Origin of the sequence: Glaciihabitans sp. INWT7, from assembly GCF_014217685.1 — a bacterium.
GTDB lineage: Bacteria > Actinomycetota > Actinomycetes > Actinomycetales > Microbacteriaceae > Lacisediminihabitans.
Genome location: NZ_CP043654.1, coordinates 54,621 through 148,839 on the forward strand (window position 1 = coordinate 54,621; position 94,219 = coordinate 148,839).

Annotated in this window: 88 protein-coding genes and 1 pseudogene (1 of these 89 running past the window's edge); 17 read left to right on the plus strand and 72 right to left on the minus strand. The window is 62.9% G+C overall.

The genetic code is table 11. The features are described 5' to 3' along the window. The 3 genes in view from F1C58_RS16420 to F1C58_RS16430 are tightly spaced (at most 32 nt apart) and all read right to left on the minus strand, a layout consistent with a single transcriptional unit that may run on beyond the window. Positions 1-595, minus strand: the 5' portion of a protein-coding gene (locus F1C58_RS16420) for a carbohydrate ABC transporter permease (protein ID WP_185204363.1). It extends 347 nt beyond the left edge of the window; only the first 595 of its 942 coding nucleotides appear in the window; its start codon is at positions 593-595; its stop codon lies beyond the left edge, outside the window. Positions 596-602: 7 nt separating this feature from the next. After that, complete coding sequence (locus F1C58_RS16425) at positions 603-1,529, minus strand: carbohydrate ABC transporter permease (RefSeq protein WP_185204344.1); 927 nt, start codon at positions 1,527-1,529, stop codon at positions 603-605. A gap of 32 nt (positions 1,530-1,561) precedes the next feature. Further along, the gene (locus F1C58_RS16430; RefSeq protein ID WP_185204345.1) at positions 1,562-2,860 is read right to left on the minus strand and encodes an extracellular solute-binding protein; all 1,299 of its coding nucleotides are present in this window, start codon (positions 2,858-2,860) and stop codon (positions 1,562-1,564) included. 212 nt (positions 2,861-3,072) lie between these two features. Between F1C58_RS16430 and F1C58_RS16435 the strand changes: the two genes are divergently transcribed. The 3 genes from F1C58_RS16435 (at position 3,073) to F1C58_RS16445 (ending at position 6,092) form a co-directional block, all read left to right on the plus strand. Further along, on the plus strand, positions 3,073-3,843 hold the full coding sequence (locus F1C58_RS16435) for an IclR family transcriptional regulator (protein ID WP_185204346.1): 771 nt from the start codon (positions 3,073-3,075) through the stop codon (positions 3,841-3,843). A gap of 75 nt (positions 3,844-3,918) precedes the next feature. After that, positions 3,919-5,010 carry a dihydrodipicolinate synthase family protein gene (locus tag F1C58_RS16440; RefSeq protein ID WP_185204347.1) on the plus strand — a complete coding sequence of 364 codons (1,092 nt, stop codon included), beginning with the start codon at positions 3,919-3,921 and terminating at the stop codon, positions 5,008-5,010. Further along, positions 5,007-6,092, plus strand: a complete 1,086-nt coding sequence (locus F1C58_RS16445; RefSeq protein WP_185204348.1) for an NAD(P)-dependent oxidoreductase — start codon at positions 5,007-5,009, stop codon at positions 6,090-6,092. The genes F1C58_RS16440 and F1C58_RS16445 overlap by 4 nt, the downstream gene beginning before the upstream one ends. Before the next feature lie 29 nt (positions 6,093-6,121). Here the strand turns inward: F1C58_RS16445 and F1C58_RS16450 are convergent, their stop codons facing one another. From F1C58_RS16450 to F1C58_RS16465, 4 genes are all read right to left on the minus strand, one after another. Next, positions 6,122-7,519, minus strand: a complete 1,398-nt coding sequence (locus tag F1C58_RS16450) for a hypothetical protein (RefSeq protein WP_185204349.1) — start codon at positions 7,517-7,519, stop codon at positions 6,122-6,124. Positions 7,520-7,529: 10 nt separating this feature from the next. Further along, positions 7,530-8,345, minus strand: coding sequence for a sugar phosphate isomerase/epimerase (locus F1C58_RS16455; protein ID WP_185204350.1), 816 nt, complete (start codon positions 8,343-8,345; stop codon positions 7,530-7,532). A 21-nt stretch (positions 8,346-8,366) separates the two neighbouring features. Further along, entirely contained in the window at positions 8,367-9,482 is a 1,116-nt protein-coding gene (locus tag F1C58_RS16460; RefSeq protein WP_185204351.1) for a Gfo/Idh/MocA family protein, read from the minus strand. Positions 9,483-10,149: 667 nt separating this feature from the next. After that, complete coding sequence (locus F1C58_RS16465) at positions 10,150-10,605, minus strand: MarR family winged helix-turn-helix transcriptional regulator (RefSeq protein WP_185204352.1); 456 nt, start codon at positions 10,603-10,605, stop codon at positions 10,150-10,152. Positions 10,606-10,694: 89 nt separating this feature from the next. On the opposite strand from F1C58_RS16465, the gene F1C58_RS16470 reads away from it, so the two are divergent. Further along, positions 10,695-11,159 (plus strand): redoxin family protein, encoded by a 465-nt coding sequence (locus F1C58_RS16470; protein WP_185204353.1) that lies wholly within the window; start codon positions 10,695-10,697, stop codon positions 11,157-11,159. Positions 11,160-11,738: 579 nt separating this feature from the next. On the opposite strand, the gene F1C58_RS16475 is transcribed toward F1C58_RS16470, so the two are convergent. From F1C58_RS16475 to F1C58_RS16495, 5 genes and pseudogenes are all read right to left on the minus strand, one after another. Further along, positions 11,739-12,008 carry a hypothetical protein gene (locus F1C58_RS16475; RefSeq protein ID WP_185204354.1) on the minus strand — a complete coding sequence of 90 codons (270 nt, stop codon included), beginning with the start codon at positions 12,006-12,008 and terminating at the stop codon, positions 11,739-11,741. Between the two features lie 237 nt (positions 12,009-12,245). Then, positions 12,246-12,584, minus strand: a pseudogene (locus F1C58_RS16480) (winged helix-turn-helix transcriptional regulator); the annotation flags it as partial. Between the two features lie 40 nt (positions 12,585-12,624). Next, positions 12,625-13,859, minus strand: a protein-coding gene (locus tag F1C58_RS16485; RefSeq protein ID WP_185201831.1) for an IS3 family transposase whose coding sequence is annotated in 2 segments (ribosomal slippage) — positions 12,625-13,550 and positions 13,550-13,859 — 1,236 coding nt in all. Because the reading frame shifts where the segments join, the coding sequence is not laid out codon by codon here. 618 nt (positions 13,860-14,477) lie between these two features. After that, positions 14,478-15,140, minus strand: coding sequence for a hypothetical protein (locus tag F1C58_RS16490; protein WP_185204356.1), 663 nt, complete (start codon positions 15,138-15,140; stop codon positions 14,478-14,480). Positions 15,141-15,313: 173 nt separating this feature from the next. Then, the gene (locus F1C58_RS16495; protein WP_185204357.1) at positions 15,314-15,628 is read right to left on the minus strand and encodes an ATP-dependent DNA ligase; all 315 of its coding nucleotides are present in this window, start codon (positions 15,626-15,628) and stop codon (positions 15,314-15,316) included. A gap of 764 nt (positions 15,629-16,392) precedes the next feature. Here F1C58_RS16495 and F1C58_RS16500 point away from each other — a divergent pair. Continuing rightward, positions 16,393-17,685, plus strand: a complete 1,293-nt coding sequence (locus F1C58_RS16500) for an IS256 family transposase (protein WP_185201280.1) — start codon at positions 16,393-16,395, stop codon at positions 17,683-17,685. 97 nt (positions 17,686-17,782) lie between these two features. Here the strand turns inward: F1C58_RS16500 and F1C58_RS16505 are convergent, their stop codons facing one another. The 6 genes from F1C58_RS16505 to F1C58_RS16535 form a co-directional block, all read right to left on the minus strand. Continuing rightward, on the minus strand, positions 17,783-18,547 hold the full coding sequence (locus tag F1C58_RS16505) for a GAF and ANTAR domain-containing protein (RefSeq protein WP_185204358.1): 765 nt from the start codon (positions 18,545-18,547) through the stop codon (positions 17,783-17,785). 27 nt (positions 18,548-18,574) lie between these two features. Further along, positions 18,575-19,261: a GAF and ANTAR domain-containing protein gene (locus tag F1C58_RS16510; RefSeq protein WP_185204359.1), complete on the minus strand. Its 687-nt coding sequence runs from the start codon at positions 19,259-19,261 to the stop codon at positions 18,575-18,577. A 677-nt stretch (positions 19,262-19,938) separates the two neighbouring features. Continuing rightward, positions 19,939-21,231: an IS256 family transposase gene (locus F1C58_RS16520; protein WP_185201280.1), complete on the minus strand. Its 1,293-nt coding sequence runs from the start codon at positions 21,229-21,231 to the stop codon at positions 19,939-19,941. A 124-nt stretch (positions 21,232-21,355) separates the two neighbouring features. Continuing rightward, positions 21,356-22,500 (minus strand): IS3 family transposase gene (locus F1C58_RS16525; protein WP_185200817.1). Its coding sequence is split into 2 segments (ribosomal slippage): positions 21,356-22,221 and positions 22,221-22,500, totalling 1,146 coding nucleotides; the frame shifts between segments, so codons are not numbered across the junction. 36 nt (positions 22,501-22,536) lie between these two features. Then, positions 22,537-22,821, minus strand: a complete 285-nt coding sequence (locus F1C58_RS16530; protein WP_185204364.1) for an RHS repeat-associated core domain-containing protein — start codon at positions 22,819-22,821, stop codon at positions 22,537-22,539. A 280-nt stretch (positions 22,822-23,101) separates the two neighbouring features. Beyond that, positions 23,102-26,434, minus strand: coding sequence for an RHS repeat-associated core domain-containing protein (locus F1C58_RS16535; protein ID WP_185204222.1), 3,333 nt, complete (start codon positions 26,432-26,434; stop codon positions 23,102-23,104). A gap of 1,030 nt (positions 26,435-27,464) precedes the next feature. On the opposite strand from F1C58_RS16535, the gene F1C58_RS16540 reads away from it, so the two are divergent. The 4 genes from F1C58_RS16540 (at position 27,465) to F1C58_RS16555 (ending at position 30,392) form a co-directional block, all read left to right on the plus strand. Beyond that, positions 27,465-28,046 (plus strand): hypothetical protein, encoded by a 582-nt coding sequence (locus F1C58_RS16540; protein WP_185204223.1) that lies wholly within the window; start codon positions 27,465-27,467, stop codon positions 28,044-28,046. A gap of 90 nt (positions 28,047-28,136) precedes the next feature. Beyond that, on the plus strand, positions 28,137-28,505 hold the full coding sequence (locus tag F1C58_RS16545; RefSeq protein ID WP_185204224.1) for a hypothetical protein: 369 nt from the start codon (positions 28,137-28,139) through the stop codon (positions 28,503-28,505). 752 nt (positions 28,506-29,257) lie between these two features. Continuing rightward, positions 29,258-29,794 (plus strand): hypothetical protein, encoded by a 537-nt coding sequence (locus F1C58_RS16550; RefSeq protein WP_185204225.1) that lies wholly within the window; start codon positions 29,258-29,260, stop codon positions 29,792-29,794. 61 nt (positions 29,795-29,855) lie between these two features. Then, a complete protein-coding gene (locus tag F1C58_RS16555) occupies positions 29,856-30,392 on the plus strand; it encodes an RES family NAD+ phosphorylase (RefSeq protein WP_185204226.1) in 537 nt (178 codons plus the stop codon). A 72-nt stretch (positions 30,393-30,464) separates the two neighbouring features. Here F1C58_RS16555 and F1C58_RS16560 read toward each other — a convergent pair whose 3' ends face one another. The 40 genes from F1C58_RS16560 to F1C58_RS16755 form a co-directional block, all read right to left on the minus strand. Beyond that, positions 30,465-31,370: a hypothetical protein gene (locus F1C58_RS16560; protein ID WP_185204227.1), complete on the minus strand. Its 906-nt coding sequence runs from the start codon at positions 31,368-31,370 to the stop codon at positions 30,465-30,467. Continuing rightward, a complete protein-coding gene (locus F1C58_RS16565) occupies positions 31,367-32,383 on the minus strand; it encodes a site-specific integrase (protein WP_185204228.1) in 1,017 nt (338 codons plus the stop codon). Before F1C58_RS16565 ends, F1C58_RS16560 begins: the two co-directional genes overlap by 4 nt. Positions 32,384-32,962: 579 nt before the next feature. Continuing rightward, positions 32,963-33,268, minus strand: coding sequence for a hypothetical protein (locus F1C58_RS16570; protein WP_185204229.1), 306 nt, complete (start codon positions 33,266-33,268; stop codon positions 32,963-32,965). Positions 33,269-34,615: 1,347 nt separating this feature from the next. Then, positions 34,616-35,641, minus strand: a complete 1,026-nt coding sequence (locus F1C58_RS16575) for a replication protein RepA (RefSeq protein ID WP_185204230.1) — start codon at positions 35,639-35,641, stop codon at positions 34,616-34,618. Beyond that, positions 35,638-35,856, minus strand: coding sequence for a hypothetical protein (locus F1C58_RS16580; protein ID WP_185204231.1), 219 nt, complete (start codon positions 35,854-35,856; stop codon positions 35,638-35,640). Before F1C58_RS16580 ends, F1C58_RS16575 begins: the two co-directional genes overlap by 4 nt. A 94-nt stretch (positions 35,857-35,950) precedes the next feature. After that, complete coding sequence (locus tag F1C58_RS16585) at positions 35,951-36,502, minus strand: hypothetical protein (RefSeq protein ID WP_255461402.1); 552 nt, start codon at positions 36,500-36,502, stop codon at positions 35,951-35,953. After that, positions 36,495-37,403, minus strand: a complete 909-nt coding sequence (locus F1C58_RS16590; RefSeq protein WP_185204233.1) for a ParA family protein — start codon at positions 37,401-37,403, stop codon at positions 36,495-36,497. Before F1C58_RS16590 ends, F1C58_RS16585 begins: the two co-directional genes overlap by 8 nt. A gap of 516 nt (positions 37,404-37,919) precedes the next feature. Further along, positions 37,920-38,321: a hypothetical protein gene (locus tag F1C58_RS16595; RefSeq protein ID WP_185204234.1), complete on the minus strand. Its 402-nt coding sequence runs from the start codon at positions 38,319-38,321 to the stop codon at positions 37,920-37,922. Positions 38,322-38,465: 144 nt separating this feature from the next. Beyond that, positions 38,466-38,990 (minus strand): hypothetical protein, encoded by a 525-nt coding sequence (locus F1C58_RS16600; RefSeq protein WP_185204235.1) that lies wholly within the window; start codon positions 38,988-38,990, stop codon positions 38,466-38,468. 20 nt (positions 38,991-39,010) lie between these two features. Next, positions 39,011-39,520: a hypothetical protein gene (locus F1C58_RS16605; RefSeq protein WP_185204236.1), complete on the minus strand. Its 510-nt coding sequence runs from the start codon at positions 39,518-39,520 to the stop codon at positions 39,011-39,013. 161 nt (positions 39,521-39,681) lie between these two features. Then, entirely contained in the window at positions 39,682-41,796 is a 2,115-nt protein-coding gene (locus F1C58_RS16610; protein ID WP_185204237.1) for a hypothetical protein, read from the minus strand. Positions 41,797-41,798: 2 nt separating this feature from the next. After that, positions 41,799-43,400, minus strand: coding sequence for a hypothetical protein (locus F1C58_RS16615; protein ID WP_185204238.1), 1,602 nt, complete (start codon positions 43,398-43,400; stop codon positions 41,799-41,801). Beyond that, positions 43,397-44,203: a hypothetical protein gene (locus F1C58_RS16620; RefSeq protein ID WP_185204239.1), complete on the minus strand. Its 807-nt coding sequence runs from the start codon at positions 44,201-44,203 to the stop codon at positions 43,397-43,399. The genes F1C58_RS16615 and F1C58_RS16620 overlap by 4 nt, the downstream gene beginning before the upstream one ends. A gap of 79 nt (positions 44,204-44,282) precedes the next feature. After that, positions 44,283-44,792, minus strand: a complete 510-nt coding sequence (locus F1C58_RS16625) for a hypothetical protein (protein ID WP_185204240.1) — start codon at positions 44,790-44,792, stop codon at positions 44,283-44,285. Positions 44,793-44,907: 115 nt separating this feature from the next. Then, positions 44,908-45,354, minus strand: a complete 447-nt coding sequence (locus F1C58_RS16630; protein WP_185204241.1) for an A24 family peptidase — start codon at positions 45,352-45,354, stop codon at positions 44,908-44,910. A 23-nt stretch (positions 45,355-45,377) separates the two neighbouring features. Beyond that, positions 45,378-46,676 carry a type II secretion system F family protein gene (locus tag F1C58_RS16635; protein ID WP_185204242.1) on the minus strand — a complete coding sequence of 433 codons (1,299 nt, stop codon included), beginning with the start codon at positions 46,674-46,676 and terminating at the stop codon, positions 45,378-45,380. A gap of 2 nt (positions 46,677-46,678) precedes the next feature. Further along, positions 46,679-47,794 carry a type IV pilus twitching motility protein PilT gene (locus tag F1C58_RS16640; protein ID WP_185204243.1) on the minus strand — a complete coding sequence of 372 codons (1,116 nt, stop codon included), beginning with the start codon at positions 47,792-47,794 and terminating at the stop codon, positions 46,679-46,681. Continuing rightward, positions 47,784-49,313: a GspE/PulE family protein gene (locus F1C58_RS16645; RefSeq protein WP_185204244.1), complete on the minus strand. Its 1,530-nt coding sequence runs from the start codon at positions 49,311-49,313 to the stop codon at positions 47,784-47,786. The genes F1C58_RS16640 and F1C58_RS16645 overlap by 11 nt, the downstream gene beginning before the upstream one ends. Positions 49,314-49,411: 98 nt before the next feature. Continuing rightward, positions 49,412-49,948, minus strand: coding sequence for an HAD domain-containing protein (locus F1C58_RS16650; RefSeq protein WP_185204245.1), 537 nt, complete (start codon positions 49,946-49,948; stop codon positions 49,412-49,414). A gap of 20 nt (positions 49,949-49,968) precedes the next feature. Continuing rightward, complete coding sequence (locus F1C58_RS16655) at positions 49,969-50,817, minus strand: hypothetical protein (RefSeq protein WP_185204246.1); 849 nt, start codon at positions 50,815-50,817, stop codon at positions 49,969-49,971. Between the two features lie 97 nt (positions 50,818-50,914). Then, complete coding sequence (locus F1C58_RS16660) at positions 50,915-51,472, minus strand: hypothetical protein (RefSeq protein ID WP_185204247.1); 558 nt, start codon at positions 51,470-51,472, stop codon at positions 50,915-50,917. Positions 51,473-51,493: 21 nt separating this feature from the next. Further along, entirely contained in the window at positions 51,494-52,048 is a 555-nt protein-coding gene (locus F1C58_RS16665) for a hypothetical protein (protein ID WP_185204248.1), read from the minus strand. Between the two features lie 160 nt (positions 52,049-52,208). Further along, entirely contained in the window at positions 52,209-52,733 is a 525-nt protein-coding gene (locus tag F1C58_RS16670) for a tetratricopeptide repeat protein (protein ID WP_185204249.1), read from the minus strand. A gap of 58 nt (positions 52,734-52,791) precedes the next feature. Next, entirely contained in the window at positions 52,792-53,793 is a 1,002-nt protein-coding gene (locus F1C58_RS16675; protein ID WP_185204250.1) for a hypothetical protein, read from the minus strand. Positions 53,794-53,988: 195 nt separating this feature from the next. Beyond that, positions 53,989-54,531: a hypothetical protein gene (locus tag F1C58_RS16680; RefSeq protein WP_185204251.1), complete on the minus strand. Its 543-nt coding sequence runs from the start codon at positions 54,529-54,531 to the stop codon at positions 53,989-53,991. 236 nt (positions 54,532-54,767) lie between these two features. Beyond that, positions 54,768-56,477 (minus strand): FtsK/SpoIIIE domain-containing protein, encoded by a 1,710-nt coding sequence (locus tag F1C58_RS16685; RefSeq protein WP_185204252.1) that lies wholly within the window; start codon positions 56,475-56,477, stop codon positions 54,768-54,770. A 68-nt stretch (positions 56,478-56,545) separates the two neighbouring features. Next, entirely contained in the window at positions 56,546-57,430 is an 885-nt protein-coding gene (locus tag F1C58_RS16690; RefSeq protein WP_185204253.1) for a hypothetical protein, read from the minus strand. Between the two features lie 137 nt (positions 57,431-57,567). Further along, positions 57,568-59,043 carry a BspA family leucine-rich repeat surface protein gene (locus F1C58_RS16695; RefSeq protein WP_185204254.1) on the minus strand — a complete coding sequence of 492 codons (1,476 nt, stop codon included), beginning with the start codon at positions 59,041-59,043 and terminating at the stop codon, positions 57,568-57,570. 96 nt (positions 59,044-59,139) lie between these two features. Next, positions 59,140-59,712 carry a hypothetical protein gene (locus tag F1C58_RS16700; protein ID WP_185204255.1) on the minus strand — a complete coding sequence of 191 codons (573 nt, stop codon included), beginning with the start codon at positions 59,710-59,712 and terminating at the stop codon, positions 59,140-59,142. Between the two features lie 121 nt (positions 59,713-59,833). Continuing rightward, a complete protein-coding gene (locus F1C58_RS16705; RefSeq protein WP_185204256.1) occupies positions 59,834-60,028 on the minus strand; it encodes a hypothetical protein in 195 nt (64 codons plus the stop codon). A gap of 26 nt (positions 60,029-60,054) precedes the next feature. Further along, positions 60,055-61,101 carry an RNA ligase (ATP) gene (locus F1C58_RS16710; protein ID WP_185204257.1) on the minus strand — a complete coding sequence of 349 codons (1,047 nt, stop codon included), beginning with the start codon at positions 61,099-61,101 and terminating at the stop codon, positions 60,055-60,057. A 196-nt stretch (positions 61,102-61,297) separates the two neighbouring features. Further along, positions 61,298-62,110, minus strand: coding sequence for a hypothetical protein (locus F1C58_RS16715; RefSeq protein ID WP_185204258.1), 813 nt, complete (start codon positions 62,108-62,110; stop codon positions 61,298-61,300). Positions 62,111-62,158: 48 nt separating this feature from the next. Beyond that, on the minus strand, positions 62,159-62,707 hold the full coding sequence (locus F1C58_RS16720; RefSeq protein WP_185204259.1) for a hypothetical protein: 549 nt from the start codon (positions 62,705-62,707) through the stop codon (positions 62,159-62,161). Between the two features lie 233 nt (positions 62,708-62,940). Beyond that, positions 62,941-63,768: a hypothetical protein gene (locus tag F1C58_RS16725; protein WP_185204260.1), complete on the minus strand. Its 828-nt coding sequence runs from the start codon at positions 63,766-63,768 to the stop codon at positions 62,941-62,943. A gap of 251 nt (positions 63,769-64,019) precedes the next feature. After that, positions 64,020-64,379, minus strand: coding sequence for a hypothetical protein (locus F1C58_RS16730; RefSeq protein ID WP_185204261.1), 360 nt, complete (start codon positions 64,377-64,379; stop codon positions 64,020-64,022). 46 nt (positions 64,380-64,425) lie between these two features. Beyond that, complete coding sequence (locus F1C58_RS16735; protein ID WP_185204262.1) at positions 64,426-64,830, minus strand: hypothetical protein; 405 nt, start codon at positions 64,828-64,830, stop codon at positions 64,426-64,428. Continuing rightward, positions 64,827-65,780, minus strand: a complete 954-nt coding sequence (locus F1C58_RS16740; protein ID WP_185204263.1) for an NAD(P)/FAD-dependent oxidoreductase — start codon at positions 65,778-65,780, stop codon at positions 64,827-64,829. The genes F1C58_RS16735 and F1C58_RS16740 overlap by 4 nt, the downstream gene beginning before the upstream one ends. After that, a complete protein-coding gene (locus tag F1C58_RS16745; protein WP_185204264.1) occupies positions 65,777-66,670 on the minus strand; it encodes a hypothetical protein in 894 nt (297 codons plus the stop codon). The genes F1C58_RS16740 and F1C58_RS16745 overlap by 4 nt, the downstream gene beginning before the upstream one ends. A gap of 141 nt (positions 66,671-66,811) precedes the next feature. Then, positions 66,812-66,979 carry a hypothetical protein gene (locus F1C58_RS16750; RefSeq protein ID WP_185204265.1) on the minus strand — a complete coding sequence of 56 codons (168 nt, stop codon included), beginning with the start codon at positions 66,977-66,979 and terminating at the stop codon, positions 66,812-66,814. Between the two features lie 564 nt (positions 66,980-67,543). After that, positions 67,544-68,173 (minus strand): DUF4190 domain-containing protein, encoded by a 630-nt coding sequence (locus F1C58_RS16755; protein WP_185204266.1) that lies wholly within the window; start codon positions 68,171-68,173, stop codon positions 67,544-67,546. Positions 68,174-68,241: 68 nt separating this feature from the next. On the opposite strand from F1C58_RS16755, the gene F1C58_RS16760 reads away from it, so the two are divergent. The 3 genes from F1C58_RS16760 to F1C58_RS16770 all read left to right on the plus strand — a co-directional run bounded on the left by F1C58_RS16760 (position 68,242) and on the right by F1C58_RS16770 (position 71,182). Continuing rightward, positions 68,242-69,948 (plus strand): PD-(D/E)XK nuclease family protein, encoded by a 1,707-nt coding sequence (locus F1C58_RS16760; protein ID WP_185204267.1) that lies wholly within the window; start codon positions 68,242-68,244, stop codon positions 69,946-69,948. 97 nt (positions 69,949-70,045) lie between these two features. Next, positions 70,046-70,666, plus strand: coding sequence for a hypothetical protein (locus tag F1C58_RS16765; RefSeq protein WP_185204268.1), 621 nt, complete (start codon positions 70,046-70,048; stop codon positions 70,664-70,666). 120 nt (positions 70,667-70,786) lie between these two features. Beyond that, entirely contained in the window at positions 70,787-71,182 is a 396-nt protein-coding gene (locus F1C58_RS16770) for a hypothetical protein (RefSeq protein ID WP_185204269.1), read from the plus strand. Here F1C58_RS16770 and F1C58_RS16775 read toward each other — a convergent pair. Next, positions 71,179-71,895 (minus strand): SOS response-associated peptidase, encoded by a 717-nt coding sequence (locus tag F1C58_RS16775; RefSeq protein ID WP_185204270.1) that lies wholly within the window; start codon positions 71,893-71,895, stop codon positions 71,179-71,181. The two genes, F1C58_RS16770 and F1C58_RS16775, sit on opposite strands and share 4 nt — an antisense overlap. Positions 71,896-71,996: 101 nt before the next feature. Here F1C58_RS16775 and F1C58_RS16780 point away from each other — a divergent pair, with 101 nt between their 5' ends. The 3 genes from F1C58_RS16780 to F1C58_RS16790 all read left to right on the plus strand — a co-directional run bounded on the left by F1C58_RS16780 (position 71,997) and on the right by F1C58_RS16790 (position 74,133). Further along, entirely contained in the window at positions 71,997-72,704 is a 708-nt protein-coding gene (locus tag F1C58_RS16780; protein ID WP_219732086.1) for a hypothetical protein, read from the plus strand. A 178-nt stretch (positions 72,705-72,882) separates the two neighbouring features. Beyond that, positions 72,883-73,632: a M23 family metallopeptidase gene (locus tag F1C58_RS16785; RefSeq protein ID WP_185204272.1), complete on the plus strand. Its 750-nt coding sequence runs from the start codon at positions 72,883-72,885 to the stop codon at positions 73,630-73,632. A gap of 54 nt (positions 73,633-73,686) precedes the next feature. Then, positions 73,687-74,133: a hypothetical protein gene (locus F1C58_RS16790; RefSeq protein ID WP_185204273.1), complete on the plus strand. Its 447-nt coding sequence runs from the start codon at positions 73,687-73,689 to the stop codon at positions 74,131-74,133. Between the two features lie 12 nt (positions 74,134-74,145). Here the strand turns inward: F1C58_RS16790 and F1C58_RS16795 are convergent, their stop codons facing one another. The 10 genes from F1C58_RS16795 to F1C58_RS16840 form a co-directional block, all read right to left on the minus strand. After that, the gene (locus tag F1C58_RS16795) at positions 74,146-76,104 is read right to left on the minus strand and encodes an RCC1 domain-containing protein (RefSeq protein ID WP_185204274.1); all 1,959 of its coding nucleotides are present in this window, start codon (positions 76,102-76,104) and stop codon (positions 74,146-74,148) included. 335 nt (positions 76,105-76,439) lie between these two features. Then, positions 76,440-76,988 carry a hypothetical protein gene (locus F1C58_RS16800; RefSeq protein WP_185204275.1) on the minus strand — a complete coding sequence of 183 codons (549 nt, stop codon included), beginning with the start codon at positions 76,986-76,988 and terminating at the stop codon, positions 76,440-76,442. A 150-nt stretch (positions 76,989-77,138) separates the two neighbouring features. Further along, positions 77,139-77,702, minus strand: coding sequence for an excalibur calcium-binding domain-containing protein (locus F1C58_RS16805; protein WP_185204276.1), 564 nt, complete (start codon positions 77,700-77,702; stop codon positions 77,139-77,141). 95 nt (positions 77,703-77,797) lie between these two features. Then, on the minus strand, positions 77,798-82,327 hold the full coding sequence (locus F1C58_RS16810; RefSeq protein WP_185204277.1) for an FtsK/SpoIIIE domain-containing protein: 4,530 nt from the start codon (positions 82,325-82,327) through the stop codon (positions 77,798-77,800). Positions 82,328-82,393: 66 nt separating this feature from the next. After that, a complete protein-coding gene (locus tag F1C58_RS16815; RefSeq protein WP_185204278.1) occupies positions 82,394-83,002 on the minus strand; it encodes a nuclease-related domain-containing protein in 609 nt (202 codons plus the stop codon). Then, on the minus strand, positions 82,999-83,166 hold the full coding sequence (locus F1C58_RS16820) for a hypothetical protein (RefSeq protein WP_185204279.1): 168 nt from the start codon (positions 83,164-83,166) through the stop codon (positions 82,999-83,001). Before F1C58_RS16820 ends, F1C58_RS16815 begins: the two co-directional genes overlap by 4 nt. 73 nt (positions 83,167-83,239) lie before the next feature. After that, entirely contained in the window at positions 83,240-84,817 is a 1,578-nt protein-coding gene (locus tag F1C58_RS16825) for a hypothetical protein (RefSeq protein WP_185204280.1), read from the minus strand. 718 nt (positions 84,818-85,535) lie between these two features. Beyond that, the gene (locus F1C58_RS16830; protein WP_185204281.1) at positions 85,536-85,907 is read right to left on the minus strand and encodes a hypothetical protein; all 372 of its coding nucleotides are present in this window, start codon (positions 85,905-85,907) and stop codon (positions 85,536-85,538) included. Beyond that, positions 85,904-87,370 carry a hypothetical protein gene (locus F1C58_RS16835; RefSeq protein WP_185204282.1) on the minus strand — a complete coding sequence of 489 codons (1,467 nt, stop codon included), beginning with the start codon at positions 87,368-87,370 and terminating at the stop codon, positions 85,904-85,906. The genes F1C58_RS16830 and F1C58_RS16835 overlap by 4 nt, the downstream gene beginning before the upstream one ends. Then, complete coding sequence (locus F1C58_RS16840) at positions 87,367-89,778, minus strand: hypothetical protein (protein WP_185204283.1); 2,412 nt, start codon at positions 89,776-89,778, stop codon at positions 87,367-87,369. Before F1C58_RS16840 ends, F1C58_RS16835 begins: the two co-directional genes overlap by 4 nt. Positions 89,779-89,877: 99 nt before the next feature. On the opposite strand from F1C58_RS16840, the gene F1C58_RS16845 reads away from it, so the two are divergent. Next, positions 89,878-90,351 (plus strand): HNH endonuclease, encoded by a 474-nt coding sequence (locus F1C58_RS16845; protein ID WP_185204284.1) that lies wholly within the window; start codon positions 89,878-89,880, stop codon positions 90,349-90,351. Between the two features lie 31 nt (positions 90,352-90,382). On the opposite strand, the gene F1C58_RS16850 is transcribed toward F1C58_RS16845, so the two are convergent. After that, a complete protein-coding gene (locus F1C58_RS16850) occupies positions 90,383-90,613 on the minus strand; it encodes a hypothetical protein (protein WP_185204285.1) in 231 nt (76 codons plus the stop codon). 131 nt (positions 90,614-90,744) lie between these two features. Between F1C58_RS16850 and F1C58_RS16855 the strand changes: the two genes are divergently transcribed. Then, a protein-coding gene (locus tag F1C58_RS16855; RefSeq protein WP_185200817.1) for an IS3 family transposase occupies positions 90,745-91,889 on the plus strand; the annotation gives its coding sequence in 2 pieces (ribosomal slippage) (positions 90,745-91,024 and positions 91,024-91,889; 1,146 coding nt in all). Positions 91,890-91,907: 18 nt separating this feature from the next. Here F1C58_RS16855 and F1C58_RS16860 read toward each other — a convergent pair. Both F1C58_RS16860 and F1C58_RS16865 read right to left on the minus strand, forming a co-directional pair. Next, the gene (locus F1C58_RS16860; protein WP_185204286.1) at positions 91,908-92,147 is read right to left on the minus strand and encodes a hypothetical protein; all 240 of its coding nucleotides are present in this window, start codon (positions 92,145-92,147) and stop codon (positions 91,908-91,910) included. Further along, positions 92,144-92,554 carry a hypothetical protein gene (locus F1C58_RS16865; RefSeq protein WP_185204287.1) on the minus strand — a complete coding sequence of 137 codons (411 nt, stop codon included), beginning with the start codon at positions 92,552-92,554 and terminating at the stop codon, positions 92,144-92,146. The genes F1C58_RS16860 and F1C58_RS16865 overlap by 4 nt, the downstream gene beginning before the upstream one ends. Positions 92,555-94,219: the final 1,665 nt, after the last annotated feature.

Here is a 94,219-nt window from a genome sequence, read left to right on the forward strand (position 1 = left end):
CGGTGGGAAGCGAGACGAAGAACTGTCGCGCCAGGAACACGTAGATCGGGCTGGTGATGAACGGAACGATCAGGGCGAAGAAGGTGTTGATCCAGCCCGTTCCTCCCTGCCCCAGGATGTCATTTCCACCCGCCAACGGGATCGCGCGGACGACGAGGAAGAGCGGGATGATCAGAATCTGGAAGGGGATCACCAACAGGATGATGAAGTAGTTCAGGATCCGGTCTGCACCACGCACCGGAAGCCGAGCGAGTGCATAGCCGGCCGCCGAAGACAGGATCATCGTGGGAACCGTCTGCCCAACCACCACGATGATGCTGTTGCGGAAGTACGTGACGAACGGTGCCAGGTTGAAGGCATCCGGGTAGTTCTCAGGATGCCAGGTGATGGGCAGCCAAGAGAAGGTGTTCACATCGGCGGGCGCCTTGAACGACGTCAACACCATCCAGATGAACGGCGCCACCATGAAGAGACCGCCAACCCCGAGCAGCACATAGATCAGGACGCGCCCCAGCGTGACGGGGGACTTGCGTCTCGGCGCCGCTGCGATCGTGGCATCCTTCGCCACGATCGCAGGGTTAATCGTTGCGGTCATCATCGGGTTAGTCGCTCTCTCTCTGGGTCCGTCGTGCCAGGTAGATGATCGATGCCAGGACCACGAGCATCACCATGGTTTCTGCGGCGGCCTGACCGAACTCGAAGTTGCCAAATGCGTTCTGGAAGATGTCGTAGGCCAACACACGAGTGGCATTGATCGGACCGCCCTGCGTCGTCACATAGACCAGGTCGAACGCCTGGAAGGAGGTCGCGATCGACGTGACGACCACGAAGAAGTGAACGGGACGGAGGGCCGGCCAAGTGACGTTCCAGAACACCTGCCAAGGGGAGGCCCCATCCAGGCGAGCCGCCTCGAGCAGCTCAGGAGAAACGCCCTGAAGTCCGCCCAGGTACAACACCATCTTGGTTCCGAGCCCCTGCCAGAGACCCACCACAGCCAGCGCGGGAAGCGCGATGTTGGGGTCCGTCAACCAGCCAGACCTCGCGAGACCGAAGAAGCTCAAGATCTGATTGGCAAGCCCAGACTGCGGGTTGTAGACCCACTCCCAGACCGTGGCAACCGCCACCGTAGAGGTCACGACCGGGAGGTAGAACGCCGTCCTGAACAGGGGACGCAACCTCAGCTTCTGGTTGAGCCCCAGTGCGACGAGAAGAGCGATCGCCATACCACCCGGGACAACGACCACCGTGTAGAACAGGGTGTTCAGGACTGCCGGACCGAAGTTGGCATCCGCGAACAGCTTGCGGTAGTTGTCGAAACCGACGAAGTCAGGCACCCCGAGGAGCTTGAAGTCGATGAAGCTCAACACCACCAGAATCACGCCCGGCAGGGCGATGAAGATGGCGGAGTGAAGAAGGGCGGGGGCGAGCAGCACCCAGCCGGCGCGTGCTTTCGCACGTTCCATGCCGCTCGGGCGCCGACGACGCGACGCCCGAGCGGTGGCGGAAGCCACGACTGCGTGTGTTGACATGGTGTTGTCCGAGCTTCCGTGAGAAACGTTGACTACTGGCTGGCTGCCGAGAGGACGGTGTTCAGAGCGTCCTTCGATGAACTCTTCTTCAACAGAGCGGAGTCGATGGCCGGTCCGAACACGGTCCGAAGCTTCAGCCAGTTGGTCGGTCCGCCCTCGAACACCGAGATGTCGAGGTTGTTCAAGAAGAACTTCCCGCCCGGGTTCGAGTCAGCGAACTTCGCTGCCGCGTCGCTGTTGCTCAGCGGCACCTCATTCTGCAGGGTCGCGATCGTCTCGAGCGACGATTCTTGCCGCAGCGCCTTGATGAAGGCGACCGCCGGGCCTTCGAGCTTCGTGCCGGCCCCCACCGACGCGATCGCACCTCCGACGAACATCGCTTTGGACTTGTCCTGAATGGGGGCGAACACCAGATCGTCGCACTTTGCCTGACCGATCTTCGAGCAGTCGGCGTAGCTGTAGGACAGACCCATCCCCGCTTTACCGAGCAGCACGGCATTGACGTTGGAAGGGTCGGCCTGACCATAGGTCGAGGTGTTGCCCTGCAGGCTCGTCATCCAGTCGAGCACCGAGGTGCCCGTCGATGTGGCGAAGTTCGGCGTCGTACCACCGTTCTTGTAAAGCTTCTGGCCCATGGCCCCCAGGAAGCCGACGAACGGCTGCCGGTAGTTGCCGGGGGTCTCACCGAGGGCGAAGCCCTCTTGCGTGATGTTGCCAGAGGCGTCTTTGACGGTGAGCTTCTCCGCGTCCGACTTGATCTCGGCGAGCGTTGTCGGGGGCTTGCTCGGGTCGAGTCCGGCCTTCTCGAAAGCGCTCTTGCTGTAAACAAGCGTCAGTCCGGATGCCGTGAGAGGGATCCCGTAGAGAGCTCCCTGGTACAGCGACGGATCGAGCAGCGTGCTGCCGCCCTTGCCGAGTTCCTTGCTCACCGTCTTGGTGTCGAAACCCAGCTTGTTGAGATTCTGGATCGCGCCGAGTGACGCGAGCGGCGGGATCCACGCGAGGCCGGCCATGACGACGTCGTAGTTCTGACCGGTGATGACCGCAGTGGTCATCTTCTGCGAGAGGTTTCCGAACGTCGCTTGGTCACGCGTGACCTCGACGTTGGGGTACGACTTGTGGAAATCGTCCACAACTGCCTGGAAGCCCTGAGCGCCTGCATCGTTCGCGGTGAACCACGGGTCAATGACCCTGAGAGTGCCGGTCACCTTCGAGTTGCTGCTACCGCTGCTGGCACTGGGCTTGGCGGATCCTCCGCCTGCTGAGCACCCGACGAGCGTGACCGATGCTATCAGCGCCACGATGCCGATGGTGAGGGAATTGCGTTTCATGCCGACCTCCTTGTCTGAGAAAATTCTCGCGCCGCTTGGCCCCTGCGAGATGCCGAAAGATTATTTGTTGCACCGAAAGGGTCAAATCAACTTTTTCGTTCACTGAAAACGCTTACGATATTGACGCCGCAGCTCTCGGCTACGCTCGCCCGAAACGCGAGGCCGGTGAATGAGCAAAGCGGCTCTACAGAGACAAACACTGGGGTTTGATCATGACGGATCCGAAGACAGATGGCACCTCGGTCGCGCGGCGCGCCCTAGACCTATTGAGCGCATTCGACGTACGCTCACGGCGCTTGACGCTGTCCGAGATGGCAGCGAGATGCAACCTGCCGGTCCCGACCGCCTACCGCCTCGTCAAAGTGCTGACCGAGTGGGGCGCCTTGGAGCGTGGCAGTGACCGCCGCTACGAGATCGGACGCCGGGTCTGGGAACTCGGCTTGCTGGCCGACGTCCAGACCGAGATCCGGCAGATTGCCGCGCCATTCCTGCAGGACCTCTTTGTAGCTACTCGCGAGGCGGTCTATCTGGCGGTGCGACAGGGCAAAAGTGCTCTGTACGTCGACCGGCTGACCGGCCGTGTAGCGCCAAAGGTCTATGCCAACGTCGGTTCCCGCCTTCCGCTCCACGCGACCGGGGTCGGCAAGGTACTGCTGGCCCACTCTCCCGAAGATGTGACAGAAGATGTATTGGCGCATCTGCGCCAGTACACGCCGTACACGGGCGTCGATCAGGCAAAGCTTCGACGTGAACTGGCCGTCGTGCGACAGCGAGGTTTCGCTCGCACGATGCAAGAGCTCGACATGTCTACGGCTTCTATCGCGGTTCCCATTTTCGACTCGGACGGCCTTGTCGAGTCGGCACTGGGGTTGGTGACATCCGACCTCCGTAAGGATCTCTCGCGGGTCCTTCCCGCCTTGCACGTTGCCGCACAGGGCATTGGTCGCAGCCTTCCTCCTCGCCACGGCGATCTTTTCACATAGCGAAAAGCCTCGCTCGCGAAGGTGAGTCCCGCCGAATAGTGTCGGGCCGTTACCACACAGACGAGGAGACCCGTGATGAGTTCGACGTGGCCGACGTTGGCCGCCGAGATCGCCGACGTCATCGCGCGCGGAGGCGTCATTCCGGCTCATCCGCTCGCCCTCGACGAGCAGCGTCGTCTAAGTCAGCCGCACCAGCGAGCCCTCACCCGGTATTACCTGGATGCGGGAGCGTCCGGTATCGCCGTCGGCGTGCACACGACCCAATTCGCGATCCGCGAGCACGGGCTCTATCCGGAAGTGCTCGAACTCGCCGCGGAATCAGCGCGAGAATGGAGTGACCGACCGGTCGCCTTGATCGCCGGCGTGACCGGCTTGACGAATCAAGCCCTCGCGGAAGTACGTCTCGCTCGCGAGTTGGGCTACCACGCGGCGCTCGTCAACGTCGCGACGTGGCGCGGGCGGCCAGAAGCCGAGATCCTGGCGCATTGCCGACGCCTCGGCGAAGAACTCCCGATCATCGGCTTCTCACTCCTGCCCGAATGTGGCGGATTCCATCTCTCGTACGAATTCTGGCGCGCCTTCGCTGACATTCCCTCAGTCGTCGCGATCAAGATGGCGCCATTCAACCGCTATCGCACTCTCGAAATCATTCGAGCGGTGGTCGACGCCCGTGCCGAGCACCGCATCACGCTGTACACCGGCAACGACGACCACATCGTGATGGATCTGGTCGCACCGTTCGTCATGCGGCGCGACGGCGACGAGGTGCGCCTCCGGATTCGCGGGGGGCTGCTCGGCCACTGGAGCGTTTGGACCCGCCGAGCAGTCGAGTTGCTCGACCGAATCCAACAGCTCCCGGACGCAAGCAACATCCCCGCCGATCTGCTGGGGATGGATTCCATCGTGACCGAGTGCAACAGCGCCATCTACGACGCGCTCAACGACTTCGTGGGCTGCGTACCCGGTGGGCTCGAGATTCTGCGACGCCAAGGTCTGGTACCTGGCACTTGGTGCTTGAACCCCACCGAGCAGCTGGGCCCCGGGCAGCTGGAGGCGATCGACCGCGTCATCGCGGCCTATCCCGAGATGAATGACAACGACTACGTCGGCTCGCAATTGGAGCGTTGGATGGCGCCCGCTCACGTGACCACAGGGAGAACCGCATGACGACCACGACCCGTTTCCTCGAAGACACCACGGCAGCCGGCCCATCCGTGCTGCACCGCGCGAACTTCCCCGCGTTCTTCACCGATGTCGAGCACCTCGAGGACTTCATGTCGATGCCCACACAGGAGCTGGTCGACGACCTCGCCCACGTGCCCGGCGACATCACGGTGCTCGGCGCCGCGGGCAAGATGGGCGTCACCCTGGCCAGGGTCCTGAAGAGGGCCGCTCCGGAGAAGCGCATCATCGCGGTCTCGCGCTTCACCGACGCCGAATCCCGGGCGAAACTCGAGAAGCACGGAATCGAGACAATCTCGTGTGATCTGCTCGATCGGGACGCCGTCGGCAAGCTTCCCCACGTCGAGAACGTGATCTACATGGCGGGCCTGAAGTTCGACTTCACGGGTCGCGAGGACTTCCTCTGGGCGATGAACACTCTTGCGCCAGCGATCGTCGCCGACGCGTTCGCCAGATCTCGGATCGTCTCGTTGTCGACGATCCACGTCTATCCGTGGAGCGATCCGCTTCGCGGCGGCGTCACCGAGAGCACCCCGCCGCTGGCTCGCCCTGGCGAGTACGCGAACTCGGTAGTGGGCCGGGAGCGGATTTTCGAGTACTTCTCGCGCCTGCACGGGTCGCCCGGTCGCAACGTGCGATTCGTCTACGCCATCGACATGCGGTATGGAGTGCTGCAAGAGATCGCGAGTTGGGTCTTGGAGGGGAAGACGATCCCTCTCGAGACGGGCACGGTGAGCATCATGTGGCAGGGAGATGCGATCAACCAGTTCGCGCGACTGCTTCGATACACCGAGATCCCTGCCTCCCCTCTGAACGTCGGCGGGCCCGAGATGGTGAGCGTCCGCAAGGTGGCCGAGCAGTTCGGTGCCCTGTTTGGGATCGAGCCGGTATTCTCGGGGGCCGAGGGTGAGGCGCTCGCGGTCAACTGCGATCAGGCCGCGGCGTTGCTCGGAAATCCCTACGTGACCGTCGACACGATGGTCAAGTGGGTCGCCGAGTGGGCCCAGAGCGGCAAGCCGACGCTCGGCAAGCCGAGCAAGTTCGAGGTGCGCTCCGGGCGCTTCTGAGAGGCGCAGTCGACGGGCCGTCGAGGCGCTCAGACCAACTCGGGAAGTCCCGCCAAATCGAACTCGGGCGCGCAGCCGAAAGGTGCGTCGACGACAGTCCCGATGGCCACCTCGCCGTGCAAGATGGCAAGTTGGGCCCGGCCATCGGATGACCGCTCGAACAGGTCGGGGTGCGACTCGAGCAGCAATTCGTCGACCCTGGGCGCGATCTGGGCCACCGTGCCGAAGAAGTAGTGCCCGTTGCGCTCGATGTGGGTCAATCCGAGAGCGGACACGACCGCGAAATCCTGCAGCAGGGCGAGAGGCGGCAGGGTCGTCAGATCTTCGGCCGTCAGGATAGTCGTGCGATCACCGAACCGCGCGTTGACGAGACAGGCGTTAGCGACGCCACGGAACACTCCCTTGCAGCCCTTATAGGTGCCACCGGCGTAGCCCAAGTCCATCGCTCGACGTATGGAGTCAGGCTCGCCGTCCGACTCGTCGATAATCAACATCGGCAACTCGGGATGCGAGGTGAACATGTCAGCCAGGGTTGGATCCAGCGCCATCGATCGGTGAAACGGTTGCTCGATCGCGATCAGCGCCTCGGCGAGGAAGGAGCCGATACCGGGTGCGGCGGCGAGCTGCTGCCACCAGAGAACAAAATCCTCGCTCGAGTAGAAGCTCTCGTTGCCATCGACGGTGACCGCGAACGGCCGGCGCGTGGCCTCAATCATCTCCAGAATCTCCGCGAGACGGATGACATCCCGGGCCACGTCGCCCTGCGTCTTGATCTTGAGATGGTCGAGCCCGTACGCCCCTACGGCATCCTCTGCGGTCTCTGGCAGCCCGTCGTCGAGCACTCGCGGAGCGAGAGGCACGGGATCGGCCAGGCCGATGGTGTGGCGAATCGCGAGGGATCGCCTGCCGCGCGCGGGGAGGTAACGAGAGGGCGCCGTGCCCGCCAGCTCAGGGTGAAGGGCACCGAGATCGACACCCAGAGCATCTGCGCGTAACGCGGTGCCGAATGGGATAGCTGTGAGCCGGCACCACGCGTCGATCATGGCGCGCTCCATCAGGCTGGTGCCGAGACCGACGAGCAAAGGAGGAAGCCCAGCGGCCCGGCCCCATTCCTCCTGAAGTGCCTGCAGCCGCATCCACCAGTCGAACGGGGATGCCCCCGCAAGTCCCTCTGCGGCACGCGCTGCGCTCAAGACCACCCTGACCATGTCGGCCAAGTCGTCATCCAGCGAGGAGTCCGGGTCTTTGGTGAACCACTTCGGCGGCAGGTTCTCGGCTGACATCCCTCGACTTGTTCCCGCTCCGCTCGTCAGTTGCAGCGAGACCACCGCGTGTGGCGCGGAGGTGAGCTCGGTGATGCCGTACCGGAACGGGATCCGGGTCGCCACCGGAACGACCCGCACCTCGACATCGGTGACGTGGAACACGAGTAAGAACTCAGGCGAACTGCGACATGTATTGCGCGAACTGCGGGATCACGACTTCTGGCTCCTCGAGCTCTGGCACCCAGAACTTCTCCCACTCGAAACTGACGTAGCCCTCGAAGTTTCCGGCTTCCAGCAGGGCGATGAGTTCTGGAAGCGGCGCGATTCCCTGGCCGGTAAGAACGTAATCCTTGTCTTCGGCGACCATGCCCGCCGCGTCGCGCACGTGCAGATGCTTGATGAGCGACTTGAGCCCGTCATATGAACTCTCGAGCGACTCGCCATGCCGGTAGGTGTGCATGAGGTCCCACAGCACTCCGATGTTCTCGCCCACCCCGTACGAGAACACCTCGAGCAGATCGGCCGACTTGGACAGGGTTCCGTGAGTCTCGATCGCGGCCGTGACGCCGAGGTCGTGGACCACGTCGGCAAGAATCGCAAGCCCCTTCGCAACATCCGGAAAGAAGCTCTGCGGGTTGTCGACGCCCTCCGGCGGCCCGGCGAAGATCCGGATCAGTGGTGCGCCGAGTTCCGAGGCCAATGTGGCGTAGCGCTTCGCATCTGCTAGGTGGCGATCGAAGCCCTCTCCGGACCCGCTCTCGATCAGAACGCTGGTGTCGAGGCACGGAATCGCCAGGCCGGCATCCTCGAACTTGCGTCGGGTTGTCTCGACGGCTCCGGGTGCGAAATCGGGAAGGCTCAGCAGATCGTTGGTTCCTTCGATTGTGCGGAGTTCCACACCGTCGTAGTGATTTTCCTCGGCCAGCTGCACGATCTGATCGACGGTGTAAAACGGTGCGCCCAGGGTGCTGAAGGAGATCTTGACCATCGGTATCGGTTCTTTCTGTTCTCAGTTGTCGATGCTGCTGATGAATGCGTCGAAGTCGACGGCCGCACCGGTGCGTGCGGACTCGTAGATGGCGACCACCGTCGCGAGCGAGAGGAAGGCGTCTTCGACGCCGGCGCGCGGGGTGGACTCACCGCGCAACGCACTCAAGAAGTCGAGGTACTGACGGCGATGCCCGATGATCTCAACGGGGTGACCGCTGTAGGGGACCTCGTTCACCATTCTCGATGCCTGATTGCCGAGCCCGGGGCCATTGAGACCGTAGTCGCCGACCTCTGCCCCACTCGATGCCACGTGATAATACGCGAGGGCATCCGCGTCGATGACAGCTGATCCCCGGTCTCCGTGTACTTCGATCCGCGGCGGGAGGCCGGGATAGGCGGCGGTCGTGTACAGCACGCTCGCCAGCGCCCCGCTCACGAACTCGATGACGGCCGCTGCCGTATCCTCGACTTCGATTCGTTCGTGAGCCAGGCGCCCGGAGCGTGCCAGCACTGACTTCGGACGTCCCATGAACCAGACGAGCAGGTCGATCGAGTGGACGCCCTGGTTCATCAAGGCACCGCCGCCGTCGAGCTTCCAGGTGCCGCGCCATTCCCCGGAGTCGTAGTACTCCTGCGAGCGCCACAAAGAACCGGTCACGACACCAGACGTCATACGCCCGAACTCACCCGCGTCGATGGCGGCCTTGACGACCTCGCTCGATGGCTCGAAACGCTTTTGGCTGATCACAGCCCCGATGAGTTCTGGGTGGGCCCGAGCCGCTTTGACGACCTCCACTGCTGCAGTCGGAGTGACGTCCAGAGGCTTCTCAATCAGCACGTGCTTGCCCGCGTTGATCGCCGAGACTGCGTTGGCCGCGTGGTATCCGGTCGGTGTACAGATCACGACGACATCGACGTCCACGGAACTCAGTGCCGTCGCCAGGTCGGCGAATACTTCCGGGCGAACTCCGGTGCTGTCCGCGACCGCGTCAGCCAGCGCGGCCGAGTTCTTTTCCACCGGGTCGACGATGGCTGTCAGGCTGAACTCGGGGATGGAGTCGATGACGTCGGCGTGTGTTTTGCCGATGAATCCCGCTCCTACCAGCGCGACACGGAACGGGGCTTTCTCGGCCATTGAGATGCGACTCCTCAGGTGATGATTGTGATGCTCGGCACTCGCCGATGCCCTCGACGCTAGTGTGCGGGCTCGCGCCCAGTCGATTGCACTTTTCGGCCACAGAAAACAACAGACGGTAAAGAGGGCCTGGTTCATCACCCCGGGTGGTCGCTGAGTTCTCCCACGAAAGATGTAACTGCGACGCATCGGCATCTGGGGGGCGGATCGTTTGGCCTCGACGAATGAGGGGCCAAGAGCGCTTCGAGTGTCGCAACGACCGCCGACCTCAACCGGTACCGGGACAACCAAGTCCGACCGTGGAAGAAGTTGGCATTCAACCCGGCAGGCATGACTCCGGAACGCGCACTCGCAATCGCCATGAAAGTGCTGGACTGAACCCGGCGCACCGGCCCCTCTGCTGCGCGCCGGGGCCATCCGTCCCGTGGCTGGCGACGGGCCGTCCCCTTGCGCTCCCCAAAGAAGAAGGCCGCTCACGACTGCGGCCGAGAAGCGCAGAAACAATCTCTGACCTCGGCAACTTCTGTAGTGGCGCCTGGGACGAAGGCAACGCCTGACTACCGAGGCGCGCAGGTCCAACCCGAAGTTAGCGCTTTGAGCGGTAACCCTTTGGTTCGATCGCGAGCCAATATTGGGCACACAGCTTGAATGCTGTTCCCTGCGGCGGCTATCCCCGTGAGTCAGCGATCATTCGCAGCTGTTTGCGGAGTTTCTCTGCATAGCGACCACCGAACTGGGCATCGACTTCTGCGTTCGCACGGAGAGTGACGTCAATGACTGTTTGACAGAACTTGGTGCCCAGTTCGGTGAGCGAGACCAGGGTTGCTCGGGCGTCCGCTGGGTCAGGGTGGGTTTGGACGTATCCAAGCGCTCCTACCTCCTGCACCATCGCGCTCATCGCTTGCCTGCTTACTCCGGCCTTGCTGGCAAGTTCGGAGATGTGAGTGCCCCCGATCGTGAGGCCTGCGAATACGGGGACGTGCGCGGGTCGGATGTCCGGATAGCCCGCTTCGATTACTCGGATGAAAACAGTTCGGCTAAATGCTCCGGCCGCAGTCTCCAAGAGTCGGCCGACATCGTCCGCAGTTGCGGCCGCATAGGCAGCCAGTACTTCGTCGCTCATTTGGAAACCACCTTGACAAAGTTAGGCAATTTGATTGACTATGATTGTCAATCACGTTGCATACTATCATTTACCCTGAAGGAGAAATCATGTCTGAAACTCTGACCGTCCCCACCCTCGGCGCAACAATGCCCGACATCGGACTGATTGGTCCGGATGGAAAGCATTCGACGCTCAGTCAGGAGCTGGGGGGCTCGAAGGCTGTGGTCTTCTTCATGAGAGCAAGCAACTGTCCGATCTGCCTGGCTCACGCGAAGACCATCCTGAAAATGCAAGCCGCAGGGGACCTCCGCGGGGCGAAGTTTCTCCTCGTTGCCCCCGGTGACGCCACGGAAGCGGCCACGGCACTAAAGCGGCTTGGATCCTCGAAAGCCGGAGTGTGGGCGTCCGGACGTAACCACGCCGCCGTCGGCCTCGGCACGTTCATGACCATCCAACACAGTGGCACATTCGTGCTGGACGGCGACGGCGGCATCCTCCATGTGAAAACAGCCACGATCCCAGCCGCAAGCTTCTCCCGCTCCGCTGTCCTACAAGCACTCGCCCGCGAGTGAGCCCTCAGGACCTGTTTTCGCACGCGAGCTTGACGGCCCCTGCCTTCGCTCACGCTTCACTGCTAGCGAGGTAGGAAGGTCGGATGCAGTTTCTCCGGCGTTGCCCTCGCCGCACGTTGCTGTACAGACGGGCCGACCGAATCCCGACGATCAGAAGCGGGCCGGCTCCAGCCATCTCTGAGCCGTGGCGCGAGACTGCGCGATCTGGCCCGTCGCCCCAATCATAGACACGCCTCGATCGCTAATCGACCCTGGACGGCCGGGCGGCTGGGAAGGACTGCTGAATGCCGAGAACGGCCGCTCCGCGTGCCCATTCCAGAAATGGGTCTGTCTGTTTTCTTGTGTAACTGGCTCCGGCTAGTTGAGTCCTAGGCGGTCGCCGTAGGTCATTGCGAGTGTGTTCAGGATAGCTTTCCAGCCCGCGATTTCTCCGGTTGGGCTCGCCTGTCTCATCTTGATGCACGCCGGGACATGGTTCGGTCGCAGAGCAGATTTTGCGCTATACAGATTGCTCGGTCGGGTGCCGACTATGCGCTTCGCTTTTCATCAATACGACTTTTGTCCATATTCGCAGCCCCGTCACCATTTCTGGTTGTGATTGCGTTGGTCTGCGCGGCCATCAGCGGGGGCAACGTGGAAGAGGCTGCATGTGCAGGAGCTGCCGCGTCGGTTGTCCTGATTTGTGTTGCTGTGGCTCGACTCCAAATGTTCGGGAAAGGCCTCGCGGTGGACCTTGACCGGGCCGGTTATCGTATCAATCGCCCGCCCCTCATCAGGAATAAGGGGTCCTTCATTCTTTGGCAAAACGAAAATCAACTTACCGCTGAAATCATGGCCAGAGTCGGCCACGGCACTGCTCCGATCAAGAAATAGGGCTGCAAGATCCCGCGGCGAAGAGTGCAGAAACATTGCTTGGTGGGCACTCGACAGGGGTAAGAATTTCCTACCAGCAAGCAAGGATCCAGGTCGCCTCCCGATAGGCGTTTACGGTTCCACCAGCGGCAATTGCCATCTCGATGGTCGAGTGGCATCGAAGAATCGAGACCAAGCGCAGCCTATTTGCGCAGACCAGGCACCGAATGGCGTTCAGCGGATGTCGTGGTCGGGATTCTGGGCGTCGTAGGCGGTCCGTGACTGTCCGATGCTGTCGCGGTGTTCGAGCGACCAATCTGCGAGTTGTTTCACCAGGTGGGTGAGGCTGCTCCCGGTAGCGGTCAGTTCGTAGGTGACCTGTGCGGGGACGGTCGGGTAGACAGTCCGCGTGACCAAGCCGTCGCGTTCCAGGCGGCGAACGGTGAGGGTGAGCATGCGTTGCGAGATTCCGTCGATCGCTCGTTGCAGTTCGCGGAAGCGTCGAACGCCGGAGGCAAGCTCGACGATGACTAGGACTGACCATTTGTCGCCCACGCGGCTGAGCACATCGCGGGGCCTTGGCCCTTGTTCTTGGACACGGTGTCGTTTCGGTTTATGCCGCTTTCGTGAGCGTAGCGGACACGATGGTTTCGTATGCGTCGGGGCTGATGTTGCCGATCGCGGAGTGCCGGCGACGGGTGTTGTAGCGGGTCGCCCAGCGGAACACGGCCCGGTAGGCGGTCGCTTGGTCGGGAAATGTTGGGACACCGTCGAGGAGCTCGCGTTTCAGCGACGCGTTGAACGACTCCGCGAGGGCGTTGTCCGCACTGGAGCCAACCGCGCCCATCGACTGAGTCACACCCATGCCCGTGCAGAGACGCGCGTAGTCCTTCGAGGTATAGACCGACCCATGATCCGAGTGAAAGACCGCACCGCGCAGCGAGCCGCGTTGATGCCAGGCGGCCCTCAACGCGTCTTCGACAAGCTCGGTGCGCATATGGTCAGCCATCGCCCAGCCGGGCAGCTTCCTGGAACACAGGTCGATCACCGTGGCGAGGTAGAGGTTCGTGCCGTCAGCGATGGGCAGGTAGGTGATGTCGCCCACGTAGCGGAGGTTCGGGCTCTCAGCGGTGAAGTCGCGGCCCACCAGATCGGGGAACTTCCTGCCCGACTGGTCCGGGATTGTGGTCTTCACCCGGCGGCGCAACCGAATCCCCGCCAGTCCTTCCTGGCGCATCACGCGCGCCACACGCTTGTGGTTGACCCGTTGCCCGCCGGCCGCGTTCTCGTTCAGGTCGGCAGTGACTCTGGGGACACCGTAAGCGCGATCACCACCCTGGACCGGGTCCTGCACCTGCCGGATCTTTGCGGCTAATGCCGCGTCCGCGGCAGCCCTGCCGGCCCGAGCGGGCGCGGCGACCAGCCACGCGTAGAACGATGACCTAGACACCTCGACACCCTCACACAACCGCTTCACGCCATAGGCGCCCTTGTGATCCTCGACGAACTGGAAGCGGGTCACCAGTTCGTCTCCCCGGCGAAATACTTCGCCGCCTGACGGAGAATGTCTCGCTCCGTTTCGAGCTTGCGGGCCTCAGCGCGAGACGCAGCCAGCTCCGCCTCCAACCGGACAACCCTCCCAGCGTGCGACTCGGATCGCCTCGCAGACCCGAGGAACGCAGTCCCGGGCACCGTTACTTCGGAGCCGAGCCTGCCCACCCATTCCTTCAACGCACCACGGGAAATTCCCAGATCAGCCGCGATGCCCTTCACCGTCGCACCAGGCGTGGACTCGTATAAATCCACCGCCCGCCGACGAAACTCGTCCGTGTAACTCTTCCTAGCCATCTCTTGAATTCTCGCTTCCCCAGCATCGTGCTGGAATCAGCGTGTCCAAGAACCGGGGTTAAGTCCCGCGAATGCCGCAGTCGGGATGGTCTTCATTCCCGCAGGGATCGAGCAAGGCGGTTACTTGGATTAGCCATGAGTGACAGCAAAGTCGCCGACCGCGGCAAATCGAGGGCGAAGCACTTGTGGTGGACCGTACCTTTGGCATTCGTGCTCGGGGTGCCACTTTGGTCAGTGGCTGGACTCACTTGGTGCGGGATAAGTGGATGCACCGGCGGCGGGTTTGGCGTCGATTCGCGCCATGTGAACATCGCTGTGGGTTGCACAATTAGCGCCGGAGTACTCATGTTCGTCGCAATCGCCGCCGTACCGTGGTTTCGCTCAGTCGTTGGGCGGTTGTTTATCGCGTTGGGAATCGGGGCGGCGTACGCGATCCTGGGTGCCGTGATTACCCACTCGCATTAGGCAACGTGATCTTCATCCGTGACGTCGTTCAACCGGCTTCAAGGTCGAAGTCGTGGGCGGACCGTGAGCACCAACCCATTCCCGCTGAGGGTTCCGCTTCTGACACGAGGTCGGCATGCTCGGCGGGTGAAGACTGGGGCAGCGTCGATCGAGTTAGGTTTCTGGCGCGAACTCTTCCGCAATGATTCCCATTGAGGGTGTTGCTCGATAGGCCTCGATGGTCTCGTCAGCGAGGATCTGATCGATCGCATCCTCGGTACCAGCGACATAGACGCTCATCCCATAGATGTCGTTTCCGACCAGCCAAGCCCCGTCAGCTGGGACCCACCACTGTGGGGTGCGAGACCGTGGCGTTTCTTCGACAGATTCGCTGCCATCATCGAGGTCACCGGAGAGAACCAACATCGGTCGGCCCGGGGTGAGCTCAATCGTCACCGCGGGACGAAGATCGTCCTGAAATCCCGCGTATCCTTCCCAAACGAGGAAGAAGCACTCGGCGGGGGTCGTCGTGTGAGCGCGAAGGATCCTGGCCAGGCTACGCGCCGTTTCAGGATCGAGCGACCCTTCATCCGGTCGACCGTTGGATCGATCGTCCGCCACGTCGTACCACTCGGTCGTCGCGTCAACAACGAAGCCTCCGCCTGCGATCGATGCCCACGATGCTCGCGGGGCGACGTCGGATCGTACGGGATTCATCACCCTCACGAATGCCGCACCTTTCAGCGGAAGGTACGCACCAATGGTCCGCTGCTCACCCTGTTGAGCTGCCATCGCTGAAACCACAGGTGGCACGGAAGTGGCCGGGTTCAAAGTCATGCCAGCACTCTACGGTTGGCTCATCGAGAGCACCACCCTCAACCGCCCGGTCATGGTTCCCCTTACGGGCGGCCCTTCCGGCCCAAAAGTGGTCTAAAGAGTGCTCTCACGAGGGCGGGAAACTCCGCCCGGTGGTCGTCCCGCTGGGTTCGAAGCGGCGGTACTGCTTTTGTTTAGAGGTCAAGTTGCTGGGGTGGTTCGACGATCACGCGAAGGCCTGCCGCGCTGTTCGAGGAGGCGGCCAGAGCCTCGAGCCACAGTTTGTTGATCGAGGGATCTCTGCTGCCTAGATAGATGAATTGCAGTGGGATGGCGGGGGAGAGCCATATTGTGGTCCGGCCGCTGCCCGCGCTGGCTCCATGGTCGAAGCAGAATCCGAACGATTCGCCGCGACGCAGTTTGATCATGATCACGATCTGGAGATGGGCGAGGGTTCGGTCGTGGAATTCGATTCCGGGGTTGGCGTTACCGTAAACGAGTTGACCCATCGGAGATCCCTTCGACGTAGTTTCTGCCCGGATTGTGGACCCAGTCGCGGAGAACGCTGACTACCGCGTCGCTTCGTGTTTGCTCGCTCTGTCCGACTTCATCACGGGCCGCGACGGGCGCAAACCGATGACATCCCGCGGCTATCACGGGAGGTGTGTCGGATGAGGCGGTGATTGATGTGCTCATCGAAGCCACCAGGACCGGGCCGCGTCGCACATCACACTGACAGTGTGTGGTCCGAGATGCCAGCGGCGACTGACAGTGCCAGGCACCAACAGCGTTTTCAACCACCCCTCGCGGGTACTGGTGAGTAGTGGCCGTTTGAGGGGAATCATCATTGTTCTTTCTTGACAGAGCACGGATACAGTCCGCCGCCAGGATCTAGAGCAACAACAGAAGGCTACGCCGCCGTAGTTGTGCGTGTGTCGGTGTGCGCGAGCAGCAAGGCAATGGCCAGTTACGCACGGTGACCTGCGCCACCCTGCTGTTCGTGTTCCACTGTGGCTGTCGATCTCGAAATTCTGGCCACGCTCTGCCGTCTCTGACCAACTCATTCGGCCCAAGGGAGTGAGACAGCATCGAAACTCAGGGAGCGATCGAAGAACCGGCCTGATAGCGCGAACGCGGAAAACCGGTTCGCCGCCGCCCAACGGGGATACGTCAGAGGATCCTCAAACATTGTGGAGGGGTCTGTAAGAAATCTTGTGTAATTGGTTCGGCGTGACATCCGCGGCTGGGAGCTGTGGGATGGGAACAATGACGCATGAGCAGAGATATTCAGAAGCATCTTCGCTTTGATCCTGAGACGGGCCGGCCGTTGCCGGCGGAGACCGATTTCGCCGCGTTAGCGGCGGAGCTCGTCGAGTCGGCTAAGGGGCAGGGCATCGAGTTGACTGGGCCGAATGGGCTCCTGACGGGGTTGACCCGGCAGGTGTTGCAGACAGCTCTTGAGGTCGAGATGTCTGACCATCTGGGTTATGACAAGCACGACTTCGACGGCCGCAACGGGCAGAACTCGAGGAACGGGTCGACGCCGAAAACGTTGCGGACCGAGATCGGTGAAGTGACGGTCCAGATTCCGAGGGATCGGCAGGGAACTTTCGAGCCGGCGATCGTGCCGAAATATCAGCGTCGCATCGCGGGCTTCGATGAGGCCGTCGTCTCGCTTTATGCGAAAGGGCTCACGACCGGCGATATCCAGGCCCACCTCTCCGACGTGTATGGGCAAGATATCTCCCGGGAGCTGGTGTCGAAAGTCACCGACCGGGTCGTGGCCGACATGGAGGTGTGGCAGGCAAGGCCCCTGGATCCGGTGTATCCAGTGATCCTCATCGACGCGATCGTGATGAAGGTTCGGGATGGGCAGGTCGGCAACCGACCCGTGTATGTGGCGCTCGGAATCGACCTCGATGGCCACCGCGACGTTCTGGGCATGTGGGTTGGACCGACCGGTGGTGAGGGATCGAAGCAATGGATGAACATGCTCACCGAGCTGAAGAACCGCGGCGTCGCCGATGTCCTGTTCGTCTGTTGTGACGGGCTGAAGGGCCTGCCGGACTCGATCCTCGCGACCTGGCCGATGGCGACCGTTCAAACCTGTGTCGTGCATTTGGTGCGCAACAGCCTGCGGTTCGCGTCCAGGAAGTATTGGAAACCGATCGCGGAGAGGTTGAAGCAGGTCTACCAGGCGCCGACGGTGAAGGCGGCAGAGCAACGCTTCGACGAGTTTGCGAAGGAATGGGAACCCATCTACCCGGCGATGATCGCGATGTGGCGGCGGTCGTGGGGTGAGTTCACCCCGTTTCTCGACTACCCGTTAGAGATCAGGAAGCTCATCTATACGACAAACGGGATCGAGTCGTTGAACGCGAGATTCAGAGCCGCGACCAGGCGTCGCGGCCACTTCCCCAACGAACAATCCGCACTGAAAGTGATGTATCTCGCGATCATCGAACGACGCCACAACCGGGCCAATCCGACAGGCGAGATCAACGGGTGGAAAGCTATTCTTAACACCCTCGCAATGACCTACGGCGACCGCCTAGGACTCAACTAGCCGATGACCAGTTACACAAGAAATCTGACAGACCCTTGTGGAGCGAAAACTGGGCCCGCGCTTTGATCCTTTTCGGTCCTTGCGGGGCAGACCTAATTCATTTGCTGGTGGTGGTGGTGCTGGTGGTGGTGCTGGTGCTGGTGCTGGTGCTGACGTCCAAGGTGCGTGCGATTACCCCGTCTGCGACCTTTGCCAGGGTGAGGTTGTTGTTTCTGGCGTGGGCGCGAATTGCGACGAAGGCATCGTTCATGGTCATTCCGGAGGTGGCGGCGAGAACTCCCTTGGCTTGTTCGATCAGAATCCGAGAATCGAGGGCATGTTGAAGTTGCGCGGTGATGATGCTGGAGCTTTTGATGGTGCGTTCTTGAAGGATGCCGATGGTGGCGACGTCTGCTAACGCTTGAGCTACGGCGATGTCGGCCGGGTTCAGTTCTCCGGTGTGGGTGCTGAATAAGTTCATTGTGCCGATGATCTGACCGCGCAGTCGCAATGGTGTTGCGTGTACGGAGAAGAAGCCTTGTCGAATGGCTTCGGCACTGAATTTGGGCCACTTTCCGGCGTTGTCCTGCATGTCGCCGACGGTGACTGCTGTGCCGGTGTGGAAGCAGTCGAGGCAGGGCCCTTCGCCTGCGGCGAGTTGGAGGACTTCGACAAGTTGCGCTTCTTCGCTGGTGGAGGCGATGAGTTGCAACTCTCCGACGGCGTCGACGAGGAGCAGTCCTCCTGCTTCGGTATCCAGGATGCGTGTGCATTCCTCGACCAGCCAGTGGAGGAGGTCGACCACATCAAAGTCAGTGACGAGGGTATCGGCGAGTTTTACGAACGCAGCACTGAGCTGAGCTTCCCTGCTATTGGCGGTCATCCTGATCGTCTCCTGCTTGGTGAGGGTTTAGAGGGGCAAGTTATCAAATGCGAGAGTGCGGGTAACCACGTCGCGTGCGACTGAGAGGACGGTGCGTCCTTGAGCGAAGGCGTAGGCCTGCAACCGTGAATAGGCGATGGTTGCGGTGGTATCCAGTTGGATCAGGATCATGCCTGTCGCTTGATGCACTTCCCGGCGCAGCGCCGGTACTGCTACCGATTCGGAAACATCGTCGGTGGCGAAAGTCATCGCTCGTTGCACGGCGGTGCTTGCGATTGCGGAGGCAATAGCGAGAGCGGATGATTGATGGTCTTCATCCAATCCACCAGGACTGTCCCGATATAACGTGGCAGCGCCCACAGTGGCTGCTCCCATTCGTATGGGGATGGAGAAGATGGCCCCCACCTTCAGCTGCCCCATCGATGCGGCAAATATCGGCCATCGATCGTGGGACACAGAAGCGATGTCAGGCAGCAGCACAACGGTGCCGGTTGTGCTGGCAACCCATTGGGGTCCTTCACCTAACTCGAACTGGATTTCATCGAGGCGAGCGGCGACCGCATCGCTTGCGCACAACGCCACTTGAGCTCCCGAGGAACTGATCACGGTGACCGAAGCTCCCGAGATGGGGAGGTCGTTGAGGAACGGCTGACACAAATCCAGTCTCGCCGGATTGCGCCCCGCAGTGGGGTTCCCACTTGTGTCAGCCATCATCACCGTCGCGGTGATCCGCTGGCATGGACAGGGGTAGTGAACAGGAAAACATTGAGACCTCTCGCAGTGGAGCTGCCAGGGGCCGGGACAGTCCTGCAACGATATCGCATACGCACCCATCCGTCACAGACACGTCCGCACGAGACGGTTAGGCGAGATGGTTCGGCGAGATGGTTCGGCGAGAGGTCGTAACTTTTATCGGTCTGGGGTCAGAGAACATGCCACCGCGGTATTGATTGACTTCGCTGGTCGTGGGCGGCACACTTACCCCAGTCACTCTTGCCCCCGGTGTCGGTTGATTTCGCAATCGAATCTAGGACTCTATGTTTCACGCACCCGTTTCTCCTACAAATCTTGCCGAAGATTGCCGTATTACCTGCACCTGCACCGGCGCGGGCTCGGGCATGCGGCAACTGTTTGACGAAGCGTTGATTCTCGAACTGGTTTCGCCGCACTCGTGGAGGGTTTGCGATAGTCGTATCCCGGAAGGAACCGCCGGGCGGATGGTGGCGTTCGTGGATGAACGGGCCGGCCAATTCGAAGGGATGCAAATCGCAGACAAGTTTGTGTGGGAAACGTTCGAGACGATGGGTTCCGCCCTCCAACACATTTCAACCTCGCTAGCCGAAATTGACCAGGTGCGGGTCTGTCAGATTTCTTGTGTAACTGGTCATCGGCTAGTTGAGTCCTAGGCGGTCGCCGTAGGTCATTGCGAGGGTGTTAAGAATAGCTTTCCACCCGTTGATCTCGCCTGTCGGATTGGCCCGGTTGTGGCGTCGTTCGATGATCGCGAGATACATCACTTTCAGTGCGGATTGTTCGTTGGGGAAGTGGCCGCGACGCCTGGTCGCGGCTCTGAATCTCGCGTTCAACGACTCGATCCCGTTTGTCGTATAGATGAGCTTCCTGATCTCTAACGGGTAGTCGAGAAACGGGGTGAACTCACCCCACGACCGCCGCCACATCGCGATCATCGCCGGGTAGATGGGTTCCCATTCCTTCGCAAACTCGTCGAAGCGTTGCTCTGCCGCCTTCACCGTCGGCGCCTGGTAGACCTGCTTCAACCTCTCCGCGATCGGTTTCCAATACTTCCTGGACGCGAACCGCAGGCTGTTGCGCACCAAATGCACGACACAAGTTTGAACGGTCGCCATCGGCCAGGTCGCGAGGATCGAGTCCGGCAGGCCCTTCAGCCCGTCACAACAGACGAACAGGACATCGGCGACGCCGCGGTTCTTCAGCTCGGTGAGCATGTTCATCCATTGCTTCGATCCCTCACCACCGGTCGGTCCAACCCACATGCCCAGAACGTCGCGATGGCCATCAAGATCGATTCCGAGCGCCACATACACGGGTCGGTTGCCGACCTGCCCATCCCGAACCTTCATCACGATCGCGTCGATGAGGATCACTGGATACACCGGATCCAGGGGCCTTGCCTGCCACACCTCCATGTCGGCCACGACCCGGTCGGTGACTTTCGACACCAGCTCCCGGGAGATATCTTGCCCATACACGTCGGAGAGGTGGGCCTGGATATCGCCGGTCGTGAGCCCTTTCGCATATAGCGAGACGACGGCCTCATCGAAGCCCGCGATGCGACGCTGATATTTCGGCACGATCGCCGGCTCGAAAGTTCCCTGCCGATCCCTCGGAATCTGGACCGTCACTTCACCGATCTCGGTCCGCAACGTTTTCGGCGTCGACCCGTTCCTCGAGTTCTGCCCGTTGCGGCCGTCGAAGTCGTGCTTGTCATAACCCAGATGGTCAGACATCTCGACCTCAAGAGCTGTCTGCAACACCTGCCGGGTCAACCCCGTCAGGAGCCCATTCGGCCCAGTCAACTCGATGCCCTGCCCCTTAGCCGACTCGACGAGCTCCGCCGCTAACGCGGCGAAATCGGTCTCCGCCGGCAACGGCCGGCCCGTCTCAGGATCAAAGCGAAGATGCTTCTGAATATCTCTGCTCATGCGTCATTGTTCCCATCCCACAGCTCCCAGCCGCGGATGTCACGCCGAACCAATTACACAAGATTTCTTACAGACCCCGGATCGGGACTGCCCCGAGTTCAGTTGACTCGGTGGGTTAGTGGTTTCACGCGGCGTTGAGGGCCATGTTTATTGTCTCAAACTCGATCGGGGTGAGTTTGCCGAGGCGGCGTTGCCGACGCTTGCGATGGTAGGTTCGCTCGATCCAGACCACGATCGCGAGGCGTAGCTCTTCCCTCGTGGCCCATCGTTGCCGGTCGAGGACGTTCTTTTGCAGGAGGGCGAAGAAGGACTCCATCGCGGCGTTGTCGCCGCATGCGCCGACGCGGCCCATCGACCCGGTGATGGCGTTGTTCTTCAACACCCGCACGAAGGCGTTGGAGCGGAATTGAGAGCCGCGGTCGGAGTGCAGAATCGTGCCGGCGATGTCGCGTTGCCCGATTGCGTTGCGGGCCGCAGCGACCGCCAGGGATGCTTTCATTCGGGAGTCGATGGAGTAGCCGACGATCTTGTTCGACCACACGTCCTTGATCGCGCAGAGGTAGATTTTGCCTTCGTCGGTGCGATGCTCGGTGATGTCCGTCAACCACAGCTGGTTAGGGCGTGTCGCGGTGAAGTTCCGCTGGACATGGTCGTCATGCACGGGCGGGCCGGCTTTGCCCCTCAGGCCGCGTTTCTTCGCGAACACGGACCAGAGCCGCTGCTGGGAGCAGAGCCGCCAAACCCGGTTCTCGCCCGCCTTCAGGCCAGCCTGGTTGAGTTCGTCGCTGATGAACCGGTAGCCGAACGCGGGGTCGTCCCGGTGGGCGTCCCACGCCGCGTTGGTCAGGTGAGCGTCGTCCCAATCACGTTGCGAGACGGGGTTTCGGAGCCACTGATAGAAGGCTTGTTTGGAGAAGCGCAATACCCGGCAGGTCACCGTGACGGGGACTCCGTCGACGGCCAGTTCGCGGACCAGCGGGTACATCATTTTGGGTTGACATCCCGGGAGAGGTAGGCGACGGCGCGGCGCATTACCTCGGCTTCCTGCTCCAGCAGCCGGATCCGTTTCCGCGCCTCCCGCAGCTCAGCCGACTCCTTCTCCGTCACGCCAGGCTTCACCCCCTCTTCGACGTCGGCTTTCTTCAGCCAGTACGCCAGACACGACTCCGAAATTCCGAAGTCCTTCGCGATCTGGTTCAGCGGGGCTTCGTGCTTGCGAGCGACCGCGACAACATCGCGGCGGAACTCGGGCGGGTAGGGCTTGGGCATGGTGACATCCTTCCAGCGGAGACGAATCTCCACAGGTCAAGAGTCAACCAAACCGGGGGCAGTCCCGTTGATCGGGTCGTCGCCGGCGTAGGCGTACCGGTTCGCGTTCGCGGGATCGACCGGTGAATCTAACGTGTCTTGTTGGGTCCAGGTTCCGGTCACGGGGTTGTACCAGCGGAGCCCGAACTTGACCAGCCCGGAGCCGGGGTCTTTGATCCCCGCGTGGAATGCGTACGGATTCTGCGGGGCCCCATTGCCGGTCCCACCGGCGGTGACGGAACGAATTTCAGGCGATTCGCTGGCCAGGACCGCCGCGTTTATGTCCGGGACTGATCATCCTTCGTATCCGAAGTGGAGGCGCCTGAATTCATCCGACGTCTAATCCGGCCTAAGAACAAACCTAGTAGACCGGTCACTACAAAGGCGAATGCCCATGTTCCCCATGGGACTTCTCCGATGACGGCAGCGATGGTCAGCCAAACCATGGCCAGCACGGCCACGCCGAGGGCTATGAAACTTACGACGAGTGCCGCTTGAGCTCCTTTTCGTTGTCCCCGTGACATATTCACTCCTCGGAAGCGCCTGGTTCGATCTTCCACGGTTACTGGTTGAGACCAGTGCCGTTACAGCTGTTGATGCCGTCGCCGATCAATAGCACTCCGCCTGCGATCAGGCCGGCACCCAACGTCGCCTCAGCTGGCGTTGCTATAGCAGCTATCCCTGCAGTAAAAATATCCGCGAGTCCGGCGGCCACAAGTCCGCTAACGGCTCCTACTACTGCCGCGGCGCCCACGGAGATCTCACTAGCGCATGAGAGGCCTATTAGGTCTCTGCCAGTTGGATCCAAATTGTTGATGGGGTCGTCTCCGGCGTAGGCGTACCGGTTGGCGTTCGCGGGGTCCAAGGGCGCGTCCAACGTGTCTTGTTGGGTCCAGGTGCCGGTGGTCGGGTTGTACCAACGAAGGCCGAATTTGACCAGGCCGGAGCCGGGGTCTTTGATCCCCGCATGGAATGCGTACGGATTCTGCGGAGCCCCGTTGCCGGTCCCACCTGCGGTGAGGGTTTGCACCCCCCACGGGTCGTATTTGTAGGTGAACGACACGGTGGCGCTGTTGGTCAGAAGTCCGACCGGGTTATCGGTCCCATCAAAGACGAGCATGCAGGCCTGATCGGCGGAGGTCACAATCCCGAGTGGCTGCCCGGTAGTGGGGTCATCGAACACGTACGCCTGGTTCCCGTTGATGCTGTATTGCTCAATCTCCGGTAACCCGTTCGCACCGGTGCGCCCATACACAAGCTTCGTGCTGATTGGCGAGGATCCGCCTCTTGTTTCGGAGAGGACCTGCGATTGGGACGCCCCGGCGTACGTGTAGGTGCTGGTCACCCCGCCGGTGACCGCCTGGGTCATCTGCTCCGCCGCGTTGTAGGTATACGAAGCTGTCGGTGTGGCGGTCAAATTCCCGGCCCCGTCATAGGCGTACCCGCTGTTGGTGATCTGGTTCGCGGCGTTGAAGGTCAGGGACTGGGTGGCCGGGTTTGATCCGGTGACGACCGCTGTTTTCCGGTTCCCGTCCGCGTCGTACGTATACGAGTACGTGTTGTTCGTGGCCCCGCCGGACTGGGTCACCGTGAGGAGTCGTCCGCCGCTGTCGTAGCTGAAAGCGGTCACTTGCCCGGTGAGGTTGTCTTTCTGCCACTGCAACTTCGACCGATCCGTCGAAGTCCCCGTTGCGCAGGTCGGGGCGGGACTAGCCGTGTTGTAGCAGTAGCTCATGTCCAGCACCGGGGTGACGGTGGTGGGTGCTGGCCCGGTGGCTGCGCTCAACCCGGAGATCCGCCCGGAAGTGTCGTAGGTGGTGTGCACATGACCTTGCCAATAGGTGCCGGTCGAATCAGCCTGCAGGTATTGGTCGGTGCGTCGCCCTTGGTCATCGGTTTTGAAAACCAAATGTTGGAAGGACCCGTTGTGCGGGTATTTCATATCGATCAGCACGTTGGACACGTCGTAGGTGTTCGTGATCGTCCCGAGCCCGTCAGTGGTGGTAACCAGGTTCGATGCTTTGTCGTAGGTGTACGTTTCGGTACCGCCGCCGGCCGTGTTCACCGTCGTCAGCAGTCGGCCGAGTTGGTCGTAGGTGTTCGTGATCGTCCCGGCCGCCGACACACCGGTCAAATGCTGCCCGGCAGTGTTGTACGTGTTCGTCACCGTCGCAAGTCCGCTGGAAAACGCGGTGGTTAACTTTCGGTCGATTTTGTCGTACGTGTAGCTGGTGGTGTTCCCGCGCCCGTCGGTGATCGTCGCCAAGCGCCCGAACCCGTCATAGGTGAGCGCCTTCACCCCCAGGCTCGTGCCGGTGGGCGGGGTGACCGACATCAGCTGGAATGTGTACGGGTCATACCCGTATTGGGTGGGGTTCGCCGGGGTTGCTCCGACCGCTGCGTTGTTCGGCGCGGTCGCTGTCGCTACCGTGCCGTTGATGTTGTAGGTCAACGCTGCGGTCGCGGCGAGAGTCGAGTTGGTGGTTGAGTCCACATTGCCGGAGCCGGTGTAGTGATACACCGTCTGATCCCCCGAATCACTGCTGGTCGACGAGGGAAGGTAAGCGCTGCTGCCCGTGTTCGCATACGCGGCCGTTCGAGTGGCACCGCCCGGAGCGGCGGCCGCGGTCAACGATTGGCCGGCGTTCGCACCGAAGGTGTTCGTGGAGGTTCCGGTCGGGGTGGACCCGGCCGGCGGGGTGGTAGCAGTGTTACCGCTGGTCGATGTGGCTGGTGCAAGATTTGTGGGACTGTACGTGGCCGACCGTTCCCGACCCATCTGATCCGTTGCTTTCGACACCAGAAAGCCGGCGCCGATCGTATAGGTAAAGTGCGGACCCGACGCAACGGCAGTCCCGGTGGACGTGTTCGGCCCGGCAACCAAAGTCTGGCCGGCCGACGGGTAGGTCAGACGGGTCGTCGTCGTTCCCGGGGACCCAGTAGTGGTGTTGTGCTGATCGACCTGGGTGATTCGACCGGTCCCGTCATAGGCGAAATCTGTTTCGGCACCGGTGACGGAAATGATCTGGGTCAGATTGCCGGAGGTGTAGGTGAACGCGGTGCTGTTGCCCATCGCATCAACAATGCTGGTCAAATTCGATACCGAATTTTTGATGTACTTCACCGTGCGGGTCAACGCCCCATTCGTCTGCGTGACGGTTTCGGTGAACGTGGCCGCGTTGTAAGCGATCGTCGCCGTGCGCGCAGCAACCGGACCAGCCGAAGACACCACGTTGGTGGGATGCCCGTACGGGTCGAACCCGAATGTGGTGACGTTCCCGTTCCGATCGGTGATCGTTTTACCCAACCCATTCGAATCGAACGCTTCCACGGTTTGCGACACATAAGAGGTGAGGGTGTAGCCGCTCACTGTCCCGCCGGTCAGCTGCGCCGCAAGCGTGGCCTGGAAACCGGCCGGAGAGGTGAACGCCACCGTAGAGCCGGTCACCGGGGTGAAGGACCAGGTGGCCCCATCCGCGGTCACCAACACGATCGCCCCGGAAGTCGAATTCCGGGTTACGGTGCCCGCACCGCCGGCGCTGGCAATCCACTTATTCGCCGCCGGGGTTGAGGTGCTGCCCACTACCTGGGACATCGAGTTGAACACTGCCGTCAACGGGACAGTGGAGGTCACTCCCGGCAACGTCATCGCCCGGGTCGCCACCTCAAGATTCCCAGTCCCCACATCCACCGCCGCCAACACCTGGTCACTGATCGGAAACGACAAACGAGTCGCCGACGGCCGTGCCCCGGTCATCCCCACCACAGTTGGTGCCGGCAACGGAGACGCCGACGCCGCCAACGGAATCGCGCCCACCAGGCCCACCGCTAGTACCAACGAAACCGACGCAGCTAAAATCCCGCGCATGCGAGAGGAAACGTGTGAAACGGTCACCACTGACTCCACATCCGACACCACCGACAAGGTCAACGTCGCCGGCCGGAGCAGTCGGATGAGACGCTGCTGTCGATGTTCGTCACGGGCGAATCCTGCGAGAAAATCGGAGGGCCGGGGGCGGAGAGAGACAGTAGCCACAACATATGGCCTTCTCCCCGGGACTGCAATAGTCCTTCTACCATTGATATTTCATCGGGTTCGGCGTATTCCGCGCGCGAAAAGTACGTCCCTACAATTCTTGGCCGTCTGAAAGATTATTGAAAATTCACCCTGGGTCGACTCCGCGCGTTCACGCGTCAGCGCTCCCGACCCTCTGCTGGCGGATCCCCGCGACCGATCACTGAGCCGGAAAACGGAGTCCCAACTACGCCAACCCAGCTCACAGAATCGGCTTAGCGTGTTATTTATTCCGTTTCGTGAGCTGACCCCTTGTTGCTCGTGGTACCGGCCGTTCCCCCGCTGGTAGCGATGTTGGCTGTGACGCCGGCCGGTACTGACCCCGTCGAGTGCAACTGAGCGACAACCGTCTTCAGATTCGAGGTCGTGAGCCCCCCCGGAAGATGACCGTGGGCATCCGGAATAACGATTAGCGTGTCTGCACTGACCGCGGCGCTTGAGATTGGATAGAACGTTGAGGTCCCAGAGCTTTGAGCGCTCCCTGGATCCACGATCACGTACCCATCTCCGACCGTTGCCCCACCCCCGGGCGTGACCGTCGAGGATGAAGTACCCACAGCGTGCGCGGGCGATGAATGGGCGGAACTGGCATATGCCGGTCCCGCTGCGAACAGAAGAGCAGCTGCCGCAATCGGCGCTACGACCAGCGAGAATCTTGCATGTTTTTGCAATTTGCACCCTCATTCGAAGTAGACCAAATCGGGTTGACGAGAGGTCCTCGCCTTTGGTTGATCCGATCAAAGCACTAATGTGGCATCGAAGATAGAGATTTCTCATGAATTCAAATAAAAACTGTGACTACTCGCGCAGCAGTTATTCCGCCGTCAGCGACGACCAGTGAAGGTGTCCTATGCAAGCGAAAATCTCCACTCCCCTTTTGCGCACGATGGTGACAGTGGGTCTCACCTTTATCGCTTCCTCGATCTTCGGGCTGGTGGATGCCGTCACGGAGCGAGGTTCATTCGGCGCATTTCTCGCATCGGCCGTCCTTTTTCTTATCGCGTCAATTGTCTTGGCATGGGGCATGCCTGGGGAACCGTCAATCGTCGGCCTTTCAACGATTGGTAGAGTCGCGCTCGTCATTCTCGGACTACGGAGTCTTGCCTTCCTTCTCGTGAGCCCGCTTTCATTCGACCTTCACGCGGCGGCGGCGGTCTTCATCCATGTTGGACTCACGATTCTCTTCAGCATCGCGGCCGTCATGTCCGGGATCTTCGTCGTGCGCGGAAGGCAGCTTACGGGGCTAGCTCGGTGGATCTTGCTGGTCGCGGGTGCGATCTATGCGGCACTTGCCGGACTTTCGCTTTTCAGTGTGATTGAAGTCGCGGAATTCCTCGCTGCTGTGCGAGCGGACGTCATTGTTCCGGTTCTCTTTCTGGTCGTTGGAGTTGTCTACCTTGTCCAGAGCACCATGTTTCCGCGTCGGCGATGAAAATCAAATTTCTGAGCGAGGATAGTCGTCATGTATTTCTAGACAAATCCAAATAGCAAGCGCAGACTCGGAACCAACCAAGGAGCGCCCATGAGAGCCAGCGGCTGGATGTTTGGGATAGTGGTACTTGTTACCGTGCCACTCGCGATCGGATTCGCGAACCAGCAGGACTGGGCGACTTATGCATTCATCGCTATGGGGGGTATAGCCGTGATCGCCGCTACAGTGCGCGCCGTCATTCCTAGGCGGCGTTCCCGGACGCAAATAAATGCGGTCACGAGCGTCGGTGACGCATATAACGAGTTATACCTGGCTCAAACCCCAAGGCCCGTTATCTTCGGAAACATTGTCGGCACGGTCGCCGAAGAAGTAGCAGAACCCAAAGATGATGCATTGCGAATCGGGAAAGTTGTCCTGGGAATGTCGCGCGCGGATCACGGATCGACTTACAGCCCTTGATCCGCAGATCTACTCGTTCCGCCATCAACTGCCCTAGGGCGTGTTGATCAAGTCGGTGTCGATCCAGACCAAGATCGCGGCGAGCGTGATACGTGTTTAGTAATCGCCCGCGGTCTTGTCTGATCGCATTGCGCTGCCGCTCCAGTTCTTGAGCCGGTTGAAGCTTCGCTGAACGACGCCGCGGACTACAAACAACGCAACGTCGTCGTGGCCCGAGTAGCAACGGAAAGAAAAACCGCGGTAGGGCCGAGTGTTCGTCGTCATTAATTCTCGACGCAAGATTCCGACGCTCTTCGGGGCTCGGAACATCCGTGATCCGGAATGTTGACCCGATTCGTTGCCATGGTAGGTCCAAGAATTTACTTAACGGACGTTTTCGTTCCATTACTACTCAGACCCCTACTCGGTCGCCACGGCGGTGAGCGCGACCGGGATCAGCGAGACGCTCATCCGGGAAGCCATTCGATCCGGTCATCTGCGTTGCCGGAAGTTGAACACGAAAGTCGTGATTCTCGCCGTGGATCTTCTGTCGTGGCTGGAGTCCCTCCCGGCAAACCGCGTCACCACAAACGAGAAAACCAGCCTGCCTCTGACGTAGTATTCGGGTGAGCTCCGCACAGGTGGACAGAACTGTCTCGATGGTGGACTATTGGATAGTGTCACCACCGACTTCGGTCACAGCCTTAGTCATGGGTGCGGCTCAAGCGCGGTAGAGGAGGACCCCTCTGCCGTTGAATGTATGGGGGATTTTTGTGCACACCGGGGAAGCTTTCAAGACCGAACTACTGTCGGCGATCGATGAAAAGCTCGAGCTCGTAGTAGCAAGAATGGGCCGAGAACATCGTGACATCTCCGAACTCGGTGACGTCGGAGTGCTCGCCGATCGCGTCATAGCCTCAATCCCGCGCGTCTCGTCGTCCAACCTCGAGCTCGGGCCCTTCTATACGACCGCGTCTCTGAACAAGTGGCTCGAGGTCACACGGCAGTACGTGTACGAGCTGTCCCGACAGCGCCGGATTCTTGTCCTCGAAACTTCCGACCGCGTGAAGGTGTACCCGGCATTCCAGTTCGGACTCAGAGGCGCTCTCCTGCCACATTTGCCGGCGGTCCTGAAAATTCTGGACGAGCAGCTCGAACCGACCACGCAGGCTATGTGGCTGATCACTCCGCAAACCGATCTGGACGGCCTCACCCCGGCCCGGTGGCTGCGCGCCGGACGAGACGGAAAAGCGGTCCTCGCCTCTGCACGTCGATACATGGCAAAGTTCGACGGCGATGACGAGGAGTAGGACCATCTCATCTCAGGACCTCGCGCAATTTCCTGCACGTCCGCTTCGCAAAGGGACGCTCGTGTACCGAGCGCACCGGCTCGGTGTCCGTCCGCTGCACGTATATTCGCGCTTGGATGGCATTTACGACCTTCCCGCGCCGTCGACAACGACCTACGCGGCCCTCGACCTGGCGACAGCGATGAACGAGCTGATGGCGCCTGCCGCCGGCACCTCCCGGACCATCACCGCGCGCGAGGCAGAGAAGCTCGTCGTCACCGCCATGAAGATCCGGAGACCGTTCAGGCTCGCGAGTATCAGCCACGCCAAGGCGCGAGCATTCACTCTCGACGGCCATCCCCTCAGCGAAACGGACACGTTGGAGCGCAGGCGCGCCTGGGCTGAGCGGCTATCGGAGTCAGGTTTCGATGGGGTGGTGTTCTCTTCAAGACTGCGAGGTTCGACCCACATCGTCGCGCTGTTCGAAAAGTTCAACGGTTCGGCCACCAAGCCGCCGGCAGTCATCCACGGGGTGCCCACCCCAGGGATTGAGGCCGCCCTCATGTCTGGTTTCAGTGTCGACGCCAAGCATGCCCGATCGCAAATCGATCTGATCTGAGCCTGCAGCGCGACCGTCGATAACCGCCTCACGCGGCCAGTTCACCCGCCGACACCCGAGTTCGACGCCACGCTAGCTGGGGTCCCAGTGACCTTCGATCTCATGCAACACATCAGCCCCCGCGGACACCGCCGCTTCCGCACGAGCGAGAAGCTCCGACAGCCTCACGTCGATCTCGTCGTACGCCGAAGCGAGCTCCGCCGAGGACGCATCCTTGAACCGGCCGGTCGCAGGAGCCAATGAGAAACCGCGCAGAGGGTCCCCCGCCGGCAGCTGACGCGCCTTCATGATCGCCGAAACGGACGTCGAGCTGAGAGGCTTGCCCGAGGCAATCCAACCGCGACGATCGACCGCAACGGTGAGGCAGTCAGCCTCCCGCCAACTGCCGTCGAGTCCGACACCGCAATCGTGCACTTCGTCATCGACACCGAGCGGGTTGAGGAGGCCCTGAACCTCAGAGCGGTGGCCTCTCGAAGCCGCGCCAACGACCCGCAGCCACCTGGTCACAGCGCAGGCCGGACATTCGGCGGGCACATCGCTTCGGGGGACGGGGCGATTGGCGATCCGGATCACAGGGAAGAGCTCGATGTCGTCCGCGATGAGCTCCATGGACTCACGACGAGTCAGACCCAGCACTCCGATCAGAGTGAGCAGCCAGGCGTCCCGGCGCCCGCGCAGTCCGATCGGGAATCTCAGTGTCGGAATTTGAGCGAGCGCGCGCTCGATCGACACCCACTCCTCGCCGGAGCGCACAGTGCTCGACCGGCCAGGGAGCTGCACCGGAAGCTGCACCCGCATGTCCTGGTGGGCGCGGCGTATAGCGCGAAGCCGGCGACGTGCGGTGGAGGGCCGCCCGGGCACGGCCCGCAAGAACGCCTCAACCGTCTCAGCTGTCGCAGGCAGCGGACTGGTCTCCGCAGCCGTGCACCAGTCGGAGAACAGCTCCCAGTCCCTGTCGAGGACGACCGTCGCGCTCACAGGCCGATCCTGGTGACGGCGTTGTGACGGAGCGGGTCGTTCTCACGGGAGTAGATCTCCAAAGTGGTGATGCCCTTGTGAAGGGTCTGCCTCATCACCTCGTGGTGGGTGGCACCGGCGCGGAACGCCTGGGTGACGAAGCCGGCGCGGAGGGAATGTGCACCGTAGATGGGGGCATTCATGCCCGAGGCGGCCACCCGGCGTTGAACGACGATGTTCACGACCCCGCCGGTGATCGCGCGGTCAAGGATGTTGCCGTTCTTCATCACCGGGCGAAACAGGGGCAGGGAGAGATCGAGGGTCGCGAGCTCCGGCAGCGGCCCGCGGCAGACGTGCTTGCTCGTGTCGACGTCGCGGAGCACCCGCATCGTCTCGGCCCGGCCTGTCGCGGTCGCGGCAAGGATCCGGACCCAGCGGACGAACGCGCACGGTGGGCAGGTCGTCGGGTTCGCCCCGTACGGAAGCCCCTTGACGGCTCCCCGGGATTCCTGGTCGGTTTTGGATTGCCGGAGGAGCACGTGCAGGCCGTCCTCGGGATGCAGCCGCACGTCTTGGAGGGTCAGCGCCGCGAGCTCGGAGCGGCGGTACGCCCCGGCAAACCCGAAGAGCATGATGGTCGCGTCACGCTGTCCGATAACCCCGGCCGGCCAGGAATGCAGATCGATCTCTCCGAGGACTCGTTTCAGGTCGGCAAGGAGCAGGGGTGCCTTGCGTGCCTCGGGCCGGGCGCGCTCGCGCCGGATGCCGGCCATGGTGAAGACGACCTCGGGATCTGCGCCAGGCTTCGGGAACCCCTTCAAGAAATGGGCCTTGTTGATCGAACCGACCCACCGCCCGAGCGTTCCCGGGGCGTAGAAGTAGTCCCCGTGCTCGTCGACCAGATTTGCGGCGTATGTGAGATACGCAGCGAGGGTTATCGGTTCCGCGGGAAGATCGGAGACGCCACGATTCCGGCACCATTCACCGAAGGCGAGCAGGTCAGTCTCGTTGCCGCGACGGGTGTTCTCTGACATGGCTGCGCGCTGGAACGCTCGGATCGCTTCCATCTCAGCTGGAGGCGTGACGAGCGACTGGTCGGTTCCGAAGACGTCGAGCGCCGCAGAACGCGGTCGGGAGCCCCGTCCGTGCCGCCTGGAACCATCGGGAGCGCTGAAATCGGCCACGTGAACTCACAATCGTCGGTCGCCACACGATTCTGCTCAAAACATGGGGCTACCACCCATTGTTATGATTCCGTCCAGAATCGTCAACAAAAATCTAGGGGTGTAAGCGACAGGGTACTTCCGTTCATTCGAACATTCCGGGGTTCGCCGCGGTGTTTCTTGCCCGCGGGCGGCAGCCTCAACACCGGATTTCCGCCATGGTTCGGCAACTCCGATCCCCGCGTCACCCGATAAGAGCAGGAATCGACGATGCTGTCTCGCCCACCGCTGGTATCCGCCGGCATATCCAGTCCTGGCCGCGCGTGCGGGAGCCGCGGTAGTGCCTCCCGCCCTGGAATGGCGCGCTGCAAGCGTGAGCAACACTGCCGCCAACGCGCCAGTCACCGTACCCACGGGCTGTCAGCCGACACTGAGGCCAGCTGCGGCTAGCTAAATCTCCGCCGGCGGGATGGTGCCCGCCTCTGGCGTCAACCAGCGCACTTCCTCATCGACGCGTTCAGGGAACAGGATGCCGGCCAGATCCCCGGCAGCCGTAGAACTGAGCCGATGGGAGTGCATTTCGAACCAGTCCCGGGCACCGTTCAGCATCTTCGCGAACTGCGCCACCTCCGCCCGGTACAGCAACTCCTCGCTCGCACACTCGGGAGCAACATCGATCTGGTGCCCGGGGCGTTCTCGTACCGCCCACCGCATCGCCGCGACAACGGTGGGAAACGATTCGTCGGCGGGAAGCACAGATCGGGGTCTCCGATCGTGGCCCGCGTTCACAACCGCGTACCCGCCCTCAAATGGATGGACGCGTACGACGGTTACGTGCTCGTCCTCGATCATCGGCCCTCCGCGGTGCTTCCAGAGAGTCTATTGACGAGGACCAGCGGGGGTAGGTCAGCCAGATTCGAAGCTTCGTCGCTGGAACACCGGGCCATGCTGAAGGAATTGCAGCTGAGTCCCCGATAGAGAAATCGACATCTCACCCATCCAGGCATGCTCAGATCGGGCCACTCGAGCGCGCCTGCTCCACGTCGCGTGACGCAATTGCAACTTGTCAGTTTGGACCGGAACCGTGTTGTCATTCCGGACGCTCTCCGACCGTCACCAAAAGAACGAGACCGGCGTCGGATCCGCGTCACCAGAGATACGAAATTCACTCTCAGTTGCCCGTCACCAAATGCACGAACTGGACCCGATTCGGTTGTCTTGGTCTGTCACCGGATGTACGAACTAGCGTCGCGAATGAGGTCCGATTGCCACTTTCTGGGCCCTCCTGTGGATAACAGCCCGTTCCGTCACCGAAGGTACGAACGCCAACTGTGCTCTGGTCGTATCTTTGGTGACGCGGAATCGTTCATTTGGTGACAGTGGTTCGTTCTTCTGGTGACACGACTGCCGCCGTCGGTGGCCCAACTCCCCCGCGGCTATTGGGATCTGGCAGGCTCTGCCTCACTCCCCCTCTAATGGGTCCTCTACTAGATACCTCTATCAACCCTGGCTTTTAAGGTGACCACGGAAGCGTGTGACAGCTGCCGTTGAGCAAATTGTGAGGCCACCGAGGCCGGGAAGGAGAATTCCACCAAGAACCACCCGAAGCACCGGAAGATGCGGGCAGAACAGGCCTCAGGAGCCCGACCAGGCCGTTTTTACGCCTTCTGCGCCGCGCAACACGCACTGGCCCTTCTCCGGGCACTGTGGCGTGCGTGGGCATCACAAGTCTCTGGGCCTAGCTCCTGCTCATTCGTCCAGCTCACCAGGGCCAGCACTTCGTAGATCTAGTGACGCCCTGAGCTCGTACATCTGGTGACGCGTCGAGTGGGGTTTCTCGGCGCGATCTCGTTCTTTTGGTGACGCCCAGCTGAATCAGGGGCCGCAATGACGCAATTTTGGGCTGGCTTCTCGTACATCCGGTGACGGACCTGACCAAGTTTCTTCGGGATCGGGTGCCGCGCAGGAGCAAAATCGCCTTGATTCGGCGCAATTTTCTCGGTAGGTGTTGGAGCGGCGACCAGGGGCGGTTCGTAAACTCGCTGACGCGGGGACGTCGTACATTCGGTGACGCTCGGCCTCGTCACCACTCCCCCACCGAGGTTACGACTCGATGGCCAGCGGAGCTTCGGGGAACTTGTCACCGGAGAATTGCATCTTCGATCGCTTCGCGGAGCGAACCTTCGGAATCGGAGTTGGCGATGGCTTGAGGATCAGCACGCCCTTGCCCGTATCCACGTTCAGTCCCGGGTAAACCTTCTGAACAGCCGCGATGGCTTCGAGGAACGCAGCCTTGAATTGCCGGGGCTGTTTGAACTGCGCTCCAAACTGCTCCTCGAGAGCTGCCCAGCTGATGTGGACGTCTTCCCGGATCCAGGACATGCGGTGCGCGAGCCAGAGGTACACGTCCGCTTTGAGGGGGCTGGGGGTGAGCTGCCGGAGGACATTGAGATCCAGCGGGATAGGCCGGGCCAAGATCTCTCGGGAGAAAGCCTCGGAGAGGACTACTTCGTTCTGCCACGGCGCGCGGTGGACGATGTCGCCCTCGTTGCGCGGTGCGCTGTCCCACAGGCTCATCTCAGAAGCGAACTGGAAGTAGACCGTCTTCAGCCCCTCGCCGGCGTTGTTGGACGCCCGCCCCTCGAAAGTGATTGAAGATCCGAAGAACCGCTGCATGTGGTCGCGCAGTCGGGTTGCGTTCGGACCGGTGTGCTGCATTCCGAGGCTTCGCATGAAAGCCGACACGGAGCCACCGAGCTCGACTGTGCGCCCACCGGATTTCATCACCTCAGTGGTGAGGAAGGCCACCAAAAGCCGCGGGGTGATCCCGTAGGGATATTTGCGCTCAAACAGTCCGGTCGTGGTGTTCTTCACCGTTCGCGGGGTCACCTGAAGCGTTACCTCGCCGTTTCGTCGGATCCAGACCTCCTGGTCCTTCGGGTCCTTGTACGGAAGTGACACCTGCGAGAACAGCGCCGGGGAGTATCCAACATCAGCGGTGTAGTCGGGGCTCTGCTGTATGGATGAAAAACGCAGCAGTTCGAGATCACGCTTGCTGGCGATCTCGAATTTGTCGGACCGCTTCGGCTCGCCGGCCTGGCTCATCTGAAACAAGGGCAGATCGCTCATCGTGTCACCTTCGCGTCGAGGCTGGCGTTCGAGTCGGAGCGAACACTCCCCCACTTCTCCTCGATCGCCATCTCGACCGCTTCACGCAGCGTGATGCCGTGTGCCACAACTACGTCGTCAAGAAGCTCCCGAGTAACCAGCGATACGCGAGTGTTCATCTGAACCGATATTTCCCGAGGACGTCGACGCTTTCCCGATATGTCGATGACTGTCAACTGGGCCTCCTCGAGAACGTGCTAGCTATCACCAAATCATCGCTGGTCTGTGTGCCACGAGCCCTCGCCTCGGTTGGCGTGTCGAAAGATCGACTCAGACGAAAGGGCGACCTCGGGGGAGGTAGCCCTCTCCCCCGGCGAAGGGCAGGCCACCGTTGTAGGTTTCTTCGAACCGCTCGCACTCTCTGATGACCATTGCGGTCATGAATTCTCGATATGTCTCAGCTCCCTCGGACTTGCCGACGGCGCGATATACAGCGCGGAGTCGGTTGTGAAGGTGCCGCGGCACTTCGAAGTTGACCCGCGGGATTTTGTTGCTCCGGGGGGCGTGCGCGAGATCCGTCGGCTCGACAGCTCCACTCCCCCGCTGCCGCCTGGTAGAAACAGGCGCTGAGCTCGGGATCGGCTCGCGTTCCTGCTGCAGCGACGTGGGCCGAATGTCGGCCTCGACAACAGGACTGGCCTGGGCTGAGACGGGGATTTCACTGGGCGCGGAGTTCACTTGTTGAATTGAGGTTCCAGACGGGGCCTGCGACCGAGCGGCCAACCGAGAATCCCGGTCCAGGATTGAGGCCGGTGCGGTCTTTGCTGCCGGCCTTCTGGGCGGCGGGCCGCCCACGTTTCGATTTGGCTCGCTCTCAGACATTGGATTCCTCTGCCGCTTTTGCCTCGGCCGCTTCCAGTTTTGCGATCAGTTCCGTCGTGATCGCCTGCATGGAGTCTGCGATTGAACCCACAGATGCTGGGCCGGCGGGCTCCGCCTGCTTGCCCGCCCTCCATCGCTCGTACCATTTCGGACCGTTCCGCACCTTGATGTCGAGTTCATGAGCAAGTAGGCCGGTCTCGCTCATCTTGTCGGCCGTTGCGGTGGCGTGGAAGGCGTAACTGTCGAAGATCACTCGATCCGCTACAGCCCGACCGAGTGCCTGGGAAGCCCGCTCCTTGAAGTCAGCCAGCAGCTTCACCGCACCCTTGGACAGCCCGAATGCAATGACCCCCAAGAGGTCGACGTCTGGATTCAGATCGATGAGCTTGTCCAGCCGTCTCGCTGTCAGAACTATGCCCTTCACGCTCCTGGCATCGGTCTTCGAGGGGATCAAAATGTATCTCGTCGCGGTCACAGCGAGGGACTGAATTACGTCGTTGCCGGGAGGACTGTCGATCAGCACGATGTCGTACTCCCCCGCGATCTTCGCCAGCTGGTTCGCCAAAGGAACTCTTGATTCCGTCACCTGTCCGAGATATTTCATGTGCGCGAGTTCAGCGGATGCTTCTTCTAGTGCTGTGCCGCCGACGAGCAAATCTAGGTTGGGACGGACGTTCTTGAGCGGCACTGGAGTTGCGTCGGGCTGTAAGAGAATCCTGGCAAGCCCCTCCCCGTCGTCGTCGTCATCCGTGCCGGTGATGCCTAGATCGTCAGAGATGTTCCCCTGCGGATCGAGATCGACGAGAAGCACCTTCCATGAGGACGATGCGAGCAGTCCGCCGATGTTGGCGGTCAGCATCGATTTCCCCACTCCCCCTTTGTTGTTGATGAGGGTGATCACCCGCTGAAGTTCAGATCGGTCAATAACGCTGGCCACATCGACCTTTCGCTGCCGTTGGAGGCCGACTGTCGGCGTCCTGATTTAGTCGGGCTAACCGCCCGACTCCCCAGCAATTGTATTTTGCGGTTGATCAATTTGTGCTTATTGATCCTTGCGCGTCTTCTGCTCGATTGGCTTTTGTGCAATATGAACTTAGCGGCCCCTGATCAATTGCGTGATTTGATCTTTGCGACAGCGTCGTGACGGCGCTAATTGCACCAAATGAACTTAGCGTGGGCGGTTGCGCTAAGCACAATTGGTGCAATTTGTTCCTTGCGTGGCATCAATAGTTCAATTTGAACAATACGACCAATTGCATCAAATTGAACTTAGCGTGAATCGTCGCGTGATGGACGAACGAGGCCTCACGAGGGTAAGTGGCCCATATCGGGGGTATCGACGCTCCACGGGGCGCACGGCGCCGATCAGAGGGGTGTGGGGAAGGAGGGTGAATGTCGGATGCTGTGCTGTCTAGGCTCAGAAACCCTGCTCCACCAGGCGGACGAAATCCTCCTGAGTCGAGTTGTCATCGTCCCAGTGCTCCCCAGAACCTGCTCGGACGACTCGTCCGTCCCGATCTAAGGTCAAGCGAACGGTACTCGCATCGACAAAAGCAGAGTCAGGGAGGTTGTAGATCAGGTCGATATCGTCTTCGTCATTCACGCTGATGTTCGGTCGGACCGGCATCTCGCCAAAGAGACGTACGATCGCGAGGCGTTGGGCTGCATTCAGATCCTCGGCACTTCCCATGAGGTAGTCGTTGACATGGCCGGTGACTGCTTTTTCCGACAGGGTCACCTGGGGGCGCGATTGCTCCTTGTCAGAAAACCTTCCCGAGATTGACCGCGGGTGGTTGGTGGCGTCGAAGACGTTGTCCATGAGTTGTGCCTTTCAGGGGAGCGAGGGCACCCCAGGTTTCGAAAACGTTGCTTGCCGATATACGTGTGTGGCGGGCATAGAACTGCCGGGGCTACCTCGTCGGAGGCCCCGGCAGCGAAGCAGTCTGCTTCTCGAATTGAATGGTTAGAGGTGGTCGCCGAGTGATCCGTCGGCCGAGCTCTCGTTGAGGTCGGCGAAGAGCTGAGCACGGAGGCCAGCGATCGGCTGCCAGCGCGGGCCGAAGTCGTCGGAGTGGTTGTCGAACTGCCCGACGATACGGCCAGCGTCATCGAAGACGAGGAGCGAGCCGAAAGGCGCCTCGTCCTGGTTCTTGTGCTGGACATCGGCGACGATGAATTCCCCGTCGCGGTAGACCTTGGTGTCCACCCAGTCGCCGTTGACGTTGGTCTGGCGGAGTCCATTGTCCAGGACCCAAGCGTCGTTGACGGCCTGGGTTGCGTTGCGCACAAGCGCCTGGTGGGTGGGGGAGAGGTCCTCGGTCTCCGCGGCGGAGAGCTCGGAAGCAACCCCAATCCGGTCGTAGAAGAACGTCGGGTCGTAGGCCGGCAGCTCGGGGAACGCGAGTCCAACCTCGGGGGCTCCATAGGTCTTTTCAGTGAACGTTCCGTCGTTGAGGCGGGCGTAGTCGGTGTCGTTGTTGATGGTCATGAAAAGTATGTGTGCGGCTACTATTCAGGCGTCCCAACGACGATGATGATTCCCTTGCCGTCAGATGTTGCCGCTGATGCGTAGGCGAGAGCCTCGTGCCCGAAAAGGATAGGCGCGGTCGGCGATGTGCCGAAACCGTCGACGGCGCGACCGATAAGGTCGCGTCCCTCGACGCCGTAGCCACCGATAATCACCGCGGCGTCTCGGCCGCACACAGTTTCCGCGTGAGTACCGGACAGACCGTTCGAAGCAGCAAGCGTCGTCTTCGCCCACTCGAGAAAACATGCATCGAGGTGCACGGCCACAGCAGCAGGCTCTGAGGGCAGCACGGTCGATCCGAGGTACTGGACATCGAAACCGAAGTCGCGGCTGAGGCCGTTTGACGTGTCAACTATCGGAGAGCCACCGACCTCGGCCAGTGGGAGGCTTGCGTCATTCTCAATACTCACCGATGCGTGTCCCGGCTCAGGGCTCCCGCTCGCTTTTGCGTCGGCGCGCAGGCGTGCGATCTCGACGGAGTCGAGCTTCACATGGGAAATGCCGGTGGATGCGGGGGAGGGGCTGACCGAGGAGGACGAGAGTGCCCAGCATCCGATACCCGTTGCGGCAGCCAGAACGACTGCCGCAACGATGATGATGCGATTCGTGCGACGCCTCACGCCGGGGCCCGGCGCAGCACGTCGGCGCCCGCTCAACCCCAGACCCGGTTCACGTTGTAGTGGACGTCAGCGCCTTTGACGCTGACAGGTGAGGTCACCCAGAGTGTGTCGCACTTGTACACCGGTCGCGAGTGGAGATAGTGGGCCACCTGGGTGCCGTCACCGATCTGCCAGCCGTCCTGCTTCCCGAAGTACCCCTTGTCGTTGCCGGGGCCGGGGATCGAGAGGTTCTCGGTGTGATAGTAGGACCATCCCAGCTTGGAGCCGGCGGGGCAGTAGGTGATGAAGTCCATCTGGTACGACTCGTTGAACCCGCCGCCGTTGATAGCCAGCCCGGCCGGGTAGGTCTTGTTGCAGGTAGTCGGCTGGATGTTCCAGCAGGTGGCGAAACCTTCGGTGTCGCCGCGGACGAAGTCACGGAAGTCAAAACCGTCGTACACGGGTGCGGCGGGTGAGTTCATACGCGTGTAGAAAGTGGCGCTCTGAGCTGTCGAAACCTTGCTCTGCGAGCCGGTGACGGGTGAGACACACTTGGTATCGACTCGCTCCTGGTAGGGATAGCCCTCGAGAGCGTAAGTCGGGTTCCAGACGGCGTTCGTCTTCGTTCCAAATGCGCCGATCGTGTAGTTGCCGGTGGAGACCGCTCCGGTCGTTCCGTTCCAGATCTTGTTCTGGATCTCACGCGAGCTCGAAACGGTTCCGGCCGGGCAGGCTCCCGCGTAGCCCCAGCTGATGGACCCATCCGTGATCTTGGCGCCAGATCCGGTCCCCGTGTAGGTGATCGCGGAAGCCATCGGAGCGGCAGGCCAGGCGTTCGAAACTCCGCCGTAAGCGGGATTGCCATCCAGGCCGTTCACCGTCGGGGTCACCTTGTAGTTGGTGGCGAAACCGTACGTGGTGCCGAGAGGGAATGTGACAGTCTTCGCGAGAGCCGTGGTGGAGCCCTCGTCGCCCGACGCGGTCGGCTTGACCGGCGCCGCAGTCCAAGTAACACCGAAAGTGGTCGGGAGGCTCGACACGGGAGTCCAGCTGAGGTCATGCTTCTCAGCAGTTGTTCCGTTCGCGACGGTCAGTGAAGTCGCGGGCACCGTCTGGGTGTAGAGCGCGCTCGCCTCGTCCGGCTTGTTCGCCAGGTCGCACTTGACTGAAACCTGAGCCTCGCCTTCGGATCCGTTGCGGACTCGGGGCATGTTGAAGACGGTCGGGTTGCCGTTCATGACGCGGCTGAAGGTCGCGCTTTCCGGAGACTGTCCGGCAGGAGATGATGGCGCCCATGTGATGGTGACGAGCGACGGCATGTCCTGGCAGATGCCGCCCAGGAAGGAGACGGTCGCGCCTTCGCGGACTCCTCCGTAGATGTCGCCAGCGGTAGCGGACCGAGTGACCCAGACCTGGCCGATTGCGCTGGGCGCGACGATCGGCTCGGCAGGCGGGACATACTTCGATCCCGGCTGAGCTTCGGCGAAGTTGACGACCGAGGTGAGTCCCACCATCTTGGCGTTGCGTGCGTAAGTAGTGAGGCCCTTCGCGTCAGCGCCGAGCTTCATTTCTACGCGCTGCGGGCGGACATCGGCCCAGTCCTGTGCGGGAACTCCCGCCGGCGCAACAGCGGCGGCAAGCGTGGCGTTGCCCGCGGAGTCGAAGGTGATCGAGCGACCGCCCACATTTTCAAACGTGAAGATGCTCGGAGTTACGTTGGCGAGGAGAGCGTCGCGTCCCACCGGGCTCGGGGCAGGGATCGGCGTGCTGTCGTCGCACTTTCCGGCAGAGCTGGCCTTGTCGTTGACCAGGGTGAGGACTCCGTTCACCTGCACATCGCGCCATGTGACTATGTCGCAGGACTCGACGCCCGACGGTGAGGTCCTTGTCGTCATCAGCACAGCGGTATCGGTACCGAGACCCTTGACGATGTCCGCCTTGCCCACCGCAGCGGTGAAGCGAAGGCTCGACGCCTGAAAAGATGCCGAAGTCTGCGTGGACGTGGTCGTCGAGAGGAAGATGAACAGCATGACGCCGATGGCGCTGACAAGCCCGGTGAGCACGATGATGCGAACGATCATCGAGACCATGAGGTCAGGGATCGACACCGAGATGCCGCCGGTCCTGTTCTGCAGAACCTGAGCTCGGGTACGGAGCGGGTGCTTCATTACTACTTCCATCCGGTCGGGGCGGAGCCGTCGGGGAACGGCATTTTCAGTGCAGTGTTCGGTGTGGTTCCGAAGTCAACCGGCCAGAGACCAGAGTCGCTGTGGCCAAAAGACCAAAGCCCACCGCGTGAGTCCATGGCCGCCGTAGCGACCGCGTCGACACTCAGGCCGATGAAGGTGACACCAGGAACCGCCAGCTTCGGCACGCGGGAGACGGTGGTAGTTCCGTCTCCGTACTGGCCGCCGGCGTTGGCACCCCATGCGTAGAGGTTCCCGGCCGTGCTGATCGCGTAGCTGGTGTTCGCGTCGGCGGCCGTGGTGCTGAACGTGTCGGTGGTGGTCGCGAGCACCGGGCTGGTGCGGGGCAGGTTGGTTCCGTCTCCGGCGGCGCCCGCCAGTCCCCATGCCCACAGTTTTCCGGCCATGTCGACAGCCGCGGTGCGACGGCCGCTCGTTTGGATGCTTGCAAATTTGGTGACGCCGACTTGAGTGGGGGTCGCCACATCGACAGTCGTTCCGAGGCCGAGCTGTCCGGCGGCGTTCGCGCCCCAGGCCCAGAGGCTCCCGGCCGTATCAATCGCGAACGTGGAACCTGCTTGAGTGGTTACGGAGAAGAACGTCTGGCCCGGGGCGACCTGCTCAGCATCGCGGATAGAGGCCGCGGCCGAGCCGGTGCCCAGGCGACCGTTGGCGTTCTGCCCCCAGGCCCACAGGCGGCCCTGGCTGTCGATAGCGAAGGTGGAGTTCGAGCCGGTGGCAACCGTCTGGATCGGGTAGTTGATCCCGCCACGGACCGGGACACCGGACCCGGCAGCAAGGCCGAGCTTGTTGCTCGTGTTGGCGCCCCACACCCACAGTGCGCCCTTCGAGTCCACCGCGAAGCTCGAGGTGGCGTCGGTGACTACCTTCCGGTATTTGACCGCAGGAGTCAGCGGGACGGGCGAAGCGCTGTCCGTTGTCGTTCCATCGCCGAGCTGCCCACTTGCGTTCGCGCCCCAGCCCCAGAGGTGCCCACTCGAGTCGATGGCGAGACGGCTTGCCGCAGTGATCCAGTTCGTGGCATCTTTCGATTGGCCGGCTTGTTCTTTCAGCGTGAGGGGACGGATGGAACCCGCGGTGAATCCCCAGAGTGTGTAGGTGTCCGCGAGCTCGTTCGGCGCGAGCGCCCAGACGGGATAGCCCGCTGCGTCGAAACCTGTCACGTGGGTTACAACCGTCGGCGAGACTCGGACCGTTCGGTCGATAGCGAAGCGACCCGATTCGCTGGCTGCGTGAACGACCAACGTCTTGCTCTTGTCGGGATTGACCCCCAGGCTCGTGATCGTCGTTCCCAGACCGGTGCGCGCATCCCACTCGAATGCGAGAGACGGGGTGACAGAGTCGGAGGTCAGTGAAGTGTTCAGCTGTCCAGCGAACTCGTTCGCGCGCGACTCCACCGCGGCGGTGAGGTTCTTGGTCTGGGCGACGAGCGTCGATTGCGCGGAGAAGTTCACGACCGTGACACCGACGGCGAACATGACAATGATGGCGAGGACGCTGAGCCCGAGGACTTCAGCGAAGCCGCGCTTGGAGGCGAGGACTGCCTTGTAGCTGAACTTGGTCATGAGCCCGCCTTGTAGATCATCACGCGGCGGACATCGACGGAGCGGTCTGGGCTGGACATCGTTACGGGCCCGCCTGGTGTGACCTTGATGGTGCCGAAGTAGCTGTCGAGGACGGTCTGCACCGGGAGGATGCCGAGGTCTTTGCCGTCCTGGACGATGTGGATCTCGCCCGGAGCTCCGATCGATGCGGCGTTGACGTAGAAGCGGTACAGCGATGGCGCAGTTGGTGCGGGCATCGTTGCGATGTTCGTGCGCGGCTGGACCGGTGTTGCCAGGTTCGCAACCGAGAGACCCGGAGCGAGAGGAGGCATGATCGAACGAAGGTCGTTCGCGTGGAAAGCAGATGCGTAAACGCAGTCGTCGGAGTGGACCGTCGCGATGTCATTGCAGACCGAAGTTCGGGTGGTGTTACCGGAGCGAGCCATGGAGGCGAAATACTCGACGCCGACGGCGCTCGGCACCGCCCAGAGGTACGAACTCATCTCGACGCCGGAGGGCAGGGTCACCTTCTCATCGATCGCGGTGCTCTGCGCCGTGTCCCAGTTCTTCACCAGAGACGGCTTGCCCGTCAGGATGTTCAGTTCCTGCGTGCGCTCGGCATTGCTTGACGATGAGCCGATCGCGCCGGAAGAGCTGACCGCACCAGCGGCGATGATGCCGATGATGGCGACGCTGAGGATCGTGGAGATGATCGCCTCGGTGGTCGAACCGGTTTCGTCACGGAGGACCGCCGTTCGACCCTTGATCGCGCGCGCGAAAGCGGAGCGGCGTGAGCCAGTTCCGTTCTCGCTGTGCAGCTTCATGAGGGGTTCCTTCGGGTTTGTGCCGGGGGATGAGGACGGTCCCCAACCCCCGGCACGGTTACTACGTGTGCGGCCAGAGTTACTTGAGGTCGCTGGAGGCCGCGATCTGCGGCTCGGTCGGGCAGGTCATGCCGGCGCCGGTGTCCGGGTTTGCGGTCGGCAGGGTGTCCTGAACCGTGGTCGTCTTCGAGAAGACCCAGTAGTAGTGACCGGCAGCGGAGAGAACGCCGGCGCAGTAGAGGTCGCCCTGAGCGACGATCTTGATCTTCTTGTCGCTCTTGAGGATTGAGCCCTTCGCGACGAGCTCAGCACCGGAACCGTAGGTGGGAGGTGCGGCCTGTGCGTAGTAGACCTGCTCGGCGCTCTGCACAGTCTGCAGATCACTTCGGGCGGTCGAGTCCTGGGCGAAGGGCACCACGAACACGATGCCGGCCACGACAGCACCGATGACGACGAGGCTGACGACGATCGCGACGATGATGTTCGGGATCGACACCTCGAGGCCGTCCTTGTTCGAAAGCACCGACTTGGCGCTCAGGCGTGCGTGCGCGAAACGGCCGGCGAGAGTTCCTGACTTGATCGACTTCACTGTGCTTCTCCTAGAGTCCTGGGGTATCAGGCGGGGTCCGCTGACACGTTCAAGCAGAAGACATGCGGCAAGTTGCCGAATCGGCGGCTCCGGGGGCCGAATGCAAGTGAAATTCTCAGTATTGGAACAGGGCCGCACCCGCCAGCGCTGTCACCGTCGTAGCCACGAACATCGACGGAACGTGGGGGAGCGGTTTGTCGGCGGCGATGTTCGAACCGCGCGAGACAACGTGGATGGCGGCTTGCAGGCAGAAGCCGAGTGCGACACCCCAGATCGCGAGAAACGGGTTGATTGCCCCGAGCACCAACGCGGGAACCGGAGAGAGCTTCACGTCGCCGCCGCCCATGTTCCCGCGGACACCAAGTTCCAGGTAGCAGGCAAACACAGCTCCTGCGCACAGAAAAGCGCTCACCCACTGAGCGGCCACAATCTCGTCATGGACAAGCGCGAGGAGGACGGCGACGCTCAGGGCAGCGGTCGACCAGTTGTCCACCTCTGCCCAGCGAAGGTCCGCGATCGCGAGGATTCCCATGCCGACGACCACAACGAAGATGGCCGTCACAGGGATGATGACTCCGAAGATCATCAGCCGGCCATGTGGAGCAGCGCGGGCGCGAACGTGGTTACCGGGATGGCAACCATGAGGATCACGACTGCTGCGGCCGTCAGCACGACGATCTCGGTGATGGGGCCTACCTTGTCGACGAATTCAGCAAGGCGCCTCTCCGACTTCTTGTTGAACGTCTGAGCCAGGTCGCGCATCACCTTGATGCGCTCGCGAGGAGACGGTGCGATGTCGATACGGTGGCTGAGGTTCCACGGGAACAGAGGAGTGCGCGCGACATCACCGAAGACTGCCTCTCCAACACGCTGTTTCAGGATGTGCTCGCGAACGTGCGCCTCGATGGCCTCGTTGCCGCAGGAACGGCCAGCGATCTCCAAGGCGTCGAGCTCGGTCATGCCGGAGGACAGGCAGGCGGCGAGGACGTCGCAGAAGCGACCTGCGGCTCCCATCTGCGTGATCGGTCCGACCAGAGGTGCGCGCAGAGCCAGGCGGTCGCGGAGAACGCGGAGTTGCTTGTTCTTCCGGCCGATAAAGCCCCAGTAGACGAGCCACGCGATCCAGAGCACTGCGGCGGCTCCCATCGCCCATTTCAGGGAACCACCGACGGCGATCATGACGACGGTCATGGCCGGGGCTTTTGCTCCGATGCTCGTGAACATGGTGACCACGCCGGGGAGCAACCATTCAGCGGCGACGAGGATGAAGGCGAGCACGATCCCGAGAGTGAGCAACGGCTTGAACAGAGCGGAGCGGACCTTCGCTTTCACGTCCGATGAGGCGACGATGATGCTTGCCGCCTGGCGAAGGTTCGCGTGAAGGTCCCGCGGTGTCGTACCGGCGGAGATCAGTTCGCGAGCGACCTGAGGAAACACGTCCGTCTCCGCGCACAGAGCTGCGATGATCGTGTCGCCCTCTTCGCGCATCCGCACGCTCGCGCGTCGGTACGCCTGGCCGATGTTGACCTTCGCGTACTGGTCGGCGAGCTGAGAGACCGCACGATCTTCGCTCTCTCCCGCCTCCAGCATCGAGGCGAGGTCTTCGAGGGTCTCGGCGAGGTCGTCCACGGATGACTTCTTGGCGACGATGGTGATTGCGGGACGTTTCTTCTCGCCGGTGCCGTCGGAGGTGCTGACATCCTTGCTCCGCTCGGCGGCGCGCGCGTTCGCGATCGCCTCCTTGTCGGCCTTTGTCTTCCGCGCGGGGCGCAGCGCCTTCTTCGACGGCAGGGTCAGCTTGATGGAGTCGTGCACGAGCACCGGGGCCGCGTCAACGGTAGGTGCTTCGGTGAGCGAGGAGGGGTTCGATGTTGGGGTGGTCATGCTCAGTCCTTTGCTGTGTTCGGGAAACCTGCAGTGGTGAGCAGATCGTTGATGACGCGTTCGTCGCGCGCGACGGCGCGCGCAGTCTCGGGGAGGACGGTGCCGGACTTCACGAGTTCCGTCAGGGATGTCTCCATCGCGACCATTCGCTCCTGGCGACCGCCGCCGAGAAGGTACTGCTGGACCAGTTTCATATCCCCACCTTCGCCGCCGGAGCCGCGCACCATTTCGGAGAACTGGCGGGTGTTGTAGGCGATCTCCTGCGCTATGGCGAGGCCGCCGCCGATCTTGGGGATGAGGGTCTGGACGATGACTCCCAGGAGCACCTGCGAGAGGAGCGTGCGCATCAGAGGCTGCTCGTTGGGTGGGAACATCGAGATCAGGCCGTCAATCGCTTCGGCTGTGGATCCGGCGTGCATTGTGGATACGACGAGGTGGCCGGAGGCTGCAGCATCGACGGCGGCGCTGGCCGTTTCGGAGTTGACAATTTCGCCGATGACGATGATTTTCGGGTGGGACCGCTTCGCGTTCTGGACACCTTCGGAGAAGGAGCGCACATGGCTTCCGACCTCACGCTGGTTCACCAGGCTGCGCCCAACCGGGTAGATGTACTCCACCGGATCCTCAATCGTGTAGATCGAACTCGCCTCGCTGATGTTCACGTCGTTGACCAACGCGGCGATGCTAGTGCTCTTGCCCGAGCCGGTCTGTCCGGTGAAGAGAAGCAGGCCGGCAGGACGCTTGATCGTGTCGAGCAGCGAGTCGGGAAGGTGGAGTTCCTGCGAGGTGGGGATGCGGCGGGAGATGATTCGGATGGTGGCTGTGGTTCCTGCAACTGTCTTCCGGACGGCGAGGCGTCCGCGGAACGTTCCGCCGATGTCGAAGGACGAGTCCGCCTGGCCGTTCGCTTCGAAGGCTTCGAGGCCACCATGAGCGAACTCGCTGATGAGGGTATCGATGATCCCCTGGTCTATCGTCGGCATCGCCTCGAATGCGAGCGTGGACTTGTCCTTCACATACCAGAGGCCGCGCTGTGCGGAAAGGTGGATGTCGGAGCATCCCTCGTCACCGAAGTAGTCGAGCATGCGGCCAATTTCGGTGATCGTGCTAGACGTCATGTCCGACCACCCGTCGCGCTTCGTCGTTGTCGGTGACGCCGTCGGTGACGAGGTATTTGAGGTTCGCAGCGAAGGTGGTCGAGCTTTCGGCGGCCGCAGCGCGGACCCCGCTCAGGGATTTGTTCTCGATCAGCCGGTCGGCGAGGTCGTCGTTGATCAGGAGGACCTCGTGGATGGCGTGGCGGCCGTGGTAGCCACCTTCCCCGTCCAGCTTCTTGACGAGGCGCTGCGAGATGACTCCGGAGACAGCGTCGAGCACCGAAAGAGGGGTGTCGTCGCTCAGCTCGATGAGGCGCAACAGCGCCGTCACGTTGTCACTGGCGTGGATCGTGGAGATGACACGGCGACCCGCTTTTGCCATGCGGACGGCCGCCGCGGCGGTCGCGGAGTCGCGGATCTCGCCGATGAACAGGGTGTCGAAGTCTGACCGAACCAGATAGCGCATGATGTCGCTGAATCCGGCGCCGACTTCCTCCTGAACTTCGATCTGCGATACGCCAGGAAGGACTCGCTCCACCGGGTCCTCGACAGCGATGACAGCCTTGCCCTCAGTTCCGATTTCGGTGAGTGCCAGGTGCGCGGTGGTGGTCTTGCCTTCGCCGACGGGGCCGGCGATCAGGATCATCCCGCTTGGCTTCAGAAGCAGCTCGCGGATAGCGGCGATGTTCTCGTCGGTTGCACCCATCGTGTCGAGAGTGCGGAGCTCGCCAATCTGAGGCAGACGGAGGACGATCTTTTCGCCACCGTCGAAGAGGGGCAGCGAGACAGCGCGAACCCGATACGGGAAACCGTTCATCGGCAGCTCGTAGCGTCCGTCGTCCGGGACGAGGGAGGAGCTGGTGGACAGCTCGGCGCTGGTTTTCAGCATGTTCATGATGACAGTCGCTTCACGGCCCTCGATGCGACGAATGGCCTCGAGGTCCCCGTCGATTCGAGCCTGGATGGTCAGCGACTTGTCGATGCCACTCATGTTCAGGTGAACGTCGGAAACGCCGGCGTTGACCATGTCGTGGAGAGCCCCCTCGAGCCACTGTCCTGCAGGGTGATCCTGGATAAGACCCGCCAGAGCAGGACGGACACCACGGGGGATGAGAACGGCGAGCACCGCGTCGTCTGGGGTGTCCGACTCGGATGACAGCTGTAGCGTTTCGGGTTCGATCTTCACGCGGACAGGCCAAGCGGCTTCGCGCTCGGCGTCCTCGTCGAGGAGCGAGTTGAGACTGAACGGGGTCTCCGGGGCGGCGATGCCCGCGGTGTCATCTGCGGTGTCATCTGCGACAGCAGCCTCGGCAACGGCCGGCTCCTCATCCGGAACCTCGACCGGCTCCGCGGCGACGAGATCAGGCGTAAAAGGAAGCATGAACGAGGGGACCTCCGTGGCGCCCTCGGCAAGATGCAGGTCATCCACATCGGCGATCGGTGTCGACGGCGGCACGGCGTCCCACGACGGAACGATAGGCGCGACGACGGGGTGAATGGTCTTCTCCATCAATCGCTCGAATGGGTCGTTGTCCGTCATCGCCTGCCACTTCCGGGGTGTCTTCGACGCGGGTTCCCGCGTCTACAAGGAAGGCATGCGGCAACAACGCCTGAGTGCTGAGAACGGGGCAGCGATGGTCAGGGGTTATCGGTCAGAAACGCACGAATCGAATCCACTTGGGCGCGGGTCAGGCCGAGCTCCGGGTTCGGCGCGATCATCAGTGAAGGCACATCTACGGAAGCGGCGACGGCGGCCCCGAACATCGGCACCTGATCGTCATCGACCCAGATGAAGGGTCCGGGGGTAACCGTGAGATCCTCGAGGATCTGGTCACGCTTCCATTCGAGGGGCAACTCACCAGCGCGGCCCGAACGCCGCCGGATGTTCAGCCAGCGGCCGCCACTAAGAGCGCCGACACGTCCGACGAGGTTCCCGATCGCGCCGTCCTCCAGCCAGGTGGTCAGCCACACCAGCTCGACGTCGAACTCCTCCCTCAGAGAATCGATCGCGGCAAGCATGCTGGGGGAGTGCCAGACCAGGTATTGGACGGCGAGCCCGCCTCCGAGCTTCACCGTCACCGTAAGACGCCGCGTATCACCCCACATGAGAGCAGGCGCGCTCAACACCCCGTCGACATCCAGGAAGAGACGAGCGCGCGGCGCGGAAGAGTTCACAGAACAGCCATGCGCGGGAGTCAGCGTTTCTTCGCCGGGCGGCGCGGACGTTTCGGGCGGGGCTTCGCCGCGACAAGTTTGGGCGCGGCGGTGGACGATCCGGGGGCGGCCTTCGGCTTAGCCGGCGCGACGCGCGCCGGACGCTTCTTCTTGGCAGAAGCGGGCGCGGCGGTGGCAACAGGTGCGGCGGGTGCGGCCCGGCGCGGACCCCAGCTCGGCGCGGCGGCCCCCGCCTTGAAGTTCAACGGCTCGGACACCGCGGCGACCCGCGCCCACTCCGCCAGATACGCCGCAGCGATCGTCGGATCCTCAATCGAGATCGCGTTCTCGAGGCTGGACTCGGCGTTGACCGTGAAGTTGAACGATCCGGTCCAGACCGCAACCGGCTTTCCGGCGGCCAGGCGGACCACGAACTTGTGGTGGAGCAACGGGTTGTTCGCCGTCCGAGCGCGAGGGCTGTGACCGACGCAGCGGACCGGGTCGATCTCATCGGAGGCGCCGGCCATGGATTTGAGCGGGGCCGGGAAGTCCTGCCGGCGGAGACCGCCGGTAAGCCGGGCCAAGTTCGCGCGGATGCGGACAGATGCCGGCTTCTTGTCGCCGTCCCGAAGCGCCCATTCCTTGTTGACGATCAGCGAGACCGGCTTCCCGACCAGTTCGTCCATCAGACGGGTGGACGTGATCCAGGCCACGCAGCCGACCACAGATTCGCTGTCCCTCAGGAACTGAGCAAGCGGCGTGGCGATGTCGCCAAGGTGCACCGTCACAGTGCCGCTGCGCGCGCCGCGCGATCGCTTCGACCAGTCGTAACCAGGTTTCGGCGCAGCGGCAGTGAGGGCGTTCAGGTCAAAAGCTTGGAGGCGGGCCACGGTTCTCGATTCGGCGGGACGCTGGCGGTCAGCGTTCCGATCTTCGAGAAGGAGACATGTGGCGATCTACTCGCCGCAAAAGTCGACGTCTCAGCCTTCAGTTGTGACGGGTGGGAAGCGGGTAGCCGAGTGCCGTGAAGTCGATCCCGAGGTTCACGGCGTTCGCCTTGATGACCGTGAGGTTGTGCTCGGCGGGCAGCGAGTAGTCCGTGCCCTCCCAGAGTTCGTCCGTGTACACGCCATCGAGTGTCTGGGCGAACTCGTCAAGCGCTCCGTCCCCGGTGAGCGGGTCCTCATCGTAGCCGGGGAAGTTCCAGTATTCGCGGCCGAGCGATGGGTGGTCGCTGATGAGGACGTTGCCTTCGCGAAGCACCTTCGGGAACTCGTCGTCCGCGAATGTGCGCTCGTCGTCACGCTCGATCGCGTTGGCGCCGGCGTGCTGGTTGAGGACGTCCTCGACGTCCATGTCGGCCGCCGCCGGCGAAAGCTCCCCGCGCTTGATCATCGTGGCGACCAGCTGAGGCCCGGTGAAGACCCGGTTCAGGTAGATGTAGCCAGCGACCGCATCCTGGGACAGTTGAGCCTCGGGCGGAGTCTGCAGCTTGTCGGTGAACTTCCCGGCTGTGCGGGGATGGTCAGCTTCGGTGAACGTCATGATCTGGTTTCGCTTTCTGGGTTACGCGGCGTCGAGCGAGACGAACCGCTCCTGGATGTAGGCGTGGGTGGAGTTGCGGAGAGCTGCCTTCGCTACGGGGCTGAGGGCCGGGTTGTCGAGAAGCGCGTTCTGCACCTGGGGGAGGGGGTCAGCCGCCAGCTCGAGCTGGTCCTGCTCGCGGGTGTTGGCGTGACCCGCTGCGAGCATCCGAATGTCGGTGGCGCGATCGCGGCACGCCTGCGCGAGAAGAGCGCCGTGAGCGACGGGGTTGCGGACCACTCGGGCCCGGGTTCCGAGATCGCCGCGCTCGTAGAGCGCGAGCTGAGTGTCCAGGCCCACGTTCGGGTGCCCAGCGATCCAGGTGTCGATCATCCAGTTGTCCAACCGGGCGAGCTCTTCGATTCCGTTTCCGGTAGTGAGCGGGTCGGTCGCGGGGAACTCGTAGTCGAACGGGTTCACCTCGTCCACGGGCTCGGCGACGTCGGCGAGCAGAAGACCCATTTCGGGACGGCTCTGCTCCTTGTCGACGAAACGGCCGGCCAGGCGCGGGTGATCAAGTTCGTTGAAGGTGTCCATGACGAACTACGTGTGCGGCTCGGTCTGACGGCACAAAATAAGACCGGCAGCGCCGCCCGCGTGCCTTTCGGCCAGACTCCCAGCACCCCCGAGCTGAACGTCTTTCGCGGGGAACGGCGCTGCCGGCCTAGCCCCTTGAGGCGCTTTTCAGCGCCACAAATTAGACATGCGGCACATTTGACGGCAACCGGCTCTTCCTGTACCAAGTGAGTGCCCTGGACAGATGCGCCCGTTTCAGGTGCAGGCCGGCGGTCTTGCGCATCGCATCGCGATCACCGGCTTCCGCCGCTCGGGTGTACCAGGAAAGGGCCAGTTCCATATCGCCTGCAGAAACAGCTCGATTGCCCATGTTGTACATCGCATCGCGGTGCCCCAGGTCGGCGGCCTTGCCGAGCCATTCGTTCGACGACGTTTCTTCCCCGAGCGCCAGGAGCACCATCGCGAGCCGGAACGTCCCGTACGGGTCTCCCGTCTCGGCGGCCTTTCCGTACCAGATCACCGCTTCCAGGAAGGCACCTCGCATCTCCGCGAACGCGGCAATGTCCAACATCGAGTCAGAGTCGCCGGCCTCTGCCGCAATCGACCAGAACTTCACGGCGGCCGCCGTGTCGCCGTTGTCCCAGTTCACCTGAGCCATAGTTCTCGCGAGCATGGCGGAGGCCCTGGTCAAGTCGGAGTCAGTCATGGAACGAAACCTACCGCGGCTCGCCCGCTCGCTGCGGAATCCGGCTCCCCAAACACACCTATCGGGTCGCCGAAACCGCAGCTTTCCGTGCAGCGATCGTGTGGTCGATAACGGTCAGAAGAGCGTCCTTGTGCTTGCTCGGGCAGCGGTGAACAGCTCCTCCGACGTTGAACCTGTGGCACTTCGCGCACTCGACCACGTCAGCCGTGGTCGTCCCCTTGATCAGACGGTTGTAGGCCTGGCCGATGGAGTTCGAGTTAGCGAACGCTCGAACACGCGCGGCCGTCGCCTTGTACCCGTACGTCCGGTTGCCGATCTTCACCGCGAGCACACCGCGGGTCTTGTCGTAACCGGCACCGGTGACGAACGTGTCATGCGGGCTCTGCTCGATAACCTGGCCGGCGGAAGCGATCCGGTCGGCGCGACGCTGCAGCAAGTCGCCGGCATCGCGAAGCGCCGTCGACGGGCGGCGGGACTCGAGCACAGCGCTGACCGCCTCGGACACCTGGGCTGCGGCGCCATCGGGGAAGTTCAGACCCTGGCACGACCACTCGCCCGGACCGTTCTGAGTCACTCGAACCCAGCCGGAGATGTCCCCGCCGTCGAACGTGCCGGTGACAGGCACATCGAAAGTCGAACCGGTCTCCTTGGCGTAGCGCTTGATCGACGTTGCCGAAGGCATCCGGATGGTCACTTCTTCGCCGGAGTAAGACATCCGGTGGGTGTGTCGGCTTCCCGACAAGGCGCGACCGTCGGTGGAAGCGGGAGTGAAATCATCCGGCATCTGAGGGTAGCCTGTGGCGTCCGGACGGTACTCTGCCCGGACGAAGTGTGAAGTCCACCAGGTGTTGACCTGCGCGGTGGTGGTTCCGGAACGCTCGGCCTTGCCGGAGACTGCAGGGATGAAGCCGGCGTCCAGCAGGGCGGCGTGGCGCTGCTCGCGCTGTGCAGCGGTCATGCCGTCGGCGGTGAGTGCGGTCTCGGGGGCGGATTGTGCCTTGTCGATGAACTGCCCGAGCACGGCATCGCGTGGGTGGGTGAGAGTGTCGAAGGTCGTCATGGAGACCTACGTGTGCGGCGGCTGTTCGGACCGTCACAGTCGGGTGTCCAAGGGTCAGGCGGCCGCAGTGCTGGACGGCAAGCTGAATCCGACGCCCATGCATGAGAATCGGAACCCCCGCAAAGGCGAGGAAGTTACGAACGGATCGCATGTACAAATCCTCGGAACACCCCCGTCACGACGGGGAAACGCCGATCAGATGTCGGCGTTGACGAACAACTCGACGAACCCGAACTTCTGCAGCGACTCCAAATACGTCCGCTCGTTCGACGGGTCGAAATACTCCACGTTGCCCGTGATGAGGGTGTACGCGGTGAACGGCGCGTAGTCGGTCGTCAGCAACAGCAGCGGCACGGGGTTGTCCCAGTTGCCGCCGAAGTCAGAACCGTCGACAAGGCCGGTGCCGCGAGGGGTGAGAAGCGCTGTGAGGATCGTCTCGGTGGACGTTTCGGGATCGAACTCACCACTCTCCGTCATCTCGGCGAGCACGACAGCCTGCGACTGTGCGGCGATCGACGAAGCGGAGTCCACGCGTGTGAGGAACGCGAGCACGTCGCCTTCCTCGTCGTCGGCGAAAGCGTCGTAGCCCTCGATGACATGCGCGACGAGCTCGGTGAGCGAGTCAGCGTAGATCGTCTCGTCTGCGACGAGCAGCGCGTACGGCCAGGAGGCGCCGTCCTCGCGGATCGGCGAAGGCGTGATCGTGGTCGTTTGGTTGGTCTCAACTGCGGTTGCCAAGGGCATCTCGATTCTGTGCGCGCCGGTGTGGCGAGGATGGTCAGAGAGAACATGCGCGGCGCCCCCGCGCGCCGCGCTACGCGGCGATCGGGGTGTCTTCCTCGGCCCTGCGACCGTCCTCGGCCAGCTGCTCACGAGTGGGGAACCATCCTCGGATGTCGTCTTCGTACATGTCGTGCTCCTTCGGTAGTGCGTCGGGGGTCCGTTGCAAATAAGACATGCGGCGGGTCTGCTGGCTACTCGCTGGCCGCGGCCGCTCGCTTCGCGGCTTGCTCCTGCACTTTGAGCTCATGACCGGCAGCAGCAGCGCCGCGAAGACGTGGCTCGTCCCGTTCGGAAGACTCGCCGAACCCTCCGTTGTCGTATCGGGACTTCGGGCGGGGTCCGTCATCGTCGCTGTCGAGGCGCGGAGCGAACTTGTCGATCTGCGCCGAAGTCGGGGACGGACGGGAGGTCGTCGGGATGTGGAGTTCGGACAACGCCTCCTTGTAGGCCGCGGTGGTCGCGAAGTAGGCCTTGTAGATGAACGGTTCGGAACCTTCGAGCTCAGCAGCACCGGTGCCTTTCGCTACCTTGGCGTCGGCGCGGATGTTCGACGGCACGTTCGGGACTGCGGTCTCGTCGTTGAACGACTGGGTGCGCTGCGATTTTGACGGGTTCTGGCCTTGAAGAATCTTGTGGCCGATCTTTCCCTTCAAGCTCGGGCCGATGCCCGTGTTGTTGTTGGTGATCTGAGTGGAGAGCACCATGCGCATGCCGACGAAGCGCTGCTGGCTGATGATTTTCGTGATGTAGGAGCTGAGGGCCGCCTTCAACAGGTTCTCCTCAGCGACCTCCATCGCCAGCGGGTGGTCCTTCGGGATCCCCGCGGGGATCTTGTCCGCAACCAGGAGGCCGGATACCTCGTCGACGATGATGAGGACCGGCTTGAACTGCTGCCCCGCGGGCATGTCAAGCCAGTTGGTGTGCCCCGAGGCGCCGAGCACCTCAGCGCGGCGCTGCCCCTCTTCGTACACGAGGGCGAGCGCGGTGACCGCGCCGGCGAGGCTGTCGCAACCCCAGCCGGAGTCCCGAACGAAAGGCTTCACCCAGTTGAAGTCGACCGCCTTCTCTGGCAGGTCGCAGACCACCAGCTCGGAACCGGAAGCGAGCGCACCAGCAATCAGAGCATTCAGCGTGACGGACTTTCCGGCACCAGGGGTACCTGCCACCATGGCGAAGGCCTGAGACACCCAGTCGATCGAAGCCACCGCGCCGGTCGCCTGTCCGGGCGCGGGGAGTTTCATCCCAAATGGGAGCAGGTCTCGAGGGGTCTTCCGAAGGCCTGCAAGAGGATAGCCGATTGCGGAAGGGAAGGTCGGCGGGTCGCTGGGGATGATGGAAGCGGTGAGCTTCTGTGGGTTCGTCTGGATGTACCAACCTTCGCGGCCGATGTCCGTCTCCACGGTCGCCTGCAGCTTCTCGTCATGCTTCGACGAAGAGTATTTGTTGCCGGGCAACTCAATGTCGAAGCCGCCGTCGCTTCGAGTCTTGATCTGAACTTCCCACGGCTTCACACCGAGAACCTGAGCAATAGCGCCCCGAGCACGGACGGTGCTGTCAGCCATTCGCTGCAGGCTCGCAACACCGAGAAAGGGTTCGAACCTGGTCAAGCGGTAGCCAGGGTAGTCGGACTCCAGCTTCGCCGCGATCTTGTCTCCGTCGGCTGGTTTCGTGTCCCGCCTCAGGCCGATGTCTTTCGTGTCCGCGTTGGTTCCGACGTCGACCATCTCGGTGATCGTTGTCTGCCGTGATGCCGTGACGCTGTTGTCGCCGGTGTTCATGTGCTCGACGACCCAGCCTTCGCCGAGAGTATCCACGACCCACTTCTCGAGAATCTTGGCGTGCTTCGCGCCGTCGAAGTTCGCCGGGAGCTTCAGTGTGTGGGTTTCAATCTTCTTCGCCATATCCATGAGACATGCGGCGAGAGCACGAAAATGCGGGCCCGGGAAGTTCCCGGGCCCGCACTGATCGTTTACTTGCCGAGGGCCTGCCGGTAGCCGGCCGCGCGATCGGAGGGGAGGTGCCACGACTGGTTGAACGTGAGGGAGTTCGGGGCGAAGTCGCGAAGCCGTCCGGACTTCCGCTCGAGCTCCTTCATGTAGAAGCTTCCCGTCTCCGAAGTCAGCAGACCCGCGTCGTCAGGGGCCCAGAAGTAGCCGTTGACGATGTCGCTGTCCGACTGGACATCGGTGGCGAAGAACATGCACCCGGGCTCGCGACCGTTGCCGAAGTCTGGCCCGTCGATGAGGTACGCGGCCGCGATCGTGTCGACGGGTCCTGCTTCATCGTCGTACTCCGGGATCCCGTCGAACGTCGCGGGCACGGTGACGGGAACGACGGCCGCCTTCGACTGGAAATCGGCTGCCAGCTGGTCCTGCTTGCCGTAGCCCGAGACGGCTCCGAGGAGCTTCAGCTTCTCGGTCGGGTAGTAGCGGGTCTTCGATCCCTTGAGGAAGAGGACGGTCTTCCCGCCAACGACACTGGCGGTTCCCTCGATCGCTTCGACCTGGTTGATGCGGTCGACCAGAACGGTCACCTTGCCGTTTTCCGAGGCGATGGTGTCGAGGACCCGTCGCGCGTCGTCCTTCTCGTCTTCCGTGTACAGCCGGATGGCCGCCCCGATGCGGGTGTTCACGTGCGGTGCCCCGCCGACGTGGATGATCATCCTCTCGCCGGGGACGATCGAAGGGTAGGTCTGCTCCGAGTGGATGTTGTGGTGGCCGTTCTTGTAGCCCTTCCGGGCGACGAAGACGTCCTCGGCGGACGCGGCGGTGAGTTCCGCTTCCGGTGCCGACTGGGGCTTGTCGGTGAAAGTGCCGTCGGCGATGCGTGGGTGAAGGAGATTGTCGGTGGTCATGCAGACATAGGTGTGTGGCTCTGCGGGGCCACGGTACTTCGAATGAGGAACTGCCCCTGCCAGCATTCGAACGGGGACTGTTCCTCATTCGATAGATTGAACGGAGGTGGAGAATCTGGGCACCACCTCCGCCCGCCCTAGTGCCAGCCGCTGATGTCCTGGTTGAAGGCGTAAGCCCCTTGGAACATGCCCGTCCGGGTCGGACTCTGTGCGATGCTGAAATCCAGCGGCTGGTTGAATACGACCGCGTTGTAGAACATGTAGTCCATGATCTTCACGTTCTTTGTGTCGAAGTTCACCGGCTGGTTGAAGGCCGGTGCGTTCGCGAACATGGACCGCAGGGTGGTGACGCTGCTCGTGTCGAAGTTCACCGGCTGGTTGAAGGCCGAGTCGTTGAAGAACATGCTGGACATGTCGACTACGTTCTTCGTGCTCGTGAACGTCAGCGGCGAATTGAATGCCTTGGCGGACTCGAACATGCTTCCCATCTTCGTTGCCTTGCTGGTGTTCAGAGAAACGGGCTGGTTGAATATGGTGTCCCCGTAGAACATGCCCGACATGTCTGTGACATTCCCGGTGAAGAACTTCACCGGCGTGTTGAACTCGGGGTTCGAACCGAACGCGTTGTTCATCGACGTGATTGTGGATGGAACTTCACGGACCACCCCAATGTTCTGCGCTCGAGTGAACCCGTTGTCCAGGTACTGGGTCTGAGTCTCCCCCCAAACAGGCACGCCGGTGATGCAGATGGCTGACCAGTTGTAGTCCCAGTCACCCCAGGACTGGAAAGTTCCGCTGATGGTTATCGTCTTCGGACCCGGCGTGTCAGTGTATGCGTGGCTTGCGTACTCTGTCGCTGTGGAAGAGGTGCCATCACCCCAGTTGATGGTGGCGTTCATGTCTCCACGGAGCGGGAGAACGATGGTGTCACAAGTCTCGGAAAGCCCTTGGAAGTCAGTTGTGTTGCGGTTGACGATTGACGTATCCCACGTGCTGACCATGCGCGCAGCGGTGGTGTGAGGGGCTCCGTCCGCGGTGAGGTCCGCTACAGTTCCGCCGTCATTTCCGGTAGCTGGAAGTGCTCCGCCGCCCTGGTTCCCGCCGCTGATCGGCAGGAGACCGACCTGCGTGCGAATGTCGGTCGTGCACCCAAGCGTGGCGTCCGAGATGCTGGCATCCCAGGGGAGCGCCTCCGCCTGCGAGTCGGTCGAATAGTAGTCCGCTCCGGTGGCTGACCGGGACACTGCGACGAAGCAGTTGAAGGCGCTGTCTGTTGCCACCGCGAGAGCGTCGGAATGGGGAAGGAGCTTCGCCGCGGTCAGTTCCGTTGCCGTCATGAACCCCTTGTGCGGGACCGCATCAGAACCCTTCACATACGCGACGGACTGGGCCGTCTTGACGGAGCTGAGAACCGATTTTGCTGCTTCGTTCTGCGACCACGGGATGACCGCGAAGACGGCGACGGCGATGACTCCGCCGATGATGCCGATGACGAGAACACCGACCATGATGCTGGCCAAGTCGATCGCGCCGGAAGCGGATCGAAGAGCCTGCCGGAAATCGGCAAGTCGCGGGCGACGGTGCCGGCGAACAGTGGGGAGGGAGCGACTCACGGGAAGTCCATTCGTTCAAGAGGAAAGAGCGCCAGGTAACGCTTCACCACATAGAGGGAAGGTGCCGCGCAAAAACTGCGAAGTGAGCTCAGGCGGCTAAACGTTCCAGTGGTAGTGCCCGCCGGCGTCTGGACCGTTCTTCCCGCAGACGTACGTCTTGCCAGCATCACCCAGCTCGGTTTGACCGAGGCTTTGGCATACGCGACCAGGCTGCACTGTCGGCGGCGGCGGCGGCGAGACCACGGGCGCGGCAGGGTCGCCGGCTGGACTGCCTGGCGGTGATTCGTGACTGAAAGGATCCGCCGGGACGCTTCTCGCCAACGCGACGCTGGCCTTGTCGGACTCGCTGATGATCCCAAGCACGGCGATCGATATCACCACCGTGCTGACGAAAGACAGGAGCAGGAACGCCACCAACGCCTGGAAGACACCGGCCATCCGGCGCATCTCCGCGCGCTGATTGTCGGCTCGCCGACGAATCGTTACCCGAACCGGGATCCAGATTTCGTAGTAAGCCCGAGCAGCGTTCGGATCAGCATAGAGACGTTGGGCGTGGAGTTGCTCAAGCTGCATGCCGAGGATGTCGCGGCGCGACTGGTAGAGGAGCGCGACACTGAATTCGCTGTACGTCGGCTTCGGCGGAGGCGGCTCGCGTGCGGTGCGCCCCATGGTGTCTTTTCGGCTCCGTCAATGTCGTGGACAGCCGCAACGACCGTCAGACAGTTAGACATGCGGCGGAAAATGCCGTCGGGCCAGGCAAAGCCGCACAGAGCCCTGCAGCGCTGGGCTTTTATCGTCGGTTGGGGTCGTTCTCCTGTGGGTGGCGGTTCTGGACATTGCGCAAGTTGCCTAGTGCGTTCAAAATGACAACAACGATCGTAAGCACGCTGAACGGCCAGGTGCTGTAGTGCCAAATGAAGTGGCCGATCAACCCGAGGCCAGCTACGGCCAGGATCGCCCAGGACAGCCGCTGCGTCACCTTCATTTGTCTCCTCCCCGTCATCGGACCTCTCAGCTGTCCTGGTGCTTCGCGAGGTACTTGCGGGAGATGACCTTCGCCGACGCCCGCTGGCGGTACCCGTCGACTTCGATGGTCGTGTCGGTCATGTTCCGCCACACCACACCTTCGGCAGCGCGTTCCGGGTTGACCAGCGACCGGAGCCCGTCGACCTGATCGACAGCTGCTTCGACGGTCGCGGGGAGAACCAGGTCGTAGATCGGGACCGCGATGGCGAGCAGCTCAGCCGGCCATTCGCTGCGCGGGAGCTCTGCGCCGTCGACGAATACGGTGAACGCGCGGAACTGGACGGACTTCTGGCCGAGCCGGTTCGAAGGAAGCGACGGGCCAAACAGCTCACCCTGCACGGCTGCCGATTCGCCGAGAGTGCGGAGAATTTCGTGGAGGCCGAGCTGCCGAGCGGTCGCCCACAGTAGGTTGTCGCTCTCCTGCAGATCGTAGTTCCGCTGCGCGACACCGAAGTCCTCCCTGAGTGTCCAGGCCGTCATCGAAATTCCGTCGATCTTTTCCGTTGCCACCCAGTTGCCGGGCGTGCCGATGATCGCTCCGTTGTTCTGGATGCGCTCCTCGTCAGTCTTCGGGATCCATGCCGGGAACACGCCGCGGACGTTGCCGGCAAGCTCTGCCGGGATCGGCGGGTCCCACTTCACGATGCCGAGGTCGCGGGTGACGTCGGAGCCGATGAAAGCATCGGTGAACTCCGGGAACTCGGCGAGTCCGAGGGCGAGACCCTGCGAGTACTGCCCGCGAAGCTTCGCGGTCTTCAGAACATGACCGGTGTTGCCTTCCGGGTCGGTGCGGACACCGCGCGGTGCGAGGAAATCAAACCTTGGGTCGGCGGTCGGGATGAGAGAGTCGATCTCCACGTACAAGCACAGGTCGCCGGCGACGAAATCGCCACTTTTTACGACCACGTCCCACCCGCGGACCCGCGCGCAGACGATCGCGTCAGCGTCGGGGATGTCACGGATCGATTCGATCCGTTCAATGGTCGCGAGGCGGCGGATGGTTTCGGTTCGTGCCGGAAGCGTGAGAGTCATACCAACGGCATGCGCGGCGAAGCTCAACCGGTGACGCGCGCAGCGCTGGCCACGGCGCCCGCCTGCATGCTCGCGACCGCGGCCGCATTCGCGTCAGCGATGGTGATGTTGCGGCCGCAGTTACAGGTTCCGTCGCACATGGTTCAGCCTTCCGATCGTTGAACCGGGCAGCAGCTGCAGCCCGGCGCCAGGTGAATTACAGGGCGATGGTGATGTCGACGCCGGGGCTCTTACCGAGCCGTTCCGAACCGATGCCCCAGTCGAGCGAGACGACGTACGCGTCGAGCTTCGATTCGAAGTCGGCAGGGAACCCGGCCGCGCCGCGCTCCCACACCGGGGCGCCGTCAGCGGAAACGATCTGGTTGACGGCCAGTCGACCGTTCACCATGTCACGTTCGACAAGCGCTGCCGTTCCGTTGCCGACGTAGTGGCGGACGTGCTGGCTGAGGCCTTCGAGCGCGAGCGCATTCTTGCGTTCCACCATCTCGTTCATCGCTTCGGCGACTGCGCTGATCTCCCGGTCGATAGCCCAGGTTGAGCGACCCTCGTCAGCTGCAGTCCGGAGGGTGAATCGCTCGCGACCTTCCTCGTTCACCACCCGTTCGAGTTCGGTGTTGCGGGCATCCTCGGAACCGTTGAACTCATCGCCGATAACGTCGAGGTAGTCCCGAATGTCGTCGTAGCCGTACTGGTCGATCGGGATCTCATTCCCGTCCTCATCCAGAAGCCGGACGAAGTCGAGCGAGGAAGCGTCGATGTCGTCGAAGATCTCGAACTCAGCGGTCGCGGCGTTCGGTGCAGCGTTACGGATCGCTTCCTTCATCGCTGAGACACCAGCATCCAGAACATTCCTCCCCGCATCCCAGTAGGCGGAGCGAGCCTTCTCCCACGCCGCGTTGGCCGGAGTGGGATCCGCGGCAGTCAGAGCCACCTGAGGTGCGCTCTGCGGCTTGTCGACGAAGACGCCGGAGCTGGCGCGCGGGTGGGCGATGGAGTCGAAGTCAGTCATGGGAACTACGTGTGCGGCTTCTCCCGGGCCGGACGACAGTGACGACGCTCACCTCGCCGTCAGATCGACTTCCTCGATCGCCGCCAACGCCACCCGAAGAGCTGCGGGAACTGTGCTGCTGGCCATCTGCATGTCGCCGCTTTCCAACCGGCCGATCCGGATATACCCGATCGGTCCGCCGGCCGCCTCGAACTGCAGAGATGTGATCTCAGCAAAGGGCGCGCACCCGGCGAACACCAGCGCCTCCCCATGCAGCCACTCAGCGACCGCCACATTGAACGGGTCCGTCGTCGCACGCAACGCCCGAGCGCCCGCACGAAGAATCACCAGCGTCTCAGCGTCCGTGAACCCGGTCGGCCCCAGCGGCAAACACTGCGCCGGCACACCCGAGAACGGGTCGATGATCTCCTCAGGGATCGTCACCCCCTGGGCGAGCAGAGCCTCGACGACATCATCAGCGACGACCGACAGGTTGATCGGACTGTCCTCGCTTTCAGCGTCTACGCCGACACGCTCGAGCGAACGGCCGATCGTCGCATAGGCGATGTTCTTCGCGGCGGAAACCTCAGCGGGTTCGAAATCTGCGTCGTCAGTCATGGGCGTCTCCGTCGGTCTGAAATCAGGTGTCGAGGAAGCTCCGGCATGCAGGCGACCTCACGAAAGAGACATGCGGCGGGAGAGCCCCGCCCTCCGGCACTGATGCGAACAGCGAGTACACGAAAAGCGCAATAAATTTGGTCTTACGGCCCTTAAGACCAGTTTTATTGCGCACCGGCCGACGAAGACGCACGAAAAACGAACTGTCGCACAATCTGCGACAGTTCACATCCCTACCCGCGGTGCTTCGCCAGCGCCCACGTGCCGATCATCGAGGCGAGGTCCTTGTCGGCCGGGGTGAACTGGTCGTAGATCGTACCGATCTCGTTTCCGAGCGCCGGTACGTTGAGCGAACCGGTCAGCCCGAACGAGCCGAACGTCTTCGCGTCCGGGTAGGTCTCACCGAGATACTTCGCGCCGGCCAGAGCGGTGCGGTTGTCCAGCTCGCGGACGCCGATGCGAGCGCGAACCTCAGAGCGAACATCGTCCACGGTCAGATCACGGCCGTTCAGCATGTCGGAGAAACCAACAGCGATATGGGCTTGCAGGTGCTTGTCCAGGTCAGCGCCGAGAGTGGCGTCGTCGCGGAGGCGGACGAGCTCGGAGATCTTCGTCTCACAGATCGCAGTGGTGTTCAAACCCAGACCGTCGACGGTCAGGTCATGGTCGGGGAGGTCGAACCAGACAGACGACCGCTCCCAATCACCGGCGTCGTAGAAGACCGCCGCGAATCGATCGCGGAAGAACGAGCTCACCGCCCCCGTCTTCCAGATCAGCTCGTCGCTCCACTCGTCGTCGGGCAGCCGACCCGGGTTCGAGGCGATGAGGTCGACGTCCACGCCGGCGGCCGCGGTGACAGAGGAGTCACCCTCGGCATATCCGACCCTCATCTGATCGACCGGGCTGGACGCCGGCAGGCTGAGCTGACGAGCGGTGAACGTGCTCATCACACCAGGATCCACCGACAGAGGTCGGAAGCTGAGCTCCACGATCGGGGCGGACTGCTCCTTGTCGGCGAATTTGCCGGCGAGACGCGGGTGCAAGAGTTCGTTGAAAGTCATGCCGACGTATGTGTGTGGCGCGGCGCAACCATACCGAAAACGGTATGGTTCTGGCTTTCAAGGAGCGGGCGACCGCACCCCGGGTCAGTACACCCCGCCCCGCTCCGCGAACAACCGCTCGAACGCGTCCTTCCCCGTCGTCGCACGCAGTGTCGCCTCGAAAACCTCATCGCGGCCGGTGAGGTCCAGCGACAGAAGACTAGCCCGAGCTAGCGCCCGAGCCGAAAAGTGCGTCAGCGATACGGCCGGCCTCAGCGGACGCGGACCACATCGATCTCAGACCGCAACGGCAGCACCGGAGCGCCCACCCTCTCGAGGTACTCCGCGTTCACCAGAAGACGAGTCGTCGCGAGGAACGAACCGGTCTCCCGGTCCAGATCCGCGAAAATCGTCGCACGCTCAGTCGCGCGCCCGTCGCTCACACCGTTGGCCGCGTCATCCGCGTCCAACTGGCGAAGCTTCGCGGTCAGCTCCGGCAGGCTCTCGAACGTCATCCCGTGGGAGACGAACTTCGGCTCGGACGTACCCAGCTGAATTTCCGGCGCGCCCTGCGGCTTGTTCGCGAACTTGCCGACAAGGCGGTGGTGGTCAGCTTCGGTGAAGGTCGTCATGTGGGCGTAAGTGTGCGGCTCGAAACGGGGACGGTCCGAGAGGCGGTCAGTGGAGCGTGGAGCCGGTCCAGTTCAACGGGGCGTTCGACGAGGCGGGTGGCGATCCGGGGACGTGGTCGAAGCGGGAGTTCGCTTTCCCGTGCTGACTGGCAGGGGTCATCGAACCGGACAGGCCAGCCCGGCGGCAGCGGACCCCCGCCAGGATGACGGCAGCCGCGGCCGCAATCGCGAACGAGCTGATGGCGATGAAAAGCCAGCCGGCCTGCGCGTTCACGCCGCCGCGGGTCGCCAAGCGGATCCCTTCCGGCAGGGTGAACCAGCTGACGAGCGCGACAAGCGCGCCGAGCGTGAGGAAAGTGTTCCCCCGGCGGATCTGACGTTGCCGGAGTTCAAGCAGGTCAGCCAGATCGAGGGCGGCCTGGCTTGGAGTGGAGATCGGTTGGTGGTTCATTGCGGCTTTCGGCTGGTGCTGGTGAGTGAGGCTAGGTAATGCTCGACGTCGAGGGCGGCGACCGTCCCCGACGCGGCGGCGGTGACCGCCTGGCGGTAGGTCGGGTCGATAACATCGCCGGCCGCGAACACACCCGCCTGGCTGGTGCGGGAGGACCGGCCGTCAACTTCGACGGTGCCGTGGACGGTGAGCGCAAGCTTCCCGTGCACAAGGTGGGTGCGAGGGTCCGACCCCACCGCGACGAAGAGACCGTCGAGGGGAAGGTGCCGGCTGGCGTACGGGGTGACGAGGGTGACACCGCTCAGGTGGTCGTCGCCGTGGAGGGCGACGACCGCGGAATCGAAGATGAACTCGATCTTCGGGTTCCGGTTTGCGCGGTCCTGCATGGCCTTCGACGCCCGCAGGCGCGAGCGGACGAGAACGTAGACCTTCGCGGCGAACTTCGTCAGGAAGAGTGCCTCCTCAAGGGCGGAGTCCCCTCCGCCGACGACGGCGATCGTCTTCTCGCGGAAGAAGAACCCGTCGCAGGTGGCGCACCAGGAGATACCGTGCCCGGACAGGCGTTCCTCGTCCGGCAGGTTCAGCTTCCGATAGGCACTCCCGGTCGCGAAGATCACCGCGAGGCAGTCGTGAACGGTCCCGTCGCCGATGGTGACCTGTTTCGTTTCGCCGTGCAGTCGCAAGTCGACGACATCGTCGTAGACGACCTCGGCGCCAAACTTCTCAGCCTGCTCCTGCATCGCGGCCATCAGCTCCGGGCCCTGGACGCCGTCCGGGAAGCCGGGGAAATTGTCGACTTCGGTGGTTGTCATCAGGTCGCCGCCGGCGGAGACGGAGCTCGCGAGCACGAGAGGGTTCAGGTTCGCGCGCGCCGCGTAGATGGCGGCGGTGAGGGCGGCCGGCCCGGAGCCGATGATGATCAGCTCACGGGGCCCGCCGGCAGTGGTCAAACCAGAGCGCCCTCGGACGCATCCGCCGTGACACGGTTCTCCCACAGGGCTTCGACGAACACCCAGTAGTCGTTCCGGATGCTGTACAGCGACTCCACGAGGGCGTCGAACGGTCCGTCGATCAGGGTCTGCAGCGGGCGGAGAGGCCAGTTCTCCAGATCAGCGAGGATCCGCCCCCAGAGAGACGCGGGGGACTCCTCGCCCTCAGCGCCGGCCGGGCCGTCGCCGATCGAACCCTGCGCCAGGTACAAGATCGTCTTCGCGTCGTTGGTCAGGATCTCGATGTCGAGAGCCTCGTCGCTGAGCGATTCGGAAGCCATGGCGATCAGGTCGTTGCTGAGGACAGCCCAGGAGGCGGGAACGAGGAGCGCGAGGAGGTCCTCCGCCTGCTGGCGGGACCAGTCGACCTCGGTGGCGTCGTTCATGCCGTCGGAGAGGTCGATGCGGTCGAGGTCTTCGTCCGGCTCGCCTTCCAGCCACTCGGTGATCCGGGCCTGGACTACCGGGTCCTCGGAGTCGAGGCCGACGGTGGACAGGACGTCCAACCACGTTCCGGTCTCCACGTCGTAGAGGCCGGTGATGGTCAGCTCGAGTGCGACGCGGACAGCCCACACATCGGTGCGCTCTCCGGTCTCCGGTGCGGTGAGGCGTTCCGGCAGCCACAGCTGCGGGTGCCAGAAGGCGGAAGGCTCGGCGATGGCTGGCCAGCGCTGTCCAGGCTCGCGCTTGGAGAGGGGGATGGCGAGAAGGGGCGAGGAGACGATGACCTCTTTGGGGAGGTTCGAGTATCGAGTCCACCGCGAAAGCCGATCGGCGATCGCCATCGCCTGCATGGGCAGGAGCAGGGACTCACCGGGGGATGTCAGAAACTGACGGCGGCGAATTTCCATTGGTGGTTTCCCAGATCTATTCAGTGACCTCGGGACGGATTCCCGTGTGGTCTTACCGAAGAGACATGTGGCAACTGGAGGTCGTCTGGAGGGACGCCGAAATTCAGATTGCTGGGAAGCTAATGCAGCCCAGAGATTGGGTCAGTCGGCACTCTCGAATTCGTGGTCCGGCTGGTCGCCGTCAGGGGTGTGTTCGTCCTCCTGGTCACCACAGATTTCGCATTCGCCCTCGGAGCTGAAATGCCCATGAGGGTCGACCTGATCCTCGTCCGCTTCTTCTCCGCAGACCGGGCAGCTCCAACTCGCCATGTTCGTTCCTTCGAGGTCGGCGCGCAGGGCCCGGACCGGGTTCGGGTTTCGTGGACAGGATGTCGTCGGAGATCCTGGCTGGTCGATTCAGGAAAGTCTGGTCTGACCGTGACGGGGGACTGAATTGCCGTTTCTTTCAGGAAACGTCCAGTTACCGGAGTTACCAGTTTCAACCAGGGGGTGGTAACTTTTGCCGCCCATATAAACAAAGGGATGCAAGCCCCTTTTGTAGTAGTGGTTACCAAGTTACCAAGTTATAAATATATATATACATGAGGAAGAGAGAAGGCCTATAGGGCCAACTAGTACCCCAGCCCCTCCCCTAAGCATGGGTCCCGGGAAAGTGGTAACTGGGTAACTGGGGCCTAAATTCAAACGCTGACCAGCATTTTTGTGGTTACCAGCCCCTGGTTTTTTGAGGTAACAAGTTACCAGGAATCGCCCGATTTCGACTCGAAACGGCCATTTCGAGTGCTCCGCGGTGCTTTCCGCAGCCGAACGATGGACGGCAATCGCCGTCCTGGGAGCCAGCGGACCGCGCCGGACCGCGCGTTCGGAGCGGTTTCACCCAAATTCTGCAGCGAGAACGATCGCCATGATCGCGAGATCGATGCCGATGGCGACAACGCCGATCACCAATCCGGCGATCGCGAGCCCTCTTCCGCGATACCCGAGTGGTGATTTCAAGAGCAGTCTCAGGGCTAAGACCACGCCGATCAGGCCGAGCGGCAGAACTATGAACGGGGTCGTAGTGAAGCAAATCGCGATCAAAGACAGGACGAAGGGGAGCACTCCGCTTCCGAATCCACGGGTCGGAATCCCTGCCACTTCGGAGGCGTCCGTCGGTGTGCTCCGATGGCCAATTGAGGTCTGCGGCGGGGTGGTTGTCGATCGCACTTGCGCCCCAGAGACCGGAACCGATTGTCGCCCCGGGAGAGCGACCGGAGTCGGGACGTAGACCGGCTGAAACACCACCTCATGTTCCGCTTCGGAACTGGCGTCGACAACCGCGGCCGGAGCTGACTTTTCGGCCTCCCTCGCGGACACCCATCGTGCGTAGTAGTCGGCAGATCGGGTCGGATCCTCGGCCACCCATATCGCGTCCTCCGCCGACAGTGTCAGCCCGAGCCGGCCTCGAGCCTGATCGCTGCGCAGGCACGCGCGGAACTGCTCGAGCGACGTGCCGATCTCCATTTGGCAAACCTACCGAGTCGCGGCGGCCGGCGGCGATCCCCAATAGGAGTGCCGCGCATGTCTCTGCTGTGAATACTGCAACTGCCACCCCACTCATCCAAGGCCTCGCCTGGTCAGGCGAATATCTCATCGCCACAGACCCAGATGTCGTCGACAAGCGCATCCGACGAAAGGCTCTCTCCGCTTCCACCGGCAAGTCCATGAAGGGCTGCCTGGCGAAGTACGCAGCCGAGAAGCTGCTTCCTCGTGAGAAGGACCCGTTCTCCGTCTCGGAGCTCGGAACGTCCACTCACGCGATCATCGAGGACATGTACAACATGCCCGCTGACGACCGCACCCTCGACGCTTTTCACGCGTTGAAGGACAGCCACGCGGACATCAAATGGTCCGCTGACGAGTTCGCCAAGGTGTCCGACACCATCAACCTCACCGACTGGGAGAAGACGAAGCTCGAATGGAAGGGCGAGATCGTTCGCCTCGGCGCGAGGGTCTTTGAGATCGAGGACCCGCGGCAGCAGACCACCTACAAGACGGAGATGTCCTTCGAGGGTGTCACCATCGCCGGCGGAGTTCCGGCGATGGGCTTCATCGACCGTGTCGACGTCATCGTCGTCCGCGAGAAGGACCGCTTCAAGATCGTCGACCTGAAGACCGGGAAGATGAAGTCGGCTTTCGACCTGCGACGCTACGGCGACGACCACGGCGACCAGATCCGTATTTATTCGGACGCGGTTCGCGAGGTCACCGGGGAGTCCGCCGCGGTCGGCGAGATTCACTACACCCAGTTCGGAACCGCGCGGGAGATCCCGCTGTCGGAGCTGATGATGGATCACACCCGCAAGGACTTCCGCGCGGCCTGGGACATCCACAACATCGTCACCGACTCCGGGAAGTTCCCGACGAAGACCGGTCCGCTCTGCGGCTGGTGCCCGCTCGTGAACGCCTGCCCGGCAGCGAAGGCCGCCGGCAAGTCCGTCAGCGACAAGGTGAAGGACGTGCCGCCGTCCGCGGTTCAGCTGGGCATCCCCACTGTCCGCACCGACGCCGTCCACTTCGGTTCGAAGCTTCCGGTGACCAACCCGGTTGTCGAACCGATCGCCGCATCGGCTGCGATCGCCGCGATCAAGTCCGCGCCTTCGACCGAGTTCATCCCGCTTTCCGACACCGCCCCGGCTGACCCGTTCGCCGGTGCAGACACCGCGCAGACGGCCTCGAACAGCACCGCGCATGTACCTGATGACAAAGCCGACAACAACGGAACAGGAACCAACATCATGTCCATCGCCGAATCTCTCTTCTCCGAAGGCAAGCCCTGGGAAGCGACCATCAACGGAAAGCTGAACGGCGCAAGCTACGCAGCGATCGCTGTGACCTCCATCCCGCAGATGGCCGGAGAGCTTCTCATCGAAGCCGGTCGCCCGCTGAACAACGCGACCATCGACCGTCTCACTGACCTGCTCGCGGAAATCATCATCACCGTCCAGAAGGACGTTCGCGGCGGGGAGTTCAACTGGGACGACGGGATCAACACCCGCATCCGCGGTGCTCTTCGTACGACCATCGAGACCCTCCCGCTTCCGTGGGATGCGACCGATGAGGCGGGATGGGTTGCATGGCAGTCCACTGCAACCAAGCGGACGACCATCTTCATCAAGAAGGGGCTCCGTCTGTTCAACCTCGGAACGACCATCGAAACGTCTTCCTTCTCGTCTCTCCTCCCCACGGCTGTCGCTTCGATCGCCAGCCCGAAGCCGGGCGTGCAGAAGGTCGCGTAACCGTCCCGGCGGGCCGCACCGCGCGGCTCGCCTCCCACAGATCACCCACTGAAAAACCGCTGCTTCGGCAGCATCCAACGAAAGGCACCACAGAACAATGGCACTCGACAAGGCAACCAAGGACAACATCATCGTCGCGGCGATCACCGGAGCCGGCCCCGTCGGCGACAACGCTGAGGCTTGGGAGGCGAAGGTTCTCGCCGGAGCTCGCAAGATCACCGCGGTCCTCTCCGACCCCGAGTCGGTCTTCGTGAAGGCGATCGACGAGATCGACTCCTCGACGAAGTTCGTCGCGCTTCTCTCGCTCGTGAAGAAGGAGGCGAAGTCCACCCGTGGCGTCCTCTACTTCCAGGACGTCCCCCGCATCGAGAACGGCGTCTCCCCGGCGCCGCTGTACACCTCGGAGCAGATCCAGGCCGCTCACGCGATCCAGGTTGCGGCGCGCGCCGCGGGCACGAAGTCGGCTGACATGCCGAAGCTTCCGGAGGGCCTTGAGGCGCTCCGCACGGAGCGCACCGACTCGCTCGACGGCTACAACATGGCTCAGGACGCTCTCGGCCTCATCGGCCACCGCGTCCTCGTCTACAAGGTGATCGAGACGATGAAGACGAACCCGAACCTGAAGGTCCGCGTCGTCCGTCTCGTCACCGACCTCGGTAAGTATGACGGGTATGTGGTCCCCGTCAAGGCTGCCCCAGTTGCGGTCGCCGCTGCCTAGCGCGAACGGAACGTCCTCATGAAAGGCCCCGCCGGGTGACTGGCGGGGCCTTTTGCTTGCGCCGCGCCGTACTTCCCGAGCTTCCTCTACAGTTCGATGACGCTGTCTAGTGGCAGCGCATTGACAATCGTCTTGATCGAGGCGAATGTCGATGAGGTATCCGCGTCGATCGCTTCCGTTCTTGCCGGCAGAATAGACGGCTGGACGGCGGTCATCGATCACGACTACCTCTCGGTCGACGATCTGTGGATGTCGGAGCGGTACCGCGAGCACAAGGGCCTTTCCACCTACTCGATCGGCCAGAAGGTGACGACGTGGTTCTCACACGTGCTGCCTGTAACCGCGGTTATGACTCGACGCGACGACCTCGTCGCGGGCGACCGGTACTTTTCCAGCCACTTCGGGGTGGCCGAGGTCAGGTCGGTGACAAGCCGTGGTCTCACCGCGACGATTCGCGGGACGCTGCAGAACCAGATCGAAATGTACGAGCGGGCGTCACTGGTCCCGAAGTTCTAGGCTCCGGAATCGACCGGCTCTACGAGCTCCGGTCCGTTCCCTCGCAACGGCCTGACCTGACGTATGTCGAGCGCTTCCGCGATGAGCACCGCAGCGTGGACCGCGTCGTCGACGAATTTCTGGTCCCCTTCGATCTCGGGGTTCAGCCAGTCATCGACCCATTCGCGGGGGAGCGGGACGGGGTTCCTGTCGTGGATTCCGGACAGCGGTTCGACGGCGTCGGAGGTGAGGATCGTCGCGGTCAGCGTCCAGAGCCCCGGTTCGTCTTCGGCCTTCGTCGTGTCCTTCCACCAGGAGTACAGGCCGGCGAGGTTCATCAGTTCGCCGTCGGCGGGGTGGATGTAGAACGGGGTCTTCTTCTTGGTGGCCGGGTCGGTCTGCCATTCGTAGTACCCGGACGCTGGAATGATCGCACGGTGCGTTTTGACCGGCCCTTTCCAGGTGGCTTTCTGAGTGATGCCTTCGGAGCGGGCGTTGAAGGTGGGGAACTTCGTTGTAAGGGTTTTCGACCAGGTTGGGGTGAGCGACCAGCGGGCCGGTTCCAGCCGGCGGAGCGTCTCCGCTTCCCCTTTGGCCGTTTCGAGCAGCACGGGGATCGTTTGCGTCGGCGCGATGTTCCAGCCGGGCCGCCAGTTGCGGAAGTCGCCGCCGGTGGCGACGTACTCGCTGATGAGCTCGTCGGTGGATTTGTCGAGGGAGAACCTGCCGCACATGGCTGTCATTGTCTCTCAGATCCCCGACCCCGCCCAGCCGATTCCGGCTTCTGCGCATAGAGGAGGTGAAGAACGAATTCACCCTCGAAGCGAGAAGACTCATGACTGACAGATTTGACGCGCAAACCGGCCGCCGCATCTACACCGCGGTGGAAAGACTGCAGGGCCATAAGGCCAACCTGGAACGGCTCCAACGGCGGCTCGCGGACTTTGAGTGGGAGGCTGCCCTCACTCTCGGCCAGCTGCTGAAACCGTCGATCATCACCCTGTCCATATCCGCCCCTGTGGCAACCGCTTCCATCTGGACTGCAAACGCCTTCTATATGCCGGTCGCCGGTCCCCTCCTTTTGTTTCTAGGCACGATCGCCGCCGTGACTGTGATTCTGTCGGTCCTGTCCTTGCTCGAGCGCATCGATTACTTTCGCACCGGAGCAGCGACGAACTTGCGCACATGCCAGGCCGACATCGCCGATACCGAACGCGCCATCGAGAACCTCGAGCAGGAGATCACGACGGTCCGGCGTCTGCAGGAGGAACGCGTCGAGAAGGATGCCGCGGAACCGTCACCGGTGGAGCTCCTCGAGGTGATTGTCAGCACCGCGTCCCGGAACGCGGAGATTACGGAGCGCGACGCTATTCTGTGGGCCATTGTCGCTGAGGACCCCGCCGATGAGGAGACCTGGGCTGCTATCGCGGCGTCGAACGGCTGGTCTTCGGAGCTGCTCGCCAAGGTCCGCGGCGTCCGCCGCCCGGCGATTGGGAGAGTGCCTCAAGAGCCGGAGGTAAACACGGCCGGGTGGGCCGGATGAGCGGCGTCGGTGACCGCGGTCACGGAACCTGCACCCCCGAGCTACACCAGCCCGCTGGACCGCCTCACATCACCGCCGACGACATCTCGTCGCTCGCGGCCGCTGCGGAGCTCCTGAGCCGTTTTCTGGGTTCTCCCACGAGGACCGCCGCGGGGTCGCAGAGTGTGAGCCATCACTCGTGAGCCACCATCGTTCCCTCGGATTCCGCCGCGGGCTTCCCGGCGCCGCGGTGATGGCCGGCGTTGCCCTCATTTTCGTGGCATCGACGATACCGGCCAACGCGTTCGTGAAACCTGCCGACCCGACGGTGACGTCAGCGTCTGCCGGATCGTCTTCCAACCCGCAGACCATAACGGTCAGCTCCACCGCGCTTCACGCCGCGTCTGCCCGCGATGGCTACGCCGTCACCCTCCCACCGCCTCCTCCGCCTCCGCCGGCCCCGGCGAGGGTGGTGTCCGGCGCGAGCTTCGACGGTCGCAAGTACACGTACAGCGCTGTCGCTGCCGGTGCTGTCCGCTGGCCTTTCCCTGACGGCTCCCCGATCGCGAGCGGTTTCGGTCCGCGGTTGGTCCCGAACTGCTCGTTCTGCTCCACCATGCATCTCGGGCTCGATTTCACTCCGGGCTTCGGTGTCCCTGTCCACGCGATCGCGGACGGTGTCGTCGTTCTGGTGAAGAACGATGTCGGCGGCCTCGGCAACCACGTGATGATCGAGCATGTGATCGGCGGCCAGCGTGTCCAGTCCGAATACGGTCACATGGGGATCGGCACAGTGGTTGTGAGCGTCGGGGAGACGGTCACGGCCGGCCAGGTCATCGGCCAGGTCGGATCAACCGGCGCGTCCACCGGCGCGCACCTTCACCTTGAGATTCATCTCGCCGGCGTTCCGGTGGATCCGTTCGTCTGGCTGCAAGCGAACGTGGGCTGATTTCGGTATCGCTGTCGCAGTTCCGGTGTCGCATCTGACTGTCATGATGGTCGCATGACCTCTGACTTCGCCGTTCCGCTTCATGACGCGGAGCATTTCGACGCGTTGCGCGGGTGGGCCCGTGGGATGACGACCTTGGTGGCGGCGACGGAACTGCTCATTCGCGCTGGTTTCGCTGGGTCGGGACGCCCCTGGGTTCGGTATGACAACGATGCCCACCGGCCTTGGATCGACTTCGACGAGATCCCGAACCTGTGCGGGGCGATGTCCGGTGGCGAGCAGCGGCTTCTCCGCATCGCGGCGTCGATAGGCGGAACGACGCTGATCGATTTGGGCAGCGAGGTGGCGGGCCTCGATCGAAGGCTGACGGAACTTGTCTCCGTCGCGATCATCCACGCGGCAGGCTTCACGGAACCCACCCGCAACATCGTGTGGGAGGGCGACGACAGAGTGGTCGTCACCGTCCCACCGTTGGCTCAGTGGCCGGATGTCAGGTCGTAGGTTCCTTGTCCGTTACGGGAGGGTGAGCTGCACATCCTGGCTGGCGGAGCGTGTCCCGTCGGTGACCGTGACGGTGACCGTGCTGTCGAACGCCGCTGCCGTGCCGGCGTTGATCGGAATCGCGGTGAGACGGTTCGTTGTTGTCCCGTCCCCGAGCTGGCCGCTGCTGTTCTGGCCGAAGCCGACCAGCTTGCCGCCCGCTGTGACGTAGGTACTGCTGTCGCCTGCGAACACAGCAGTTGCGTTCGAGCTCGTGAGGCCAGCGTTCAGATTCGACGCCACCGGTGAGGTCTTGTTCGCGGAAGGACCGATTCCCAAGCTCGCGCCATTGCCCCAGCAGTACAGACCTCCGTCGGCGACGGCGCACGTGTGGTTGGCACCGCTGGAGACCGATGTCACCGTCTTGCCGAGCAACGCTCCCGCCGCGGTGACCACGGCTTTCGGCGTCAGACTTGAGGTGGTTGTTCCCAGCCCGAGCTCGCCGGAGCTGTTGGTTCCCCAGCAGTACGCCGCACCTGACGCGACTACGCACGCGTGGAACGCAGCTGCGCTGATCTCGGTGACGGTTTTCCCGTCCAGCGGAGTTCCGGTGGTCGCGGTGATTGCGGTGGGGACGAGCTTGTCTCCAGCGAGGCCGTTTCCGAGCTGCTGGCTTGCTCCTGCGCCCCAGCAGTACCCCGCACCGGACGCGATCGCGCAGGTGAAGTTCTGGGCGACGGAGATTTGGGTGACAGTTTTGCCGGCGAGCCCTCCGGTCGCTACAACCGGAACTGACACCTTCGAGTCGACCTGGTTTCCGGTTCCGAGAGCACCGTTCGCGGCGCTTCCCCAGCAGTAGGCCTTTCCGTCGGCGATGGCGCAGGTGTGCTGCACCCCGGCGGCGATGTCGGTCACTGTGTGCCCGACGATGGCTCCCTGCACGGCCACCGGCACGAGGCTGTTGGTTGTCGCGTTGTTTCCGAGCTTTCCGTTGGTGCCCTGGCCCCAGCAGAACGCTTTCCCGTCAGAGATGGCGCAGGAGTGGTAGGTGCCGGCGCTGACCTTGGTGACGGGCTTGCCGCCGAAAGCTGATGCGGTCACGGCAACGGGGACGTTCGATTGGGTGAAGGTGCCGTTGCCGAGGCCGCCATACGCGTTGTAGCCCCAGCAGTACGCGGCGCCTTCTGAGATTCCGCATGCGTCGTATGCGCCGCCTTCAACTGAGGTGAAGTTGCGGCCCCATGCGCTCGGACCGGTGAAGATCCCGGTCGCGGAGTCGAACGTGACACCCGACGGCAGAGTTCCCGTGTAGGAGAAGCTGAGAGCACCGGAGCCGCCGGCAGCGGTCGGAGTCACCGACTGGGACGAAGCGGCACGGTCGAACACGCCGGATGAGTACGACAGTGAGACCGCGGGGATAACCGGCGCGGTGTACCCGGTGAGACGGTTGACGAGCGCCTGCACTCGGGGGATATCGAAGCCCGCAGGCAGAGCGCTGGCGATCGCCGCGGGAGCCGCGAACCGCGCGGTCCCGGCGACCTCACCGATGCCGCCCGCCATGGTGTACCCCTCGTTCTTCGCGTCGAAGACGGACGGGCTCATGCTCGTCTTGAGGAATACGCGGCCGGTGGGAGATTTGGTTCCGGCAACCCAGCCTTCCTTGTCAGCGTCGACGACGAGATGCTGGGCGGGTTTCTCGAAGCTGACCTTCCGGGCCTCATCGCCCCTCGGGTCGGCTGTCGAGTCGTAGGAGAACCAGCTGCCGTCAGCGACGTGGGAGGCGGACTCCGCTGTCGTCACCGATCCGAGGTTCTGCTTGGCGGCTTCGTCCTGGGACCAGGGGACAATCGCGAAGACGCTGACTGCGATGATCCCGGAGATCACCCCGATGACGAGCACTCCGACCATGATCGATGCGAGGTCGATGGCTGCGCGCGGGTTGCGGAGGACGGAGCGCATGCGCTGCGCTGCGGAGAGGAGGCTGGGATTCAAGAGGGAGCACCAATTCAGTAGGAAGACGCGCCGTTCGGTCCCGTCATCCTCAAGAAGGGCGCGGTCACGCAAAATCGTCACCCGAATCTGGCCGGCAGGGCTCCCGCCCGCGGACTACAGCTTCGAAATCGATTTGACGACCGACCTCGGCCGATACTGCTCCCCATCGCTGGAAGATACGAACGGGATCATGCCGACGGCCAGATGCGGCAATCGGAGCGCAGCACGCAAGGAGAGGTCGTCTCCGAACCATTCCCGACTCATGGAGAACCCGTTGATGTAGCGCAACTCCAAGCCATCGCGGAATTCCTCCCCCTCAACTGCACCGTTCGCGGCTACACGGAGATCCGCGTCGTCGCCGCTAAATTCGACGACGTATGCGCATCCACCCCGGAGTACGGGCTTTCGCCATGCGTGCGCTTGATCCGCATCGGACCCTGGCACACAAACCCGTTCATGTCGCTGCTCAGCAGCTCCCAGTCTGAGAACTCGGCGTTCAACCGGGCGTACCTCACTTTGGTCATCCCGTATTTGCCGAGTTCGCGCTGACGGTCCAGCCACCGGGCGAGCCGGAGCTCCGTTTCGCTGCTGCCGGAAATCAAAGGCTCCCCAGACAGTCGCACGAAACCGATGGTCTCATCGACTGTCTGCGACCAAACATCGTTCTGGATTCTGACATTTTCCCAACCGGGGAACACACCGTCGAGGTCTCCTTTTCGGCTGGACGACAACATTCCGTCTTTGAGTTCCCTGCGGCGGGTGGTGAGCCACGTCTTGTAGTTGACGGAGCCGTAGTCGACATCCGCCCTGCCTGGAAGTCGGTTGTGCTCGTTCACGAAGTGGGTGAGTTCCGTGATCGCACGCCGCCACAGGGTATCGAGCACGGCCTGCTGCTTGGGGGAGAGTGTGGACAGTTCGTCTACGTGGTCTTGGGGGCACATGGTTGTGTCGTTTCTATTCCGGGCTTGGGTGTCTCGGTGTATCCAAGATTCCATGCGCGGCAATTCTGCGGCGGGGCTAGGTGCCACCGCAGGTCAGTCGCAGCCTATGCCGTCGCCGTCCGGGTCAAGAGCTCTCGTGTACCCGGGCGATCCGATGGATATCGGCGCTTTCCCCGCCGCGATGACCGCGGCGCAGTCCGGGTAGACCGGATCGGAGGCAGCTTTGGCCACCTGGTGCGCTTTGTCGACCAGGCCGAGGTCGTTGATGCCGCCGACCGCGCTGGAGATTGCGTTGCTGCTGTCCACCGGCGCAAGAGATTTCGTCGCTGTCGGCGCCGGGGTCACCTGCACCGCGGCGGCGGCCGGTCGGGTGTTGCTCGCCAGAACGGCAGGGATAGCGAACACAGCGCCGACGATGACGACGACCGCCAGAATGATCACCACGAGTACGGCGGGGAGCTTTCGTTTCGGTTTGGTCGGTTTCTCATTCGTCGATGGCAGCGCGACAGTGGCGATCTCGGCGGCCCCGAGGGTGATGTCTTCCGCTGGTGCTTCGGTGGTGTTCTGGATCCGCTGAGTCCATGCCTGGCCGTCCCACCATCGCATCCCGTTGCTGTTCAGGGGGTCCGGAAACCAGCCTTCGGGCATGTAGGTCATCGATGTGTTCCAGTTCTGTGGGTTTCGAGAGTGAGAGGTCTGTCAGTCATGAGAAGAGGGCCGCCACGCAAATGACGGCCCTCGTCCGATCGGGGTCAGTCCCAGTCGTTGGTGGTGGCGGAAGCGGCCACGCGCCGGCCGGTCGGTGCACGAAATTCGTCCACCTCACCTTCGGCGGCGGGGACCACGGCGGGATGAGCGGCCTCGGCGGCCGCGGCGGTGTCGGCGCGGCGCGGGATGATCAGAGTGAATGGCTCTTCTGCCACCTCGACCTCAGCTGCGATCTCGACCGCAGCCGGCTCCTGAGTCTCGGAATACTCTTCCTCAGCGAACCGGTCCGCGGCTGCTGGTTCAACGACGGAAGAGTCGATCTCGGGCTCAACTACCGAATCGTCCCCCTCATCGAGAAACTCGACGACTCCGGACCACTCGTCGACGGTGATGCCGACGCTTTGCGCTGGGGCGACGAGGTGAACGGCGACGCCCGCGGTTTCGAGGATGTCGTCGGCGAGTTCACCCCAGGTGAGGCCGGTGTCTCCTTCCTCGTCGATCTTGTCGTCGATCCAGACGACCTTCTTCACGTCCGGGTGCGCGAGGACGTACGCTTCGATCGCGCCGACTTTCCACCAGCCGTGATCCTCGCCTTCTCCGGAGGTGAGCGAAGGGAGCGGGCCGCGGCCGATGAGACCCGCGAAGGCATCGTTGGCCTGCGAGCTCCAGTCGGTCGCCCAGACCACGGTCGCGCGCGCGCCGCCGATTGCCGCGCCCAGCGCCGGGGACACAGCGCAATGGCCCATCCCGCTGACATCCATCGACTCCCAGTTGCCCCAGGTCGGGTCTCCTGCCGTGGCGGCGATCGGCGAGAAGACCCCGTCGACGTCAAGGAAAACGACAGCGTGCGGGATGTCGTTGGTTGCGAGAGGTTCGGCGGTCACGGGGTTCGGTTCCGTCGGCACCATCTCGTCGTCGTCGTCGTCCAGACGGAAGAACGAGTCGTCGAACGGGGCGGGCTCCGCGACCGGCACATCTGTGACAGGCTCCTCGTCGTCCATCTCAGCCATCAGCGAGTCGAAGTCGATGTTGACCTCAATGACGCCGAGGTCCTCGAGCACGACCTGGGCCTCGGCGCTCGCTCCGAGGTCGCGGAACTCCGCGGTTGACTCGGCGGGCTTCACCATCAGGGCGCTGAGATCCACCTTCTCGCTTTCCGGGATCGGGTCACGACGTTCGGCCAGTTTCCGAGCGAAGGTCTCCTGGCTCGGCTCGAACCAGACCTGGATGATCTCGGCAAGTCCTGCGCTGGTCTCCCACAGGCCGCGGCCGCGGGGCACATGGTCGCCGAGCGACGGGGCTTCCACCCAGTTTTTGAGAGCGCTCTGACGGTCGCCCTGCGTGCCGTTTCCCATGAGCATTCGGGAGAGGTTCACCTTGAGGTCAGCCGCTCCCGGGATCGTGTCGAGCATTTTCGCGGACAGCTTCTGAGTGGCGAGCACCAGTGTCACGCCGGCGCTTCGAGCTTCGCGGGCAATCTTCCCGGTCAGAGTTCCGATGCGCGCTTTCGCCTCGTTGTCGCGAATCTGCTGCTGGCGTTCGTCTTCGACTTCGGGGTCCTCCGATGCTGTCTTGCTGACGGCGTCGGGCTGCATGAGGCTGGTGAACTCGTCCATGACGAGGTAGATGTGCTTGGGGCGGATTTCTTCGGGCAGGTCTCGGTAGCCACCGACGCCGTGAGCTGCGTTCAGGCTCTTCCGACGCTGGACTTCCTTGTACACGTGCTTCATGACCGCGTCGGCTTCGGAGACGGTGGACGCGAACGCTCGGGCGTACGGTCGGACGAATCCGAAGTCAGCGCCTCCCTTGGTGGGGTCGACCACGTAGATTTCGCATCCCTGCACGGCGGCCGGGTAGAGGACCACCTGCAGGCTGACAGACTTGCCACCACCGGACGCGCCGGCGATGAGGACGTGCGCGTCCACTTTCGGGTCGTAGGAGATCGGGTTGCCTTCAACTCCGGTGGCGAACGGCATGATCCCGTCCACGCTGTCCACGAATGTCCAATCGACACTCGCGGAATCTGGAAGCGGGTGCACCTTGCTGACGAGGAGTCGGACGGAGGAGGCTCCATCCACTCCCGCACGAACGTCGACAAAAGCGTTCTTCGTCGCCGTTTTCAGCGCCTCCACGGCCTCTTTCACCCGACCTCGAGTCAGCGGGGCGGGAAGCTCGAAGTCGATCACCTGGACGTTCTCGTTGGTTGAAAGCAGTTCCGTTTTCAGGAGCTTCGGTAGAGCACCTCCGTCACCGAGGACTTTGGTGACCAGGAAGGCCTGCTCCCAGTCGAGGCTGGTGACATAGTCCTGGTTGGAGAGACGCATCCTGGTTCTGGCGAAGACGAATCCTGGTGTGGCCGGGTCAGCCCCAGCGACAATCACGACCACCCCGTCGCCGCCGTCGGCGACGCGAAGCCACTGGCTGTTCAGCGCCTGGCGGATTTTCTGCGCCTGAGTGCGGACCTCGGCGATGGTGACTCCGCCGTAGAGCTTCACCTGCATCTTCCACATGTGGCCGCGGGACGTGCGTTCCGTCAACGGAATCGAGCTGATGACCTCCGGGCGGGCGAGCTTGGAAACGTCGAACGCCCGGTTCAAAAGTCCGGCGAGGAGCCACCCGGCCGCCTTGTTGTTGTCGGAAGGCTGGATGGTGTCCGGAGTGCTCGGAAGCTCATCGGCCGACCAGTAGATCGCGATGGCCTGCTGGTGACGGCCGCCCGGTTTGACGCCCTGATGGCCGGCCAACCCGGTGACGCTGACGAACGGTGCCGCTTTGAGCGTGGTCGCCAGTGCGGGCTCAATTCGCACGGCGGGCTGGATGAACTCCATGATCGATACGCCCTGCGGGACCACGAAGGGCTGGCAGCACAGAGTAGCGTAACGTGCGCCGGTGCCGCCGCCGATCGGGAGCCTCGCCTCGACGTAGACCGGGTGCTGAGGGAACGGCTGGCGTGCGGCTTGCTTGAGTACGTCCTTCCACCGCTCGGCCCATTTGGCGTCGACGGCCATGTCGCGGAAGCGGCGACCCACGCTGGGGTCGGTGAATTCCGGTGCGTCTTCGGTCAACGCTCCGTAGTAGATGATCCGGTTTTCGGCGTCGACGATGACTTCCACTCCAAGCTCACCTGAGAGGTGCCGCGCGGCCGCGCGGATCCCGCCGATGCCGCCTGGGGTGTCGGGGAAGGACCACTGGGTCGCCCACGCACCGGGGATCGGAACGGGAACCTTCTCGGTCTCCTCCGGTTCCGGCTCGTCGAGGATCTCCGATTCGTCGTCATCGTCGTCCCAAGGTTCGTCTTCTTCGATCTCAGCGACGGCCGCCCGGGCGATGTCCTTCTTCTGAATGAAGATGGGCCGGCCGAGCTTCCCTTCTTCGCACACCCAGGCCATCGTCGATTCGACAGCCAGATCGAACAGGTCCGGATCGGTTTCGTTGGTGGCCAGAGACGGAAGCTCTCCCGTGTTCCAGATGACGATCCGGATACGGAGCGGGTGCGCGGTTCCGGGGATCGGCTGGCCGGAAGCGTCCACATCTGGGACGTTCAACATCGCGACCCTCCGGCCGGATCCGAGCTGGATGGCGATAAGCGGAGCGAGTTTCAGCAGCGTCGCGGCGGCTCCGGCAGATGCGGAAGCTTCGAAGGTGTCCACCACGACGTCGTCTCCGAACTTCTGGTGGGACAGCATCCGGGGCGCCTGGTCGAGCTTCATCTCGCTTGACACCCAGCGGGGCTTCCATTCAGCTCGAGCGGCGACGAGGTCGCGCCATTCGCTGAGCACGCCTGCGCGGAGTCCGGCGTGAAGGATCGCTCCGGCGACCACGAAAGCGAGCGCAATACTGATCTCCCACAGCTGCACCGGGGACACGATCGTCCACAGCTTGTAGTGGGCTGCACCTACCCCGAAGGCGAGGGTGACGGCGAATGCGGCGCCGGCCGCGCCGATAATCAGACCAACGGTGCGCCCGCGAGCTTCACCTTGGACGCCGGCAACGAGGTGCTCGAACGCGGTGGAGGGTGCCTGATCTTCCGGGGCGGAGTTCGCGCGGATGGATGAGGCAAGCTGGTTGATCACGATGTAGACCGCGGCAGCGTCGATGACCCGACCCCAGTTTGAGAACTCGTTCGTGGGAATTGCCGCGGCGACGACGGCGAGGCCGGCGGCTACCCAGAAACTGAACTGGGTGGACAGCTGAGAGATGTGCCAGGTGCCGAGCGGGCGCAGGAAGAACAGTTTGCTGTTCGCCAGAGCGTCGATCGGCTTCTCTCGCTTCTCGAACCAAATCGGGAACCAGGCCTTGCCGGGAACCATGAGGGACCATTTCAGGCTGTCCCACATTCGGAAGGACAGCATCGACTTCTCCTCCGCGGGACCGCTTGCCCAGACGAGGCCGGACTTCTCCTTGTATCCGGTCATCTGAGGCGCAGTGGCGAGGAACCCGGCTGCGATGAAGCCCACGTACATGACCAGGAATCCGGGGTATCCGTACCAGAGCGCGACGGCGGAGGCGGCCACGGAACCGGCCGCCACGATCGGGGAAAGGTTCGTCTGGGATTCGGGGGCTTTCGTAGCCATGGGAGTTTCCTTCTAGTGCGGTGTGCGAGATCAGTTCTGCTCGACGAGATGAGGGTGGGGGGTCGGCTACTTGGTGAGTTTCGCCAGCGCGGAGAGCAGGTTTGCATCTGCGGGACGTCGGCCGTAAAGGCGCCCGGCCCGTCCGACGGTGAGTTTCGTACCGTCGACGGTTTTGGGGTTACCGGCGCCGGCGAACAGGGTCAGGTTCAGTGGGGTTTTGCTTGACGGCCAGACGATGAGGCTGATCTTCACGTCAGCTACGGGGGTCCCGAGGTATTTCGCGTAAGAGTCGCGTGCCATGGGGAGCGTGCGCTTCTCAGCCGGGTAGGAGACGCCGGCCTTGCCGGTGGTGGCGAACCTTTTCCACCCGCGGTAGGTGCGTCCCGCCAGGGTCCAGTAGAAGGCGCCAGCCCAGACCTTCGTGTCGATGATCGTGACCGTGCGTCCGGAGACGACAACATGGTCGACGTTTGCGTTGACCCCTTTGATCGGGATGCTCAGGTCGTGGAGGATGCTCGGTCCGCCGGGCGCGTGCGCGAGCTGATTTAGGATCTCGGCCGTACGGCGCTCGCCTTTCGCTCCGATCCGTCCGACCGCCTCATTTGCGGTGAAGGTTGCGCCGGCGAGGGACCCGCCGGGCGTTCCGATGACCTGGCCGGGGTAGCGGACGCTCACGCGTGGATCCCGAAGAAGGTCGCCTGCACCCACGGGAGCACAGTCAGGATGATGCCACTCAGGGCGATGGCTGCGACCACACCGATAGAGATCCAGAAGCCGACGGGGCTGCGGAAGAACGCTTCGATCTTGTCGTTGTCGAGGTCGTGAGAATTGTTGGCCATGCCCAGTAGACATGCGGCGGATCAGCCTGCGAGCAGACCCTGCCTCACGTCAGGCGAGAATGTCCGCTACCGGTCACGGCCCAGAGTCTGAAACCGGGATGGTCGCACTGCTCGACTGCTTGCCGTTACCAACGCTTGCGTCATGGAAGTAGGCGCGAATTGCCACGACCTTCGACATGGGGAGGGACCCGGTGATCCGATCCACGTTCGGGTACTTCGCATAGCTGCCACCGTCGACTCTCACTACAGACAGCTGCGTTGTGCTGCCGTCCGCTAGCGTCGCCTCGAGCTCGCGCATGCAGTAGTTGGCGTAGTTTGGGCAGGCCGAGTCCGGCTGGCCGAATCCGTTCGCGGTCAATGTCACGTCGAAGCTGAAGTTGTGAGAGGTCGAATCTCTCGAGATCGAGTTGACCACCAAAGTCGCTTTCGCCCCAGAATATGGGTCAGTGACCGGGGTGGCTGCGCTGGTCGACTGCTTGCCGTTCGCGACGCTTCCGTCTTGGAAGAAGGCGCGAAGAGAGACAATCTTTCCTTGATAGGAGGAGCCAGTGAAACGCTTGGTGTACGGGTAGGTGGCATATTCGCCCCCGTTCACCCGGTCTGCTTGGAGCACGGTGGTGCTCCCGTCCGCCAACGTTGCCTCTAGCGATTCCGTGCAGTAGTGCCCGTAGGACGGGCAGGCCGAGTCCGGCAGACCGTAGCCGTTAGCGGTCAGGGTCGCGTCGAAGTTGAAGAATCCGGTGGTGGGATCCCGGGTGATCGAGTTGATCGCAAGCGATGACGTCGCGCCTTTGTACGGGTCGTTGATCGGAACCGAAGGGCTGCCTATTTGCACAGCCGGCGTGTAGTGGTAACCGTCGAACAGGTAGGCCCTGAGCGAGACGACCTGCCCCTGGAATGTGGAGCTGACGATGTTCTCAGTGTGTGGGTAGATAGCCGCGGCACCTCCCGCCGTGTAGACAGTGGCGAGGATCGACTTTGTGCCGTCTACGAGTGTTCCCTCGATGACCTGAGCGCAGTAGGAAGACGCGGTCTCACAAACCGCTCCAGCAATTCCGTAGTCCTTGGCCACGACGTTCACGTCGATGTTGAGGTATCCGGTCGTCGCGTCGCGGGAGATCGAGTTGACCTCCAATGACACGGGGCCGGCAGGCGCGGGTGGGATGACGACAGCCCCCGAGCCACCACTAGCTGGCAGGCTGTCCATCGCGGTACGGATGTCGGTGACACAACCGAGAACGGTGTCTGTCACGTCGCTATCGAACGGGGCCACTTCAGCGCTACTGCTGGTTGAGAAGAAGTCCTTGCCGGTTGCCGAGCGGGACACCGCCACGTAGCAACCGTGGTCGGTGTCGACAGCTACAACTGTGCGATCCGAGGCCTGGATGAGCTTCGCGGCGACCAATTCACTCATGGTGAAGTATCCGCGGTGAGGCACGACGAGGTCGCCTTTCACGAATGCGACCGACTCGGCCGTCCGAACGGAACCGAGCGATTGTTGAGCTGCGCTATTTTGCGCCCATGGGATGACGGCGAACACGGAAACAGCGATGACGGAGCCGATGACCCCGATAACGAGAACGCCCACCATGATGCTCGCAAGGTCGATTGCTCCCCGTGCGGAGCCAAGGCTCGCGCGGATCGCTCTCATAGCTCGAGACAAGCGTGGGACTAGCGTCATTCTGGATCCTCCGATTGGGCGTCCGGCGTTCGCCGTAATCCCCGTCGATGTTCGGGGCGCCCCAATTAGCGCCTATGACACACAGACATGCGGCAGATCGCAACGACCCGAGAGTCGCCGCAGTCTCGCGCATGCGCTCGCTGGCAGCTTTGTTGTCGAACGGGGCTGCCGCTTGTGGGCGCCGCGACCTTTTCTGGAAGCGAATCCCAGCTGGCTCATCACCCGCCGCGCGAGATGCCTCCCCAGCCGAATCGGTCGACGAGCAGGTCAACGACACGCAACGTTGACCGTCGCCAGTGCTTGAGAAATCAGTCCCTATTCAGCAGCGGCCGGCTCCCGCATCAGCTGCGCAGCTTCTTCGAGGACGGACACAGAGGTTCGGCCCATCTGGGCGCACAACGCCCGGAGCACTTCGATGTCTGGGACCTTCGCGCCTTTGGTTATCAGGCCGACCGCGGATCGGTTGACTCCGGAGCTACGGGAAAGGCTCGAGTCAGTGATCTGTTGCCGTCCCATCTCCGCACGGAGAACCTCCGCCACTGCGAAGGTCAGCGGGCCGGGCTGCGTATTGCGTCCGCTGGGCATGACACCACTTTAGGTGTTGGAGCTTGCGCCCTCGTTGAGCGCCAGCGATGTTGCGTGGTCGATCCGGAGTTGGCGCAAGATATGCGACAACTGAGGCGTGTCCTCAGCGGCTGCTCTGAGCCGCGAGCAACAGCGTCTCGAGTTTTGAGAGATCTGCTTCGGCTGCAGCGATCCGATCCTTCGACCGCATCACAACGTGGTGCCGGTTCAGGTGCCATTTGGCCACCATGACCGGGCGGAGGATCGCGGTGATCCCGGCGGTCGCGGCGAGCACCAGTGCGTACGGCTTGATCGGATCGGCGTGCACCTTGCGCGCCCAGAGGACGATGGCCAGCGCCACGATGAAGTACACGAGGTGCTCCCACATGGGGATGCCGAGCACGTACTCCATCCGGCGCTTCTTCCGCAGCAGGTCGTTCAGGCGCCGGCGGGCAGCTTCAGCATCGCGCATCAGTTGGGCTCTCTCGTCGCTCATCGGTCGAGACGCATTCTCTTTGGCGGTTTCGTGTCCGCCACGAACCCGAACGCCTTCCCGAACTCCCGAGTCCCCGGGGTGAGCTCCGGCCGGGAGATCGACGGGACGGGAATCTTGCTGAGCCCCGCGGCGGCAAGCTGCACCCGGTGAAGGTCCGGCGCCGTGCGGCCTTCTTTGAGCCAGTGGGGGACGGAGCGCAGCATCGACATGTTGTCGAGCACGGCGGTTGCCCAGTCGCCGTCCGGGGCAAACGGCACGTCGTCTTCTGACAGGAAGGACGCTCGCTCCCACAGCGCTTCCGGGGGTCCGGTCGGACGTTCGCAGTCCAGCTCGAAGAATGACGGGGAGACGACACCAGGCTCCGGGAACCATTCGCGCCAGTCGGCGACTCCCATCCGGGATGCGACCCGGTCGAAGGAGACTCCGGGCATCTCGCCCACGGTCTTCCGCACGAGCTTGAAGAGGTTGTTCCGGATCCGGTTCCCGCCGGCGTTGTCTTTACGGTCCGGGTCGATGAGGACGAAGACGACGGTGAGCCCTGACTCGTCCATCCGGCGGCTGGCGATGAGCTGCGCCCAGTGCTTCACTTTCATTTCGAGCGCACGGCCGCCGCTGGCGGTCACCTCGATGGCGATCCGCGCGCCGTCGTTGCGGATCACGGTCATGTCGGCGGCACGGTTATACGCCGCACCGCTCGCGGGAAGGCCGAGGCCGGAGTAGCCGTGCAGGTCGGCGGAGGACAGCTTCTCGCCCACAACGGTGCCGACGTCGCAGAGTTCGGCGATGCGGAGCGCGAGCTCCATGGTGATGACGTTGTGCCGGTCGTGGTGTCCGCCGCCGATGGTGTTCTTCAGCCCCGCGGTTGTGGACAGCCATTCGGCGTAGGTGAGGATCGGGGCGACGTGCTTCTCGAACCCGCCGCCGGCGTTCAGCCGGTACAGCGCGCCGCGCGCGGTATTCCGGGTGGTGAAGAGAACGTTGGAGAAGATGCCGACGTCGACGAGTTCGGTGGTGAACAGGTCCGTCATCGTCTTCGACTTCCCTGTCGCCAGGTGCGGCAGTCCGGTGAACGCGGCGAGCTGCTCCCCGGTCGCGGACCGCCAGGAGTCAAGGACGGAGAGGACATTCAGGTGCGCTGGAAGTCGGGACACGTCGGTGACTTTCATCGCTGCGGTCTCCTCGTCAGCGACCAGGTATGCGGGCAGTCGGCCGATGCCGGCGGCGACCTGGGACCGGGCGGACGCCGCGTCCACCCAGGATGCTTTCGCTCCGACTGGCCAGATGTCGGCGTAGTACGGGTCGATTCGTTTTCCGAGTCGCACGTCGTCGTCCGGGCAGGCTGAGGGGATGTTGTCGAACCCGAGCAGGGGAAGGGTGATGGTCAGAGCGGGGGCGTTCTCGCCGCCGACGGGGTTCACCGGCTTGGTGCGGATGGTCGCCGCTCCGAGGTTCGTGTCGCTCATCGGTCCGTCTCCGTTGCTCCGGCGAACTTCTGGATGTACGAGTACGACTCCATGATGGATTCGAAGTTCGACAGCTTCACGGTGAAGGGAGGCTGGCGGACGCTGTTGACCCGGGTGCGGACGATCGCTTCGTATCGGGGGAGGTTCGCGACATCCGCGGTGGTCCAGACGCTTCCGTCGGCGGTGAGGTCGGCGACGATCTGAGACATGACGGCGGGGACATCCTGCGTGTACGCGAAGATCGTGCCGAACCCGAGGACCGACTCGCGCACCTGGGCGGTCAGCTGGCTGGACCTTTGGGTGGCGAAGACGGGGATGACGCCGAAGCTGCGGCCTTTGTCTTTCAGCCATTCGATGACGTCGGATGAGGACCCGGCGATCTCGCTGAGCTCGTCAGCGAAGATGGAGACGGTTCGCTTCTCCTCAGACCAGGTGGAGCAGTTGCGCTGGATGGCCTCGTACAGGGAGTACATCAGCAGTCCGGACATGTCGTTTTTGAGCTGCCCGTCGACCTGCTGGCCGGAGGCGGAGGATCCGACGTTGACGATGACGCCCCAGTGGTTTTGAAGGACGTCGTCCCAGCTGACCCGGGTGGGTCGCGCCCACCAGCTTTCAGCGATGAGGAGTGCGCCGGCTTTGTTCCGCGGCGCTTCGGTGGCGGACTTCCGCTGCGCGGGGGTGACCCCGGCGCCGAACAGTGTCGAGAGCTCCTGGGCTGCGACACCGAGATCGTCGGCGTCGGTCGCTTTGACTCGGGCGGCTTCGGAAAGGATGGCGCTGCCGAGCGCGACTGCCGCTTCGTCCCCGATACCGCCGAGGAGGATGTTGGCGTAGTAGAACGGTGACGCGTCCGCTCGAAGTCCGTTGACCTGCGCGGTGATCGACGCGTTGACGGATAGGGCACCGGTGAAGACACGGGTGAGCATGTTGAAGGAATGCGCTCCGATGGACTCGACACCCCAGACGTACTTCATGGCGTTGACGATCGAACGGGCTTGCTGCTGCAGCGTGCCGGTGCGAGGGAACATGTCGATCGCTGGGGTGTTCAGGTCGGTGAGGTCGGCCAGGCCGACGGAGTCCTGAACCTTTGTGGCCAGACGCTGGTAGGTGGCGGCACCCTCACCTTTCGTCTCCAAGGCGATGACGGCGTTGCGCGTGCCGGGGAACCCGTCGATGCCGGACGGGTTCGACCGCTCCATGCAGGACCAGCTCCACAGGTTCCGGAGGGCGACCGACTTTCCTGATCCGGGAACGCCGAAGAAGGCGACGCCCTGCCAGAGGTCTTTCGCAGAGAGGGCAACCCATTTGTCGGCGGACGTGCCGATGCGCGGGCCGATGATGCTGTTCATGGACGCCGGCGCTTCACGGACCATGGTGGACATCTCCCCGGACGCGTTTCCGGAATGCGGTGCGACGAGGCTGACGGGGATCTCCTGACCGACCAGGAAGGCCCGGCGCTGGAACGCGTACCCGCCTCCTTTCGCTTTGGTGATGGATCCGTTCTCGTTCTTCTTCTCCTTCACCGGCTTCGACGGCGGGATGATCAGCGGTCGTGACACGGGAAGGCGGTGGTGGGCAAGACCCGCTCGGAGGCGGTCGTGAGCTCCGTGGATCTTTCCGATGAGGGTCAGCACCCCGAGCGCGGCGGCAAGTCCGCCGGCGGCGAAAGCCGCCACTGGCGCGAGTGCCGGCAGCTGCTGGGTGCCGACGACGTTCATCAGGACCCCGGCGGCGATCAGGGAGGGCGCGGCGACGAAGAAGCCGGCGCTGTCGCGGGCGCGCGACGTTGTCTCGAATCGTGTGGCCATGTCGAACCCGGGCATGGCGGCACCGGCCTCGCGGAGCAGCTGGCCAGCTTCATCGGCCGTACTGGCTCCCGCGTAGAAGGTCGCAACGAGCGAGTCGGAACGCCGGGAGTGATACTGCGGGTTCACGGTGTTCATCTGGGATTCGAGCCAGGTCAGCTGCCACCGGCGTTCACGCTGCGTCGGAGTGCGAAGAGCCACCGCAACCCATTGGCCGGGACGCATAGAGATGGCGAGGGCCCGGGAGACCGCGGCGGCGTCTGTGCCGGACTGGGTGTCGCGGGAGACGAGAGTGGGCATCCGTTCTGTCCGAAGCCAGGCGACGGATGCTGCATCGTCGAGTTCCGGAAGGGTGTCCACTTCGTCGGCTCGGGCGGCGACTGCGTGAGCGAGATGCAGGGCGGACTGCCGCGCGTTCGGGGACTCCGGGGTGAGCATGTAGTGGGCGAGGCCCGAGTCGACTCGGGTGGTCAGCAGGATCGTTCCCGGGGCGACCGAGGAGGCGAAAACACCGGCGGCGGTGATGAACGTCATCGGGTTCGGGTCGAGGTTTCCGGATCGTGTGAGCTTCCACGCGGTCATCGGTTTCGCTGGTCTGCTCATACTTGTAAGTCATGCGGCGAAGGGGTGCGCGTTCCGGGCGATTGTCGGGTTCCGAGGTCCAGGAATTGAGGCGTCGGTCGGAGCGTCTATGCTCTGGCCATGGCACTCGAGCTCACCGCGGCGATGATGGCCGAATTGGTGACGGAGATGGCTGATGACCCCGCGCCGCGAAGCGGGACGGAAGCATACGAATGGGTCAAGTTCCTGCTGCACGGTGCCGGGCAGACAACGTGCCCGATCTGCCTCACCGAAATCGATCTGGCCCGGAAGTTCCCTCACCCGGCAAGCGTTGAGCTCGACCACATCCTGCCGTCCGCGCGAGGCGGCCGCCACACGGTCGGCAACCTGCAACTCGCGCACAAATACTGCAACGGCAGCAAGTGCGACGAACGCGCCATCGGGTACCCGTCAGTCGAGCAGGCGGCGTTCTTCCTCGGGCGGCGGACACGAGAGGTAGACGAGCCAGGATGGATGGCCCCAGCGCTCGGCCCTGCCGACCCAGCGTCCGGGCCGACGATCGCGCAGCTGAGAGCCGCGTTCAAGCGGGACTTCCCCGACTTCCAACCCTCGTGACCGGCGTCCTCCGAAAGCGTTGAACGGCTACCTACCGCTGGAGCAGAACACGAAGAATCTGCACGGTGAACATTTCGATGAGCGCAAGGATCGGCAGCGACGCGAAAGCACCGGTCGCCATAAGCAGGATCCTTCCTGACCTCACGAACACCCACGTCGCTTCCCGCATGTGCGCAGGCCGGGCCGAGGCGCGAATCGACAGATGCGCCGGCCAGTTGTCGCTGACCCCGCCGGCGACGAGGAGGAGATTCCCGACGATCATGCTGAGGGTGGGGAGGAGCGGATGCCATGCACCTGGAGCGCGCATATCGGAAAGCAGTAGCGAGCGGGACTGCCCCCGGTTTGGTTGACTCTTGACCTGTGGAGATTCGTCTCCGCTGGAAGGATGTCACCATGCCCAAGCCCTACCCGCCCGAGTTCCGCCGCGATGTTGTCGCGGTCGCTCGCAAGCACGAAGCCCCGCTGAACCAGATCGCGAAGGACTTCGGAATTTCGGAGTCGTGTCTGGCGTACTGGCTGAAGAAAGCCGACGTCGAAGAGGGGGTGAAGCCTGGCGTGACGGAGAAGGAGTCGGCTGAGCTGCGGGAGGCGCGGAAACGGATCCGGCTGCTGGAGCAGGAAGCCGAGGTAATGCGCCGCGCCGTCGCCTACCTCTCCCGGGATGTCAACCCAAAATGATGTACCCGCTGGTCCGCGAACTGGCCGTCGACGGAGTCCCCGTCACGGTGACCTGCCGGGTATTGCGCTTCTCCAAACAAGCCTTCTATCAGTGGCTCCGAAACCCCGTCTCGCAACGTGATTGGGACGACGCTCACCTGACCAACGCGGCGTGGGACGCCCACCGGGACGACCCCGCGTTCGGCTACCGGTTCATCAGCGACGAACTCAACCAGGCTGGCCTGAAGGCGGGCGAGAACCGGGTTTGGCGGCTCTGCTCCCAGCAGCGGCTCTGGTCCGTGTTCGCGAAGAAACGCGGCCTGAGGGGCAAAGCCGGCCCGCCCGTGCATGACGACCATGTCCAGCGGAACTTCACCGCGACACGCCCTAACCAGCTGTGGTTGACGGACATCACCGAGCATCGCACCGACGAAGGCAAAATCTACCTCTGCGCGATCAAGGACGTGTGGTCGAACAAGATCGTCGGCTACTCCATCGACTCCCGAATGAAAGCATCCCTGGCGGTCGCTGCGGCCCGCAACGCAATCGGGCAACGCGACATCGCCGGCACGATTCTGCACTCCGACCGCGGCTCTCAATTCCGCTCCAACGCCTTCGTGCGGGTGTTGAAGAACAACGCCATCACCGGGTCGATGGGCCGCGTCGGCGCATGCGGCGACAACGCCGCGATGGAGTCCTTCTTCGCCCTCCTGCAAAAGAACGTCCTCGACCGGCAACGATGGGCCACGAGGGAAGAGCTACGCCTCGCGATCGTGGTCTGGATCGAGCGAACCTACCATCGCAAGCGTCGGCAACGCCGCCTCGGCAAACTCACCCCGATCGAGTTTGAGACAATAAACATGGCCCTCAACGCCGCGTGAAACCACTAACCCACCGAGTCAACTGAACTCGGGGCAGTCCCAGCCGATGTACACCGAGACCAGGGCGACGCCTGTGCCCAGCAGCCGCAGCTGCGCGACGGTCAGCGGCGGCCGAGGTTGCGGTTTCGGATCGGAGGCCAGGTCGTACGCTCGGTCATTCAGCATGTCCGCTCGGCGGGTGGGCTCGGTCGGGTAAATGACGGGCCGGCTGGCAGCCATAACCTCATCGAGCGCACCGCCAGCAGTCGTTTCGGTCACAGGTTGATCAGTCCGGCCCAGAGGATCAGAACCAGTCCGATCAGGGCGGTAGTGACGCCCACCGCCCAGAGGCAGACGAACGCGAGAGTGGAGGTCGCGACGATGAGATCCCGGCGCGGGTGATTGCCGGAAAGGTCCCACGCGCCGTTGCACACCTCGAACCAGAACCAGGATGTGATCCGGGTGACGAATGCGACAGCGCCGGTGACGATCAGAGCGAAAACGACGTTGTTCACCGTGCGGCTGAGCGCTGTTCCGAACATGGCCACAGTCCAGGAAGACAGTGCGACGAACCCGGCAACGGACTGCACCCGGCGTACGGTGTTCTTTGATCGAGATGACCGCAGCATGGCGATGCTCGTGCTCGGATTCCTGTCGCCGGCCGGGGCCTCTGGTGTGTCGTTCATGCCTTCAAGACATGCGGCGCATCCGTGATCGAGCCGGCGCCTCGAGCAGCGCGCGTCGCACGCCGTCGTCGGCTCGGCACACTGCCGCTCGATCAAACCCCAAACGCCAGCAGGGAAAGGGAAAGGACGCGCGCATCTATGTTGCGGCGCAACTGCAACCGCGCACAAAACACGCGTTCCATCTCGAATCATGCCGATTTTCGTCGCCGTTTTTGCGCGAGCCCTGAGATTCGCCCGGAACGCGTTCAGCCCAAAGCGCCCGGTCCACTGCCATAAAGCGACTACGCCCCTTCCCTAATGCCAGCGTCCCTTCTCCGCTCCGTTGCACTCCGAGTCGAACTTTCCGGTTCCCGGAAAGCTGCGGTGCTCCGTCTGAACGCTGGCGCGTCCTTCCGAATCCCGTGCCATCGCCTCACCGGTTCGCCGATGTCACCTCCGTTCCGGAGGCTGGGTGCCGGTCTGCCGTGTGCAGCCCGGGTGCTGGGAAGCCGCTGTGGCGTCTTCTGCGCAGGGCATCGCTCACCGCTGCGCGTTGAACAATGGGAACTGCATCAGCTGCGCTGACAACACACCCCTGCCGGGGGCCTCACGCCGGGGGACTTCGTGACGCAACGCACCTGATGCCCGGCACCGGATCGCCACCCGATTCGCCCGACGTCCCGTCCCCCGCAGGAACAGCCCCGACCCGCACATCTTCAGCAGGCGTGAGGCCCCCGGCAGGGGAGCGTCTGTGGTGTGAACCGGAACGAATCCCGCCCAGCCGGCCGTCCCGTTCTTCGTTACGGAAGAGCAGAGCGCTGCCGAACTTCTGCACCACGCCCAGCCGTCGACAAGCAACCGGAACGCCAACCGCCCCGACAGGCGCACCGGTAAGCGCAGAGACCGATTCGGCAGACGCACCGACGGACGGACCGGGCACCAGGCACAGACAGCACGCCGTCCGAAACCCCACCATGCGAGAGGCCCCCGGCAGGGCAGCGACGACGGAGTCGGCGCGTGAAGGAAACCGTGAAGACATGCGATCCGGCAGGCACGCAGTTCGTACAGGCATCCGCACCGACAGACGCTCAGACGGACACGGCATTTCGAACCGTCGGACGTCAGGGCGTGCGGACAGACGGACGCAGGTGAGCGGGAGATGAGACCAGCGGGAGGAGGGCGCGCCAGCGCCCGGTAGGAACAGCGTTTCGAGCGCGGCCACGCGCGGATGGAGATGTGTAGCCGGCGCGCCAGCGCCGGCGGTGTCACGGTCGCCGAAGGCGGCTGAGTTCTATGGCGGACAGTTGCGTTGTCGAGGTGGTGGCGGAGGGCAGTCACGTTCAGAGCAGCCGAGATGGTCTTCGAAGAGTGGTCGACGTCATGGGTTTCCGAAGAGGTGTTCATGTTGGGTGGAGGGCGCGCCAGCGCCCGACCTCTTTACCTCTCGAAAGACTCAGGTCACTCGCCGCCGTTGGGCTCCTTTTTCGGCCAGCTCGCCCAGGTCACGGCGACCGCCGCGCTCCCACTTCGTGCTCGCAGTTTTCGGCGCTTCGCTTCTGGTGGTGCGCGTCCGGCGACCGCCGCGAGCATCGGGGCGAGCGCGGTGCCGCGCATGGTTTCTGTACAAGCACCAGCGGCGAGATAAGCTCACGCTCGGGGTAGACAACACATTCTTCAGGGGAACAC

Coding starts and splice junctions, on each gene's coding strand:
- F1C58_RS16425 (WP_185204344.1), bottom strand. CDS start 1,529: ATGTCAACACACGCAGTCGTGGCTTCCGCCACCGCTCGGGCGTCGCGT.
- F1C58_RS16430 (WP_185204345.1), bottom strand. CDS start 2,860: ATGAAACGCAATTCCCTCACCATCGGCATCGTGGCGCTGATAGCATCG.
- F1C58_RS16435 (WP_185204346.1), top strand. CDS start 3,073: ATGACGGATCCGAAGACAGATGGCACCTCGGTCGCGCGGCGCGCCCTA.
- F1C58_RS16440 (WP_185204347.1), top strand. CDS start 3,919: ATGAGTTCGACGTGGCCGACGTTGGCCGCCGAGATCGCCGACGTCATC.
- F1C58_RS16445 (WP_185204348.1), top strand. CDS start 5,007: ATGACGACCACGACCCGTTTCCTCGAAGACACCACGGCAGCCGGCCCA.
- F1C58_RS16455 (WP_185204350.1), bottom strand. CDS start 8,345: ATGGTCAAGATCTCCTTCAGCACCCTGGGCGCACCGTTTTACACCGTC.
- F1C58_RS16460 (WP_185204351.1), bottom strand. CDS start 9,482: ATGGCCGAGAAAGCCCCGTTCCGTGTCGCGCTGGTAGGAGCGGGATTC.
- F1C58_RS16465 (WP_185204352.1), bottom strand. CDS start 10,605: ATGAGCGACGAAGTACTGGCTGCCTATGCGGCCGCAACTGCGGACGAT.
- F1C58_RS16470 (WP_185204353.1), top strand. CDS start 10,695: ATGTCTGAAACTCTGACCGTCCCCACCCTCGGCGCAACAATGCCCGAC.
- F1C58_RS16490 (WP_185204356.1), bottom strand. CDS start 15,140: ATGACTTTGAACCCGGCCACTTCCGTGCCACCTGTGGTTTCAGCGATG.
- F1C58_RS16495 (WP_185204357.1), bottom strand. CDS start 15,628: ATGGGTCAACTCGTTTACGGTAACGCCAACCCCGGAATCGAATTCCAC.
- F1C58_RS16500 (WP_185201280.1), top strand. CDS start 16,393: ATGAGCAGAGATATTCAGAAGCATCTTCGCTTTGATCCTGAGACGGGC.
- F1C58_RS16505 (WP_185204358.1), bottom strand. CDS start 18,547: ATGACCGCCAATAGCAGGGAAGCTCAGCTCAGTGCTGCGTTCGTAAAA.
- F1C58_RS16510 (WP_185204359.1), bottom strand. CDS start 19,261: ATGATGGCTGACACAAGTGGGAACCCCACTGCGGGGCGCAATCCGGCG.
- F1C58_RS16520 (WP_185201280.1), bottom strand. CDS start 21,231: ATGAGCAGAGATATTCAGAAGCATCTTCGCTTTGATCCTGAGACGGGC.
- F1C58_RS16540 (WP_185204223.1), top strand. CDS start 27,465: ATGCAAGCGAAAATCTCCACTCCCCTTTTGCGCACGATGGTGACAGTG.
- F1C58_RS16545 (WP_185204224.1), top strand. CDS start 28,137: ATGAGAGCCAGCGGCTGGATGTTTGGGATAGTGGTACTTGTTACCGTG.
- F1C58_RS16565 (WP_185204228.1), bottom strand. CDS start 32,383: ATGTCAGAGAACACCCGTCGCGGCAACGAGACTGACCTGCTCGCCTTC.
- F1C58_RS16575 (WP_185204230.1), bottom strand. CDS start 35,641: ATGAGCGATCTGCCCTTGTTTCAGATGAGCCAGGCCGGCGAGCCGAAG.
- F1C58_RS16585 (WP_255461402.1), bottom strand. CDS start 36,502: ATGTCTGAGAGCGAGCCAAATCGAAACGTGGGCGGCCCGCCGCCCAGA.
- F1C58_RS16595 (WP_185204234.1), bottom strand. CDS start 38,321: ATGGACAACGTCTTCGACGCCACCAACCACCCGCGGTCAATCTCGGGA.
- F1C58_RS16600 (WP_185204235.1), bottom strand. CDS start 38,990: ATGACCATCAACAACGACACCGACTACGCCCGCCTCAACGACGGAACG.
- F1C58_RS16610 (WP_185204237.1), bottom strand. CDS start 41,796: ATGAAGCACCCGCTCCGTACCCGAGCTCAGGTTCTGCAGAACAGGACC.
- F1C58_RS16615 (WP_185204238.1), bottom strand. CDS start 43,400: ATGACCAAGTTCAGCTACAAGGCAGTCCTCGCCTCCAAGCGCGGCTTC.
- F1C58_RS16620 (WP_185204239.1), bottom strand. CDS start 44,203: ATGAAGCTGCACAGCGAGAACGGAACTGGCTCACGCCGCTCCGCTTTC.
- F1C58_RS16635 (WP_185204242.1), bottom strand. CDS start 46,676: ATGACCACCCCAACATCGAACCCCTCCTCGCTCACCGAAGCACCTACC.
- F1C58_RS16640 (WP_185204243.1), bottom strand. CDS start 47,794: ATGACGTCTAGCACGATCACCGAAATTGGCCGCATGCTCGACTACTTC.
- F1C58_RS16645 (WP_185204244.1), bottom strand. CDS start 49,313: ATGACGGACAACGACCCATTCGAGCGATTGATGGAGAAGACCATTCAC.
- F1C58_RS16660 (WP_185204247.1), bottom strand. CDS start 51,472: ATGACGTTCACCGAAGCTGACCATCCCCGCACAGCCGGGAAGTTCACC.
- F1C58_RS16665 (WP_185204248.1), bottom strand. CDS start 52,048: ATGGACACCTTCAACGAACTTGATCACCCGCGCCTGGCCGGCCGTTTC.
- F1C58_RS16670 (WP_185204249.1), bottom strand. CDS start 52,733: ATGACTGACTCCGACTTGACCAGGGCCTCCGCCATGCTCGCGAGAACT.
- F1C58_RS16675 (WP_185204250.1), bottom strand. CDS start 53,793: ATGACGACCTTCGACACTCTCACCCACCCACGCGATGCCGTGCTCGGG.
- F1C58_RS16685 (WP_185204252.1), bottom strand. CDS start 56,477: ATGGCGAAGAAGATTGAAACCCACACACTGAAGCTCCCGGCGAACTTC.
- F1C58_RS16690 (WP_185204253.1), bottom strand. CDS start 57,430: ATGACCACCGACAATCTCCTTCACCCACGCATCGCCGACGGCACTTTC.
- F1C58_RS16700 (WP_185204255.1), bottom strand. CDS start 59,712: ATGGGGCGCACCGCACGCGAGCCGCCTCCGCCGAAGCCGACGTACAGC.
- F1C58_RS16705 (WP_185204256.1), bottom strand. CDS start 60,028: ATGAAGGTGACGCAGCGGCTGTCCTGGGCGATCCTGGCCGTAGCTGGC.
- F1C58_RS16710 (WP_185204257.1), bottom strand. CDS start 61,101: ATGACTCTCACGCTTCCGGCACGAACCGAAACCATCCGCCGCCTCGCG.
- F1C58_RS16715 (WP_185204258.1), bottom strand. CDS start 62,110: ATGACTGACTTCGACTCCATCGCCCACCCGCGCGCCAGCTCCGGCGTC.
- F1C58_RS16720 (WP_185204259.1), bottom strand. CDS start 62,707: ATGACTGACGACGCAGATTTCGAACCCGCTGAGGTTTCCGCCGCGAAG.
- F1C58_RS16725 (WP_185204260.1), bottom strand. CDS start 63,768: ATGACTTTCAACGAACTCTTGCACCCGCGTCTCGCCGGCAAATTCGCC.
- F1C58_RS16730 (WP_185204261.1), bottom strand. CDS start 64,379: ATGACGACCTTCACCGAAGCTGACCACCACCGCCTTGTCGGCAAGTTC.
- F1C58_RS16735 (WP_185204262.1), bottom strand. CDS start 64,830: ATGAACCACCAACCGATCTCCACTCCAAGCCAGGCCGCCCTCGATCTG.
- F1C58_RS16745 (WP_185204264.1), bottom strand. CDS start 66,670: ATGGAAATTCGCCGCCGTCAGTTTCTGACATCCCCCGGTGAGTCCCTG.
- F1C58_RS16750 (WP_185204265.1), bottom strand. CDS start 66,979: ATGGCGAGTTGGAGCTGCCCGGTCTGCGGAGAAGAAGCGGACGAGGAT.
- F1C58_RS16755 (WP_185204266.1), bottom strand. CDS start 68,173: ATGGAGATCGGCACGTCGCTCGAGCAGTTCCGCGCGTGCCTGCGCAGC.
- F1C58_RS16765 (WP_185204268.1), top strand. CDS start 70,046: ATGGCACTCGACAAGGCAACCAAGGACAACATCATCGTCGCGGCGATC.
- F1C58_RS16775 (WP_185204270.1), bottom strand. CDS start 71,895: ATGTGCGGCAGGTTCTCCCTCGACAAATCCACCGACGAGCTCATCAGC.
- F1C58_RS16780 (WP_219732086.1), top strand. CDS start 71,997: ATGACTGACAGATTTGACGCGCAAACCGGCCGCCGCATCTACACCGCG.
- F1C58_RS16790 (WP_185204273.1), top strand. CDS start 73,687: ATGACCTCTGACTTCGCCGTTCCGCTTCATGACGCGGAGCATTTCGAC.
- F1C58_RS16805 (WP_185204276.1), bottom strand. CDS start 77,702: ATGACCTACATGCCCGAAGGCTGGTTTCCGGACCCCCTGAACAGCAAC.
- F1C58_RS16810 (WP_185204277.1), bottom strand. CDS start 82,327: ATGGCTACGAAAGCCCCCGAATCCCAGACGAACCTTTCCCCGATCGTG.
- F1C58_RS16820 (WP_185204279.1), bottom strand. CDS start 83,166: ATGGCCAACAATTCTCACGACCTCGACAACGACAAGATCGAAGCGTTC.
- F1C58_RS16825 (WP_185204280.1), bottom strand. CDS start 84,817: ATGAGAGCGATCCGCGCGAGCCTTGGCTCCGCACGGGGAGCAATCGAC.
- F1C58_RS16830 (WP_185204281.1), bottom strand. CDS start 85,907: ATGAGCGACGAGAGAGCCCAACTGATGCGCGATGCTGAAGCTGCCCGC.
- F1C58_RS16835 (WP_185204282.1), bottom strand. CDS start 87,370: ATGAGCGACACGAACCTCGGAGCGGCGACCATCCGCACCAAGCCGGTG.
- F1C58_RS16840 (WP_185204283.1), bottom strand. CDS start 89,778: ATGAGCAGACCAGCGAAACCGATGACCGCGTGGAAGCTCACACGATCC.
- F1C58_RS16845 (WP_185204284.1), top strand. CDS start 89,878: ATGGCACTCGAGCTCACCGCGGCGATGATGGCCGAATTGGTGACGGAG.
- F1C58_RS16850 (WP_185204285.1), bottom strand. CDS start 90,613: ATGATCGTCGGGAATCTCCTCCTCGTCGCCGGCGGGGTCAGCGACAAC.
- F1C58_RS16865 (WP_185204287.1), bottom strand. CDS start 92,554: ATGAACGACACACCAGAGGCCCCGGCCGGCGACAGGAATCCGAGCACG.